This window comes from Salinirubellus salinus, from assembly GCF_025231485.1.
Lineage (GTDB): Archaea > Halobacteriota > Halobacteria > Halobacteriales > Haloarculaceae > Salinirubellus > Salinirubellus salinus.
Map to the genome: position 1 here is coordinate 2,592,577 of NZ_CP104003.1, position 109,232 is coordinate 2,701,808.

At 70.9% G+C, this 109,232-nt stretch carries 119 protein-coding genes and 2 tRNA genes (1 of these 121 running past the window's edge); 59 read left to right on the forward strand and 62 right to left on the reverse strand.

Annotation, left to right across the window (positions count from 1 at the left end):
• Positions 1-15: 15 nt before the first annotated feature.
• Positions 16-1,176, reverse strand: coding sequence for an acyl-CoA dehydrogenase family protein (locus N0B31_RS13785; protein ID WP_260592204.1), 1,161 nt, complete (start codon positions 1,174-1,176; stop codon positions 16-18).
• Between the two features lie 75 nt (positions 1,177-1,251).
• Entirely contained in the window at positions 1,252-1,731 is a 480-nt protein-coding gene (locus N0B31_RS13790; RefSeq protein WP_260592205.1) for an RNA-binding protein, read from the reverse strand.
• Positions 1,732-1,860: 129 nt separating this feature from the next.
• Here N0B31_RS13790 and N0B31_RS13795 point away from each other — a divergent pair, with 129 nt between their 5' ends.
• The 5 genes from N0B31_RS13795 to N0B31_RS13815 all read left to right on the forward strand — a co-directional run bounded on the left by N0B31_RS13795 (position 1,861) and on the right by N0B31_RS13815 (position 7,553).
• Positions 1,861-2,166 (forward strand): DUF7562 family protein, encoded by a 306-nt coding sequence (locus tag N0B31_RS13795; protein WP_260592206.1) that lies wholly within the window; start codon positions 1,861-1,863, stop codon positions 2,164-2,166.
• Positions 2,167-2,260: 94 nt separating this feature from the next.
• The gene (locus tag N0B31_RS13800; RefSeq protein ID WP_260592207.1) at positions 2,261-3,622 is read left to right on the forward strand and encodes a ribonuclease catalytic domain-containing protein; all 1,362 of its coding nucleotides are present in this window, start codon (positions 2,261-2,263) and stop codon (positions 3,620-3,622) included.
• A 75-nt stretch (positions 3,623-3,697) separates the two neighbouring features.
• Positions 3,698-5,689, forward strand: a complete 1,992-nt coding sequence (locus N0B31_RS13805; protein ID WP_260592208.1) for a COG1361 family protein — start codon at positions 3,698-3,700, stop codon at positions 5,687-5,689.
• Positions 5,689-6,420, forward strand: a complete 732-nt coding sequence (locus N0B31_RS13810) for an ABC transporter ATP-binding protein (RefSeq protein ID WP_260592209.1) — start codon at positions 5,689-5,691, stop codon at positions 6,418-6,420. Before N0B31_RS13805 ends, N0B31_RS13810 begins: the two co-directional genes overlap by 1 nt.
• Positions 6,417-7,553: an ABC transporter permease gene (locus N0B31_RS13815; RefSeq protein ID WP_260592210.1), complete on the forward strand. Its 1,137-nt coding sequence runs from the start codon at positions 6,417-6,419 to the stop codon at positions 7,551-7,553. Before N0B31_RS13810 ends, N0B31_RS13815 begins: the two co-directional genes overlap by 4 nt.
• A 156-nt stretch (positions 7,554-7,709) precedes the next feature.
• On the opposite strand, the gene N0B31_RS13820 is transcribed toward N0B31_RS13815, so the two are convergent.
• Positions 7,710-7,919 (reverse strand): TOBE domain-containing protein, encoded by a 210-nt coding sequence (locus N0B31_RS13820; RefSeq protein ID WP_260592211.1) that lies wholly within the window; start codon positions 7,917-7,919, stop codon positions 7,710-7,712.
• Positions 7,920-8,178: 259 nt separating this feature from the next.
• Between N0B31_RS13820 and N0B31_RS13825 the strand changes: the two genes are divergently transcribed.
• On the forward strand, positions 8,179-9,957 hold the full coding sequence (locus N0B31_RS13825) for a PAS domain-containing sensor histidine kinase (RefSeq protein WP_260592212.1): 1,779 nt from the start codon (positions 8,179-8,181) through the stop codon (positions 9,955-9,957).
• Here the strand turns inward: N0B31_RS13825 and N0B31_RS13830 are convergent.
• Positions 9,938-10,342 (reverse strand): RidA family protein, encoded by a 405-nt coding sequence (locus tag N0B31_RS13830; protein ID WP_260592213.1) that lies wholly within the window; start codon positions 10,340-10,342, stop codon positions 9,938-9,940. The genes N0B31_RS13825 and N0B31_RS13830 overlap by 20 nt on opposite strands.
• Positions 10,343-10,428: 86 nt before the next feature.
• Between N0B31_RS13830 and N0B31_RS22675 the strand changes: the two genes are divergently transcribed.
• From N0B31_RS22675 to N0B31_RS13840, 3 genes are read left to right on the forward strand one after another with little or no spacing between them, the layout of a single operon-like run.
• A complete protein-coding gene (locus N0B31_RS22675) occupies positions 10,429-10,515 on the forward strand; it encodes a hypothetical protein (RefSeq protein ID WP_438271177.1) in 87 nt (28 codons plus the stop codon).
• Positions 10,516-10,517: 2 nt separating this feature from the next.
• Positions 10,518-11,303 (forward strand): DUF7089 family protein, encoded by a 786-nt coding sequence (locus tag N0B31_RS13835; protein WP_260592214.1) that lies wholly within the window; start codon positions 10,518-10,520, stop codon positions 11,301-11,303.
• Between the two features lie 40 nt (positions 11,304-11,343).
• A complete protein-coding gene (locus tag N0B31_RS13840) occupies positions 11,344-11,724 on the forward strand; it encodes a hypothetical protein (RefSeq protein WP_260592215.1) in 381 nt (126 codons plus the stop codon).
• A gap of 34 nt (positions 11,725-11,758) precedes the next feature.
• Here N0B31_RS13840 and N0B31_RS13845 read toward each other — a convergent pair whose 3' ends face one another.
• The 5 genes from N0B31_RS13845 to larB all read right to left on the reverse strand — a co-directional run bounded on the left by N0B31_RS13845 (position 11,759) and on the right by larB (position 14,275).
• Complete coding sequence (locus N0B31_RS13845) at positions 11,759-12,337, reverse strand: DUF7090 family protein (protein WP_260592216.1); 579 nt, start codon at positions 12,335-12,337, stop codon at positions 11,759-11,761.
• A 56-nt stretch (positions 12,338-12,393) separates the two neighbouring features.
• Positions 12,394-12,822 carry a DUF2391 family protein gene (locus tag N0B31_RS13850; protein WP_260592217.1) on the reverse strand — a complete coding sequence of 143 codons (429 nt, stop codon included), beginning with the start codon at positions 12,820-12,822 and terminating at the stop codon, positions 12,394-12,396.
• A gap of 42 nt (positions 12,823-12,864) precedes the next feature.
• A complete protein-coding gene (locus tag N0B31_RS13855; RefSeq protein ID WP_260592218.1) occupies positions 12,865-13,164 on the reverse strand; it encodes a GIY-YIG nuclease family protein in 300 nt (99 codons plus the stop codon).
• A 69-nt stretch (positions 13,165-13,233) separates the two neighbouring features.
• Positions 13,234-13,389, reverse strand: a complete 156-nt coding sequence (locus N0B31_RS22680; protein WP_438271169.1) for a DUF7563 family protein — start codon at positions 13,387-13,389, stop codon at positions 13,234-13,236.
• A gap of 109 nt (positions 13,390-13,498) precedes the next feature.
• Positions 13,499-14,275: a nickel pincer cofactor biosynthesis protein LarB gene (gene larB, locus N0B31_RS13860; RefSeq protein WP_260643992.1), complete on the reverse strand. Its 777-nt coding sequence runs from the start codon at positions 14,273-14,275 to the stop codon at positions 13,499-13,501.
• A gap of 298 nt (positions 14,276-14,573) precedes the next feature.
• On the opposite strand from larB, the gene N0B31_RS13865 reads away from it, so the two are divergent.
• Positions 14,574-14,741 (forward strand): DUF1931 domain-containing protein, encoded by a 168-nt coding sequence (locus N0B31_RS13865; protein WP_255198239.1) that lies wholly within the window; start codon positions 14,574-14,576, stop codon positions 14,739-14,741.
• Positions 14,742-14,799: 58 nt separating this feature from the next.
• Here N0B31_RS13865 and rpiA read toward each other — a convergent pair whose 3' ends face one another.
• Positions 14,800-15,507 carry a ribose-5-phosphate isomerase RpiA gene (gene rpiA, locus N0B31_RS13870; RefSeq protein WP_260592219.1) on the reverse strand — a complete coding sequence of 236 codons (708 nt, stop codon included), beginning with the start codon at positions 15,505-15,507 and terminating at the stop codon, positions 14,800-14,802.
• A 96-nt stretch (positions 15,508-15,603) separates the two neighbouring features.
• Here rpiA and glmM point away from each other — a divergent pair, with 96 nt between their 5' ends.
• The gene (gene glmM, locus N0B31_RS13875; protein WP_260592220.1) at positions 15,604-16,914 is read left to right on the forward strand and encodes a phosphoglucosamine mutase; all 1,311 of its coding nucleotides are present in this window, start codon (positions 15,604-15,606) and stop codon (positions 16,912-16,914) included.
• 28 nt (positions 16,915-16,942) lie between these two features.
• Here glmM and N0B31_RS22685 read toward each other — a convergent pair whose 3' ends face one another.
• The 3 genes from N0B31_RS22685 to N0B31_RS13885 all read right to left on the reverse strand — a co-directional run bounded on the left by N0B31_RS22685 (position 16,943) and on the right by N0B31_RS13885 (position 19,614).
• Entirely contained in the window at positions 16,943-17,101 is a 159-nt protein-coding gene (locus N0B31_RS22685; protein ID WP_438271170.1) for a DUF7563 family protein, read from the reverse strand.
• 266 nt (positions 17,102-17,367) lie between these two features.
• Positions 17,368-17,589, reverse strand: a complete 222-nt coding sequence (locus N0B31_RS13880) for a hypothetical protein (RefSeq protein WP_260592221.1) — start codon at positions 17,587-17,589, stop codon at positions 17,368-17,370.
• Positions 17,590-17,643: 54 nt separating this feature from the next.
• Entirely contained in the window at positions 17,644-19,614 is a 1,971-nt protein-coding gene (locus tag N0B31_RS13885) for a serine hydrolase domain-containing protein (RefSeq protein WP_260592222.1), read from the reverse strand.
• Positions 19,615-20,143: 529 nt separating this feature from the next.
• On the opposite strand from N0B31_RS13885, the gene N0B31_RS13890 reads away from it, so the two are divergent.
• The 5 genes from N0B31_RS13890 (at position 20,144) to N0B31_RS13910 (ending at position 23,576) form a co-directional block, all read left to right on the forward strand.
• A complete protein-coding gene (locus tag N0B31_RS13890; RefSeq protein WP_260592223.1) occupies positions 20,144-20,680 on the forward strand; it encodes an amino acid-binding protein in 537 nt (178 codons plus the stop codon).
• Positions 20,677-21,633: a homoserine dehydrogenase gene (locus N0B31_RS13895; RefSeq protein WP_260592224.1), complete on the forward strand. Its 957-nt coding sequence runs from the start codon at positions 20,677-20,679 to the stop codon at positions 21,631-21,633. The genes N0B31_RS13890 and N0B31_RS13895 overlap by 4 nt, the downstream gene beginning before the upstream one ends.
• A 164-nt stretch (positions 21,634-21,797) precedes the next feature.
• A complete protein-coding gene (gene tuf / locus N0B31_RS13900; protein WP_260592225.1) occupies positions 21,798-23,063 on the forward strand; it encodes a translation elongation factor EF-1 subunit alpha in 1,266 nt (421 codons plus the stop codon).
• 1 nt (position 23,064) lies between these two features.
• On the forward strand, positions 23,065-23,373 hold the full coding sequence (rpsJ, locus tag N0B31_RS13905; RefSeq protein WP_260592226.1) for a 30S ribosomal protein S10: 309 nt from the start codon (positions 23,065-23,067) through the stop codon (positions 23,371-23,373).
• Between the two features lie 131 nt (positions 23,374-23,504).
• Positions 23,505-23,576, forward strand: a tRNA-Ala gene (locus N0B31_RS13910).
• Positions 23,577-23,811: 235 nt separating this feature from the next.
• On the opposite strand, the gene N0B31_RS13915 is transcribed toward N0B31_RS13910, so the two are convergent.
• Both N0B31_RS13915 and N0B31_RS13920 read right to left on the reverse strand, forming a co-directional pair.
• Entirely contained in the window at positions 23,812-23,967 is a 156-nt protein-coding gene (locus N0B31_RS13915; protein ID WP_260592227.1) for a hypothetical protein, read from the reverse strand.
• Between the two features lie 59 nt (positions 23,968-24,026).
• The gene (locus tag N0B31_RS13920) at positions 24,027-24,170 is read right to left on the reverse strand and encodes a hypothetical protein (RefSeq protein ID WP_260592228.1); all 144 of its coding nucleotides are present in this window, start codon (positions 24,168-24,170) and stop codon (positions 24,027-24,029) included.
• Positions 24,171-24,323: 153 nt separating this feature from the next.
• Here N0B31_RS13920 and N0B31_RS13925 point away from each other — a divergent pair, with 153 nt between their 5' ends.
• Entirely contained in the window at positions 24,324-24,767 is a 444-nt protein-coding gene (locus N0B31_RS13925; RefSeq protein ID WP_260592229.1) for a peroxiredoxin, read from the forward strand.
• Positions 24,768-24,773: 6 nt separating this feature from the next.
• Here the strand turns inward: N0B31_RS13925 and N0B31_RS13930 are convergent, their stop codons facing one another.
• The 4 genes from N0B31_RS13930 to N0B31_RS13945 form a co-directional block, all read right to left on the reverse strand.
• Positions 24,774-24,983: a DUF8149 family protein gene (locus N0B31_RS13930; RefSeq protein ID WP_260592230.1), complete on the reverse strand. Its 210-nt coding sequence runs from the start codon at positions 24,981-24,983 to the stop codon at positions 24,774-24,776.
• Between the two features lie 45 nt (positions 24,984-25,028).
• Positions 25,029-25,172, reverse strand: a complete 144-nt coding sequence (locus N0B31_RS13935; RefSeq protein WP_260592231.1) for a hypothetical protein — start codon at positions 25,170-25,172, stop codon at positions 25,029-25,031.
• Between the two features lie 67 nt (positions 25,173-25,239).
• Positions 25,240-25,377, reverse strand: coding sequence for a hypothetical protein (locus tag N0B31_RS13940; RefSeq protein WP_260592232.1), 138 nt, complete (start codon positions 25,375-25,377; stop codon positions 25,240-25,242).
• Entirely contained in the window at positions 25,374-25,571 is a 198-nt protein-coding gene (locus N0B31_RS13945; protein ID WP_260592233.1) for a hypothetical protein, read from the reverse strand. Before N0B31_RS13945 ends, N0B31_RS13940 begins: the two co-directional genes overlap by 4 nt.
• Before the next feature lie 141 nt (positions 25,572-25,712).
• Here N0B31_RS13945 and N0B31_RS13950 point away from each other — a divergent pair, with 141 nt between their 5' ends.
• Complete coding sequence (locus N0B31_RS13950) at positions 25,713-26,177, forward strand: pyridoxamine 5'-phosphate oxidase family protein (protein ID WP_260592234.1); 465 nt, start codon at positions 25,713-25,715, stop codon at positions 26,175-26,177.
• Here N0B31_RS13950 and N0B31_RS13955 read toward each other — a convergent pair.
• The 4 genes from N0B31_RS13955 to N0B31_RS13970 are packed head-to-tail and all read right to left on the reverse strand — an operon-like array spanning position 26,174 to position 29,177.
• Complete coding sequence (locus N0B31_RS13955; protein ID WP_260592235.1) at positions 26,174-26,707, reverse strand: SRPBCC family protein; 534 nt, start codon at positions 26,705-26,707, stop codon at positions 26,174-26,176. The two genes, N0B31_RS13950 and N0B31_RS13955, sit on opposite strands and share 4 nt — an antisense overlap.
• A 57-nt stretch (positions 26,708-26,764) precedes the next feature.
• A complete protein-coding gene (locus N0B31_RS13960; protein ID WP_260592236.1) occupies positions 26,765-27,511 on the reverse strand; it encodes an ABC transporter ATP-binding protein in 747 nt (248 codons plus the stop codon).
• Entirely contained in the window at positions 27,508-28,302 is a 795-nt protein-coding gene (locus N0B31_RS13965) for an ABC transporter ATP-binding protein (RefSeq protein WP_260592237.1), read from the reverse strand. The genes N0B31_RS13960 and N0B31_RS13965 overlap by 4 nt, the downstream gene beginning before the upstream one ends.
• On the reverse strand, positions 28,299-29,177 hold the full coding sequence (locus N0B31_RS13970; RefSeq protein ID WP_260592238.1) for a branched-chain amino acid ABC transporter permease: 879 nt from the start codon (positions 29,175-29,177) through the stop codon (positions 28,299-28,301). Before N0B31_RS13970 ends, N0B31_RS13965 begins: the two co-directional genes overlap by 4 nt.
• Before the next feature lie 142 nt (positions 29,178-29,319).
• On the opposite strand from N0B31_RS13970, the gene N0B31_RS13975 reads away from it, so the two are divergent.
• The 3 genes from N0B31_RS13975 (at position 29,320) to N0B31_RS13985 (ending at position 32,805) form a co-directional block, all read left to right on the forward strand.
• Positions 29,320-30,666 (forward strand): ABC transporter substrate-binding protein, encoded by a 1,347-nt coding sequence (locus N0B31_RS13975; protein WP_260592239.1) that lies wholly within the window; start codon positions 29,320-29,322, stop codon positions 30,664-30,666.
• Positions 30,667-30,669: 3 nt separating this feature from the next.
• On the forward strand, positions 30,670-31,812 hold the full coding sequence (locus tag N0B31_RS13980) for a branched-chain amino acid ABC transporter permease (RefSeq protein WP_260592240.1): 1,143 nt from the start codon (positions 30,670-30,672) through the stop codon (positions 31,810-31,812).
• A 114-nt stretch (positions 31,813-31,926) separates the two neighbouring features.
• Positions 31,927-32,805, forward strand: coding sequence for a DUF7537 family lipoprotein (locus tag N0B31_RS13985; RefSeq protein WP_260592241.1), 879 nt, complete (start codon positions 31,927-31,929; stop codon positions 32,803-32,805).
• Here N0B31_RS13985 and N0B31_RS13990 read toward each other — a convergent pair.
• Positions 32,783-34,423, reverse strand: a complete 1,641-nt coding sequence (locus tag N0B31_RS13990; protein ID WP_260592242.1) for an acetate--CoA ligase — start codon at positions 34,421-34,423, stop codon at positions 32,783-32,785. The genes N0B31_RS13985 and N0B31_RS13990 overlap by 23 nt on opposite strands.
• Positions 34,424-34,506: 83 nt before the next feature.
• Between N0B31_RS13990 and N0B31_RS13995 the strand changes: the two genes are divergently transcribed.
• Entirely contained in the window at positions 34,507-34,764 is a 258-nt protein-coding gene (locus tag N0B31_RS13995; protein ID WP_260592243.1) for a hypothetical protein, read from the forward strand.
• A 189-nt stretch (positions 34,765-34,953) separates the two neighbouring features.
• Here N0B31_RS13995 and N0B31_RS14000 read toward each other — a convergent pair whose 3' ends face one another.
• A complete protein-coding gene (locus N0B31_RS14000; RefSeq protein WP_260592244.1) occupies positions 34,954-36,615 on the reverse strand; it encodes a DNA-directed DNA polymerase II small subunit in 1,662 nt (553 codons plus the stop codon).
• A 91-nt stretch (positions 36,616-36,706) separates the two neighbouring features.
• Here N0B31_RS14000 and N0B31_RS14005 point away from each other — a divergent pair, with 91 nt between their 5' ends.
• Positions 36,707-37,543 (forward strand): S26 family signal peptidase, encoded by an 837-nt coding sequence (locus N0B31_RS14005; RefSeq protein ID WP_260592245.1) that lies wholly within the window; start codon positions 36,707-36,709, stop codon positions 37,541-37,543.
• 9 nt (positions 37,544-37,552) lie between these two features.
• Here the strand turns inward: N0B31_RS14005 and lipP1 are convergent, their stop codons facing one another.
• Both lipP1 and N0B31_RS14015 read right to left on the reverse strand, forming a co-directional pair.
• A complete protein-coding gene (lipP1, locus tag N0B31_RS14010; RefSeq protein WP_260592246.1) occupies positions 37,553-38,515 on the reverse strand; it encodes a LipP1 family hormone-sensitive lipase in 963 nt (320 codons plus the stop codon).
• A 133-nt stretch (positions 38,516-38,648) separates the two neighbouring features.
• Complete coding sequence (locus N0B31_RS14015) at positions 38,649-38,798, reverse strand: hypothetical protein (RefSeq protein ID WP_260592247.1); 150 nt, start codon at positions 38,796-38,798, stop codon at positions 38,649-38,651.
• Positions 38,799-38,958: 160 nt separating this feature from the next.
• On the opposite strand from N0B31_RS14015, the gene N0B31_RS14020 reads away from it, so the two are divergent.
• Positions 38,959-39,600 (forward strand): class I SAM-dependent methyltransferase, encoded by a 642-nt coding sequence (locus N0B31_RS14020; RefSeq protein WP_260592248.1) that lies wholly within the window; start codon positions 38,959-38,961, stop codon positions 39,598-39,600.
• On the opposite strand, the gene N0B31_RS14025 is transcribed toward N0B31_RS14020, so the two are convergent.
• Together N0B31_RS14025 and N0B31_RS14030 are read right to left on the reverse strand one after the other, a co-directional pair.
• The gene (locus N0B31_RS14025) at positions 39,549-40,832 is read right to left on the reverse strand and encodes an MFS transporter (protein WP_260592249.1); all 1,284 of its coding nucleotides are present in this window, start codon (positions 40,830-40,832) and stop codon (positions 39,549-39,551) included. The two genes, N0B31_RS14020 and N0B31_RS14025, sit on opposite strands and share 52 nt — an antisense overlap.
• Before the next feature lie 4 nt (positions 40,833-40,836).
• Positions 40,837-41,880 (reverse strand): zinc-dependent alcohol dehydrogenase family protein, encoded by a 1,044-nt coding sequence (locus tag N0B31_RS14030; protein ID WP_260592250.1) that lies wholly within the window; start codon positions 41,878-41,880, stop codon positions 40,837-40,839.
• A 136-nt stretch (positions 41,881-42,016) separates the two neighbouring features.
• Between N0B31_RS14030 and N0B31_RS14035 the strand changes: the two genes are divergently transcribed.
• The gene (locus N0B31_RS14035) at positions 42,017-42,589 is read left to right on the forward strand and encodes a zinc ribbon domain-containing protein (protein WP_260592251.1); all 573 of its coding nucleotides are present in this window, start codon (positions 42,017-42,019) and stop codon (positions 42,587-42,589) included.
• Here the strand turns inward: N0B31_RS14035 and N0B31_RS14040 are convergent.
• The gene (locus N0B31_RS14040) at positions 42,562-44,646 is read right to left on the reverse strand and encodes a hypothetical protein (protein WP_260592252.1); all 2,085 of its coding nucleotides are present in this window, start codon (positions 44,644-44,646) and stop codon (positions 42,562-42,564) included. The genes N0B31_RS14035 and N0B31_RS14040 overlap by 28 nt on opposite strands.
• Positions 44,647-44,772: 126 nt before the next feature.
• Between N0B31_RS14040 and N0B31_RS14045 the strand changes: the two genes are divergently transcribed.
• A complete protein-coding gene (locus tag N0B31_RS14045) occupies positions 44,773-45,216 on the forward strand; it encodes a hypothetical protein (RefSeq protein ID WP_260592253.1) in 444 nt (147 codons plus the stop codon).
• A gap of 47 nt (positions 45,217-45,263) precedes the next feature.
• Positions 45,264-45,590 carry a hypothetical protein gene (locus N0B31_RS14050; protein WP_260592254.1) on the forward strand — a complete coding sequence of 109 codons (327 nt, stop codon included), beginning with the start codon at positions 45,264-45,266 and terminating at the stop codon, positions 45,588-45,590.
• A 3-nt stretch (positions 45,591-45,593) separates the two neighbouring features.
• Here the strand turns inward: N0B31_RS14050 and N0B31_RS14055 are convergent, their stop codons facing one another.
• The 5 genes from N0B31_RS14055 to N0B31_RS14075 form a co-directional block, all read right to left on the reverse strand.
• Positions 45,594-47,705 carry a type B DNA-directed DNA polymerase gene (locus N0B31_RS14055; protein ID WP_260592255.1) on the reverse strand — a complete coding sequence of 704 codons (2,112 nt, stop codon included), beginning with the start codon at positions 47,703-47,705 and terminating at the stop codon, positions 45,594-45,596.
• Positions 47,689-47,949: a DUF8156 family protein gene (locus N0B31_RS14060; protein WP_260592256.1), complete on the reverse strand. Its 261-nt coding sequence runs from the start codon at positions 47,947-47,949 to the stop codon at positions 47,689-47,691. The genes N0B31_RS14055 and N0B31_RS14060 overlap by 17 nt, the downstream gene beginning before the upstream one ends.
• Entirely contained in the window at positions 47,949-48,710 is a 762-nt protein-coding gene (locus N0B31_RS14065; RefSeq protein ID WP_260592257.1) for a P-loop NTPase family protein, read from the reverse strand. The genes N0B31_RS14060 and N0B31_RS14065 overlap by 1 nt, the downstream gene beginning before the upstream one ends.
• A gap of 155 nt (positions 48,711-48,865) precedes the next feature.
• Positions 48,866-49,867 carry a Cdc6/Cdc18 family protein gene (locus tag N0B31_RS14070; RefSeq protein WP_260592258.1) on the reverse strand — a complete coding sequence of 334 codons (1,002 nt, stop codon included), beginning with the start codon at positions 49,865-49,867 and terminating at the stop codon, positions 48,866-48,868.
• Positions 49,868-49,938: 71 nt separating this feature from the next.
• Positions 49,939-50,085, reverse strand: coding sequence for a hypothetical protein (locus N0B31_RS14075; protein WP_260592259.1), 147 nt, complete (start codon positions 50,083-50,085; stop codon positions 49,939-49,941).
• Between the two features lie 130 nt (positions 50,086-50,215).
• Here N0B31_RS14075 and N0B31_RS14080 point away from each other — a divergent pair, with 130 nt between their 5' ends.
• The 5 genes from N0B31_RS14080 to N0B31_RS14100 all read left to right on the forward strand — a co-directional run bounded on the left by N0B31_RS14080 (position 50,216) and on the right by N0B31_RS14100 (position 55,181).
• Complete coding sequence (locus tag N0B31_RS14080; RefSeq protein ID WP_260592260.1) at positions 50,216-50,464, forward strand: hypothetical protein; 249 nt, start codon at positions 50,216-50,218, stop codon at positions 50,462-50,464.
• Positions 50,449-50,628 carry a hypothetical protein gene (locus N0B31_RS14085; RefSeq protein WP_260592261.1) on the forward strand — a complete coding sequence of 60 codons (180 nt, stop codon included), beginning with the start codon at positions 50,449-50,451 and terminating at the stop codon, positions 50,626-50,628. The genes N0B31_RS14080 and N0B31_RS14085 overlap by 16 nt, the downstream gene beginning before the upstream one ends.
• 152 nt (positions 50,629-50,780) lie before the next feature.
• Positions 50,781-53,096 (forward strand): hybrid sensor histidine kinase/response regulator, encoded by a 2,316-nt coding sequence (locus N0B31_RS14090; protein WP_260592262.1) that lies wholly within the window; start codon positions 50,781-50,783, stop codon positions 53,094-53,096.
• Between the two features lie 53 nt (positions 53,097-53,149).
• Positions 53,150-53,947 (forward strand): GNAT family N-acetyltransferase, encoded by a 798-nt coding sequence (locus N0B31_RS14095; RefSeq protein WP_260592263.1) that lies wholly within the window; start codon positions 53,150-53,152, stop codon positions 53,945-53,947.
• 25 nt (positions 53,948-53,972) lie between these two features.
• Entirely contained in the window at positions 53,973-55,181 is a 1,209-nt protein-coding gene (locus N0B31_RS14100) for an MFS transporter (protein WP_260592264.1), read from the forward strand.
• Between the two features lie 140 nt (positions 55,182-55,321).
• Here N0B31_RS14100 and N0B31_RS14105 read toward each other — a convergent pair whose 3' ends face one another.
• From N0B31_RS14105 to N0B31_RS14115, 3 genes are all read right to left on the reverse strand, one after another.
• Positions 55,322-55,621, reverse strand: a complete 300-nt coding sequence (locus N0B31_RS14105; protein WP_260592265.1) for a DUF8011 family protein — start codon at positions 55,619-55,621, stop codon at positions 55,322-55,324.
• Positions 55,622-55,815: 194 nt separating this feature from the next.
• A complete protein-coding gene (locus N0B31_RS14110; RefSeq protein ID WP_260592266.1) occupies positions 55,816-56,133 on the reverse strand; it encodes an RPA12/RPB9/RPC11 RNA polymerase family protein in 318 nt (105 codons plus the stop codon).
• Positions 56,134-56,312: 179 nt separating this feature from the next.
• The gene (locus N0B31_RS14115; protein WP_260592267.1) at positions 56,313-57,269 is read right to left on the reverse strand and encodes an alpha/beta fold hydrolase; all 957 of its coding nucleotides are present in this window, start codon (positions 57,267-57,269) and stop codon (positions 56,313-56,315) included.
• Positions 57,270-57,391: 122 nt separating this feature from the next.
• Between N0B31_RS14115 and N0B31_RS14120 the strand changes: the two genes are divergently transcribed.
• Together N0B31_RS14120 and N0B31_RS14125 are read left to right on the forward strand one after the other, a co-directional pair.
• On the forward strand, positions 57,392-59,251 hold the full coding sequence (locus tag N0B31_RS14120; RefSeq protein ID WP_260592268.1) for a sensor histidine kinase: 1,860 nt from the start codon (positions 57,392-57,394) through the stop codon (positions 59,249-59,251).
• A 67-nt stretch (positions 59,252-59,318) separates the two neighbouring features.
• On the forward strand, positions 59,319-60,257 hold the full coding sequence (locus tag N0B31_RS14125) for an NAD(P)H-binding protein (protein ID WP_260592269.1): 939 nt from the start codon (positions 59,319-59,321) through the stop codon (positions 60,255-60,257).
• On the opposite strand, the gene N0B31_RS14130 is transcribed toward N0B31_RS14125, so the two are convergent.
• Positions 60,216-60,638 (reverse strand): hypothetical protein, encoded by a 423-nt coding sequence (locus N0B31_RS14130; RefSeq protein ID WP_260592270.1) that lies wholly within the window; start codon positions 60,636-60,638, stop codon positions 60,216-60,218. The two genes, N0B31_RS14125 and N0B31_RS14130, sit on opposite strands and share 42 nt — an antisense overlap.
• 101 nt (positions 60,639-60,739) lie before the next feature.
• On the opposite strand from N0B31_RS14130, the gene N0B31_RS14135 reads away from it, so the two are divergent.
• From N0B31_RS14135 to N0B31_RS14145, 3 genes are all read left to right on the forward strand, one after another.
• Positions 60,740-61,633 carry an MBL fold metallo-hydrolase gene (locus N0B31_RS14135; protein WP_260592271.1) on the forward strand — a complete coding sequence of 298 codons (894 nt, stop codon included), beginning with the start codon at positions 60,740-60,742 and terminating at the stop codon, positions 61,631-61,633.
• 76 nt (positions 61,634-61,709) lie between these two features.
• Entirely contained in the window at positions 61,710-63,188 is a 1,479-nt protein-coding gene (gene ppcA / locus N0B31_RS14140) for a phosphoenolpyruvate carboxylase (RefSeq protein ID WP_260592272.1), read from the forward strand.
• A 42-nt stretch (positions 63,189-63,230) separates the two neighbouring features.
• Entirely contained in the window at positions 63,231-63,536 is a 306-nt protein-coding gene (locus N0B31_RS14145) for a hypothetical protein (protein WP_260592273.1), read from the forward strand.
• 21 nt (positions 63,537-63,557) lie between these two features.
• Here N0B31_RS14145 and N0B31_RS22690 read toward each other — a convergent pair whose 3' ends face one another.
• The 5 genes from N0B31_RS22690 to N0B31_RS14165 are packed head-to-tail and all read right to left on the reverse strand — an operon-like array spanning position 63,558 to position 69,319.
• Positions 63,558-64,625, reverse strand: coding sequence for an ABC transporter ATP-binding protein (locus tag N0B31_RS22690; RefSeq protein ID WP_380627880.1), 1,068 nt, complete (start codon positions 64,623-64,625; stop codon positions 63,558-63,560).
• Complete coding sequence (locus tag N0B31_RS22695; RefSeq protein WP_380627883.1) at positions 64,622-65,779, reverse strand: ABC transporter ATP-binding protein; 1,158 nt, start codon at positions 65,777-65,779, stop codon at positions 64,622-64,624. The genes N0B31_RS22690 and N0B31_RS22695 overlap by 4 nt, the downstream gene beginning before the upstream one ends.
• Entirely contained in the window at positions 65,776-66,699 is a 924-nt protein-coding gene (locus N0B31_RS14155; protein WP_260592274.1) for an ABC transporter permease, read from the reverse strand. Before N0B31_RS14155 ends, N0B31_RS22695 begins: the two co-directional genes overlap by 4 nt.
• Positions 66,692-67,645: an ABC transporter permease gene (locus N0B31_RS14160; protein ID WP_260592275.1), complete on the reverse strand. Its 954-nt coding sequence runs from the start codon at positions 67,643-67,645 to the stop codon at positions 66,692-66,694. The genes N0B31_RS14155 and N0B31_RS14160 overlap by 8 nt, the downstream gene beginning before the upstream one ends.
• Before the next feature lie 6 nt (positions 67,646-67,651).
• Positions 67,652-69,319, reverse strand: a complete 1,668-nt coding sequence (locus N0B31_RS14165) for an ABC transporter substrate-binding protein (protein ID WP_260592276.1) — start codon at positions 69,317-69,319, stop codon at positions 67,652-67,654.
• Positions 69,320-69,738: 419 nt separating this feature from the next.
• On the opposite strand from N0B31_RS14165, the gene N0B31_RS14170 reads away from it, so the two are divergent.
• From N0B31_RS14170 to N0B31_RS14195, 6 genes are all read left to right on the forward strand, one after another.
• A complete protein-coding gene (locus N0B31_RS14170; RefSeq protein WP_260592277.1) occupies positions 69,739-70,563 on the forward strand; it encodes an IclR family transcriptional regulator in 825 nt (274 codons plus the stop codon).
• Between the two features lie 347 nt (positions 70,564-70,910).
• Complete coding sequence (locus N0B31_RS14175) at positions 70,911-71,054, forward strand: ribonuclease H family protein (protein WP_260592278.1); 144 nt, start codon at positions 70,911-70,913, stop codon at positions 71,052-71,054.
• 66 nt (positions 71,055-71,120) lie between these two features.
• On the forward strand, positions 71,121-71,528 hold the full coding sequence (locus N0B31_RS14180; protein ID WP_260592279.1) for a DUF5518 domain-containing protein: 408 nt from the start codon (positions 71,121-71,123) through the stop codon (positions 71,526-71,528).
• 100 nt (positions 71,529-71,628) lie between these two features.
• On the forward strand, positions 71,629-72,744 hold the full coding sequence (locus N0B31_RS14185; protein ID WP_260592280.1) for an AI-2E family transporter: 1,116 nt from the start codon (positions 71,629-71,631) through the stop codon (positions 72,742-72,744).
• 53 nt (positions 72,745-72,797) lie between these two features.
• Positions 72,798-73,700, forward strand: a complete 903-nt coding sequence (locus N0B31_RS14190) for a CPBP family intramembrane glutamic endopeptidase (RefSeq protein WP_260592281.1) — start codon at positions 72,798-72,800, stop codon at positions 73,698-73,700.
• Between the two features lie 43 nt (positions 73,701-73,743).
• Positions 73,744-74,232, forward strand: coding sequence for a GNAT family N-acetyltransferase (locus tag N0B31_RS14195; RefSeq protein WP_260592282.1), 489 nt, complete (start codon positions 73,744-73,746; stop codon positions 74,230-74,232).
• Positions 74,233-74,236: 4 nt separating this feature from the next.
• On the opposite strand, the gene N0B31_RS14200 is transcribed toward N0B31_RS14195, so the two are convergent.
• Positions 74,237-75,103 (reverse strand): CPBP family intramembrane glutamic endopeptidase, encoded by an 867-nt coding sequence (locus N0B31_RS14200; RefSeq protein WP_260592283.1) that lies wholly within the window; start codon positions 75,101-75,103, stop codon positions 74,237-74,239.
• A 105-nt stretch (positions 75,104-75,208) separates the two neighbouring features.
• The gene (locus N0B31_RS14205; RefSeq protein WP_260592284.1) at positions 75,209-76,486 is read right to left on the reverse strand and encodes an inorganic phosphate transporter; all 1,278 of its coding nucleotides are present in this window, start codon (positions 76,484-76,486) and stop codon (positions 75,209-75,211) included.
• Positions 76,487-76,579: 93 nt separating this feature from the next.
• Here N0B31_RS14205 and N0B31_RS14210 point away from each other — a divergent pair, with 93 nt between their 5' ends.
• Positions 76,580-77,086: a hypothetical protein gene (locus tag N0B31_RS14210; RefSeq protein WP_260592285.1), complete on the forward strand. Its 507-nt coding sequence runs from the start codon at positions 76,580-76,582 to the stop codon at positions 77,084-77,086.
• 114 nt (positions 77,087-77,200) lie between these two features.
• Positions 77,201-78,853 carry a thiamine pyrophosphate-binding protein gene (locus tag N0B31_RS14215; protein WP_260592286.1) on the forward strand — a complete coding sequence of 551 codons (1,653 nt, stop codon included), beginning with the start codon at positions 77,201-77,203 and terminating at the stop codon, positions 78,851-78,853.
• 15 nt (positions 78,854-78,868) lie between these two features.
• Here the strand turns inward: N0B31_RS14215 and N0B31_RS14220 are convergent, their stop codons facing one another.
• Together N0B31_RS14220 and N0B31_RS14225 are read right to left on the reverse strand one after the other, a co-directional pair.
• Positions 78,869-79,972: a 3-hydroxyacyl-CoA dehydrogenase gene (locus tag N0B31_RS14220; RefSeq protein WP_260592287.1), complete on the reverse strand. Its 1,104-nt coding sequence runs from the start codon at positions 79,970-79,972 to the stop codon at positions 78,869-78,871.
• Between the two features lie 7 nt (positions 79,973-79,979).
• A complete protein-coding gene (locus tag N0B31_RS14225) occupies positions 79,980-81,296 on the reverse strand; it encodes an APC family permease (protein ID WP_260592288.1) in 1,317 nt (438 codons plus the stop codon).
• A gap of 112 nt (positions 81,297-81,408) precedes the next feature.
• Between N0B31_RS14225 and N0B31_RS14230 the strand changes: the two genes are divergently transcribed.
• The 3 genes from N0B31_RS14230 to N0B31_RS14240 all read left to right on the forward strand — a co-directional run bounded on the left by N0B31_RS14230 (position 81,409) and on the right by N0B31_RS14240 (position 85,999).
• Positions 81,409-81,921, forward strand: coding sequence for an Lrp/AsnC family transcriptional regulator (locus N0B31_RS14230; RefSeq protein ID WP_260592289.1), 513 nt, complete (start codon positions 81,409-81,411; stop codon positions 81,919-81,921).
• Positions 81,922-82,077: 156 nt separating this feature from the next.
• Complete coding sequence (locus tag N0B31_RS14235; RefSeq protein WP_260592290.1) at positions 82,078-83,562, forward strand: proton-conducting transporter transmembrane domain-containing protein; 1,485 nt, start codon at positions 82,078-82,080, stop codon at positions 83,560-83,562.
• Positions 83,555-85,999 (forward strand): DUF2309 domain-containing protein, encoded by a 2,445-nt coding sequence (locus tag N0B31_RS14240; protein ID WP_260592291.1) that lies wholly within the window; start codon positions 83,555-83,557, stop codon positions 85,997-85,999. Before N0B31_RS14235 ends, N0B31_RS14240 begins: the two co-directional genes overlap by 8 nt.
• 1 nt (position 86,000) lies before the next feature.
• Here N0B31_RS14240 and N0B31_RS14245 read toward each other — a convergent pair whose 3' ends face one another.
• Positions 86,001-86,381, reverse strand: a complete 381-nt coding sequence (locus N0B31_RS14245; RefSeq protein ID WP_260592292.1) for a hypothetical protein — start codon at positions 86,379-86,381, stop codon at positions 86,001-86,003.
• 94 nt (positions 86,382-86,475) lie between these two features.
• Here N0B31_RS14245 and N0B31_RS14250 point away from each other — a divergent pair, with 94 nt between their 5' ends.
• On the forward strand, positions 86,476-87,018 hold the full coding sequence (locus N0B31_RS14250; protein WP_260592293.1) for a PAS domain-containing protein: 543 nt from the start codon (positions 86,476-86,478) through the stop codon (positions 87,016-87,018).
• Positions 87,019-87,037: 19 nt separating this feature from the next.
• On the opposite strand, the gene N0B31_RS14255 is transcribed toward N0B31_RS14250, so the two are convergent.
• Positions 87,038-87,442 carry a DUF8147 domain-containing protein gene (locus tag N0B31_RS14255; protein ID WP_260592294.1) on the reverse strand — a complete coding sequence of 135 codons (405 nt, stop codon included), beginning with the start codon at positions 87,440-87,442 and terminating at the stop codon, positions 87,038-87,040.
• Positions 87,443-87,607: 165 nt separating this feature from the next.
• On the opposite strand from N0B31_RS14255, the gene N0B31_RS14260 reads away from it, so the two are divergent.
• On the forward strand, positions 87,608-89,557 hold the full coding sequence (locus N0B31_RS14260) for a sensor histidine kinase (protein ID WP_260592295.1): 1,950 nt from the start codon (positions 87,608-87,610) through the stop codon (positions 89,555-89,557).
• 31 nt (positions 89,558-89,588) lie between these two features.
• On the opposite strand, the gene N0B31_RS14265 is transcribed toward N0B31_RS14260, so the two are convergent.
• The 3 genes from N0B31_RS14265 to N0B31_RS14275 are packed head-to-tail and all read right to left on the reverse strand — an operon-like array spanning position 89,589 to position 92,953.
• Positions 89,589-90,770: a PQQ-dependent sugar dehydrogenase gene (locus N0B31_RS14265; protein ID WP_260592296.1), complete on the reverse strand. Its 1,182-nt coding sequence runs from the start codon at positions 90,768-90,770 to the stop codon at positions 89,589-89,591.
• Between the two features lie 48 nt (positions 90,771-90,818).
• On the reverse strand, positions 90,819-92,237 hold the full coding sequence (locus N0B31_RS14270; RefSeq protein ID WP_260592297.1) for an MATE family efflux transporter: 1,419 nt from the start codon (positions 92,235-92,237) through the stop codon (positions 90,819-90,821).
• 50 nt (positions 92,238-92,287) lie between these two features.
• Entirely contained in the window at positions 92,288-92,953 is a 666-nt protein-coding gene (locus N0B31_RS14275; protein WP_260592298.1) for a hypothetical protein, read from the reverse strand.
• A 273-nt stretch (positions 92,954-93,226) separates the two neighbouring features.
• Here N0B31_RS14275 and N0B31_RS14280 point away from each other — a divergent pair, with 273 nt between their 5' ends.
• The 4 genes from N0B31_RS14280 (at position 93,227) to N0B31_RS14295 (ending at position 95,852) form a co-directional block, all read left to right on the forward strand.
• Complete coding sequence (locus N0B31_RS14280; RefSeq protein WP_260592299.1) at positions 93,227-94,573, forward strand: ATP-grasp domain-containing protein; 1,347 nt, start codon at positions 93,227-93,229, stop codon at positions 94,571-94,573.
• A 31-nt stretch (positions 94,574-94,604) separates the two neighbouring features.
• Positions 94,605-94,745 (forward strand): zinc finger HIT domain-containing protein, encoded by a 141-nt coding sequence (locus tag N0B31_RS14285; RefSeq protein ID WP_260592300.1) that lies wholly within the window; start codon positions 94,605-94,607, stop codon positions 94,743-94,745.
• A gap of 7 nt (positions 94,746-94,752) precedes the next feature.
• A tRNA-Ser gene (locus N0B31_RS14290) sits at positions 94,753-94,836 on the forward strand.
• Between the two features lie 185 nt (positions 94,837-95,021).
• Positions 95,022-95,852 (forward strand): VOC family protein, encoded by an 831-nt coding sequence (locus tag N0B31_RS14295; RefSeq protein WP_260592301.1) that lies wholly within the window; start codon positions 95,022-95,024, stop codon positions 95,850-95,852.
• Positions 95,853-95,868: 16 nt separating this feature from the next.
• Here N0B31_RS14295 and N0B31_RS14300 read toward each other — a convergent pair whose 3' ends face one another.
• Both N0B31_RS14300 and N0B31_RS14305 read right to left on the reverse strand, forming a co-directional pair.
• On the reverse strand, positions 95,869-96,603 hold the full coding sequence (locus tag N0B31_RS14300; RefSeq protein ID WP_260592302.1) for an SDR family NAD(P)-dependent oxidoreductase: 735 nt from the start codon (positions 96,601-96,603) through the stop codon (positions 95,869-95,871).
• 52 nt (positions 96,604-96,655) lie between these two features.
• Entirely contained in the window at positions 96,656-97,336 is a 681-nt protein-coding gene (locus tag N0B31_RS14305; protein ID WP_260592303.1) for a ribonuclease HI family protein, read from the reverse strand.
• Between the two features lie 121 nt (positions 97,337-97,457).
• On the opposite strand from N0B31_RS14305, the gene hisD reads away from it, so the two are divergent.
• Positions 97,458-98,798: a histidinol dehydrogenase gene (hisD, locus tag N0B31_RS14310; RefSeq protein WP_260592304.1), complete on the forward strand. Its 1,341-nt coding sequence runs from the start codon at positions 97,458-97,460 to the stop codon at positions 98,796-98,798.
• A 3-nt stretch (positions 98,799-98,801) separates the two neighbouring features.
• Positions 98,802-99,581 carry an SDR family NAD(P)-dependent oxidoreductase gene (locus N0B31_RS14315; protein ID WP_260592305.1) on the forward strand — a complete coding sequence of 260 codons (780 nt, stop codon included), beginning with the start codon at positions 98,802-98,804 and terminating at the stop codon, positions 99,579-99,581.
• Positions 99,582-99,713: 132 nt separating this feature from the next.
• Here N0B31_RS14315 and N0B31_RS14320 read toward each other — a convergent pair whose 3' ends face one another.
• Positions 99,714-101,723: an ABC transporter substrate-binding protein gene (locus N0B31_RS14320; protein WP_260592306.1), complete on the reverse strand. Its 2,010-nt coding sequence runs from the start codon at positions 101,721-101,723 to the stop codon at positions 99,714-99,716.
• A gap of 446 nt (positions 101,724-102,169) precedes the next feature.
• On the opposite strand from N0B31_RS14320, the gene N0B31_RS14325 reads away from it, so the two are divergent.
• The gene (locus tag N0B31_RS14325; protein WP_260592307.1) at positions 102,170-103,225 is read left to right on the forward strand and encodes an alpha/beta fold hydrolase; all 1,056 of its coding nucleotides are present in this window, start codon (positions 102,170-102,172) and stop codon (positions 103,223-103,225) included.
• 10 nt (positions 103,226-103,235) lie between these two features.
• Here N0B31_RS14325 and N0B31_RS14330 read toward each other — a convergent pair whose 3' ends face one another.
• From N0B31_RS14330 to N0B31_RS14355, 6 genes are all read right to left on the reverse strand, one after another.
• On the reverse strand, positions 103,236-104,144 hold the full coding sequence (locus N0B31_RS14330; RefSeq protein ID WP_260592308.1) for a hypothetical protein: 909 nt from the start codon (positions 104,142-104,144) through the stop codon (positions 103,236-103,238).
• Between the two features lie 349 nt (positions 104,145-104,493).
• The gene (locus N0B31_RS14335) at positions 104,494-105,513 is read right to left on the reverse strand and encodes an amidohydrolase family protein (RefSeq protein WP_260592309.1); all 1,020 of its coding nucleotides are present in this window, start codon (positions 105,511-105,513) and stop codon (positions 104,494-104,496) included.
• 71 nt (positions 105,514-105,584) lie between these two features.
• On the reverse strand, positions 105,585-106,583 hold the full coding sequence (locus tag N0B31_RS14340; protein WP_260592310.1) for an aldo/keto reductase: 999 nt from the start codon (positions 106,581-106,583) through the stop codon (positions 105,585-105,587).
• Positions 106,584-106,667: 84 nt separating this feature from the next.
• On the reverse strand, positions 106,668-106,886 hold the full coding sequence (locus tag N0B31_RS14345; RefSeq protein ID WP_260592311.1) for a hypothetical protein: 219 nt from the start codon (positions 106,884-106,886) through the stop codon (positions 106,668-106,670).
• Positions 106,887-107,055: 169 nt separating this feature from the next.
• Positions 107,056-107,484, reverse strand: coding sequence for a DUF2267 domain-containing protein (locus N0B31_RS14350; RefSeq protein ID WP_260592312.1), 429 nt, complete (start codon positions 107,482-107,484; stop codon positions 107,056-107,058).
• 105 nt (positions 107,485-107,589) lie between these two features.
• Entirely contained in the window at positions 107,590-108,231 is a 642-nt protein-coding gene (locus N0B31_RS14355; RefSeq protein ID WP_260592313.1) for a dienelactone hydrolase family protein, read from the reverse strand.
• A 105-nt stretch (positions 108,232-108,336) separates the two neighbouring features.
• Here N0B31_RS14355 and N0B31_RS14360 point away from each other — a divergent pair, with 105 nt between their 5' ends.
• A complete protein-coding gene (locus tag N0B31_RS14360) occupies positions 108,337-108,981 on the forward strand; it encodes a phosphoribosyltransferase (RefSeq protein WP_260592314.1) in 645 nt (214 codons plus the stop codon).
• Between the two features lie 73 nt (positions 108,982-109,054).
• Positions 109,055-109,232 carry the 5' portion of an adenosylcobalamin-dependent ribonucleoside-diphosphate reductase gene (locus N0B31_RS14365; protein ID WP_260592315.1) on the forward strand. The gene runs 1,553 nt beyond the window's last position, so the window shows 178 of its 1,731 coding nt (coding positions 1-178); the start codon lies at positions 109,055-109,057; its stop codon lies beyond the right edge, outside the window.

Here is a 109,232-nt window from a genome sequence, read left to right on the forward strand (position 1 = left end):
GCTCGGTTTCGCGCCTTACTCGAACGCCGCGATACCCGTCAGGTCGTGGCCGATGATGAGCGAGTGGATGTCGTGGGTCCCCTCGTACGTGTAGACCGTCTCGAGGTTCGCCATGTGGCGCATCGGCGAGTAGTCCGCGGTGATGCCGTTGCCGCCGAGCATCTCGCGGGCGATACGCGACTGGTCGCGGGCCATCCGGACGTTGTTCCGCTTGGCCATCGATATCTGTGCGGGCTGGAGGTCGCCGCGCTCCTTCAGGTCCGTCAGCCGGTGGGCGAGCAACTGGGCGGTCGTGATCTGGGTCGCCATCTCCGCGAGCTTCTCCTGCTGGAGCTGGAACCCCGCGATGGGCTTGCCGAACTGCTCGCGGTCCTTCCCGTACTCGAGCGCCGTCTCGAAGCAGTCACGCGCGGCACCGATTGCGCCCCACGCGATGCCGAAGCGGGCCTGCGAGAGACAGGACAGCGGCCCCTTCATCCCCTCGACACCGGGCAGGACGTTCTCTTCGGGGACGTACACGTTCGAGAGTTCGATCTGCCCCGTGATGGACGCGCGGAGCGAGAGCTTCTCGTCGATCTTCGGCGTCTCCACGCCGTCGCGGTCCGTCTCCACGAGGAAGCCCTTCACCGTGTCGTCGTCCGAGCGGTCCTTCGCCCAGACGAGCGCCACGTCGGCGATGGGGGAGTTGGTGATCCACGTCTTCGTCCCGTTGAGGACGTAGCCCTCGTCCTCGGCCTCGGCGTACGTCTCCATCGAGGACGGGTTCGAGCCGTGGTTCGGTTCGGTCAGGCCGAAACAGCCGATGGCCTCGCCGCGGCCCATCGCCTCCAGCCAGCGGTCCTTCTGCGCCTCGCTCCCGTAGCTGTGGATGGGGTACATCACGAGCGAGCCCTGGACGCTCGCCATCGAGCGCAGCCCCGAGTCGCCCGCCTCGAGTTCCTGCATCAGGATGCCGTAGGCCTTCTCCGAGAGGTTCGGCAGGCCGTAGCCCTCGAGGTTGGGCGCGAAGAACCCGAGTTCACCCATCTCGGGGATGAGGTCGGTCGGGAACGTCCCCTCGACCCAGTGGTCGGCGACGACGGGGTCGAACTTGTCCTCGACGAACTCTCGCGCGGTCTGCTGCACCATGCGCTCCTCCCGGCCGAGGTCCGCCTCCAAGTCCACGTAGTCTAACATGGCACCACCTCAGGAGTGGAGTGGTAAAAACGCTCTTACCGCGGCACGCTGTTTATCGTCTGGTTGACGTGTCGTTCAGACGGAGAACCCGTACAGCTCGTCGCCGACGTGGTGGAGCGACTCCACCACCTTCCCGCTGTCGCCGACCATCTCGCTCCCGGCGACGTCCGCGCGACCCACCGCGAGCACCTTCCCGTGAGTCTCCTCGGCGATGGCGACGAGGGCACCCGGCTCGATGGAGCCGTCGGCCGCCGTGATGCCGGGGCGCATCACGTTCGCGCCGTCGCTGACGAACGAGACGGCGCCGGCGTCGACGGTGACGACGTTGCGTTCGGGCGGGAACGCGTTGGCCCCCTTCACGGTGAGGAACGGCTCGCCGTCGAAGAACACGACGAGCGGTTCGCCGTCGACCAGCACGACCCGCTGGTCGGAGTCGACGAACTCCACGTCCTCGAACGCGTCGCCGTCTATCTCGACGCCCAGCGTCTCGCGGACCGCGTCGCGGATCTCGTCGATCTCGTCGCCCCGGAGGTGGTGGCGGGACTTGACTTCCATGCCCCGAGGTCCGACCCGGTGGTGGATAAATCGTGTGTTGGCGAGGAACTCCGCGGCGGGGGAGACTCACGGGCCAGTGAGTGCCGCGGGACAAACGCCTAAGTGGTCGGGCGCGAACGTCGAAGCGAGATGTGGGGCAGCCGGGACCGGCGTCGCAGTCGGGTCACCTGTATCGCCTGCGGCGAGGACGTCCCCCGGGCGGACGCCCGCGAGTACGACAAGTACGGCGACCGCTTCGACCGCCGAGACAAGGAGTTCGAACACCTCTGCAAGGACTGCTACCGCGAGCAGAGTCACCAGCCACGCGGCGGGCTGGAGGACCTGCTCGTCGAGAGCGGCGCGGGCGAGACGGACCGGGACGGGTTCCTCGAGACGTACACCGACCTCGTCCGCGAGGAGTTCGAGACGCGGCGCTCGGAGTCACGCGAGGACTGAGGCGGTCACGGCGCGCCCCAGCCACCTCGTGGCGCACCCCGTTCGACCCTCGCCACCCGCCAACTATTCAAGTACAATCCCCGTAGCGCGTCCCATGAGCGACGAGCGCGACGAACAGGCCTACGCGGGGACGGCGGAGGGGCAGGGCCCGGTCCAGATCGATGAGGAACTGGCCCGCCACCTCGCCAACAAGCGCGAGGAGCTGTTCGAGGAGTTCGAGATACTGGACGAGTTCCCGCGGGAGGTCGTCCGCGAGGCCGAGGAGCGGACCACCGACATCGAGAGCGAGATACAGTCGGAACTGGACGAGGACTACCGCACCGACCACCGCGACCTGACGACCTGCACCATCGACCCGGCCGACGCGCAGGACTTCGACGACGCCATCTCCATCGCCAAGGAGGACGGCTACTACCGCCTCTGGGTCCACATCGCCGACGTCACCCACTACGTCCACCCCGGCAGCGCGATGTGGGAGGAGGCGGTCAAGCGCGCGAACACGGTCTACCTCCCGGCGTACACGATGCACATGCTCCCGCCGGTGCTCGCCGAGACGGTCTGTTCGCTCGTCCCGAACGAGGACCGGCTGGCCCACACCGTCGAGATGCTCGTCGACGAGGAGACGCTCTCCTACGAGGAGATAGACATCTACAAGAGCGTCATCCACTCCGACGAGCGGCTCACCTACAACCAGGCCGAGGCCCGACTCGACGAACCCGACGCGGACCTCCACGAGGAACTCGTGCTGGTCCACGAGCTCGCGGACGCGCTCCACGAACAGCGCAAGGAGGACGGCTCGCTCGTCCTCAACCCCGGCCGTGACCGCGCCCACACCATCATCGAGGAGTGCATGCTGAAGGCGAACAAGGCCGTCACGCACGAACTCCAGTGGGTCCGCGGCCTCGAGGCGATGTTCCGGGTCCACCCCCAGCCGAGTCCGCAGGAGTGGGACAAGGCTCTGCAGGAGATCCAGGAACTCGACGGCGTCTCCATCCCCGGCGAGGCGTGGGACGACCCCCGGAAGGCCGTCAACGCGACGCTGGAGCAGGCGCCCGGCCGACAACTGGACAAGATCCAGTGGGCTGTGATGAAGGTGATGCCCCGCGCGAAGTACATGAACGACCCGTTCGGCGGGCACCACGCGCTGAACTTCGAGGTGTACGGCCACTTCACCTCGCCCATCCGCCGACTCTCGGACCTCGTCAACCACTGGATCATCTACCAGGACGAGACGCCCGCCGACCACGACCTCGCGGCGCTCTGTGACCACGCGAGTTCGAAACAGAAGGACGGCGAGACGGTCGAGCGGCTCTACAAGCAGTTCCTCCAGGAGGTCGGGCTGGACCCGCACGCGGTGAACAACCGCGGGCTGGAGGTCGTGAAGGATCCCGAAGACGAGGACGAGGAGAGCGAGGCCGAGGCCGCCGAGGAGGAGGCCGAAGCCGGGATGGACTGAGCCGGCGGCCGGCCGCCGTTCGCCCCCCGCGACACGAACCCTTTTGCGCGCTGACCACCTATTCTAGTCAAGCGAATGCGACGCCTCCTCGCCGTCCTGATGGTGCTGTTCCTGCTCACACCGACGGCCGCAGTCGCGGCCGTCCCCGACGCCCGCATCACGGTCTCGGACGTGACTGTCGCACCCGACGGTCCCGTGACGGGTGAACCAGTCACCGTCACCGCGACGGTCCAGAACTCCGGCGGCTCGCCCGAACCCGTCGAGATAGACCGGGTCGTCCTCCGTCGCGCCGACGGGGGCGAGCGACTCGCCACCGCCGACGAACCCGGGGCGCTCTCGCAGGGTGGCGCCCTGACCGTCGACCTCGTCACCGAGTTCGAGGCGGCGGGCCGGGTGGACCTCGAGGTCGTCGCCGTCGGGACGGACACGAACGGGAACGAGACCCGCGCGGTCCGACCGTTCACCGTCGTCGTGGAGCGGGCCCCGCCGACGATGGACGTGGTCGTCGCCGACCCCGTCGTCGGCGTCGAGAGCGACGTGGCGGTGACGGTCTCGAACCCGTCGGCGACCGAGCGGCGGAACCTCGAACTCACGCTCTCGGGGCCGGACGGCGAGCGGACCCGGGCGACCGTCCCGGCGCTCGCGGCCGGCGCGAGCACGACGGTGAACCTCTCCCTTCGACCGAACGAGGCGGGACCACGCGAGGGGGAGCTCTCGCTCGCGTACACCACCTCGACGGGCGACCGGGCGAGGACGACGCAGTCGCTCGCCTACGAGGTGACGCCGTTCCGTGAGGACCTCGGGGTGAGCGTCTCGCGGACCCCGCCGGCCGACGGTGGTGACGGCGGTGACGGCGCCGGCCTCGGTGGTGCCGTCGCAGGTGGGGGCGGCGGTGGCGGGGGCGACGGCACGCCCGACGACACCGGCCCGGCCGAGTCGGTCACCGTCGAGGTGACGAACTTCGGGAACACCGCGGCCAGCGGCGTCGTCGTCCGTCCCGTCCTGACGAGCGACGCGGCGGCCGACCGGACGCTCCCGCGCGAACCCGTGGGCGACCTCGCGCCGGGCGAGTCCGCCACGGTGCAGGTCGACCTCGGGGGCCGCCCCATCGGCGTCGCCCAGACGCTGAACGTCACGCTCGCGTACACCGCCGCGACGGACCGGAACCGCGTGGTCACGGGCGCGACGTACGACCTCACCACGCTCCGGCAGGACGTCGGCGTGGCCGTCCGCCGGGCACCCGAGCAGATGCAACAGCAACAGGCAGGTGGGCAGCTGGGCGCGTTGCTCGGGGCGGCCGGTGGCGGCGCGGCGGGCGGTGGCGGCGGGACCCTCCAGTCGCAGGACGCGGGCGACGAGCCCCGCGAGGCCGCCGAGGTCGAGGTGACGAACTTCGGCAACGTCCCGGTCAGCGAGGTCGTGGTCCGCCCGGTCGCGGGCGAGACGGAGCTCCCGCGCCGGTCCGTCGGCTCGCTCGAACCCGGGGAGTCCGACACCGTCACGGTCGACCTCTCCGGGCTGGAGGGCGCGACGCTGACCGCCACCGTGGAGTACCGCTACGGGGCCGGTGCCGTCGGCACCGTCACCGGGACGTACGACTACGCGCCGGCCAGCGGCGAGGTGCGCCTGACCGACGTGAACCTCGAGTTCACCGAGGACGGCCGCCTGCTCGTCACCGGGAACACCGGCAACGTCGGCGACAGCGAGGTGACGGCGGTCGTCGTCAGCGTGGGCGAGAGCGAGCACGTCTCGCCGGCGTACCCGCAGCGGGACTACTTCGTCGGGAGCGTCGAGTCGAGCGAGTTCGCGCCGTTCGAGTTGACCGCCGACGTGGACGCCGAGAACGCCACCGAGATCCCCGTCCAGATCACCTACCGCACCGGTGGCGAGGAGCGGACCGAGACGGTGACGCTCCCGTACGACTCGGCGCTGGCCCCCGAGGACCAACAGCGCGGGCTGAGCCTCGGCGGTGTCGGCATCGGTGTCGACGCCACGGGCGCGCTCGCGGGCGTCCTCCTCGCGCTGATCGTGCTCGTCCCCACCGCGTACCTCGCCCGGAGACGGTGATGCCCGCGAGCGAGTCGGAGGCGGTCGAGACCGAGAGCGAGGCCACGAACACCGGCCACGAGCGCGTCCCGCCGCTCGAACTCCGGGAGGTCGTCAAGGAGTACGACTCCGGGGCCGAGACGGTCCGGGCGCTGAAGGGCGTGGACTTCCGCGTCGACCGCGGGGAGTTCGTCAGCGTCGTCGGCCCCTCGGGGTCCGGCAAGTCGACGATGCTGAACATGCTCGGCCTGCTCGACGTGCCCACCAGCGGCGAGGTGCTGCTCGACGGCGCCGACGTCACGACCTTCTCCGAACGCGAGCGGACCGACGCCCGCAAGGAGTACATCGGGTTCGTCTTCCAGTCGTTCTTCCTCATCGACTCGCTCACCGCCGTCGAGAACGTCACGCTCCCCACCGTCTACGACCGGGACCGCGACGCCACCGCTCGCGCCGAGCGACTGCTCGAACGGGTGGGACTCGGCGACCGACTGGACCACACGCCCGGCCAGCTCTCGGGGGGACAGAAACAGCGCGTCGCCATCGCCCGCGCGCTCGTGAACGACCCGGACGTGCTGCTGGCGGACGAACCGACCGGCAACCTCGACCAGGAGACGGGGACCACCATCCTCGAGGAGTTCTCGCGCATCTGTGACGAGGAGGACGTGGCCGTCGTCACGGTCACGCACGACCCGCTCGTGAGCGACTACGCCGACCGCGAGGTCGAACTGGTGGACGGGGTGATCGGCGGGTGACGGTGCTCGAGCGGTTCCCGGCGGTGCTGATGGCGTTCCGGAACCTCGACCGCAACCGCCTGCGTTCGGCGCTCGCGGCGCTCGGCATCGTCATCGGCGTCGTCGCCATCGCCACGCTCGGCATCTTCGGCAACGTCCTCCAGCTCTCGGCGACGAACGAACTCGGCGGCATCGGCGACCAGGTCATCGTCTCGCCGAACACCGACACCGGCGAGAGCACGCTCTCGCCACGCGACGTGGCGACCGTCCAGCGCGTCGCCGAGGGCCGCGGGGAGGCCGTCCCGCTCGTCACCAGCGGCGCCGTCGTCACCGGTTCGGGCGGCCAGTCTTTCGCCCAGCTCTACGGGCTGTCCGACCCAGCCGCGCTGTTCGAAGCCGAGGCGGGGACCCTCCCCAGACAGCACAGACAGGGCGCCATCGTCGGCCAGTCGCTCGCGGCCGAACTCGACCTGCAGGTCGGGAGCGCCATCGAGATAGAGGGGAACCGCTACCGGGTCGTCGCGGTGCTCGCCGAGGGGGAGGACATCACGCCCATCCGGCCCGACAACGCCGTCGTCCTCCCCGAGGACGAGTTCGTGCAGGACGGCTACAACCAGGTCGTCGTGCAGGCCAACTCCGGCGAGGACGCCCGGTTCGTCGCGGCGACGGTCCGCGAGCGACTGAACGCCCGCGAACAGCGCGTCTCCGTCTTCGAACTCGGGAGCATCCTCGACCAGATACGCGAGTTCTTCACCCTCCTGAACGGCTTCCTCATCGCGCTGGGGACGGTGTCGCTCGTCGTCGCCGGCGTCGCCATCTTCAACGTGATGCTGATGAGCACGCGCGAGCGCCGCGGCGAGATCGGCGTGCTGCGCGCCGTCGGGGTCCAGAAGGGCGACGTGCTCCGGACGCTCGTGGTGGAGTCGGCGCTCCTCGGGGTGCTCGGCGGGTTCGTCGGCATCGTCGTCTCGTCGCTGGCCGTCGGCGCCCTCTACCAGTTCAGCCCCATCGGACTGGACGTGGTGCTCGCCCCCTCGAACGGGTTCTACCTGCTGCTCGCGTTCGGGTTCGGCGTGCTCATCGCGCTGCTGTCGGGGCTGTACCCGGCGTGGAAGGCGGCGAACGAGCACCCGGTGGACGCGCTGCGGGACTGACGACCAAACTTTTGCACGCTCGTGGGGCGCGACGGAGTCGCGCCCGACTCGCGGCAAAACTTTGGATTCGAAAGGGCGCGCCATCGGGGCCTTCGGCCCCTCCGGCGCGGGTGGGTGTGCTGGCGGTCCCGCACCGCCTCCGCCATCGCTACCGCCCTACGCCTTGTCTATCATCACTTCGCTGGCCTTGACGACGGCGCTCACGTCGTCGCCCTCCTCGAGACCGAGTCGCTCGACGGAGCCACGGGTGATGGTCGAGGTGACGGTCTGCCCGTCGCCGAGTTCCACCACGACCTCGGCCATCACGCCGTCCGTCGTCACCGCGGTCACCGTCCCGTCGAGTCTGTTGCGGGCACTGAGTACCATGGGCCGTGGAGGGGTCCGGAGCGGCAAGAGGTGTGGCTTGGCCGACACCAACGTGGCGCGGGAGTGACACGCCATCCGGCGACACCCGTGTCGAGTGGGTGCACGATGAGTCGAGCGGTGGCCCGGGGCCGGTCTTGGGACGCCAGCGGACGACTGTCCCTCGGTTCCGGGAGTTCGACCAATATAGATGACTCTCTGACGTGTCCCAGAGCCCTGGATAGCCCCAAAGAGATAGATACGGGCGCCGACACTGTCGTGCATGGACGCTGCGGAACTCGGGGGCGGCCGTGGGGAGCGTGACCGGAGCGAGCGACTGCTCGACCTGGTCCTCGAGACGGGAGCTGTCGTGGCGGCGGGGCTCGATACGGACCTGCGACACGAGTGGGTCCACAACCCGAACCCGGACCCGCCCGAGGCGGAGATACTCGGCAAGCGCGACGACGAACTCTACCCGCCGTCGGACGCCGACCCAACGATGGCGCTGAAGCGGGTGGCGCTGGAGGAGGACCGGCGCGTCGACCGGGAGTTCGTCTTCCAGAAGCCGTGGGGCCCCGTCGCCTACCGGGCGGCCGCCGAACCGACCCACGACGAGGCGGGCGAGCAGACCGGGGTGCTGTTCGCCGCGTTCGACCGCACCGAGCAGTACCAGTTGCTGGACCGGACCACCGACGGCGTCTACACGGTCGATCCGGACTGGCGGGTCACCTTCTGGAACGACACGATGGCCGAGCGGACGGGCGTCGAGGCGGAGACGGTGGTCGGCGAGCGGCTCTGGGACCAGTTCGGCGACACCATCCCGGCGACGCTGGCGGAGGCGTACCGCGGGGCGATGGCCACGGGCGAGCCGGTGGAACTGGAACAGTACGTCCCCGAGCCGTTCGACTACTGGGTCGAGGTGCGGGCGTTCCCCGGCGACGGAGGGATGACCGTGTTCTCGCGGGACGTGACCGAGACGGTCGAACGGACCCGCGAGCTGGAGCGACGGGAGTACCTGTTCGACGAGATGCAGGAGATCGCCGAGCTGGGCGTCTGGGAGTACGACCCCATCTCCGAGACGCTCTGGTGGTCCGACGGGATGTACCGGGTCCACGGGCTGGAGTCGACGGACGACCCACCGACCATCGAGGGGGCCATCGAGTGCTACCACCCGGACGACCGGCCCCGCGTCGAGGCAGCGTTCGAACGGGCCCTCGAGGACGGGACGGGCTACAGCCTCGACCTGCGGCTGGCGAACCCCGACGGCGGCGTGCGGGACGTCCGGAACCGGGCGGAGGCCGTCACCGAGCACGGTGAGGTCGTGCTCGTCCGGGGGACGATACAGGACATCACGGCGGTGAAGCGGACCGAGCGGAGCCTCCGCCAGCAGAACGAGCGGCTCGACGACTTCGTCGACCTCGTCGCCCACGACCTGCGGAACCCGCTGTCGGTCGCGACCGCGTTCACCGATATCGCCATCGAGGACGACAGCGTCGACGACCTCGACCGGGTCCAGGCCGCACTCGGCCGGATGGAGGACCTGCTGGAGGACGTGCTCACGGCTGCGCACGCCGGCCAGTCGCTCACCGAGACGGCGCCGATCGACGTCGCCGGGCTCGCCCGGTCGGCATGGGAGAACGTCGACACCAGCGACGCCGAGCTCCACGTCGAGGAGGGTATCGGCCAGGTCCAGGGAGAGTACGGCCGACTGCTCCGGCTGTTCGAGAACCTCGTCCGGAACGCCGTCGAACACGGCGCGACGAGCCCCGACGCGTCTGCGAGTCGGGACGCCGTCGAACACGGCGGGGGGGGTGTCACCGTGACGGTCGGCCCGCTCGCCGACGCGGTGGGGTTCTACGTCGCCGACGACGGCGTCGGTATCCCACCGAGTGAACGCGACCGGGTGTTCGAACGCGGCTACTCGACGAACCGCGAGGGGACGGGGTTCGGCCTCGCCATCGTCGCCGACGTGGTCGCGGTCCACGGCTGGACCGTCGAGGTGGCCGAGTCGGCCGACGGTGGCGCCCGATTCGAGATCACCGTCACGAACGGTCCGAGCTGAGCCCCTCGACGAGAGCCTCGCACTCCACCTCCACGCACAGTTCCGGGTCCACGAGCGCCGACACCTCCACCATCGTCGCGGCCGGGCGGGCCTCGCCGAAGAACTCCCCGTGGACCTCGCCGATGGCTTCCCAGTCCTCGATGTCGGTGACGTAGAGGCGGGTCCGGACCACGTCCTCGAGGCTCGCCCCGGCCGCCTCCAGCGCCCGCCCCACGTTCGAGAGCGCCCGTCTGGTCTGCTCGGCCGGCGTGCCGCCCACGACGTCGCCGTCCGCGTCCGTGGCGGTGGTCCCCGAGACGAGCACCCGGTCGCCGACGCGGACCGCCCGCGAGTAGCCGACCCGCGACTCCCACTCCGTGCCGGACGCGATGCGTGTCCGTTCCATACCCCGCCCGCGTCGGCCGTCGCCTTCCCCGTTGTGCCCCGACGCGAACTGAAGCACTTAACCCACCCCCGGCGGAACGCGGGGACATGAGCGACGCAACGAAGGTCGTACTCGGCACCGTCGGGGTGGCGGCGCTACTGGTACTCGTCATCGTACTCTCGCTGGCGCTGTAATCGTGTTCGAGCAGCGGGACCTCTCGCCGGCCCTGGAGGCGGTCCGCGAGCGGCACGCACCCGGCGCCCTCGTCCTCGACACGAAGGGCGACTTCGAGACGCTCCCGCCGGCGGTGGCCGAGAACCTCGGCCCGCTGGTGGAGGCGTTCGAACCGGTCGACTACGACCCCGTGTGGGTCCCCGAGTCGGCACCGGAACAGCTCCACCGCCTCGCCGGCGGCGAGTTCACGCTGGGCGCCCCGGGGGACGGCGGCGTCGCGTGGACCCGACAGACCCGCCCGCCCACCGTCTTCGTCAAGCCGCGGCTGGAGGGCTCGCCCGACGAGTTCGTCGAGTTCCTCGTCGCGGAGGCGCTCGTCGAGGCGGGCACCGACCTCCCCGAACAGTTCCTCGGGTTCTTCCGCGAGCGCTACCCGCCCCTCTGCGAGACGGGGCTCTCACCGGCGGACAGCTACCAGCTGGCGAACGCGCTGTACGACGCCTACGTCGGCCTCCACACCGTCGAGGTGTTCCGCGCGTGGGGGAGCGAGGACCCGGCGCTCACCTCGCTCCACGACGCGTGGCTGGACGCCGGCACGCGGCTCGAACCCCGGCTGGAGGGGCTGGCCGGCGAGGTGGCCCGCGGCGAGACGAGTTTCGCCGAGGCCGCCGAGCTGGCCTGTTCCGCGGTCAAACACGGCATCGAGCCGCCGACGCCGTTCGGCGCGCTGGCGACCGAGACGTACCGTGAACACGGGGCGGCGTTCGCACTCCGGTGGGCGGAGAAGACGCTCGACGCGCTCGCCTGAGCACCGGAAACTACTCGACGCCGGGGCCGCCGATACGGACGTGTCCCGCCCGTTCCGGCCACTCCTCGTGACCGTCCCGAGCGCCACCGCACAGACCACCTCGCCGACGGCCGTCCCGACGACCCCTCCCCCGGGTGACGACCCGTTCTCCGTCTCGTTCGTCGCCTCCCTCGTCGGCCTCTTCTTCGGCGGCGGACTCCTGCTCGCCGCCGGCAGTGGCCTCGTCTCGCTCGCGCTCGTCGAGCTGCTCGGACCGTTCGGCGACTGGACCCACCTCGCACTCCCGCTCCTGATCGTCGCGCCCCCGATAGCGGTGCTGGTGACCACCGCGTTCGCGAATCTCTTCATCAATTTCACCTACGCCGGGGCCGTCGTGGGTGCCGTGGTCGCGGGAATCCTGCTCCGACGGCGCTACCGGTGAGAGTGCCGGCTCCGTGGTCGGCCCCCCGGACCGCTCAGAACTCGCCGGTGACGGTCCCGTCGGCGTCGAGCGTGACGATCCCCTCGAACAGGTCGCGATACCCCTCCAGTACCTCGGGTTCGTGGACCTCCTCGGCGAGGTGGAAGAGGCCGACGGCGTCGTGGTCTCGCAGGAGGTCGAGGATGCGCTCGACGGCCTCGCGGGCGCGGTCCTCGTCGGCGTAGTAGGCCATCTCGGTGATGGAGTCGACGCTCACGCGGAGCTTGCCGTCGTGCGTCTCGAGGAACTGTCGTACCTGGTCGACGATGCCGTCGAGGTCGTCCGGGGCGGCGACGTAGTGGACGCGGTCCGACGAGCGCCGGGAGTAGCCCCGTTCGACCGAGAGCGTGTCGAGGATGACCGCGCGGTCCTCGTCGACGCCGTAGTGTTCGAGTTTCTGCTGGACCTCGCGGGCGGTGGTGCGCGTCGAGACGACCAGCAGGTGGTCGGTGTCCGTCTTGAGGAAGTCCGTGTCGATGCGGTCGGTCTCGCCGGTGCTCGGATGGACGAGCAGGATGCCCGTCCCGCCCGGGATGGTGTCCGGCGTGTTCTCAATGGCGAGTTCGTAGTCCATACCGGGACGGGGAGTGCGAGCGTCTTAAATTCCACACCCAGCGGGCGGCCGTCGGGTCAAAAGACGCTGTCGGCGGTGGCCGCGCCGACGACGGAGAAGATGGCGCCCACCGAGACGGCCTTTGCGGTGACGAGGACCTGATCGCGAGGGGCGACGTCGAAGTCGGCGAAGAACGTCGCCGGGGCATCGAACACCAGCGCGAGGACGAGGACGGAGCCGAACGAGACCACCATCAGCGAGAGGAACCGCAGGGGGATACCCGCTAGGTCGGTCTCCCGGTCCGGGTCGCGTTCGTCGGCCTTGTAGAGCGCGCCGTAGCCGATGCCGAAGACGATGGCCACGGCGAGGAGCAACTGCACCTCGTTCATGTTCGTCGCCAGCTGCCACACCTCCGCGGTCACGACGAACGGGCCGGCCAGCAGGAACCCACCGACCATCTGCTGGGCCACGTCGGCGGTCTTGAATCGGCGTGCCGGTCCGACCATACGGGCCGAGTCGGCGGGCAGGCCGTATAACGCTCCCGGCTGTCAGTCGAGCACCTCGGCCGGGAGGAGTCGTCGACCCGCGGCCACCCGGGCGCCCGTCACGAGCGACTCCTTCTCGGAGCGCGACAGCTGTTTCACCGCGTACTCGCGGGACATCGCCCCCGATTTCGTGTCGAACCGCTCGACGTGGACCAGTTCGACCGGGGTGCGCCCGCGGGTGTACTTCGCGCCCTCGCCCGTGTCGTGTTCGGCGACACGCCGGGCCGGGTCGGTGGTGTAGCCGGTGTAGAGCGTGTCGTCGGCACAGCGCAGCACGTAGACGTAGTGGTCGGCGTCGGACATCGCGGTCGCTCACCCCTTCGCGCGCCGTCAATAAGAGGGCACCCTGTGATTTAGACCCGATACCACGGTCTACGACCGTGTCTCGGACGCACGTTCCCTCGAGACCTCGGCGATCCCAGCGTTCGCAGAGCAGTTCGGACAGGCGTGAATCTGTCCCATTTCATCCGCGAACACCCGGGCGAAGCGGTCCGAGACGTGCGCCTCACAGTGATCACACCTGGGCATTCTAGCTGCCGACTCGGCGGTGCCTCGCCGGCACGTGACTATACGGCACGAACCATCATATAATCTCGCCATGGGGTATCCCCGGTAGGGGCCGGGCGCGTGCCGCGACTCAGACCTCGCTCACGTCGCGAGCGCGGGCGACCCCGCGAGCGACGAGGCCGGCCTGCGCCCCCGCGGTGAACCCCGCGTCGACGTTGACCACGGAGAGCGCCGTGCAGGACTGGAGCATCCCGACCAGCGCGGCCTCGCCGTCGCCGCCCGCCCCGTAGCCGTTCGAGACGGGGAGGCCGACGAGGGGCACGTCGACGAGCCCGGCGAGGACGGTCGGGAGCGCCCCCTCGCGACCGGCCGCGACGACGAGCACGTCCATCTCCCGGAGGGCCGGGAGCGCGTCGAACAGCCGGGCGATGCCGGCGACGCCCACGTCGTCGACGCGCCGGACCTCGAGTCCCATCTCGCGGACCACCGCGGCTGCCTCGCCGGCCGGCATCGCGTCCGAGGTGCCCGCGGTGACGACGCCGACGACGCCGTCGAGTTCGGGCGGTTCGTAGTCGGGGGCGTGGACGACCACGGTCAGCGCCCGCGGATCGTACTCGACGCCGACGGCGGGGTCGTGCTCCTCGGCGGCGCTCCGGACCGCCGCGGCCGTCGCCTCGTCCGCGCGGGTGACGAGCGCGTGGCCGGTCGTCTCGAGGGCGTCGGCCGCCAGCGCGGCGGTCTCGGCTGTCGTCTTGCCGTCGGCGAGCACCGCCTCGGGCACCCCACTCCGTGACTCGCGGGCGGCGTCGAACCGGCCCGCCTCCCCGGTCACGTAGCCGCCGAGGGCGGCCTCCGCGGCCGCCGCCGAGAGCTCACCCTCCGCGACGGCCTCCAGTACTCCGCGCAGGTCGCGGTCCGTCTCGTCCATGGCCGCCGGTCGCGGCCGACGGAGGTGTGCCTTCCGTCTCGTCCTGGCGGCGGCACGACGCGCGCGAGCGTCAGACGCTCGCGCGCGAGGTGGCCGACGAGCCGCGGTTGGGGCCGTGACTGGCCGATTCGGGGTGCCGATCGGCCCGTCGTCGGGCTGTCTATCAGGGTCGTTCACGCTCTCGACCCCCTCGAACCGGCCTAAACCCCCGCGAGAACCGGCGAGGACGCCCCTGAACGGGAACTATTATAAAGGGGGCTACTGTACGCCATCCCGTATGGCAGACCTGATCGTCAAGGCCGCTGTGAAGGAAGCGCTCGATGACATGAACGTCGCCTCGGACTTCTACGACGCGCTCGACGAGGAAGTCGCCGAGCTGCTCGAGGACGCCGCCCGGCGTGCCTCGGAGAACGACCGCAAGACGGTCCAGCCGCGCGACCTGTAAGCCGGTTAGACCCCCCAACTTTCTTTCGACGCCACCACCCGAGAGCCGCGCGGCTCGCCTACTCGTCGGTCCGTTCGAGCACGTCGACGCTGTCCTCGCGGCCGACGTACACCGCCGCCGTGCAGTCGACGAACAGGCCGTGTTCGACCACGCCCGCGAGCGCCGAGAGGTCGGCCGCCAGCGCCGCCGGGTCCGCGATGGACCCGAACGCGCAGTCGAGGACGAGGTTCCCGTTGTCCGTGACGACGGGGCCGTCCTTCCGCTCGGCGGCCCGGAGCGTCGGGTCGCCGCCGAGGTCGGCGAGGCGCGCCTCGACGACCGGTGCGGCGTCCGGGAGCACCTCGACGGGGACGGGGTGGTCCAGCGAGTCGGTACGCTTCGACGGGTCCGCGACGACGAGCAACCGGTCGGCGGCGGTGTCGACCACCTTCTCGCGAGCGTGGGCCGCGCCGCCACCCTTGACGAGGTGGAAGGGGCCGCCGTCGTCGCCACAGAACTGGTCGGCGCCGTCGATGGCGAGGTCCGGCGTGGCGTCGGCCAGCGTCACGAGGGGGATACCGGCCTCGCGGGCGACCTGCCGGGACTGGTGGGAGGTCGGGATGCCCGTCACGTCGAGGCCCGCGTCGACCGCCCGGCCGAGCACCCGGATGGCGTGGGCCGCGGTGCTCCCCGTCCCGAGGCCGACGACGTCACCGTCCTCGACGGCCTCGGCGGCGGCCTCGCCGGCCCGCCGCTTCGCCGCCTCGCTGCCCCCGTTCGACTTCATACTCGGCGGTGTCGCCCCGAGGACAAAAAGCGGGTGGGACTCCCACGGGGTCGCCGGACCGCCCACGCTTTTCCCGTCGGTCACCGTGTCTCCGCTATGTTCGGAACCAGCGGCATCCGCGGCCCCGTCGGCGAGACGGTGACGGCCGACCTCGCGCTCTCGGTCGGGCGGGCGCTCGGCGTCGACGCCGACCGGGTCGTCGTCGGCCGCGACCCCCGAGAGAGCGGCGAACTCCTCGGCGACGCGCTGACGGCGGGCCTGCGCGAGCAGGGGACCGACGTAATCGACGTCGGGCTGGCAGCCACGCCGACCGTCGCCCGCGCCGTCGCGTGGGAGGACGCCGACGCGGGCGTGAGTCTCACGGCCAGTCACAACCCCGCCGAGGACAACGGCATCAAGCTCTGGCAGCCCTCCGGCCAGGCGTTCGACGGGCCGATGCAGGACGAGATGACCGAACGCGTGCAGGCGGCCGACTGGGAGCTCCAGCCGTGGGACGGCCTCGGGACGCGTGAACGGACGTCGGCGACCGAGCGCCACGTCCAGACGCTCGTCGACCGGGTCGACCTCGACCGGCCGCTGTCGGTCGTCGTCGACCTCGGGAACGGCGCGGGCGGGGTCGGGCCGGCCGCGCTCTCGCGGCTCGGCTGCGAGGTGGAGACGCTGAACGCCCAGCCCGACGGCTCGTTCCCCGGCCGACCCTCCGAGCCGACGCCGGAGAACTGCGAGTCGCTGGCGACGCTGGTGCGCGAGGGGGACGCCGACCTCGGCATCGCGCACGACGGCGACGCCGACCGGATGCGTGCGGTGGCCGGCGACGGCACCTACCTCTCGGGCGACGTGCTGCTGGCGGTGCTGGCGGGGGCGGCCGTCGAGTCGGGCGACCGGGTCGCCGTCCCGGTCGACACCAGCCTCGCCGTCGAGGACTACCTCGCCGAGCGCGGCGCGAGCGTCGAGCGGACCCCCGTCGGAGACGTGTACGTCGCCGCGGCGGTCGCCGAGGGGGCGGCGTTCGGCGGCGAGCCCAGTGGGTCGTGGATCTGGGGGACCGAGACGCTCTGTCCGGACGGGCCGCTGGCGGCGGTGAAACTGGTCGAACTCGCCGCCGAGCGACCGCTCGCCGACCGGGCGGCAGCGGTGCCGGACTACCCCATCCGGCGGGCGAACGTCGAGACGGACGCGAAGGCGGCGGTGATGGAATCGGTGACTTCGCGCGTGCGCGAGGACTACGACGACGTGACGACGATGGACGGGGTCCGCATCGGCACCGACGACGGGTGGTTCCTCGTCCGGGCCTCGGGGACCCAGCCGATGGTCCGGGTGACCGCGGAGGCACGCGAGGCCGAGCGGACGGACGCGCTGTTCGAGACGGCGCGGTCGCTGGTCGAGGCGGCGGTGGAGGAGAACTGAGCGGGAGAGACCAGAGCGGCCGGGACGTTCAGGTGCGTCGTGTCGAACGGGCCTGCCGAACGCTGGCACCGTCGCGTATCTTGTCCTCACACTTGGGACAGACCCGAGGGTCCTCGACGCCGTTTGGTGTGAAGACTCGTGCGTAGGCACTCGTCACGAAAGCTCCACAGTTCTGGCACTCCGGCATACAACGAACGATGGAGCGACGGAACATAATGATACCGTGGTAAGAAGGCACACGACACGGGGTTTCGGGGACGTAGCGGCGCGCTACCGGCAATGGAAGCCGGGAATCCCGGCGACACCGGTGAGGGACACTCTCCGACACGTGACCGGGGAACCGCCTCGAACCGACCGTTCGTCCACCTGCAGTGTCACGAACCGCGAGGGTCACCGGCTCCGGACCGGGGGGTGCCCGCCACCGCTGTGGCCCCACCTCGCCAGCGCGGCCGCTCAGAGCGGGAGGAACCGCTCGTAGAGGTCGTCGATCTGTTCGTTGAACCGCTCGCCGTCGCCGCCCCACGGGTTCCGGCTGAAGTAGTACGCCGAGGCGAGGACGACGGCGATGGTGACCGAGAGTCGGGGGAGCGCGACGCTGAGCGAGAACGCCGTGAAGCCCGCGATGAGCCCGGAGACGACGATATCGACCACCTGATAGGCGAAGGCCTTGGCCATGGTGCTCGTTCGGCTGGGGTGGGTTTGGTTCTCGTGGTTCCGGGCGCGTCCCGGCTACAGGGGCACCACCCGGAGCAGGTACAGTTGCCACGCGAACAGGAGCGCGACGAGCGTCACGGCCGCGTAGTGGACCCGGAGCGGCCGGGTCCAGTAGCCCTCGCGCCACGCGAGGCCGGCCGCACCGACGGCGGCGACCGTCCCAGCGAGGGCGACGTAGCGGAGCACCTTGCCCGCCTGCAGCGCGAGCGACGGGGACGCGGCCTCCGCGTCGAAGTTGAGCCACGCGAGCAGGAAGACCACCAGCACGACGAGCCACAGCAGACTCACCGCGCCGAGGAGGCCTCTGGCGGCACGCTCGCCCTCGCTCGGGGGGTCGCGGTCGCGGAGCCGTCGCCACGCGAACCCACCGACCCAGAGTGCGAGGACGGAGGCGAACGCCACCACTCCGGCGCCGACGACGCCCTGTAACACGGCCAGCGACTCGTAACACGGCACTCGCTCGTAGGTCGACGGGGCGAACGCGTCGCGGAACAGGTGGGTCGCTCGGCCGTCGTCGTCGAACCGGAAGACGAGCGTGTCGCTCCCGCCGCGTTCCTCGTAGACGCCGGGGCGACGTTCGACCCACGTCCGGGTCTCCTCCCCGAGCCGTCGGGTCGTGAGGGAGCCGTCGTCGGTCGCCCCGACCGTGTACGTCCGCGTCGTGACGCCGAGCAGGCGCTCCCACGACGACTCGGAGATGGTCAGCGAGCGGTAGTCACCGGCCAGCGCCGCGGCCCGCTCGGCGGCCCCGGCCGGTGGTTCGACGAGGGGGTCGTCGGAGCGCGGGTAGTAGCGGTCGACGAACGCGTCGAGGAACTTGAAACTTGCCGCGTGGCCGCCGGGCGCGTTGTAGACGACGAACAGGCCGACGTCGCGCTCGGGGAACAGCGCGAGCAGACTCCGGAACCGCGGGGTGGTCCCCCAGTGGCCGACGATACGCTCGTCGTTCCGGTCCATCTCGATGAAGCCGTAGGCCATCCCGTTGAGTTCGGGGACGGCCGTCGACCGCGCGACGTGTCGGCGGTGCATCTCCGCGACCGAGTCGGGAGAGAGGATCCGGGCGTCGTCGACGGTCCCGTCGTTCAGGTGGGCCTGCGCGAACCGGCCCATGTCCGTCGCGGTCGTCCGGAGCGAGCCGCCCTCGGGCGGCAGCGTCCACACCACCGGGTCGTGGGGCTGGTACGAGCCGTCCACGTACGTGTAGCCGATGGCTCGCCGCGGTTCGAGGCGGTCGGACAGCGGCTGTGCGTACGTGGTGTCGGTCATGCCGAGCGGGGTGAAGATGCGCTCGTCGACGTACTCGACGAACGTCGTGTCGTACTGCTCCGCGAGGACGTGGCCCGCGAGGGCGGTGCCGTAGTTCGAGTAGGCGACGAACTCGCCCGGCGGCCGGACACGGGCGGGTCGCTGGGCCGCGAGGGTCGCCTCCATCGACCGGATGGCGGCCGGGTCGTCCGCGACCATCCCGGTGAAGACGTCCTCGAAGCCCGCCGTGTGGGTCCCGAGGTGTTCGAGCGTGACGGGCCGCGGGTAGGTCTCGGGCACCGAGACCGCCGAGTCGGTCAGGTAGTCGTTCACGTCACGGTCGAGGGCGAGGCGGCCGTCCTCGACGCCCTGCATCACGGCCGTCCACGTCACGAGTTTGCCGGTGGAGCCGATGCTGAAGACGGTCGTCTCCGCGTCGACCGGGCGCTCGGCCTCGAGATCGGCGTAGCCGTACCCCTTCGCGAGGAGCGTCTCGTTCCCCCGGACGAGGACGACGGCGGCCCCCGGAACGTGATGTCGTTCGAGCTGGTCGGCGACCGTCTCGTCGACCCAGCGTTCGAGGCCGGCACGGTCGTCGAGGCCCGGTGCGTCGAGTTGCGCGGCCGCGGAGGCAGGGGACGAGCCACCGGGGTCCGGAACTCCGGCGAGGACGGGGGCGCTCACGAGGGCGAGGACGAGCGTCAGGACGACGGCGAGGCGTAGGGGGTGCTGGGAACTCATCGGGGGACTCCTCCTGGAGGGTTGTCGGCGCAGACGCCGGGACTCGACGGGCGGCCGTGTGCCCGACCGGTCGACGAGCGGGGGTAAGCGAGGTGGGCGTATGAATGCAGAGACCGGTTCTCAGTCGGTGAGAGCGGCCGCGTGCGTCGTGTGAGCGGCCGCGACGCCGGTCCCGAGGAGGAGGGTGCAGACGGCGAGAGCGAGCGTGGACCGGCGCATTCGGCGGCACTCGGTCGGGACGGGACAAGAGCGTTCCCCGAGCGGGGCGGTGCTGTGCGGTCGCAGTGTGGTCCAGCGCACCCACCACCGTCGGACTCGCTCCGCTCGTCCAACGAGAATCGCGAACTCTCCGAGTTCGCTCACCCGCGCCGAGCGCAGCGAGGCGCGCAGTTTTGGTCCAGTTTTTGCGAGGAGCGGTTCACGAGCGCAGCGAGCGAACCCGACGAGCAAAAACTGGAAGATGGGTTTATTATACACTCGGTGCCCTCACACCGACCATGAGCGAGTGCCGAACGACGGAGGGGCGGCCGTGAGCGACGCCACGAGCGACGCGGTCCGTGCGTACACGGTCCGCCTCGAACTGGTAGACGAACCGGGCGAACTCCTGCGGGCGCTCGAACCCATCGCGGCGAACGGGGGGAACCTGCTCTCGATCTTCCACGAGCGCGGCAACCTCACCCCGCGGGGGCACATCCCCGTGGAGGTGGACCTCGAGGCGACGCCCGACCGCTTCGAGGCGGTCGTGGCGGCGCTGCGGGAGGCCGGCGTGAACGTCATCCAGGCCGGCGCCGAGCGCTACAGCGAGGAGGTCACGGTGTTGCTGGTGGGCCACCTCGTCGAGACGGACCTCTCGGACACGCTCTCGCGTATCGAGCACTGCGGGTCGGCGAGCGTCGCCGACGTCTCGCTGACCGCGCCGGACGGCACCGACGAGGTGTCGGCCGCGCGCATCCGGCTGGTCGCCCACTCAGAGGGGACCGACCGGGCGCTGCAGACGGTCCGCGAGGTGGCCGCGGAGAAGGACCTCAGGCTGGTCGAACCGCTGACCGTGGGGGCAGAGGCGTGAAGGACGCTCGCCTCGCGGTCGTCGGGTGCGGTGCCGTCGGCCGGTCGGTGCTGGAACTGGCCGGCGAGTACGGCCACCGCGTCGTGGCCGTCGCGGACTCGTCCAGCGCGGCCGTCGACGCCGACGGACTGGACGCGGAGGCCGTCCTCGAGCGCAAGTCCGCTCGAGGTATCGTCGGCGACGCCGACCCCGACGCGGTGTTCGACGCACCCTACGACGTGCTCGTGGAGGTGTCACCGACGACGCTCGGTGACGCCGAACCCGGCTTCTCGCACGTGAAGCGGGCCCTGGAGGCCGACCGGCACGTCGTCCTCGCGAACAAGGGTCCCGTCGCGGAGCGCTACGACGACCTGCGCGAGCTGGAGGCCGCCTCGGCGGGGAGCGTGCGCTTCGAGGCCACCGTCGGCGGGGCTATCCCGGCGCTCTCGACCATCGACGACCTGGACCCGGGGCACGTCACCGCGGTCCGTGGCATCCTGAACGGCACGGCGAACTTCGTCCTCTCGCGGATGGCCGCGGAGGGGCTGGACTACGAACACGTCCTCGCCGAGGCGCAGGACCTCGGCGTGGCGGAGGCGGACCCCTCGTTCGACGTGGAGGGGACGGACGCGGCGCTGAAGTGTGTCATCCTCGCGAACGTACTACACGGCGGCGGGTACACGCTCGCAGACGCGGACGTGGACGGTATCGAGGACATCCCGGGGTCGGCGCTGGACCTCGCGAGCGAGGACGGCCGCACGGTCCGTCTCGTCGGCGAGGTGTCTGGTGGCGAGGTGCGGGTCGGACCGCGGCTGGTCCCGCAGAACGGCACGCTGGCGGTGTCGGGGACGATGAACATCGTGCAGATCGAGACGGAACACGCCGGGCCGCTGGCGATCTCGGGGCACGGTGCGGGCGGTCCAGAGACCGCGAGCGCGGTGCTGGCGGACGTGGGGCGACTGCCGCGGCTGTAGGGGCCGGCGCCCCTCGCCGGCCTCGACCGTGCGCCGGCGTGCCGTGCGGTGGCGTGACGTGCCAACGGGGCCGTTCGCGCCGGATTTCGCCCTCCGTATCGAAATCGTTTTACGGAAATCGGGCTAGACTCTCCGATACAGCGCATTCCGCGCGTGAGAAACCAATGGCTGACAAACCCCACCAGAACCTGGCCGTCATCGGCCACGTCGACCACGGGAAGAGTACGATGGTCGGGCGACTCCTGTTCGAGACAGGGTCCGTCCCCGAGCACGTCATCGAGCAGTACCGAGAGGAGGCCGAGGAGAAGGGCAAGGGCGGCTTCGAGTTCGCCTACGTCATGGACAACCTCGCCGAAGAGCGTGAGCGCGGTGTAACGATCGACATCGCCCACCAGGAGTTCGACACCGACGAGTACTACTTCACCATCGTCGACTGTCCGGGCCACCGCGACTTCGTCAAGAACATGATCACTGGCGCGAGCCAGGCCGACAACGCGGTGCTCGTCGTCGCGGCCGACGACGGTGTCCAGCCGCAGACCCAGGAGCACGTCTTCCTCGCCCGCACGCTGGGCATCGACGAGCTCATCATCGCGGTCAACAAGATGGACCTCGTCGACTACGACGAGAGCCGCTACAAGGAGACCGTCGAGGAGGTCACGAAGCTCCTGAAGCAGGTCCGCTTCAACACGGACGACGCGAGCTTCGTCCCCACCTCGGCCTTCGAGGGCGACAACGTCTCCGAGAAGTCCGAGAACACGTCGTGGTACGACGGCCCCACCCTGCTGCAGGCGCTCAACAACCTGCCGGAGCCGCAGCCGCCGACGGACGCGCCGCTGCGCCTCCCCATCCAGGACGTCTACACCATCTCCGGCATCGGTACGGTCCCGGTCGGCCGCATCGAGACCGGGACGATGAGCCCGGGCGACAACGTGTCGTTCCAGCCGTCGGACGTCGGTGGCGAGGTCAAGACCATCGAGATGCACCACGAGGAGGTCGACCACGCGGGTCCCGGTGACAACGTCGGGTTCAACGTCCGTGGCGTCGGCAAGGACGACATCCGCCGCGGTGACGTCTGTGGCCCGGCCGACGACCCGCCGAAGGTCGCCGAGACGTTCCAGGCCCAGATCGTCGTGATGCAGCACCCGTCGGTCATCACGGCCGGCTACACGCCGGTCTTCCACGCCCACACGGCGCAGGTCGCGTGTACCATCGAGTCCATCGACAAGAAACTGGACCCGGCCTCGGGTGAGGTCGCCGAGGAGAACCCGGACTTCATCCAGTCCGGCGACGCCGCGGTCGTCACCGTCCGCCCGCAGAAGCCGATCAGCCTGGAGCCGTCCTCCGAGATTCCGGAGCTCGGTTCCTTCGCCGTCCGCGACATGGGCCAGACCATCGCGGCCGGGAAGGTCCTGAGCGTCAACGAGCGATAAGATGCAACAGGCACGCGTCCGCCTCGCGGGGACCAGCCCGCAGGACCTGGATACGATCTGCGGCGACGTCCGCGACATCGCGGAGAAGACGGGCGTCCAGCTCAGCGGCCCGGTGCCGCTGCCCACGAAGCACCTCGAGGTGCCGACCCGCAAGTCCCCCGACGGTGAGGGGACCGCGACGTGGGAACACTGGGAGATGCGCGTCCACAAGCGTCTGATCGACATCGACGCCGACGAACGCGCGCTCCGCCAGCTGATGCGGATCCAGGTTCCCAACGACGTCTCCATCGAGATCGTCCTGGAAGATTAGTCGGGTCGGCCGACCGATCTCCGAGCGGGACTGGAAAACGCGGGGCTCCCGGACGCGCCTCTCACGCGCGGTCTTCGTGCGTGGTGCAAGACCGGAAGCTACAAACACGCGTCACTGTTACGACGCACTGCGGGCTCGTAGATCAGCGGCAGATCGCTTCCTTCGCAAGGAAGAGGCCCTGGGTTCAAATCCCAGCGAGTCCACTTCCCTTCGCTCACTTCGTTCGCTCCGGTCAGTGGACTCGCTGACCCTCGCGAACGCTCCGCGTTCGCTCAGTCCCAGCGAGTCCACACCGATTCGTACTTCTGCTCCGGTCAGTGGGGTCGCTGCACGCAGCAGGAGAGCTGGTGGACCGCCGCGTCCGGTCGCGTCGCGGTCGCCGAGCGTCCGACGGAGAGGTGGTGCAGAGCGCCCCCGAGTACCGACCGGGCGAGGGAGTCAGGTCGCACCCGGCGGCCGCAGCACGGTGACGCTGATGGCGTACACCGCACCGCAGTCACAGTGCAGGTCGGTCGAGCACCCCGACAGTTCCTCCGCGGTCGGGGGTTCGAGTTCGTGATCGGTCTCACAGGGACACTCCCAGTGCAGGCGCATGCCTGAGAAAATTCAGCCTCGATGATAAGTTTGGCGCTGGTCGCGACCGGCCGCGACGGTCACACCTCGTACGTGGCGATCTCGCCGGAGCCACAGACCGGACAGCCGACCGCGGTCGTCTCGACGTTCGTCCCGCAGTCCCGGCACTCCCGGAACGGGCGGGGGTCGTCGGCCGCGAGCACCCGTTTCAGCCGTCGGATCATACCCCACGAGAGCAGTGGCACCCACAAATAGCTCTCCGGACCGGGTCGAAAGTGAAAACCGGGTGACTGCGTGGGCCTCGGCGGGCGGCGTCTGCCGGACGTCAGACGTTCCGAGACCCGAACGGGTATTCCGGTGGCCGGCGACGGGAGAGTATGCTCGACGTAGGCGACGCGGCACCCGAGGTCAGCGCACAGAACCAGCACGGCGAGACCGTCACACCCGGCTTCGAGAAGCCGACGGTAGTGTACTTCTACCCCAAGGACTTCACCGGCGGGTGTACCATCGAGGCCAACGAGTTCGAGGACGCCCTGCCGGAGTTCCGCGACGCGGACATCGACGTGTACGGCGTCTCGATGGACGACGTGGAGACCCACGCCGACTTCGCCGAGGAGGAGGGGCTCTCGTTCGACCTGCTGGCCGACACGGACGGCGAGGTGGCCGCGGCGTTCGGGCTCGACACCAGCGAGGGGTACACCTCGCGGCTGACGTTCGTCCTGTACGGTGGCGAGGTGGTGGCGACGTACGACCCCGAACTGGCGGACCCCTCGGGGCACGCTCGTGAGGTACTGGAGGAGACGCGCGAGGCGTACGTCTAGGCGGGCTCAGGCGTCGTCCTCGAGGAGGCCCATGTCCTCGGCGACGAGGTCGGCCAGTCGGTCGGCGACCGTGGGGTCGACGCGGGCGTGTTCCGCCCCGTCGTGACGCGTCTCGTTGTGTTTCTCGAGGCGCTCGGCGAGTTCGTCGAGCGGCACGCGGGCCTCGGTACCGCACTCCTCGCAGACGATGGGGACGCCCGATTGCTCAGTCGGCATACCAGCCGAGAGCGGGCGGCGGCTCTTAGCCCCGGCGGTCCGCGCTCAGAGCAGCGAGATGAACCCGAGGATGTCCACGAACAGCACGTACGCGATGACGAGGGCGGCCGCGAGTATCAGGAGCTTGATGCCGAGCGGGAGTCCGTCCGTGTCGTCGGTGCCGGCCGTCGTCGTCGGTTCGGTCGTCATGTACCCCCGTACGGCGGGGCCCCTCAAGGGGATACGGCCCGTTCCCAGGTCGTGGGAACGACCCGGTTCAGAACAGGCGAGCGGTCGGCGTCCCACAGCGCCCGCAGACTGCCGCGCGGGTCCCCTTGTACTCGCCGGCGGCCACCGGCCCCTCGCAGAACGGGCAGGCGGAGCCGGCGAGGCGGTCCAGCAACTCCTCGTTCATCCGGCGGCCTCCACGTCCACGTCGGCGTCGGCGTCGCCCTCCTCGGACGGGAGGTCCGGGCCCCCCGTCGCGTCCGCGGGACGACCCTCCGTCTCGTCCTCGTCCGGCGTGAGGATGTGTGGGGTCCGCCGTCGCGGTGGCGTCTCGACGAAGCGCTTGATGCGCCGCAGGTCCCGGTCGGTCAACCCGGCCATGTCCTTCGCTGGGCGGGGCCCCCATAGGTGGGTTGCTATGTCGACACTAGGGACCTACCGAGGGCTGCCGAGCGGTGGGGAACGAGGCGGAGCAGGGGGGAGACGCGCGGTATTAAACCGGTCGCGGGCGTAGTAGACGACGTGTTCCCCGTCAGCGGCGACTGGACGGCGGCCCAGACCGAGGCCTACCTCACGGAGCGTCGCATTCCGATCAGACTCGCCTGTCGGACCCCGAACGGCGGGCTGTGGATGCTCTCGCTCTGGTACATCCTGCGAGACGGGGCGCTCCACTGTGCGACCGGCGCCAGCGCGGACGTGGTCCGGTACCTCCGGGCGGACCCGGGCGTCGCCTTCGAGGTGTCGGACAACGAACCGCCGTACTGCGGGGTACGCGGTGCCGGGCAGGTGACCCTCGAGCCGGACGAGGACAAGGAACTCCTGCGTGAGCTGATGGAGCGGTACCTCGGCGGGACCGACCACAGCCTCGGGCAGCGACTCCTCCAGCCGGAGCGCGAGGAGGTCCACCTCCGCATCGAACCCGAGCGGGCCTACACGTGGGACTTCGGCGAGCGGATGGCCGACGTCGTCGCGGAGGCGGACGACTAGAGCGGCAGCGACGACGGCATCCGGTGGACGGTGTAGCCCACCTCCCGGTGTGCGCCCTCCAGTTCGTTGGCGACGCCCGACAGCAACGCCTCACACTCGCGGACGACGACGGGGCGGATCCGCTCCAGCAACCGCCCGAGCGGTAACACGCGGGTGACGCGGTGGCCGCGGATGGAGGTGGGGTCGAACTCCACGCGCAGGCCGAGTTCCGTCCCGACCTCGTGGGCGGCGGGCACCTCCGAGGGAGCGAGTTCGGCCATCGTCCAGTACCCCTTCGCCCGCACGTCCTCGGTGGTCCGCCACTCGATGCGCTCGTACGGCTCGGCCGCGGTCACGCGCGACGCGGAGGTCCACGAGAGCTTCCACCACGAGAGCGTGATGTGGTAGACGGTGCCCGGCCCGCCGTCCCCGGTCTGTTCGACCCCCTCCAGGTGTGGCGAGTACTCGCTGGCCCCCTCGTACCCCTGGATGAACTCGTACACGTCCCGCGGCGGCACGTACAGGTGTGTACTGGCCTCGATAGCGTCCACACCGGAGAGGAGGTGCGGCACGTCGATAAAGCTTCAGCAGGGGGCGTCGCTGGCCGACTAATCTGTGCTGGCGGGCTCCCCGCCCTGCCCGCTCTCGCCGCCGACCGAGAGGTACTCCTCGAGGAGCTCCTCGTTGTCCTCTAACTCCTCGATGGTACCCTCCCACGCGTTGGCGCCCTTCTCGATGATGTAGGCGCGCTCGGAGAGGTTGAGCGCGAAATCCACGTTCTGCTCGGTGATGAGCACGGTCACGTCCTCGCTGACGACCTCCTCGAACACGTCACGGAGGTCGTCGACGATGACGGGCGCGAGCCCCTCGGTCGGCTCGTCGAGCAACAGGAGGTCGGGATTCTGGACGAGCGCCCGCGAGACGGAGAGCATCTGCTGCTCGCCACCGGAGAGGTTCCGGCCCTTGTTCTCCTGCAGCTCCTCGAGTTTCGGGAACACCTCGAACATGTCCTCGATCGGCCGCGGGTCGACGGCCGAGTCGTGAGCCACCTGCAGGTTCTCCATCACGGTCAGCGTGGGGAAGATACGGCGGTCCTCCGGGACGAGTTTGATTCCCTTCTTGGAGATGTCGTCGACGGAACTCGAGGAGATGTCCTCCCCGCGGAACTCGATGGTACCCTCGCGCCGCGGGACGGTACCGGTGATGGTACGCAGGGTGGTTGTCTTGCCCGCCCCGTTCCGGCCGAGCAGGGCGACGACTTCGTTCTGTTCGATCTCGATATCCAGGTCGAAGACGACGTGGCTGTTCCCGTAGTAGGAGTTCACGTCCTCTAGCGTGAGTATGGGTTCGCTCATTGTGCTTCACTCCCGAGGTACGCCTCGCGAACGCGTTCGTTGGCCATCACTTCTTCCGGGGTCCCCTCGGCGATGAGGGACCCGCCGTCGAGGACGAGGATGCGGTCGGAGATGCCGAGGACGACCTCCATGTCGTGCTCGGTGAGCACGAACGTCGTGTCGGTCTCCTTGTCGAGCTCGCGCACCAGGTCGACCATCTTCCGGGTCTCCGTGGCGTTCATCCCGGCGGTCGGCTCGTCCAGCAGGACGACCGAGGGGTCGGTCGCCAGCGCCAGCGCGATCTCGACCTTCCGCTTGTCGCCGTGCGAGAGATTATCGCACTTCTTGTCGGCGAACTCCTCGAGTCGCGTGAGTTCGATGATTCGGTCGACCCCTTCGTTCAGCTCGGGGTCCGCCGTCGCGATGGCACGGAGGTCGTTCGTCCGGCCGTCCCGCGAGATGCGGGCGATGCGGATGTTGTCCCGCACCGTCAGCCCGTCGAACACGTTGTTGATCTGGTAGGCACGGGCGAGACCGAGTCGGTTGATGATGTACGGTTCCTTCCCCGTTATCTCGACGAGACCGTCCTCGTCTGTCTCGATGTCGGCCCCCTCGCGCGGGCGGAGTCGGATGCTCCCGGAGGTGGGCTTCAGCTGACCAGCCAACATCGTGTAGAACGTGGTCTTGCCGGCTCCGTTCGGGCCGATGATGCTCGTGATCTCGTCGTCGTCGATGGAGACGGTGACGTCGTCGTTGGCGACGAGGAGCCCGAACTCCCGGCGGAGCTCCTTCGTCTCGAGCACGGTCGTCATGCGTTCGCCCCCCCGAAGAGCCCCTCCGGACGAAACAGCAACACGAGAATCATCGCGACGAACGGGAACAGCTCCCCGGCCCCGGCGATGACTAGGCTCCCCAGCGCGACGAGCAGGCCGATGAGGTACGCGCCCACGAACGCACCGGTGAACGAGCCCAGCCCACCGATGACGACGACGACGAAGGCGTTGATGATGACCTGGTTACCCAGCTCCGGGGAGACCGACTGGAGCGGGGCAGCTAGTGCACCACCGATACCCGCGAGCACACAGCCGACGAAGAAGACGCCGGTGTAGAGCCGCGGGACGTTGATGCCGAGCAGCTGTGCCATGTCACGGTCCGAGGACGTGGCACGGACGACGCGACCGATGTTGGTCGTCCGGAGGACGACGAACAGTCCGGCGAGCACGAGGACGGACATCAGGATGACGAACGCTCGGTAGCCCGGGATGGACAGGCCGGCGGGCAGGTCGAGCGAGAACTGGAGTATCGCCGGCCCGTCGACCGACCTCGATCCCGAACCGAAGATGGTTCTGATCACGTCGGTCAGGATGAGCACGAACGCGAACGTCAACAGGAGTTGGTCCAGTTCCGGTCGGTCGTATATCCGGCGGATGAACCCCGCCTCCAGCGCGATGCCGACCACCCCCACGGCCAGTCCCGCGAGGATGACGCCGAGCCAGAAGCTCCCGACGGCACTCTCTATCGTCACGATGCCGACGTAGGCCCCGATCATGAACAGGGCCCCGTGGGCGAAGTTCAAAATCTCCAGTACCCCGAAGATCAGGCTCAGGCCAACCGCCACGAGGAAGAGGCGGCTCCCGATACTGAGGCCAGTCACTATCTGGTCCCCTACCAGGCCAATGTCTACCATACCGTGCAGGTCATACACGGTCCGATTAAGTCTTCCGGAGGGGGCGCCGTAGTTGCAGGTCACCTCGATTCGAATTAAAGTTGAGGCCGGTTATACTTGGGGAAGATATAAGCCAAAGACCCCCATTGGGACCCAACGAGCCATGTCGAACAATGACAATAGTCGGGGAAGCAGCGGAACGAACCGACGACGCTTCCTCGCTGGTGCGGGGGCGGCGTCGGTCGCTGGACTCGCGGGGTGTCTGGACAGTATCACTGGGGGCAGCGGTGGAGAAGGTCCCATCAGGCTGGGCGGCGTCTATCTCCTCTCCGGCGTCGCGGAGGCGCTCGGGGCGGCCTCGGCGGCGGCCGCGGAGGTCGCCGTGGACGTCATCAACGAGAACGGTGGAATCCTCGACCGCGAGGTCGAGATCCAGTTCCGTGACCACGGACAGAACCCCCAGCAGCAGATTCGCAGTCTGGTCCAGGAAGAGAACGTCGACGCGATGCTCGGGCTGACCTCCTCGGGTGTGACGCTGGCCTCGGGGCCGACCATCGAGCAACTGGGCGTGCCGTTCACACTGACCGACATCGGGACGCCGTTCCCGACGGAACACGACGTCGACACGTACGGCGACTACTACGAGGACGAGAACGGTACCGCCGCCGGGATCCCCAACCTGTTCCGGACGAACGCCAACACCTCTACCACCACCTACGGGATAGCCAAGTGGGCAGCGGACAACCTCGACGCGACCCGTGTGGCCAACATCGGGCCCGACTACGCCTACGGGACCCAGACGTGGGACTACTTCAAGGCGTACTCCGACGGGCTCGGCGCGGACTACGAGTACGTCGAGAGCGTGTTCCCGAGTCTCGGGGCCTCGGACATGACTCCGCAGATCAACCAGGTGCTCAACGCGGACCCGGACATCGTGTTCACCTCCTTCTGGGCGGGGGACGTCACCACCTTCGTCGGGCAGGCCGTGGAACAGGGGCTGTTCGAGCAGGTCGACGACGTGTTCGACACCATCGGGGCCGACCCGACCGTGTTCAGCGCACTCGGTGACACGATGCCCGAGGGGTTCCACTACTCGGGCTGGTACTGGCACTCGGCCTACGACAACGAGAACAACCAGCGGTTCCTCGATGCGTACGCGGACGCCTACGAGGACGACAGCGAGACCATCAGCATCCCCTCGTTCACCGGCGGGAGCACGTGGGCGGCCGTCTTCATCTACAAGCAGGCGATGGAGGCCGCCGGCAGCACGAACCCGGACGACGTCATCTCCGAGATGGAGGGACTCACGTTCGCGGAGGACCCGCGAGGGTCCATCACGTTGGACGCGGACAGCCACCAGGCGACCGCCCCGATGGTCATCGGCGAGACCAGCCGGGACGACGACGTCCCCTACGACGGCGTCGGTCTGACGAACACCGAGACGTACACCCTAGACCGGAGCACCGCGACCGACCTGCTCGAGGGGAGCGATCTCCCGCCGGGCGTCTAAGCGATGAGTGTCGGAGCCAGAGAACGCCTGCTCGAGGGCGGACGCACGAACGTGGTGTTGGCAGTCTTGGCTGTGCTGGCGATCGTCGCCCCGTTCGTCATCGGGTCGTTCCAGACGGCGCTGTTGGCTGAGATACTGATGCTGGCCGTGTTCGCCACGGCGTTCAACCTCCTGTACGGATATACGGGGCTGCTCTCGTTCGGCCACGCGATGTTCGTCGCAACGGCGGCCTACGTGGTCGCGAAGGTGTTCAGGATGGTCGGCCCGGAGCTCGGGCTGGGTGCGTTCGGCGGGCTCGAGGTGCTGGCGACGCTCGTCGTCGCCATCCTGCTCGGGACGCTCTTCACGACGCTGCTGGCGGTCGGAATCGGCTACCTCAGCGTCCAGCTCACGGAGATCTACTTCGCGATGATCACGCTGTCGTTCAGCATGGCGATCTACGTGATCTTCAACCAGGACATCCTCCAGCAGCTCGCGGAGGCGGCCGGGCTGAGCGGTCTGGCGGGGCTGGTCGAGACGAACGGCTCCGACGGGCTCACCATCTCGTTCAACGCACTGGGTGAGATCGACCTGTTTGGATTCACCTTCCAGCTCGTCGACATCACCAACTTCATCGCGGTCTACTTCGTCAGCCTGATCCTGTTCGTGCTGACGATGTACGCGATGTGGCGCGTCGTCAACTCCCCGTTCGGGATGACCTGCAAGGCCATCCGCGAGAACCCGGGGAGGGCCGAGGCGCTCGGTATCGACGTCACCCGTCACTCCTGGAAGACGTTCATCCTCAGCGGTGGGTTCTCCGGCGTCGCCGGGTCGATGATCGCCGTCATCCAGAGCGGTGCGCTGCCGAACCTGGCCTACTGGTCGTTCTCCGCCGAGCCGGTCATCATGACCGTCATCGGCGGGCCGACCTACTTCATCGGCCCCGTGCTGGGCGCGTTCACCTTCAGGTACCTGCGGTGGACCATCGACGCCCTCGGGTTCGGTGCCAACTGGCAGTTCCTCTTCGGGACGCTCCTGCTCGTCGTCGTCCTGTTCGCACAGGGCGGGGTCGCCGGAGCCCTCACCCGCGTCCGAGACCGGATTCTCGGCGGGGGGGGAGAGGATTCCGTGCCGGAGGCCGACCCGACCGTCGAGAGTTCGGACTGAGCGGTCACATCGCACCTCCCTCCGTTCGTCTCCTCCTGCGACCCTCTACTGCTCCCGAGTCGCCTGACTCGCTCCGTACCGTACCGTTAGGTCCATCGCGCCCGAACGGCGAGTATGCGCTGGCTCGTCGTGACACTGGTCCTCGTCCTCGCCGGATGTGGTGGCTACGGCGCCCCCACGGCTGACCCGAGGACAACGACGGTGACGCCGGCCCCCGTCCCGGCCGCGACACCAGCACCGAGTGCGACCACGCTGGCACCGGGGCTCGGGACCGGGGGCGTGTTCGACGCCGGTCGGCTCGCTGCGGCCCACGCCGACGCGCTCGCCGGCCGCTCGTTCACGCTGAATCGGACCGACAGCCGGTACGTGAACGGGACGCTCTCCCAGCGCGATACGAGTCTCCTCCAGTACGCCACTGGTCGCGAGCGGTTCCGCTACGACCTGCGACAGACCGACCGGCGCGGCGGGGCGAACGCGACCAGCCGCATCGAACGCTACGCCGACGGCGAGCGGGTGTTCGTCGCCGTCACGCGGGGGAACGAGACGCGCTACGACCTCCTGCGTTCGAGCGACGGGTCGGCGTCCGCCCCGACGCTGGTGTTCCCCGAGAACGCCACCAACGAACGCGGTATCGCGCGTCTGTTCGTCCTCATCGACACGGAGGTGACCGGCGAGCGGACCGTCGACGGCCGGAGCGTCTACCGGCTGGCGAGCCCCAGCCCGCAGACGGTGCCGCCGCTGCGCAACATCTCGTTCGTCGCGAACGTGACCGAGACGGGCCTGGTCCGAGACTACCGGGTGTCGTACGACGTGGTCCGGTCGGGGCGGCAGGTCCGGGTCGTCACACACACGAGCTACCGGGGGGTCGGCGAGACGACAGTGCCCGAACCCCCGTGGCTCGGCCGGGCGGAGGCGGCACTCCGGAACGGGACCGACACGTCGACGCTGACCCGGCGCGACGGCGGCGTGCTCAGCGCAGTTCCCGACGCTTGATCTTCCCGGTCGTCGTCTGCGGGAGCGTCTCGCGGAACTCGACGAGACGAGGGTACTCGTGTTTCGCGAGGCGGTCACGGACGAGCTGTTTGAGCTCCTCGCGGAGCGCGTCGTCGCCCGGGACGCCCGCGACCGGCTGGACGACGGCCTTGATCACCTCGCCGCGGGTCTCGTCGGGGACGCCGACGACCCCGACCTGTTCGACCTTCGGGTGCTCGAGGATGGCGCTCTCGACCTCGCCGGGGCCGACGCGGTAGCCGGCGGTGACGATGAGGTCGTCGTCGCGCGCCTTGAACCAGAGGTAGCCGTCCTCGTCCTGCCGGCCGAGGTCGCCGGTGAGGTGCCAGTCGCCTCGTCCATCGGCCGCCTCGAGTCGCGCCGCCGCCGTCTTCTCGGGCTTGTTCAGGTACTCCTGGAAGACGACGGGGTCGTCGCCACGGCTGACGGCGATCTCGCCCACCTCGCCCGTCTCGCGGACGGCGCCCGTCTCTGGGTCCACCACCGCCACGTCGTGACCCGGCACGGGCTTGCCCATCGACCCGGCCTGCGCGGGGAACCACTGTCGGCAGTTCGTCACCAGCAGGTTCGCCTCGGTCTGCCCGTAGAGTTCGTTCACCGCCACCCCGTCGAGTTCGTCGGCCGCCCAGTCCAGAATCTCGGGGGTGAGCGGTTCGCCACCCGAGCAGACGGCCTTCAGGTCGAGGTCGTACCGCTCGGTGGGCCGGTCGACGTCCATCAGCATCCGGATGGCCGTCGGCGGGAGGAACGCGTCGGTGACGCCGAACTCCGCCAGCAGGGAGTAGGCCGTCCCCGAGTCGAACCCGGCCATCGGGTAGCCGAGGACGGGCCGGCCGTAGTGCCACGCCGGGAACAGGAGGTCGCCGAGCGCACCGATCCACGCCCAGTCGGCGGGCGTCCAGCAGACCGACGCCGAGAGGTCGCGCTCGAAGTACATCTGGAACGCCGGACAGTGGCCCAGCCAGAGCGCGTGGCCGTGGAGGACGCCTTTCGGGGGTCCGGTCGATCCGGAGGTGTAGAGGACGGTGGCGGGCGTGTCCGGGCCGGTCTCGGCCCGGTCGTAGCTGCCGTCGTGCTCGCGGAGGGAGGTGAACGGGTGGTCGCCGGCCCCCTCGTCGGCGTCCACGGCGACGACGTGTTCGAGCGCGGGACACGCCTCGCGGGCCTCGTCGACGGCGCCGAGGACGGCCTCGTCGACGACGGCCACCTTCGCGTCGGCGTCGTCCAGCCGGTAGGAGAGGCCGTCCGGACCGAACAACACGGAGAGGGGGATGGAGACGGCACCGAGTTTCCAGCAGGCGAGGTGGGTCAGCGGGTTCGCGGGTTTCTGCGGGAGGACGACGCCCACGCGGTCGCCCTCCTCGACACCGAGGGCCGCGAGGCCAGCCGCCACACGGTCCGAGAGCCGGTCGAGGTCGTGGAAGGTGTACGTCTCGCGTCGGCCGTCGGGGTACGCCTGGAACAGCGCGATGCGGGCCTTCGGGTCGTCGTGTTTCCCGACGAGGTCGTGGGCCGCGTTGTAGTCGTCGGGGACGTCCCACTCGAAGGACTCGCGGGCGTCCTCGTACGTCTCGCCGTCGAGCGTGACGTGGTAGGTCATGGCACGCCGTTCGACGCCCCCCGACAAGAGCGTAGGGGGCAGGCCCACAAGAGACGTACCGACGGCGACGCCGAGTGACGGGTATGGCCGGCGCACTCCGCGATGTCCTGCTGGTCCTCCTCACGACGGTGGGAACGTACGTCCTCGTCGGCGTGGCGTTCGTCGGGTCGTTCTACGCGCTCACGCTGCTCCCCGGGTGGCTGCAGGCGGCGGTCTGCCGAGGGCTGTTCTTCTGCTGGCCGGGGCTGGTGCTCGCGCTCGTCGTCTCGACGGCCGTGACGGTCGGGGTCATCGGGACCCTCTCGAGCCGGGGGTACCTGCGGGTGCCGGACGCGTGGTAGTGCGGTGGCGGAGGTGGAGCGGTGCGGGGCGGTGCGGTCGCGGAGGCTGAGCGGGGCGGGGCAGTGGGGCTAGCACACCCACCCGCGGCAGAGGGGCCGAAGGCCCCGATGCCGCGCCCTTTTGAATCCAAAGTTTTGCCGCGAGTCGGGCGCGACTCCGTCGCGCCCCACGAGCGTGCAAAAGTTTGGTCAGTTGAAGTTGTAGACGGTCAGATCGAGGGTGTCGAGGTCGACGACCGGCGCGTACGCGTGGTCCGGTTCGATACCGACGGACTGCTGGAAGCCGGTCTGTTCCTGCCAACAGCCCGAGTTGACGGCGAGGACGTTCCGGTACTTCCCGTAGCCGAGTTTGTGGACGTGGCCGGTGTGGAAGATGGCGGGCACCTCCTCCATCACGAGGTAGTCGCGTTCCTCCGGCGCGAGGCGGGTCCGCCCGCCGAACTGGGGGGCGACGTGGCGCTTCTTCAGGAGCTGGTACATCGCCTTGTGCGGTTCGTCGTAGGAGGCCTTCTCGGCTGGGAGTTCGGCGATGACCTCGTCGAGCGAGACGCCGTGGTACATGTGGACCGAGACGCCCTCGACGGTGACGGTGGAGGGGTTCGAGACGATGCGGGCGTCGTGGGCGGACATGATGTCCCGCAACTCCTCGTCGAAGGCGGGCTGGGGTTCGGCGAGCCGGACGGCGTCGTGGTTCCCCGGGATCATCACGATCTCCACGTCACCGGGGACCGACTTCAGGTGCTCCGCGAACAGTTCGTACTGGTCGTAGATGTCGATGACGTCCAGTTCCTCGTCCTGGTTCGGGTAGACGCCGATGCCCTCGACCATGTCGCCGGCGATGAGGAGGTACTCGACCTCGGCGGCGTCCTCGGTGTGGAGCCAGTCGGCGAAGCGCTCCCACGCGTCGGCCATGAACTCCTGTGAGCCGACGTGGACGTCCGATATGAGCGCCGCGCGGACGTGTCGGTCGGCGGTCTTCGGCTGGAACGTGTGAGGGACGTCGGGGAAGTGGATGGCGTCGACGAACAGGATGCCCCGGTCGTCGCCGGACTTCTCCGAGAGGCTCCCGGAGACGGCGATGACCTCGTCGAGCAGTATCTCGTCGACGAGTTCGGCCGCGGGCTTGTCCTTCATCACCAGACAGGGGAACACGCCGGTCGTGTCCTCGAGGTCGATGATCCAGTGCCCGCCCGAGGTCGAGGAGATGTCGGCGACCATCCCGACCATCCCGGCGTCGGTGCCGCCGGGGTCCTGCTGGAGCGAGCGGGCGGGCCGGTGTTTCACGCGCCCCTTGAGCGTCCCGGAGAGCCGCTCGTAGCGGTCGCGGAACGTGGCGACGAAGTCCTTGTACTCGCCGGTCCCGGTCGAGCGGCCGGTCATGTCGCCGGCGACCTCGACCGAGCGCTTCGAGCGGTCGGTGTTCCGGACCGACTCGGCGGCGGCCGCCCCGCCGTTCGTGGCGCCCGTGGTCCCGGTCGTCTCGGCCGTGGCGCTCGGGTCGGGGGTCGGCGCGGCGTCCGTGGGACCGTCCGACGAACGGTCCACAGACCCCTCCGTTTCTGCTGCGGATTCCGTTGCAGTATATGATTCTTGCGTGTTTTCGGTTCCAGTCGAAACAGAGGTATCGTCGTTTCCGACGGCGGGCGGGTCGGGGACGGGGTCGTCGTCGAGGACGCGCCGGACGTGGTCGGCGGTGATCTTCACCGCGTCCTCGGGCACCGACTCGACGACGGCGAGGAGGGCGGCCTCGGTCTCCGACGCGCGGGCGAGCAGCGTCACCGCCTCGCGCTCGGCGTTGAAGCCGAGACTCGCGAGGCGGCGGGCGACCGTCGCGGCCTCCTCCAGTGGCACACCGTCGGGTGGGCGTACCCGGACAAAAACGTAGCGGAGCGACGCCGGGCGAGTCAGAACGTTGAAACGCGCGCCGGCGAATGTCGAGGTGATGAGTGAGTCCGACCCGGAACCGGAGCGTCCCCGACCCGGTTCCGGCGAACCCTCCGCCTTCGGGCCCGAGGAGCCGGGGTCTCCGGTCGCCTGGCTCCAGTGGTTCTGGCGGACCGACCACGGTGCCGTCAGCTACGTCCGCGAGATCCTCACGAGCGTCGGTGCCGTCCTACTGGTGGGGCTCCTCCTGTTCGCGGTCAGCGGGCTCTGGCCGCCGATGGTGGCCATCGAGTCGCCGAGCATGGAGCCGAACATGAAGACCGGCGACCTCGTGTTCGTGATGGAGGAACACCGCCTCGCGCCCGGGTCGGCGTACGCCGAGACCGGCGTCGTCACCTACCGGACCGGACAGGAGACGGGCTACACGAAGTTCGCCCAGGGTGGTGACGTCATCGTCTACCAGCCGGACGGGAACGCCGCGACCACACCCATCATCCACCGGGCGATGTTCTACGTCAACGCCAGCGAGAACTGGTACGACAAGGCCGTCGCCGTCGACCCGCGGGCGGTCGGAGGTGCGGACGACTGTGGCGAGCTGGACTTCTGTCCGGCCCCCCACGGCGGCTTCATCACGAAGGGTGACAACGTGAACACGAACCGGCACTACGACCAGGTGAGCGGGCTGAGCGCACCCGTCCGTCCCGCGTGGGTCGTCGGCACCGCCGAGTTCCGCATCCCGCTGCTCGGGAACATCCGGCTGTGGGCCTCGGGCACCGTCGACGCGCCGACGCCGTGGGCGGTCGAACCCGCGGTCGGGGCACCGACCGGCCCGCACGACGGTCCGGACGCGACTGCCTCGAACGCGACGGCGGCCGACCCGACAGCCGCAGTCTGACTCCTCGCGCTACTGCAGCGCGTCGCGCAGGTCCACACCGATGGTCTCGACCGCCTCGTGTGCCACCGTCAGGTCCGCCGGCGGCGCGAGCATCGTGATGAACCCGTGGATCATGTCCTCGTAGTTGTAGTGCTCGACCGGGACGCCGTCGGCCGCGAGCGCCTCGGCGTACGCGATACCCTCGTCCCGGAGCGGGTCGAACCCGGCCGTGAGCACCGTCGCTGGCGGCAGGTCCGCGTGGTTGTCGGCCTGCAACGGGAAGGCGTACGGGTTCGGCTCGTGGACGTCGCTCCCGAAGTAGCAGTCGGCGAACCACTTCATGTCCTCGGCGACGAGGAAGTACCCCTCCTCGTTCTGCTCCCACGAGGGGCGGTCCTCGCGCGGGTCGACGGCCGGGTAGACCAGCACCTGGTGGTCGATGGCCGGGCCGTCGCGGTCCCGTGCCATGAGCGTCACCGCGGCCGCGAGGTTGCCGCCGGCGCTGTCGCCCATCACGGCGAGGGTCCCGTCACCGTCCACCTCCTCGGGGTTCTCGGCGACCCACTCGGTGGCGGCGTAGGCGTCCTCCACCGCGGCCGGGAACGGGTGTTCCGGCGCGAGCCGGTAGTCCACCGAGACGACGACACAGCCGCTCTCCCTGACGACGTGCCGACAGAGCGCGTCGTGGCTCTCGAGGTCCATGATGACGAACCCGCCGCCGTGGAAGAACGTGACGACGGGGAACGGTCCCTCCCCCTCGGGGGTGTAGACGCGCACGGGGACCTCGTCGCGCTGGTCGCCGACCCGGCCCTCGTAGCCGGGGACGGCGCGGTTGGTCACGTCGCCGACGGCCGGTTCCTCGCTGGCCATCCGGAAGTTCTTCATCAGGTCGCGGGCGGCCTGCGGTCCGTGCTGGGAGAGTGGGAGGACACCGAGTGCGTCTATCTGCTGGAGGAGTTCGCGTGCCTCGGGGTGGGGTCTGTCGGCTCGCATACCTCGGCCTCCAGTGCCGGAGGGATAAGCGTAGGCCCGTGGGTGAGAGGCTCGGCGACCCCCGGCGTCGTGAGACGCGAGGGGAGTGCCAGCGCTGTCGCTCCGGGGCGGGCGACGACGCGAGAACGAGGGTCTAGGAGCAGTCGGGTACGAGCGGTGCGCCGACGGTGCGGTCCGGGAGTTCGCGGCGAGCGCCGCCGTCGGAGGCGATCTCCGTCTCGGACTCTGTCTCGCGGCTGTTCGGCATCTCGGGCACCATCGGGGCGGGGGTGGTCCCTCGCATGATTAACCGTGAGAGACCCAGCACCATAAACCTTCATGAACTATCATCGCCCACCACCTCACATCGAATCCCCCGGCCCACCGCCGCCCCGTCGCCCGGCCGTCCGCCGCCGGGCGGGGGCGACGGGCGGAGTTTTCATCGGGCCGTCCCAACGGCCGGTATGACAGACTGGGCGTGGGACGAGCGGTTCCGCGAGGGGGAGTACCCCGTGAACGCCGAGCCGTCGCCCCTGCTGAAGCGGTTCGTCGCCACCCTCGATGGCGGTCGCGCACTCGACGTCGCCACGGGCACCGGCCGGAACGCCGTCTACCTCGCCGAGCACGGCCACGACGTGGTGGGGCTCGACCGCTCCATCGAGGGGCTCCGCCTCGCCCGCGAGCGGGCGACCGAGCGGGGCGTCGAGGACCGCTGTGCGTGGGTGCAGACCGACCTCGGGGAGCACACGTTCGCCGCCGAGGCGTACGACCTGATCACCGTCTCCTTCTTCCGGGTCGTCGACCGCCTGCCGGACGTGATGGAGGCGCTGCGGCCCGGTGGCGTCCTGTTCGTCGAGCACCACCTGCGGACGACCGACGAGGTGGCTGTCGGCCCCGTGGGCGAGCGCTACCGCTTCGGTGCGAACGAACTGCTCCACGGGGCGCTCTCGCTGACGGTGCTCCACTTCGAGACGCGGACCGAGCGACGGGACGACGGCCGGCGTTCGGCGGTGGGCCGCGTCGTCGCGCGGAAGACCCACGGCCAGCGCCAGTCCTACCCCGAGGTGCCGGACTCGGTTCCGGACGCCGACTCGTCGTCCGAGTAGTCGGCCGGTTCCACCATCAGGTAGCCCGCGACGACGACGACGAGGCCCCCCGCGGCGAGCAGGCCGAAGCCGGGGGCGAACGACCCCGTCGTGTCTCGCAGGCTCCCGACGAGGAACGGGCCGGCGAACCCGCCCACCTCGCCGACGGTGAAGACGAAGCCGTTTGCCGTGGCGGTCAGCCGCGGCCCGATGCCGTCGAGTTCGATGGGGACCGAGCGGACGAGCGGCGCCACGCCGCCGAGGCCGAGCCCGGCGACGAGCACCGCGCCGACGAGGAGGGAGACCTGCCCGGACACGACGAGGCCCGTCAGGCCGACGCCCGCGAGGACGCCACAGCCGACGATGGCGGGCCGCCGGAGGCCGATGCGGTCGGAGATGGCGGGGACCGAGAGCGTGCCGGTCGTCCGCGCGAGGACGAAGACGGTGGCGACGGTGGCCGCCAGCCCCGCGGCGACGCCGGCCGACTCCAGCGACGCCGCGAGCCACGTCTGCGTGCCGTGCGAGAGGAACAGGTGCATCGACCCGACGACGACGAGCAACCGGAGCTGTGGGTGCGAGAGCACGGTCCGGACGTCCTCGCGGGCCGACCCGAGGGTGAACCCGCCGACGTCGTCGCTCCCGAAGTGGTCGGTCCGGGACCAGAGCAGGTGGGAGACGACCAGCCAGAGCAGTCCGTAGGCGACGACGAGGACGCCGCTCCAGACGAAGACGGGGCGCCACCCGCCGAGCAGCGGTTCGAGGTAGGGCCGACCGAGCGCGAAGGCGACGGCCGTCCCGAGCGACGCGGCGACGAGGTACACCGAGGAGGCGGTCCCGGTCCGGTCCGGCGGGAAGAGGTCGGCGACGAGTTTGGGGAGTCCGAACGTGATGGCGGTGCCGCCGACGCCGAGGAGGAGTGTGGCCCCGAGGAGGGCGGGGAAGCCCGGGGCGACGCCGCGGAGCGCGTGGGCGGCCCCGAGAATCACGAGCCCGCCGCCGAGCGCCCGGCTCGCACCCACCCGGTCGACGACGAGACCGCTGACGAGCGCGAGCGGGACGTACGTGGCCTGCACGCCCCCCGAGACCAGCCCCGCCTGCGTGTTCGACAGCCCGAGTTGCTCGATGACGGGCGTGAGGAACGCCGGGAGGAGGAACCAGACGAACAGGAACAGGAAGTACGCGAGGCTCCCGAGCCCGAGGAGGGCGGAGGCCGCCGGCCGGAGTGCGGGGTCCGTGTCGCTCGCCTCTCGCACGGCCTCAGGCGTCCACCTCGACGAGCACCTTCACGGCCTCGCGTTCGTCCATCGCGGCGTACCCCTCGGGGACCCCGTCGAGGTCCACCGTCTTCGTGAAGACGGGCGACGGGTCCAGGGTCCCCTGCAGCACGTCGGCCAGCAGGTCGTCGGCGTAGGCACGGACGGGAGCGACACCGCCGGCCAGCGAGACGTTCTTGCCGAAGAAGTCGTAGAGGTCGAGGCCACCGTCGAGGCCGTGGGGCACGCCGACGTAGCCGACGGTGCCGCCCGGCCGCGCGACCTCGACGGCCGTCTCCATCGACGACGCGGCACCGACGCACTCGAGGACGTGGTTCGCCCCGCCGTTCGTGAGGTCGCGTATCTCCTCGATGGCGTCCTCGCCGCGGGCACTCACCGTGTCGGTGGCGCCCATCGCCTCGGCCATCTCCAGTCGGTCCTCGTGGTGGCCCGCGGCGACGATGCGCTCGGCCCCGAGCCGTCGGGCCGCCGCGACCCCACACAGGCCGACGGCGCCGTCGCCGACGACGACGCAGGTCGACCCCGCCTCGACGCCCGCCGAGACGGCCGCGTGGTGGCCCGTCCCCATCACGTCCGTCAGGGGGAGGATAGAGCGCAGGACGTCCTCGTCGTCGGCGTACCGGTCGGGCATCCGGACGAGCGTGCCGTCGGCGTGCGGTGCGCGGACGTACTCGCCCTGTGCGCCGCCGTTCTCGCCGCTCCACGAGTCGCCGTCCACACACGAGGTGTGCAGCCCCTTGCGACAGAACTCACACTGGCCGCAGGAGACGACGAACGGGGCGAACACCCGGTCGCCCGGTTCGACCGAGCGGACGGCGTCGCCCACCGCCTCGACGACGCCCATCGGTTCGTGGCCGACCCGCGAGGGCGACTCGCGGTCGCTCTGCCCGCGGTAGAACCAGAGGTCCGACCCGCAGACGGCGGTGTGGGTCACGCGGACGATGGCGTCCGTCGGGGATTCGAGTTCGGGCTTCGGGACCTCCTCGACACGGATGTCGCCGGGAGCGTGGTAGACGGCAGCGCGCATACCCGGGTGGACTCGTGGTAGGTACAAGAAGTGCGTGGGGCAGCCAGCGCGGCCCCGGGGGGTCCGTGGGTCGTGCGAACACTCATGTCGGTCCGCGAGGGTCACGGGACATGAACGGGGACTGGAGGTGGACCGCGTGAGCGACGAGCTGGTCGACCCGCGCTGTCCGGACTGCGGTGAGCCGGTCGGCACCACCGCGACCTACTGCATGCACTGCTCGGCCGACCTGAGCGACCGGGGGCCGATCGACGCGGCCGCCGAGCGGTCTGCGACGGGCCCGACGAGCACGGACGGTCGGGACGGCGACGACGGCCCCCTCCTCGACCCGGACGGGGCCGTCGACGACTCGCTGACCGTCGTCGTCGGCGTCGTCGGTGGCCTCGTCGTCGGCCTCGTCGCGACGTTCGCCCTCCTCTTCTTCGACGCCGGGCTCGCGCTCCTCGGCGTCGTCGTCTGGGTCGGGGCGACGGTGTACCTCGTCCGCCGCCGGACGGTCCAGGCGGCCGTCTCGAAGGCGGCCTACGGCGTCGCGCTCGTGCTGTTGCTCGTCCCGCTGATACCGCTCAGCCCGGCCGTCGAGACGTCGACCGGCGGCGACCGGGTGGTCGGCGCCGTCGTCCTCACGGTCCTCGTCGGCGTCCCGGCGCTCGTCGCGGCGGGAGTGGGCTACCTCGCCTCGCGCTACGTGCCCGACTCGTCGGTGGCCTGACCGCCGCCGACCTTCTCTGACCCGCGGGCCTGATCGGCACGGCGACGGGCCTGCTCGAACCGGCGTTCAGACGCCCGGACCAGCGGGTCGGGGAGGTCCTCGCGCGCCTCGGTCAGCCGGGTCGCGGCCCGGTCGAGCGCGTCGGAGACCGCTTCGAGCGCCCGGTCTGCCCCCGGCGTATCACCCGTCTCGGCGCGCTCTGCGGCCCGGCGCGCCGCCTCCGCGATGGCGTCGATCGCCCGTGCCAGCCCACGGACCGGGACGGCGTCGTCGGTCGAGTCGTCCTCCTCGGTCGCGCGGACGGCGGCCGCAGTCTCCGCCGCCACGTCCGCCACGTACGTCGCCAGCGGGGCCTTCCCAGTCCGGGGGTTCGCCACCTCCTCGCGGGTGGACTCGGCGGGGTCCGGGTTGACGCGGAACGCACCCACCTCGTCGTTCTCGTCGCGGACCTCCGTGGTGTAGGCGCCGCCGCGGTGGACGTAGACCGCGTCCTCGCCGTCGAGCGGGGCGTCGTAGAGCCGGCCGGCGAAGTCGTCCTCGACGGCGAGACGGGTGAGCGCGTCGTCGCTCGCCGCCCCGTCGACGGCGAGTCTCGTCGCGTTCTCGCGGGCGACGAGCGGTATCTCGCCGTCGACGCCCGCCACCGTCGGGCCATCCGCGGCGACACCGACCGTCTCGCTGTGGGGGGCAGTGCCGGCGGCGTTGACGGTCAGGCGGTGCTCGCCCTCGGGCACGTCCCGGACGGCGACGACCCCAGAGAAGGAGGGGACGGCCTCCGGGTCCGATTCGAGGAGGGCGAACGCCTCGACGGCGAGGTCGCCGGTCGTCACCCCCTCGCCGTCGGGGGCGTCGTCGTTCGAGACGGACTCGCTGACCGCCGCGAGGACGGCGTTGACCGGCGCCGGGTCGCCGATGGCCTCGTACCGGTCGGCCAGCGCCTGTCGGTGCCGCGGGTCGGTGATGTCCGCGGCGGGGTTCGTGTAGCGTGGCTGGCTCCACGGCGTGCTCGTGGTGGTGATGTGGCCGGCGACGGCGTCCTCGGCGAACTGGGGGACGGCGAACTCGAAGCTCAACTGCGGGCCGACGAACGCGTCGACGTCCTCGACCTCGCTCGCCGGGACGAGGTCGTAGCCCACGTCGAACTCGGCGTCGCGGTCCGCGTGGCCGAACGTCCGACCCGTCCCGCGCAGTGGGAGGTCCTCGGGCGGGGAGGTGAGTTCGTCGAGCGACCGAACCGTGAGCGACTCGTCGACGAGGTCGTCACGCGAGACGGCCGGGAGCCGCTCGTGGTCGTAGACCGGCGCTCCGTCGAGTTCCGGCACGAGGAACGGGAGGCGCCCACCCTCGTCGCGGGGGAGGCCGTAGGCGAACGGGAGGTCGGCGAGCGACTCGAGCCCGGAGACGGCGCTGTTGGTCACGTCCGCGAACGTGTCGCCAGTGGGCAGTCGCTGGAACCGGTCGAGCACGTCGTTCAGCGAGAGGGCGGAGGAGTGTGAGCCGAGTTCCGCGAGGACGCGGGGGGTCCGCTCGGGGTCCGGGTCGAGGAACTCGTTGTTGGGGACCCTCCGGGAGTGTGAGCTGGCGACGTGGAGCTGTGGGTCCCCTGTCTCCCGGTCCACGAACACGTGCAGCACCTCCCAGTCGTGCCAGTGGAAGTTCGTCGTGAACTGGTCGAACGCGGAGTAGAACCAGAACTGGACGACCGTGAGCGGGGACTCGTCGTAGCTGACGGCGTGGTAGAACACCGTCGGGTCCGGGGCGTCGGTCTCGCGGCGGGCCTCGGTGTAGCCGTTCAGCGCGTCGAAGCCGTCCACGACCGTCTCCCCCTCGCGCTCGCTCGCGTAGGGCCGCGGGTCCGTCGGGAACCAGACCTCCGCCTCGTCGAAGTAGAGCGTGGGGGCGAACCGCTCGGCGAGATCGCGGGCCTCGTCTCCGGGGACGGGCGTGGTCGTCCCGTCGTCGCCGGGCGAGAGGGCGGAACAGCCGGCGGCGGAGACGGTGAGCGAGGCCGCCACCGCGCCGAGCACCTCGCGGCGAGTGGCGTGGGCGCGTCGCATGGCGCAGACCGACGGCCGGAACCCGGATACGTCTTCTGGCCTCGGTACCGCGCCGCTCGGACGCGATGGACGGGAGTGGGCGAGCGCCGAGTGTGTCGTTATGCCGCTCGAGATTCGAGGTTCGGCATGCGATTCCCGGCCGTGAGCGGGTCGAACCTCGCGGGCGAGCGGTTCGCGCTCCCCGGCGACCTCGACCTCCCGGCGCTCGTCCTGGTCGCGTTCCGGCGTCACCAGCAGTCGACGGTCGACACGTGGCTCGACCTGGTCGACCCACTCGCCGAACGCGGCGTCGCGACGTACGAACTCCCGACCATCGGGCGCTACGCGCTGCCCGCCCGCTGGGTCATCGACGGCGGGATGCGCGCGGGCATCCCCGACCGGGCCGCACGCGAGCGGACCATCACGCTCTACACGGACGTGCGGGCGTTCCGCGACACGCTCGCGCTCCCGGACGAGCGTGTCGTCGCGCTCCTCCTCGACGCCGGGGGGGAGGTGGTCACCCGGTTCACCGGCGCCCGCGGCGAGACGACCGCCGAGGACGTGGCCACGGCGCTCGGGGCGGCCCCCTGAGCGAACGGCGGCGGAACGCCGATGCCACTCGCGCCCGAACGGCCGGTATGGAACAGCCCGAACCCGCCGAGGGGTGGCCCGACCGCCCGCTGACCGAGGCCGAGGCGACCGACCTGCTCGAGGAACGCGACGCCGTCGCCGTCTGGGTGATGGACCCCGACAGCGACGTCCGGGGGGCCGTCGCTCCCGGCGCCGACGCGGACAGCGTCGTCGACGTGGTCGTCGAGACGAGCGAGGCGTTCGAGATGTACTCGTTCAGCGGTGGGCGCTGGCTCGACTACGGCACCCAGCGCAAGGACGACGAGGACGCGCCGTCGATGGCCGGGACGCTCGAGGCGTACCGCGTGCTCGCCGGGGAGTCCGAGTCGTTCTGAGGTTCAGAAGCTCCCCAGCCGTGCGTCTCGCGTCCCCGCGAGCCGTCGGCGGATACGCGACTCGTCCCACCCGAGCGGCGACAGGACGCTCTCGGCCGCCCGCACCAGCCGCGCCGCGTAGCAGTCGGCGTCGTACCGGTCGGGCGACTCGTGAGCCAGCCGCACCCGGTCGACCGAGTCGGCGTCGTCGTCCGCCACCACGTAGCGCACGCGCTGGCCGGGGTGGACGGGGAGGCCCGCCCGTTCGGCCCGTTCGAGCGCCGCGGCGTTCCGGGTGGCGCGGTCGTACTCCTCAGCCGGCTTCGACACCCGCTGGACGATGGTGAGTTCGTCGGGGGGCACGTCGCCCGCCCGGAGCGTCTCGAGGTGGCGGGCCAGCCGGTCACAGACCGCCTCGGGCGACCGGGTGCGGTCGAACGCCCGAATCAGGTCGCGCTGGGCGTCCGCGACGAACGGGGAGGTGCCGTCCTGCCGGCACTCGATACCGCGGTACTTGAACGTCCGCTCGTCGCCCGAGACCCGCCCGAAGTACTTCGTCAGCGCCCCGCCCGCCCCCTCCCGACGGGGGACGAACGCCACCCAGTCGTACTCGGCCTCGTACTCCAGTTCGATGCGGACCTCCTCGCTGACGTCGCGGGCGAGTTCGCGGAGGGGTGTCGGGTCGGTCGCGTCCTCGGCCTCGGTCACCCACACGCTGTCGACGATGCCGTGGACGACCCGCCAGCCGCCGGCTTCGAGGCGCTCCTTCGCCGTCAGCATCACGTCGCGGGCGTAGGCGTTGATGGCCTCGTGGGCCTCGATACGGCCGAACTTGGCGTTCTTGAACCCCTGGTAGCCGAAGCAGGAGACGAGGATCCACTTGATGGCGTCGGCCTGCCCCTGCAGGACCTCGCGGCGGTCCGGGTCGGTCGTCTCTGCGAGTTCCGCCTTGACCTCGGCCCGGTCGGTCACGAGCGGTTCGAGCACCTCGGGCAGGTAGCCGTCCGCGTCGCAGATGGCGTAGCCCAGCTCGGGCACGTCCTCGCGCCCCCGGTGACAGGCACACCGCACGGTCTCGGGGCTGACGTTGCGCGTGACGATGACGTTCGGATACAGGGAGGCGAAGTCGAGTTCGTGGACCGACTCGTGGACGCCCACGTCCGGTGCGAACGTGAAGCCGCCACGGTCGGCGGTGTGGAGCTGTCGGGCGGTCTTGAACAGCTCCGGACGCCACGCGCGCCACGGGACCAGCACGCCACGCTCGCGGGCCGCGCGAATCTGGATGGCCGTCAGGACGGTGCCGATTGAGGCCCACGCGAGTTCCTGCAGGGGTTTCCACGACCGGCCGACGAGGTCCAGCGCCCCCGCGAGGTTCGCCGCCGAGAGGAGGAACGTGTTCGAGTGGTCCAGCACGACCCGTCCCGGGACGTTGTACCGCGCCGGCGAGTGCCCGACCCGGCCGTACGAGGAGTAGGTCGAGCGCCCGGCCAACTGCTGGAACCCCGGCACGCGGCCGAGGCGGTAGTCCCGCCCCTGCTCGGCCGCGCGCTCGTGGAGCCCGGCGAGCAGGTCGCTCCCGGACACCGAGAGCACGTCCGGGTCCGCCGCGTGGACCCGCTCTTCGACCGTCGCCGCGAGGTCCGCCGGGTCGCCGGTCAGCGTCTCGCCGTCCAGTTCGACCTCCCGTGGTCCACCGTCACGCGCCCGTTCCACCTCGCTCGCCCGGAGTTCGAGGACGGAGAGTTCGCGCTCCGGCGTCGGGTCCAGCCCCCGGTCCAGACAGTAGCGGAACTCCCGCGAGTGGTCGACGCCGAACAGGCGGTAGGTGCCCGGGGCGCCCCACCCCGCGACGGTGCGGGCCACGTCGAGCACCCGGTCCACGTCACGCACGTCGGCCCGGAGCACCCGTTCGGCGTCGTGCCGGAACCCCCGTCGCCACCGCTCGTAGCGGGTCTCGGTCACGGCGGGCAGGTCGGCGACGTGCGGGCGGATGCGGTCCAGCGCCGCCGTGTCCCCGTCCTCGTGGGCGACCGAGACGGTCGGCCGGTAGTCGGTGTCGCGGTCGGGCCGTGCGCCGTCGTCGGTCAGCGACCACGCCAGCACCGCGCCGTCGCGGTGGTCAATCTTGAACGGCATCCGGGTCGAGCGCCGCCTCCAGTTCGGCGATGCGTCGTTCCTGTTCGACGAGCGCCGAGACCAGCAGGGGAAACAGCGGTTCGGCGTGGTTGAGTTGCCCCGCGGCGTCGGCGTGCGCCCGGCCGTGCCCGAACACCGCGTCGAAGTGTGGCTGGTCGCGCCGCCGGAGCGCCCGACGGTAGGCCGACCACCGCGACTCCACCGCGGTCAGCGTGTCGCGGTAGGTGGGGTTGGTGCGGCCCATCAGACGACCCCCGCGGCGGGGGTGCGGCCGTGGACGGCCTGCCGGCGTTCGAGCACCCGTGCCCAGAACGCGAGCGTGGTCTGGACCGTGCCGCCGTCGTCGGACTGCGTCCGACTGCCCGAGGGGCTCCGCCCCTCGCTGTCGTCGTAGACGAGCGTCTCGAACCCGTCGCCGACGAACCGGGGGCCGAAACGCGTCTCTCGACACGTGACGGTGGCGTCCGCCCGGTCCGCGACGGGCGCGGTCAGCCCGTCTGCCGCGCGACGGGTGACGAGGACGGCCACCTCGCGTTCGTCAGCCAGCGCCGCGAGTCGCTCCGCGACCCTCTCGACCATCCGCCCGGCCTCGCGGTCGGTGCAGTCGCCGTCCCGGTAGTGCGCGTCGACCCACGGTACCACGACGAGCGACGCGGTCGGCGGGAACGACTCGCAGGCCCGGCGAACGAGCGTCTGGTGCTGGTAGGCGGTGAACGCACGGGCCACCCGGACCCGTTCGAGGAGCGCGAGCGAGGGGGCGAGTCGGGCGAGGTTCCGGGTGGTGGCGTGCCCCCCGCTGTCGACCCAGACGGCCTCGCCGGCCCCCCGGAGCAGGTGGTCGAGGACGAGCGAGTCCAGCGGGCCGACCGCCCGGCTCTCGGCGTCGAGCAGGGTCAGCCCGGATTCGAGCGTCGGGAGCCGCGGGACGGCCTCGGGGGCGGGCGGGTCGGTGGCGTTCGAGTCACGCGGAGTCGGTGCGTCGAGTCTGGTCTGCCGTCGGTCCATACAGAGACAGACGCCGGCCGACCGGGATGTACGTCGGCGCGTGGCTGCCGATAGTTCCGATAGGGGACCGTTTCGGGTCGAACGGGCCGTCGCCCCGGCGCTCGCGGGGGTCGGGCGCTCTCCGATTCCGCTTCCACTTCCGATTCCGATTCCGCTCAGGCCACCCGGTAGACCCGCCCCCGGTTCTCCCCCTCCGCGACGATGAGGTCGTAGGTGGCGAGCTTGTTCAGGTAGGTCCGCACGGTCCGGTCGGACCGGGGGTCCGAGACGCGCTCGCGGTAGGTGCCGTAGAGCGTGCCGGGGTCGACGGTGCCGTGCTCCTCGATAATCTCGTAGAGCACCTTCTGGTGGGGTTTCAGCTGGTCGAGGTTCTTGCGCTGTATCTCCTGTCGGGCCTCGGGGACGGCCCCGCGGATGACGGACTCGGGGATGCGGTCCAGTCCCTGCCGGCCGGCCTCGCGGGCGGCGGCCCGGAGCGTCGAGATGGCGATGCGGGCGTCGCCGGCGGCGGCGTCGGCGATGTACCGGAGGTCGGCGTCGCGGACGGCGTCCTCGGTCAGCCCGCGGTCGACGCGCGCCCGGAGGATGGCCGCGAGTTCGTCGATACCGTACTTCTCGAAGCGGATACGGCGCGAGCCGTGGAGGCGGCTGACGAGGCGGTCGTCGAGGCCGGCGAACAGGTCCTCCTCGCGGTTGGCGACGAGCAGCATCGACACCTCGTGGGTCCGGTAGAGGTCGTAGAGCACGCTCGGCTCCTCCAGCTGGTCCACCTCGTCGAGGACGACGACGTACGGCGGGCCGTCGTACGCCTGCACCCGTTCGAGGAGCACGTCCGTCGGCGTCGACTGCCGGTGGATGTCGATGGTCCGGTCGAGTCCCTCGAGGATGCGATAGAGCACCCGGTAGCGCGAGTAGTTCTGCCAGCAGTTGACGTACTGGGTCCGGATGTCGATGACCGCCTCGCGGAGCTGGCCGACGGTGTAGCGCGCGAGACAGGTCTTGCCGGTCCCGCTCGGACCGAACAGGAACGTCGTCTCGGCCGGTTCGCCGTCGGTGACCGGGTCCAGCGCGTTCGAGAGCGCGTCGACCTCGCCGTCCCGGTGGACGACCTCGCTGGGCACGAACTCCGGGTCGAGGACCCGCGCGTCTCGGATCATGGGGGTGGGTTCCGGAGCCAGCGGCATAAGTGGAACCGGGCGGTTTCCGATTCTTCCGATACTACCGATTCCTACTCCTCGCGGTCGGGCCGCGACGCCAGCCCGTCGATGCCGAGGACCAGTCCCGCCCAGAGCATCGCCCAGCCGAGCGGGGCGTCAGTCGTGAGGAGAGCGGCACCAGCCGCGACGAGCGCGCCAGCGAGTTCGACTCGTGTCATGGACTCCGAACTCGGCCGGCCGTCGGGATACGTTTCGGCGTGTGCCTTCCGGAAACCGGTTCTCGGCGGAATCGGAAGTTCCGGAAGACACACACCCGCGCTGATACCCCCGTCGCGAGAACGGGGGAGTATGGAGACCGAGAGACGGGCGCGACGGCGCACGGAACGGCCGGTGGCAGCGGGTATCGTCCGCGCGGCGGAACGACGGGTGCGCGAGGAGTTGCGCGAGCGACGCCGGCGGGGCGAACGGGTCGTCACGCTCGCGGAACTGGCCGAGGCGACGGCGCTGGACCCGAACACGGCCGCGGCGGTGATGGGCCGACTGGAACCGGCGGTCAGGCGAATCGGAAGTGGAGAGTGTCGGTGGTATCTGGAGTGACCGGGGGGTACGGCTTGCCCGAGTGGGTCCGGTGTCCCGCCTGCGGCCACCCGTGGGTCCGGGTGGTCACGTTCGAGGCGTCGCGGGTCGGCCTGAAGTGCGAGGCGTGCGGCGAGAAGACCGTCGAGCGCGTGAGACGCGTCGAGGCACCCGCTCGGCGGTAGCCGAGTCCATCCAGTCGGCGGGGACGAGTTCCCCCCACGTCCACCTTCACCCGACGGGTCGACCACCGCGCGGGGAGTCAGAACGCGATTCACCCAGTAGTATTTTATCAGCATACGACCACGTTCAGGCTACCCGAGTGGGGGGACAACGCGTGGAAGAGAGCGAGACACGACCGCATACAGCCCGAATCCACCTCCTCCACGTCGACGACGAGCCCGGCTTCGCGGAGACGGCCAGGGCGTTCCTGGAGCGCGAGGACGAGCGGCTGACCGTCGAGACGGCGAGGAGCGCCGCGGCCGGCCTCGAGCGACTCGCGGAGCGGCCGTTCGACTGCGTCGTCTCGGACTACGAGATGCCCGGTCGGGACGGCATCGAGTTCCTCGCCGCGGTCAGGGAGGCGTCCCCCGACCTGCCGTTCGTGCTGTTCACCGGGAAGGGGAGCGAGGAGATCGCCAGCGAGGCCATCTCGGCGGGGGTCACCGACTACCTCCAGAAGGGAGGCGGGACCGAGCAGTACGCTCTGCTGGCCAACCGGGTCGTGAACGCCGTCGAGGCGTACCGTTCACGACAGGGGTCCGAGCGGCGCAAGCGGCGCCTCGAGACGCTCATCAGCAACCTCCCCGGCTTCGTCTACCGCTGTCGGAACGAGCCGGACTGGCCGATGGAGCTGGTCGAGGGCGAGTGCGAGGAGCTGACGGGCTACCCCGCCGCGGCGCTGGAGTCCGGCGATGTGGTCTGGGGCGACGACCTCCTCCACCCCGACGACGTCGAACCGATGTGGGAGACGGTCCAGTCGGCGCTGGAGGCGGGCGGCTCCTTCGAGGTGACCTACCGCATCGTCACCCGCGAGGGGGAGACCCGCTGGATGTGGGAGCGCGGCCGGGCGGTCACCGCGGGCGACGGCGAGCCGACCCGACTGGAGGGGTTCGTCACCGACGTGACCGAGGCGAAGGGTCGCGAGACCGAACTCGAGCGGGCGAACGCGCTCCGGAAGACGCTGTTCGACGCGCTCCCGGTCGGCGTGCTCGCAGAGGACGCCGACCGCGAGGTGATGGCGGTCAACGAGTGGATGTTCGACGTGTTCGAACTGCCCGGGACGCCCGCGTCGGCCGTCGGGGCCGACTGTGCGGCGATGGCCGAGGCCGTGAGCCCCCGGTTCGAGGACCCCGAGCGGTTCGTCGAGCGGACCGAGGGACTCGTCGCCGCGCGACGGCCCGTCGACGCCGAGCGGTGGCCGGTCGTCGACGGACGCACGTTCGAGCGGAGTTACCGACCCATCGAGCTGCCGGGCGGCGACGGCCACCTCTGGGTCTACCGCGACGTGACCGAACGGGTCGAGCGCGAGGCGAAGCTCGACCGGCTCCGCGAGCGGACGCGGGCACTGATGCACACGGGGACCCGCGCGAAGACGGCGCAGGTGGCGACCGACGCGGCCGACGACGTCATCGGCGCCCCACTGAGCGGCGTCCACGTGCTCGACGAGTCGGGCGAGGCGCTCGAACTCCTCACGGCCGTCGACCGGGTGGACGAGGTGTTCGACGAGCCGCCGCACTACGAGCGCGGCGGCGAGCCGGGATCGCGTGCCGCGTTCGCGTGGCAGGTGTTCGAGTCGGGCGAGTCCGCCGTCGTCGAGGACGTCGCGGCCGACCCGCGGGTGACCGAGTCGACGCCCGCCCGGAGCCTCGTCGTCCACCCGCTGGAGCGCCACGGCATCTTCCTCGTCTCCTCGCCGGAGCCGGACGCGTTCGACGAGACCGACCGGATGCTGAGCGAACTGCTCGCCACCTCGCTGCGGACGGCGCTGGACCGGGTCGAGCGCGAGGCACAGCTCCGCGAGCGCAACGAGCGACTCGACGAGTTCACCCGCGTCGTCTCACACGACCTGCGTAACCCCATCGCCGTGGCGCGGGGCCACCTCGAGATCGCAGCCGAGGACGGGGCCGGTGACGACCCGCACGTCGCGGCGAGTCGGCGTGCCGTCGACCGGATGGCGACGCTCGTCGACGACCTGCTGGCGCTCGCACGGCGCGACGAGGCGGTCACCGACCCACGGCCGGTGGCGCTCCGGTCGCTCGCCGAGGAGAGCTGGGCGAACGTCGAGACCGGCGAGGCACGGCTGGTCGTCGAGGCCGACCGGACGGTGGCGGTCGACCCCGGGCGGGCCAAGCAGTTGCTGGAGAATCTCGCTCGCAACTCGGTGGAACACGCCGGCTCGGCCCCCACGGTCCGGGTCGGCGCGCTCCCCGACGGTTTCTACGTCGAGGACGACGGCCCCGGCATCCCCCTGGACGAGCGCGAGGACGTGTTCGTCGCCGGCTACGCCACCGACGGCGGGACGGGGTTCGGCCTCGCCATCGTCGAGCGCATCGCCGAGGCCCACGGCTGGACCGTCGCGGTCGGGGAGAGCGAGGCGGGCGGCGCCCGCTTCGAGTTCACCGGGGTCGGCGACGGGTCCGCCGACGACTGAGCGGGTCCCGCGGCCGAGCCGTTATGTGACCGGGGCGGGTACTCGCCGGTCGGATGTCGCTCCGGCCGGAGACACGCGAGACGCTCGACGGGTACTGGGCCGACTGGCTCGGCTGCGAGCCGGCGGCCCTCTCGGGGAGCGGCGTCACCGTCGTCGCCTCGCGCTGGCCGAGCGAGCGCCGGGTCCGCTGTCTGTTCCGCGGGGACGCGACGGTGGCCGTCGCACCCGAGACCGGGGTCGAGGCGGTCCGCGCGCGGGCGGACGCCCTCGCCGACGTCGACGGCCGCGACCCGGCCGGGCTCCGGTCGGCGTTGGCCCTCGACGGCGGCCGGGTGACGCTCGGCCCGCAGTTCGTCGGCTACCTCGACGAAGCGACGCTCGCGGGGCAGAGGGCGGGCGACGGCGAGTTCGAGACCCGACCGCTGGAACGACGCGACGCGCGGGCGCTCTCGCGGCTCCGCGTCGCCTGCCCGCACGAGGAGTGGGCAGAGCGCGTCGGCGGGTTCGACGTCGACGGTCACGAGGTGATACACGGCCGGTTCGCCGACGGCAGGCTGGTCGCCGTCGCCGCCGCGGGGGCCGACGACGCCGTCGCCGGCATCGGCGTCGTCACCCACCCGGACCACCGGGGTCGAGGCCACGGGCGCACGGTGGTGGCGAGCGTCTCGCGCGAGCTACTGGCGCGTGGGCTGGTGCCGGAGTACCGCGCCCACGAGACGTGGACGGGGTCGCTGGCGCTGGCGCGTGGCGTGGGGTTCGAGCGGTACGGGACGTACGTGGCGCTCGACCCCGGCCGGACGGTGGGGACCGACGGGGAGGGCGAGACGGGGACGCCGTACACGACAATTTGAAGCGACACCCCCGAGAGCATCGTCCGTGTCCAGTGGTGTAGACGGTGCGGGCGTGACCGACCGCCGGCAGCGCCGGGTGCTGCTCGTCGGTGCCAGCCTGCTGTCGGTGTCGATGAGCGCGTTCGAGCTCGTTCCCGCGAGCGTCACGCCGCTGATACGCGACTCGATGGGCGTGAGCGCCGCGGAGGCGGGGCTCGTCGTCGGTACGATGTTCGGGACGGCCGTCGTGGCGAGCCTCCCGGTCGGCGCCGTCCTCGACCGGACCGACTCCCGGCTGGCGGTGGCGGCCGCCATCGGTCTCCTGCTGGTCTCCGGGGCGTGGGGCTACCTCGCCGGCACCGCCGGCGACTACCCCGCACTCCTCGCGTCTCGCGTCGTCGGTGGGCTGGCGTACGTCGTCGTCTGGAACGCCGGTATCGACATCGTCGGCCGGGCGTTCCCCCCCGCCACGCGCGCGACGGCCGTCTCGACGTTCACCGCCAGCGGCCCCGTCGGGTTCGCGCTCGGACAGGCGCTCGGCCCCGTCGTCGCCGGCGTGTTCGGCTGGCCCGCCGTCTTCCCGGTGTTCGCCGTGAGCACGCTCCTCGGGCTCACGCTGTTCTGGCCGGCGAGTCGAGGGACCGGGCGGGTCGAGGACCAGCCGGCGCCCACGCCAGCCGACCTCCGACGGGTCGTCACGGACCGCCGCGTGGTGCTGGTCGGGGTGCTCGGCTTCCTCGCGTACTCGCTGTACCTGTTCGTCAACAGCTGGGCGCCCTCCTACCTCACCGAGGAGCTGAAACTGTCGCTCGCGCTCGGTGGCGCGCTCACCGCGCTGTTCCCCGCCGTCGGCGTCCTCTCGCGGGTGAGCGGCGGCCTGCTCTCGGACCGCCTGTTCGACGGCCGACGTACCCCGGTCGTGTTCGGCTCGTTCCTCGTCGCCACCCCCGTCGTCGCCGGGTTCACGAGCCTGCGAGGCGTGCCGGTCATCGTCGCCGCCCTGCTGGTCGCCGGCTTCGCCATCCAGCTGAGTCTCGGGCTGGTGTTCGCCTACGTCCGCGAACTCGTGGACCCCGCCGTCGCCGCCACCGCCGTCGCGTTCCTGACGAGCGTGGGACTGGCCGGTGCGTTCCTCGCACCCATCGCCGCCGGGGCCATCATCGAGCGGTCGGGCTACGAGACGGCGTTCCTCGTGGCCGGGGGGCTGGGACTGGTCGGCGTCGTCCTCGCGCGGGTCGCATCCGAACCGACCTAGCGGCGGGTCGAGCCGACGAGGGCGCCGGCGAGGTTCTCGGGGACAGGTCGGACTGGCGTGCCCGACACGGAGGGTGTACGCAGCAGGTCGACCGGGGGACGATGGGTGTTAGAACACGGTGGCCTGAGAGACGTCCCCGGTCATCCGGTTACGAGTTCGGGGGCGAAGAAGATGGCCGCGAGCAGACAGCACAGTACGAAGATCGCCGTGAGACGCAGGAGACCAGCGGCCTGCCGTCGGGACTTCGGGAGGGATTCAGCGATTCCGGACAGCCCGCTCGCTGCTGCCACGAACAGTGGCCAGTTCCCTACTGGAGAGTTCTCTACGGCCACAACGTACAGGTACAGCCCCGAGAAGAACAGGGCTCCACAGAACTGGAGTGCGGCGAATCTCCGACCGGATGGCTCACTGAACACGGTCTCGTCGATGATGGAGGGCATCGAACGTCTCGTTCCGCGGGAGAGACAAATAGGAACTGGGTGTGCCACCACGGGTGGGTATCCCGTCTACGTTGGACGGGCGGTGACGGGTACACCTCGGATTCGCCCCGGCTCTGCAGCACGGCGGCGTCGAGTTCGGGCTGGAGCCGTTGAACTGGCCGCTCGGTAGCCGCGAGGGGTCGCGAGAGGCGCCGTCAGGACTCGCGCCACTTGCGGCCACACTCGGCGCAGGTGAACAGCCGAACCTCGTAGGAGCCGCCCGGCTTCGGCATCATCTCGTAGTGGGCCCGGTCGCTGTCGCAGTCGTCCGCCGGACAGGGCTCCCGCACCGTCTCGGTGGTGCCCTTGGTCGCGTCGACCACGGCGGGTGCTCCGTCGTCCCGCTGTCTATCTTGGGTCGCCATCGCCGCTTCCGCTCGCGAGTCGCGCGGCGCCTCGTTCTCACAGGAGCGACACACCCACGTGTCGCCCGCCGTGTGCATCATCGAACCACACTCGTCACAGAATTGCACGTCGAGGAGGAAGACACGGCTGTCGGATATATGTGTCAACTCCCGATGGTCGTGGGGGACAGGCAACTGCGCGTGCTGACTGTATCGACCGGTTCTCTCTGCCCGCCACTCGCGGAGGTCGTCGTGCGAGACGCGCGCTATGCAGCACGGCTGTCCGGACCCACCACCGGTCGAGAGGTTCAGCGAGGGCTGTCCGACAGGAACCCCAGTATCGCCCGCTCGTTCTCCTCGTAGATGGCGAGGTGGCCCTGCCCCGGGTAGAAGTGTGCCTCGGCGGTCGGTATCTCGCGGGCGAGGTAGTGACCCATCGCCTCCGGGACGATGCTGTCGGCCCGGCCGTACCAGAGGCCGACGGGCATCTCCACCGCCGAGAGGTCGACCCCCCACGGGCTGCCGTAGATGGCGGTATCCTGCACGAGGTGGTCCAACCCCTGCCGGGCGGCCTCGACGGCGCTCCGGTGGATGACCTGCCCGGTCTCGCCCGTCCAGAGGTCGCCGTCCCGCGGCGGTGCGTCCTCGGCGGTGTCGGCGAGGAAGGCCTCGCGGTTGCCGCGAGCCCGCCGCACCAGCCCCCACAGCGCCAGTTTCGACAGCGGCGGGGCGAACCGGGCGGTGTAGTACCAGAGCCGTTCACGCACCGGCACCGACGCCATCGGCGCGAGGCCGCAGACGATGGCGGTCCGGTCGACCCGGTCGTCCAGTCGCGCGGCGGTGACACCGGCGTAGGGCCCGCCGCCGGAGATCCCCATCGCCACCGCTCGGTCGACACCGAGGGCGTCGAACAGGTCGCGCACGTCGTCGGGCCAGTCGGTCAGTTCGCGGTCGGGGAGCGGGTCCGACACGCCGACCCCCGGCCGGTCCGGACAGAGGACGCGGAACCCCCACTCCCGGCCGGCCTCGTCGAACAGCGCCCCGAACACGCGCGAGTTCGGGAAGCCGTGGTAGACGACGAGCGGGGTGCCGTCCGGGTCGCCACACTCGCTGTACGCGAGCGTCCGGCCGTCCCGGAGCGTGACGGTCCGCGGGTTCCGTGCCATCTCCTCGGCGAGCGCGAGCGTCTCGCTCCGTTCGCCCTCGTCCGTCGGCTCGTCGTCACCGCCGACGAGTCGCTCGGCGACGAACTGCGTGAGTCCCATGACGTCACGGGCGGCCGACACGACCAAGGCTCTGTCGGCGGGCGGAACGGTGGCGTAGTCGACCCGATAGATTATACGCGGGTACGCCGACGCGGGGGACATGGTAGCAGCCGGTGACGTGGGTGGGCGCTGATACGCGGCTGGACGTCCTCGAGGACCTGTTCTTCGAGTTCGACGAGACGGGGGCGTTCGTCGACTGGAACCGCTTGGTCCCCGAGGTGACGGGGTACACCGACGCGGAGCTGGCGGAGCTGACGCCGCGGGCGTTCTTCGACGACGAGCACGCGGCGCGGGTGCTGACCGCCATCGAGGCGGTGTTCGACGAGGGCGAGGCGACCGTCGAGGCGCCGCTGGTCACGGCCGACGGCGAGCGCATCCCCTACGAGTTCCGAGCGACGCGGCTCCCCGACGACGGCGACGGCCCCGCCCGGTTCGCCGGCGTGGGCCGCGACGTGAGCGAGCGGGTACGGGCCGAGCGCGAGCGGATGCAGGCGCTCGACCGGATGGGCGACGGCTTCTTCTCGCTCGGACGGGACTGGACGGTGACCGAGACGAACGAACGTGGCCGGGCCATCCTCGCGGCGGCGATGGGCGAGACCCCGGCGACCGCCACCGTCGAGGGGGTCGACCTCTGGGAGGCCGTCCCGGCGGCCGTCGGGACGCGGTTCGAGTCGGCGTACGAGCGGGTGCTCGAGGGCCGCGAGGTCGTCACGTTCCGCGAGCACTTCCCGCCGCTGTCGGCGTGGTTCGACGTCCGGGCCTTCCCCTCGGAGACCGGCGTCGACGTCTACTTCCACGACATCACCGAGCGCGAACGCCAGCGCGAGGCGCTCGAGGACCGCGCCCGTGTCCTCCGCGAGATGCACGACGTGGTCGCCGACCGGGAGCGGCCCTTCGACCGGCAGGTGACGGCGCTGGTCGAACTCGGCCGACGCGAACTCGGCGTCGAGTACGGGGCGCTCTCGACCGTCGCCGACGACGCCCGGACCGTCTCGGCAGCCGCGTCCACCGAGGGTGTCGAGACCGACGCGGAGCCGGCACTCGCCGGGTCGGTCTGTCGGCGCGTCGTCGAGAGCGAGCGGACTGTCGTGGCGGGAGCGCCGACCGGAGAGTCGGACCCGGCCGCCACGCTCGACGGAGCCGAGGACGAGGTGTATCTCGGCTCGCCCATCTTCGACCGGGACGGCGCCGTGACGGCGACGCTCTGTTTCGTCGGCGGGACGCGCCGCGAGACGTCGTTCTCCGACTGGGAGGTGACGCTGACGGACCTCCTGAGCCGGTGGATCGGCCACGGACTCGAGCGCGAGCGGGCCAACGACCGACTGGAGCGGCAGAACGAGCAGCTCGAGCGCCTCATCTCGATGACCTCACACGACCTGCGGAACCCGCTGAACGTGCTCGAGGGGTCGGTCCAGCTGGCCGCCGAGACGGGGGAGTCGAAGTACTTCGAGAACAGTCGGCGGGCCGTCGACCGGATGACCGAACTCGTCGAGGACGTCCTGACGCTCGCACGGGTCGGCGCGGACGTGAGCGAGTACCATCCGGTCGACGTCGACGAACTCGCCGAGGGGAGCTGGCAGAGCGTCCCAACCGACGGGGGCCGTCTGGTGGCCGACAGCGGCGTGACCGTCGAGGCCGACCGGATGCGGCTCCGGCAGCTGTTCGAGAACCTCTTCGGGAACGCGATTGAGCACGGCGGTTGGGACGTGACGGTCCGGGTCGGCTCCCTCCCGGGCGCGGGGTTCTACGTCGAGGACGACGGCCCCGGCATCCCACCCGAGGACCGCGAGCACGTGTTCGACCGCGGCCACTCCGGCACGCCCGCCGGGACGGGGCTGGGACTCGCCATCGTCCGCGAGATCGCCGGCGCGCACGGCTGGTCGGTCGAGGTGGTCGAGAGCCCGGACGGCGGGGCCCGCTTCGAGTTCGAGGGCGTCACGACCCGCGCGGAGGAGGGTAATCTCGAAGGGGAGGGCGACTGAGCCGGGACCGGGGAGCGTGCTGTCGGCCGCGCAACACTCTTGCCCGTGCCGTGAGAAACCGTGATAGATGCGTGTTCTCGTGGCCGGCGCGACCGGTTTCGTCGGCGAACAGCTCGTCAGGGCGTTGCTCGACCGTGGCGACGAGGTGGTGGCGTTCTCGCGGAGCGCGAGCGAGACCGAGTTCCCCGCGGGGGTCGAACCGTTCGAGGGAGACCTCGGCGACCCGGCGTCGCTGGCGGGCCTCTGTGCGGACGTGGACGTGGCGTACTACCTGATCCACTCGCTGACGCGGGAGAACTTCGCCGAACGAGACCGACGGTACGCCGCGCGCTTCCGCGACATCGCGACCGGGGCGGGCGTCGACCGGGTCGTCTACCTGAGCGGCATCAGTGGCGACGAGGACGACCTCTCGCCACACCTCGCGTCGCGGCGCGAGGTGGAGGAGGTGCTGGCCGAGGGGTCGTTCGACCTCACCGTCCTGCGGGCGGCCATCGTCGTCGGCCCGCGGAGCGCGAGTTTCCGCATCGTCGACGACCTGACCGACCGCCTGCCCGTGATGGTCGTCCCCGAGTGGGTCAGGACGCCGTGCCAGCCGATCGCCGTCGAGGACGTCGTCGCGTACCTCGTGGACCTGCTCGACGAACCCGCGACCCGCGGCGAGACGTACGACGTCGGAGCACCGGGGGAGTGGTCCTACGAGTCGCTGTTGCGGCTCACCGCCGACCTGAAGGGGAACCGACTGGTGATGGTGCCGGTGCCGGTGATGACCCCGGAGCTCTCCTCGCACTGGCTCCGGTTGACGACCGACGTCCAGTACGACATCGCGCGGCCGCTGGTCGAGTCGATGCGCCACCCGGTCACGGTGGACCCGGAGCGGGACCTCCAGCGTGTCGTCCCCGTCGACCGGACGCCCGTCCCGGAGGCCATCGAGCGGACGCTGCGGGAGGGGACCGCAGACGGCACCTCAGGGCGGATCGCCCGCCTCCTCGACCGGGATCCGGTGTGACTCCCGGAGGGGTGCGAGCGCCTCGCTTGCCGCCTCGGTGAGCGGGAACGTCCCCGCGATGGCGGCGGGTTCGCGCCCGTGGACCACGCGGCCGAACGGCCCCGCGACCTCGGGGTAGAGCCGACCGAGCGCCGCCACGACGCGCTCGGGGGCGCCGCGGGCACGGAGCGCTCGTTCGACCGACTCGCGGCCGACGTGGACGGCGTCGGCCTCGACGAGGCAGAAGACGAACGGTCGGTCGTCGAACTGCGCCGCGAGGAACGACTGGACGGCGGGGTCGGCCCACGGGACCGGGCGGAGGTCGGTCCGGCGGGTGAACAGCGCCGCCGCGGCCCGGAAGGCCGGGCGCGAACCGTCGTAGACGAGGAGCGGCCGAGACACGACGGAAGGAGGGGCGCCCGGGGTTTGAACCCTCGGCCGGCGGCGAGCGGCGGCCCGAGGGCACCCGAACGAACTTGCCGCCGCCCGGTGAGAGGCCACCCATGGACACGTTCCGCGTCACCGAGGGCGTCCACGGCATCGACATCGGCCTGTTCGACGACGGGGTCACCGCCGTCTACCTGTTCGACGACGAGGAACCGGCGCTGGTCGACGCGGGGACCGCCGTCGCGGCCGACGACATCCTCGAGGGCATCGCCGAGTGCGGCGTCGACCCGGCCGACCTCCGGCACCTCGTCGTCTCGCACGTCCACGCCGACCACAGCGGGGCCGCCGCCGACCTGTGCGAGGCCGCCCCCGACGCCGAGGTCTACATCCACGAGTCGACGGCCGACCACCTCGTCGACCCGTCGGGGCTCGTCGCCAGCAGCCGGCGGGCGATGGGCGACCTGTTCGAGCAACTCGGCGCGCAGGGCCCCGTGCCCCGCGAGCGCGTCGTCGAGGTGGGCGACGACGGCCTGACGCTCGACCTCGGCGCGAACACGCTGGAACTCCGCCACCACCCGGGTCACTCCCCGGACCACCTCGCGGTCTGGAACCCCGAGCGCGACCTGCTGTTCGCCGCCGAGTGTGCCGTGATGTACCTCGCGCGGGCCGAGCGGTGGCTCCCGCCGGCGACGCTCCCGAACTTCGACGCCGACCTGGTCGCCGAGGCCATCGAGGAGCTGCGCGACCTCGACCCGGAGACCGTCGTGTTCCCGCACTTCGGCGAGTCACCGCTCGCGGGCGACGAGCTGTTCGACCTCGCGGCCCGCGAACTCGACCGGTTCGACGAGCGCATCCGCGCGCTCTACGACGAGCACGGTGACCTCGACGCGACGAAGGCGGCCGTCGCCGCGGAGCTCATCGACTGCTCGCCGCCGTACGACCCCGCCGTCGAGTCGTTCTACGCGAACCTCGTCACCGAGGGGTTCCTGCGCCACCACGGAGCCCTCTGAGTCGGCCGGCCGACTCGGGGGCCCGGTCCGGTCGCGTACGACCCGTTTTTTGGGCCTAGACGTCGTATGTCAGTACGTGACAGACCCACCCAGACTACTGAGCACGCAGCATCCGGACAACGCGACGCTCCCCTTCTTCGCCGGCGGCGACGTCATCGAGGCCGAAGACGAGATACAGGAGGCCTACTACGTCTACTCGCACCTCGGGTGCGACGAGCAGATGTGGGACTTCGAGGGGAAGGAGGGCGACGAGTACGTCGTCCAGAAACTGCTCTCGCGCTACGACGACTACTTCTCGGACACCCGGCTGGGCGAGGACGTCCGCCTGACCATCCGGGGGCCGAACCCGGCCGTCGAGGAGTCAGCCGCGAAGGTCCTCCTCGAGATACTGGAGAGCGTCCCCCGGTCGTACGACGCCGCGGCCACCTTCGCCGCGGAGTACGACCTCCCGACGACCACGCCCATCCACGAGGTCATCGTGCCGATGGTGACCGACGCGTCCCAGATCAACGCCGTCCACCGCTACTACGAGGAGTTCGTCGTCGGCAAGGCCGACAGCGAGGTGGCCGACGGGCTTTCGGTCGCCGACTGGGTGGGGTCGTTCGACCCGGAGGCCATCCGCGTCATCCCGCTGGTCGAGGACCGCGAGTCGATGCTCCACGCCCACGAGATACTCCGTGACTACGCGACCACCCACGACCAGGACGCGGTCCGGGTGTTCCTCGCCCGGTCGGACCCGGCGCTCAACTACGGCTGTCTGGCCGCCTACCTCATCAACAAGGTGTCACTCGCACGACTCTACGAGGTCGCCGCCGACCTCGGGATCGACGTCCACCCGATGCTCGGGGCCGGCCCCGCCCCGTTCCGGGGGCACCTCACCCCACCCAACGCCGGGAGCGTCGTCGAGGCCTACCCCGAGGTGGAGACGTTCACCATCCAGTCCGGGTTCAAGTACGACCACCCGGTCGAGACGGTCCGCGAGGGGCTGGCGACCATCCGCGAGGCCGATCTCGGCGACCCGCCAGCGCCCATCGACGAGGAGCGCGCGCTGGCGGTGGTCGACCGGACGGCCGAGTCCTACGCCGAGCAGGTCGACGCCATCGCCCCCACGGTCGACCGGCTCTCGCGGTACGTCCCGAGTCGGCGCTCGCGGAAACTCCACGTCGGGCTGTTCGGCTACTCCCGCGAGGTGGGCGAGAACCACCTCCCGCGGGCCATCGGCTACACCGCCGCGCTCACCAGTGTGGGGTGTCCGCCCACGCTCCTCGGCCTCGACGGCCTCACGGAGGCGGACGTGTCGTTCCTCGAGGCGGCGTTCCCGGCGTTCTTCGAGACGCTGGCGGCGGCCGCCCGCTACTACAACCCGCGCTGTACGGACCTGCTCGACCTGGACCGCGAGTCGCTGGAGGCCGGCCTCGCGTACGTGGACGTCGACCCGGACGCGCGCCACCGGGAGGCGACCGACGCGGTCGTCGACGCCGTGCTGGCCGAGGACGACGACGCGGCCCGTGCCGGCGTGGAACGGGCCGCCCGCGTCCGCCGGTACCTCGGGTAGAGCGGAGGACCGTTCAAGCCCGTCGCGCCCCTCGGGAGACGCGTGGCGTACATATACGCGCGACACGAGGTCGAGTCGTACGAGCGGTGGGAGCGGGTCCACGAGGCGAACGCCGAGACCCGTGCGGCACACGGCTCGCTTGGGTCGACGGTGTACCGACCGACGCGCGGCCGGGACGAGGCGGGAACGGAGGTGGTGCTGGTGGTCCTCGAAGTGGCCGACGACCGGCTCGACGAGATGCTGGCGTACTCCCGCTCGTCCGAGTTACGGGAGACGATGGAGGCCGCGGGGGTAGTCGGGATACGGGACTCGGCCGTCGTGGAGAAGGTCCACGAGATGGACGCCTGACCGCCGCCGGGCGGCGGGCGACTACTCCCGGTCGGCGGGCGTGGCGCTGCCGGCGTGCTCGGCCGGTGAGCGCTTGCGACAGTGGACGACCTGCGAGTCCGAGAACGCGCGGTCCTCGACGGGCTGGGCGCACCCCTCGTCCGCGATGGGACAGCGGGTGCGGAACTTGCAGCCCGACGGCGGGTCGATGGGCGAGGGCACGTCACCCTCGAGGACGGCACGGTTGCCCCGGAGTTCGAGGTCGGTCGAGGGGATGGCCTCCAGCAGCGCGTCGGTGTAGGGGTGCTGGTGGTGCTCGAACACCTCCTCGGTCGTCCCGCGCTCCATGATCTCGCCGAGGTACATCACCGCCACGCGGTCACAGAAGTACCGCACCACGCTCAGGTCGTGGGTGATGAACAGGAACGTCAGGCCGAACTCGTCCTGCAGGTCGTCGAGCAGGTTGAGGATCTGGGCCTGCACGCTCACGTCCAGCGCGGAGGTCGGCTCGTCGGCGACGATGAACTCGGGTTCCACGGCGAGCGCCCGCGCGATGGCGACGCGCTGTTGCTGGCCGCCGGAGAACTCGTGGGGGAAGCGGTCGAGCTGGTCGACCGAGAGGCCGACGCGCTCGACGAGTTCCTCGACCCGGCGGTTCCGGTCGGCCCGCGAGTCGCCGATGCCGTGGACCTCCAGCGGCCGCCGGACGATGTCGCGGATGCGCCGGCGCGGGTTCAGACTCGCGCTCGGGTCCTGGAAGATGACCTGCACGTCCTTTCGGAGTTCGCGCATCCGGGACTTCGAGGCGGTGTCGATGCGCTCGCCGTCGTACCAGACCTCGCCCTCGGTGGGGTCGGTCAGCCCGAGGATGGTCTCACCGAACGTCGACTTCCCGCAGCCGGACTCGCCGACGAGCCCGAGCGTCTCCCCGCGCTCGATGGCGATGTCCACCCCGTCGACCGCCCGGACCTGCTCGTTCTCGCGGGAGAGCAGTCGGCTCAGGAGGCCCGTCTCGACGGGGAAGTGCTTCTTCAGCCCACGGGTCTCGACGAGCGGCTCGGTGCCGGCGTCGGTCCCGGTGACGGACTGGGGGTCGGCGTCGGTGCTCATCGGTCACCCCCCTCGGACTCGCTCCGCTCGTCCGTCGAGGCTCGCAGTCCTTCGGACTGCTCACCCCCATCCGTGGCGGCCGCACCCGCCTCGCCCCCGGCCTCCCACGGCAACTCGCCGGCCTCCGCGTGCAGGACACACCGGGCCTCGTGGCCCGCCGAGACCGTCTCGCTGTCGGGGACGCCCTCGTAACACGCCTCGTGGGCGTGTGGACAGCGGGGCGCGAAGTAACAGGCCTCGGGCATGTCGACGAGGTCGGGAACGTTCCCCTCGATTGCCCGGAGTCGGCCCTCGCCGCGTTTCGCGTCCGGGATGGCGTCGAGCAACCGCCGGGTGTAGGGGTGGGCCGGGTCCGCGAACACGTCCTCGACGCTCCCGCTCTCGACGATCTGCCCGGCGTACATCACGGCCACCCGGTCGCACGTCTCGACGACGACGCCGAGGTCGTGGGTGATGAGCAACACGCCCATCCCGCGCTCCTCCTGCAGTTCGGCGAGTCGCTCGAGTATCTGGGCCTCGATGGTCACGTCGAGTGCGGTGGTCGGCTCGTCCGCGACGAGCAGGTCGGGTTCGCAGGCCAGCGCCATGGCGATCATCGCGCGCTGTTGCATCCCCCCGCTGAACTGGTGGGGGTACTCCTTCGCCCGCTGTTCGGGTTCGGGGATACCGACCTGTCGCATCATCTCGACGGCGTGTTCCCACGACCTCGGGTGGCGCTTGCGGGCGCTCCGGCGCGGGAGGAAGTTGCCGAGCAAGCTCTGTTCGAGCCAGTCGACCCCCTCACCCTCGAAGCGGCCGTGGACGCGGGCGGCCTCCGCGATCTGCTCGCCCACCGTGAGGACGGGGTTCAGGCTCTCCATCGGGTCCTGGAACACCATCCCCACGTCGTTACCGCGGAGCTCCTGCAGCCGTCTCTCCGAGGCGTTCCGGAGGTCCTCGCCGTCGAACTCGACGGTGCCGTCGGTGACGTGACCGGGCGAGTCGACCAGCCCCAGCATCGAGAGGGCGGTGACGGACTTGCCCGAGCCACTCTCGCCGACGATGCCGACCGTCTCGCCGCGCTCGACGGTGAGGTCGACGCCGTCGACGGCCTGCACCACGCCCTCGTCCGTGCGGAACTCCGTCCGGAGCCCGCTGACCTCGAGCAGGCTCATATGCTCCCCCCGCTCTCGGTGTCGTTCTGCGGGTCGAGCGTGTCACGCAGGCCGTCCCCGAGGAAGTTGAACCCGAGGATGGTCACCATGATGGCGAGGCCGGGGAACAGCGCGGTCCACGGCGCCGACTCCATGAAGTTCCGGGAGTCGGACAGCATCCGGCCCCACGAGGGTGCCGGCGGCGGCGCCCCCAGTCCGAGGAACGAGAGCGCGCTCTCGGCGAGGATGGCGAACGCGAGACTCACCGTCGCCTGGACGATGATGGGCGCGACGACGTTCGGGAGGATGTCGCGCGCGAGGATGCTGGCGTTCGAGTCGCCGATGGCGCGTGCGGCGTCGACGAACGTCTCCTCGCGGACCGAGAGCACCCCCGACCGTGTCACGCGGGCGAACACCGGGGTGTAGGTGATGCCGATGGCGATCATCACGTTCAGCGTCGACTGCCCGAGGATGGCGACCATCGCGATGGCGAGCAGGATGGCCGGGAACGAGAAGACGACGTCCATCGCGCGCATCACGGTCTCGTCGGTGTAGCCGCCGTAGAAGCCGGCGATCAGCCCGAGCGGGACGCCCGCGAGCATCGCGACGCCGACGGCGATGACGCCGACCTGGACGCTCAACTGCGCCCCGTAGAGCACCCGCGAGAGGACGTCGCGGCCGAGCTGGTCGGTCCCCATCGGGTGTTCGAGGCTGGGGCCGACGAGCTGTGCCTCGGCGATGTTCTGTGCGGTCGGGTCGTACGGGGCGATGAGTGGGGCGAACGCCGCCACGAGGACGACCCCGACGGTGATGACGAGGCCGAGCAGCGCCAGTCGGCTCTCGGCGAACACGCGCCGGGCGGTCCCGACGGCGGCCGCGCCGGGGAGCGGGCGGCTCGTGTCCTCGCTCGCTCGGTCGGTCGTGGTGTCTGTCTCAGTCATACTTGATGCGTGGGTCGAGGTACGCGTAGAGCAGGTCCGTCGCGAGGTTCACCAGCGCGAACAACAGCGCGATGACCAGCAGCGACCCCTGCAACACCCGGTACTCCCGGGTGAGGATGGCGGTCAGGGTGAGCCGGCCGAGGCCGGGGATGGCGAATATCTGCTCGACGATGACGACCCCTCCGAGGAGGTAGCCGAAGTTCAGCCCGACGACGGTCACCGTCGGGATGAGCGCGTTCTTCACGGCGTGCTTGTTCGTGACGAGCGCGCGGCTCAGCCCCTTCGCGCGGGCGGTGCGGATGTACTCCTCGGAGAACACCTCCAGCAGCGAGGAGCGCATCATCCGCATCACCACCGCGGAGATGGCCGTCCCCACCGTGACGGCGGGGAGGACGAGCGTCTTCAGTCCCTCGGCCGGGTCCGACAGCGGGCTGACGAACCCCGAGGAGGGGAAGATGGGCACGTACAGCGAGAAGACGAGGATGAGCACCAGCCCGAGGAAGAAGTTCGGGATGGAGAGCCCGAGGAACGCGAGGAACGTCGCGAGGTAGTCCTGCGGCTCGTAGTGGTTGACGGCGCTGACGATGCCGGCCGGGATGCCGATGACGACGCTCACGAACGCCCCGCTGGCCGCGAGCCAGATGGTCGGCGGGAGACTGGTCGCGAGCAGGGTCGAGACGTCGCGCTCGGTCCGGATGGTCTGGCCGAAGTCCTGGTTCAGGACGATGTCGCCCAGCCAGTCGAAGTAGCGGACGAGGAACGGCCGGTTCAGTCCGTACTGCTGGCGTAACTGCTCGACCAGCTCCGGGTTCGCCCGCGTCCCGAACGCCGCCTCGACCGGTCCCCCCGGCAGTAGCTCGAGCGCCCCGAACGAGATGAAACTCACCCCGAACAGGATGGGGACGATGAGGAGTACGCGCTTGAGGACGTACGCACCGTAGCCCATCAGTAGTTACTGCTCCAGCCAGACGTTCTTGAACCGTGGGGTCCCCGTGGAGATGTGGGTGAAGTTCTTCACGCTGGTGCCCCACGCCGCGAGTTCGTCGTTGAACTCGAGGAACGTGTAGGGCACCTCGCGGGAGATGATGTCGATGGCGTCGTCGTAGTACTGGGCGCGCTCCTCGCGGTCACCGGCGGCCTGCCGGCCCTGTTCGAGCAGCTCGTCGACCTCCTCGTTCGAGTAGTTCGACTGGTTGAACGTCTCGCCGGAGTGGAACTGCAGGTACATCATGTCGTCCGGGTCGACGAAGCCGGACCAGCCGACGATGGTCAGGTCGTAGGCCCCCTCGTTGAGGTTGCTGATCATCGTCCCGAAGTCCGTCGGCTGGACGGTGGCCGTGATGCCCACCTCCCCGAGCTGTTGCTGGATGATCTCCGCGATGTTGACCTGCGCGGGGTACTGCTGGCCGACCTGGATGGTCAGCTCCTCGCCGTCGTAGTCGGACTCGTCGACGAGCGACTGGGCCTGTTCGAGGTCCTGCGAGTACGGCTCCTCGACCGAGACGAGGTCCTTCCAGACCGACGAGGGCGGGATGGGGTCCTGCGTCGGCGTGGCGTAGCCGAACCGGGCGCCCTGGACGATGGACTCGCGGTCGATGGCCCACGAGATGGCCTGCCGGAGGCGCACGTCGTCGAGCGGCTCCTGGGTCGTGTTGTGCCCGAGGTAGTCGTAGAACGTCCCGGGGATGTTCGAGAGGGTGACCGAGCTGTTCCCCTCGAGCTGGCTGGCCTGCGAGGGCGGCACCGTCACCGCCCAGTCGATGCTGCCGGACTGGAGGTTCGTCAACCGGGCCTGCCCCTCGGGGATGACCTGGAACTCCACCTCGTCGAGGTAGGGCAGGGCGTTGTCGTCGCCGTCGGTCTCGTAGTAGTCCTCGAAGGCCGTGACGTTCGTCCGGGCCTGCGCGACGTTCTCGTCGAAGACGAACGGGCCGGTGCCGACCGGCTGGTCCGAGATGTCGTAGTCGCTCGCGTCGTCGGCCCCCTCCGGCAGGATGTACCCGCCCGAGGAGAGCTTGAACAGGAACGGCGCGTACGGCTCGTCGAACTCGAAGACGACCGTGTAGTCGCCGTCGGCAGAGACGTTCGCGATGGGGGTGAAGTTCGACCGCCACGGCGAGCCGGTCTCCTCGTCGAGCAGGCGCTCGAAGGAGTAGACCACGTCGGCCGCCGTCAGTTCGCGGCTCACCGGCGGGTGGAACATCACGCCCTCGCGGAGCTGGAACGTCCACGTGAGGTCGTCGTCGCTGACCGTCCAGTCCGTGGCGAGCTGCCCGACCGGCTTCAGGTCCTGGTCGATCTCGACGAGCTTCCCGTAGATGTTCTCCAGCACGCGGAGTGTCGAGGCGGCCTGCACGAGGTGCGGGTCGCGGCCGTCGAGCCCCGACTGCATCCCGGCGACCAGCGTCCCCCCCTGCTGCGCCGCGGCCGGGTCGGGCGTCGGCGTGCTGTCGTCGCCACCGCCACCACCGCCGCCCGAGGTGGGGGTCGGGGTCCCGTCACCGCCGCTCGAACACCCGGCGAGCGCCGTCGCCGTCGCGGTCCCTGCGGCCGCGACGAACGTCCGCCGTGAGACGCGACTGTCGTCGTTCTCCTCGCCCGCGTCGCTCTTGCGATGCATACTCATACGCACGGCGTCTGGAAGATAAATATACCGGATATGTACACTACTACCCACCTATCAGGCAGGACCTTCCGCTTTTACATATGAAAAACGCCCAATTGCCCATTTCAGGAGCACCAATCCGTCCTCTCGTTCGGGTCTCAGAGCGATAGGCCGTGCGAACCACACGATACGCTCGCACGAAGCAAAATTCCCCACAATCGGTCGGCGAGTGCCAGCGCCTCACACTGCTCGAAATGTGAACGGCAATCGGTACGGACTGGCAGCGACGAGAGTCGCTCTGAGGCCCGTTTCTCGGCAGCACGCCGGTCGTCGAGGCGGTGCGGTGCCGCTCACGGGCGCCACGCCGGGGCTCGGACGGTGTCCAGTGTTCTCCGAATGCGAACAGGGATATGCCTCCGTCGGATAGGCCGAGTATGGCCGACCGGCCCGACTCCACCTCCCCGCGGACGCTGAAGACGGTCCAGCGGGCGTTCGACGTCGTCCGGGCGCTCCAGGACCTCGACGGGGCGGGCGTCACGGAGCTCGCAGAGGAGCTGGGGCTCTCGAAGAGTTCGACGTACAACTACCTGAGCACGCTCCGCGAGCACCAGTACGTCGTCAAGGAGGACGACACCTACCGGCTCTCCTATCAGTTCCTGCACATCGGCGAGTACGTCCGCGGCCAGACCGACATCTACCGCCACGGCCGCGAGGAACTCGACATCCTGGCCCACGAGACGGGTCGGTACGTCCACCTCGCGACCGAACAGCACGGGCTCGGGGTGAACCTCTACAAGGTCCGCGGCGAGGAGGCCATCGGCAGTCGCTACCAGCAGAGCAAGCTCCAGCGGCCCGACTACCTCCACTTCTCGGCGACGGGGAAGGCCATCCTCGCCCACCTCCCGCGCGAGCGGGTGGAGTGGATACTCGACGAGTACGGACTGGTGCGCAAGACGGCCAACACGATCACCGATCCCGAGGAGCTGTTCGCCGAACTCGAACGCACCCGCGAGCGGGGCTACTCGATCAACGCGGAGGAGGAGATCGAAGGGATCCGGGCGGTCGGCGCCCCGATCCTCGCACAGGACGGCGAGGTGCTCGGCTCGGTCAGTGTCTCCGGTCCCGCCCACCGGCTCCGGCAACCGGAGCACCGCGAGCGGCTGGTCGAGGCCGTGACGGACACCGCCAACGTCGTCGAGGTGAACATCGTCACGCAAGACTCCGACGACGACGAGTTCCCCGACTTCCGGGACGCCTGAACGGACACAACGCTCAGGGTCCCCGCCCCCCAAGCGCCGCCATCGACCGCCCGACCATCCGATTTCCCCCGTCGCTCGTCCTGTCGTTCGACGCGAGTGTCCACTACGGCCCGGCGCACGCCCGGCCCGTCTCGGGGGCCATCGGCTACCTCGTCGAGGAGGGGACCGAGACCCTGCTCCGTGGCTCCGAGCGGGTCGACCACCTCGTCTCGAGTTCGGCGCTGGAGTTCCGCGCCCTGCTGGAGGCGGTCCGGGCGGTCGACGCGACGTTCGACCGGGTCGCCTCACTCCACGTCCGCGGGGACGCCGACTTCGTCGTCGACGCCGTCGACCCACGGCTGGACCCGATGCCGAAGTGTCCGGTCTCACGCCGCCGGGTCGAGCGCATCCGGGAACTGCTCGCCCCCGTCCCGACCGTGACCTACCGGGTCGTCCCGCGGGGGCACAACGAACGCGCCCACCGCCTCGCGCGGGCCGGCCACGCCCGCTGAGTCGCTCGTTCTCGCGGACTGGGAGCCACCACCCGTAGATACGTGTCACCGAGACAGAGAGAGCGTATGGACCAGACCACCAAGACCACCCTGAAGAACGCCGCCATCGGTGCCGTCGTCACCATCGGGCTCACGCCGACGGGGTTCTCGGCGCTGCTCGGGGGCGGTATCGCCGGCTACCTGCAACGCGAGTCGCCGAAACGTGGAGCGCGGGTCGGCGCCATCTCGGGCGCACTGGCGAGTCTCCCCGTCCTCCTCGTCCTCGTCCTCGGGGTGGGACTGTTCCTGCTCCCGTCGACGCAGTTCGGGGTGCCCGGTGGGCTGGAACTGGCGATCATCCTGTTCGTCATGTTCCCGCTGCTGTTCCTCTGGACCATCGGCCTGAGCGCCGTCGGGGGCTACCTCGGTGCGTACCTCCGGACGGACCGCCGGCCGACCGGTGAGGAGGGACCGACGGCGGAGTCGCGTACCTGAGACGCGGGGCCGCTCGCCCCTGCGGCACGCCCGCGACTTCGATTCGCTCGACCGACACGACACGTACTCTTATTTCACGGCCCGTCTACCGAATCCATAGATGAACGAGAAGCGCCTGGTAGTGGCCGTCTTCGGGGTCGTCATCGCCGTCCTCCTGGGGTACCTCGCGTTCACGTTCGTGGCGGCGCTCACCGTCGCCGTCTTCGTCTACTACTCCACCCGCCGCTACTACAAGTTCCTCCGCCGGTTCCGCCTCCCCGCCCGGGTGCGGGCGATGGTGACGCTGGCCTCGCTGGCCGTCCCGCTCCTCCTGCTGGTGAGTTACACGCTCGTCCTCCTGGTCGTCGAGGCCCGGCGGTTCGTCGAGAACTCCGACCTCGTCGCCGTCGCCGCCGACACCGCCCCGTGGCTCGGCAACGTCAACGACGTCCCGGAGTTCACCGTCGGCGGGATGATACAGGCGTACCGCTCGGGTGACCTCGACCCGTTCATCCAGTTCGCCACCGAGAACGCGGAGTTCCTCACCAGCGTCGTGAGCGGGTTCTTCCTCAACGCGTTCATCGTCGTCATCGTCGTCTACTACATGCTCGTCGACGGCGAGCGCATCAAGGCGTGGCTGCTCCGGTTCGACGACGACGCCATCGTCCGCGAGTACCTCGAGGCGGCCGACCGGGAGCTGGAGGCGGTGCTGTTCGGCAACCTCCTCAACGTCATCGCCACGGCGCTCATCGCCATCACCGTCTACCACGGCTACAACGCGTTCGCCCCCGACCCCGCGATGGTCCCCTACCCGACGCTCGCGGGCGCGCTGACCGGACTGGCGAGTCTCGTCCCCGTCGTCGGGATGAAGATCGTCTACCTGCCGCTGACCGGTATCGCCGCCATCCCCGTCCTGATGAGTGGCGTGAACCAGGCGTTCCTCGTCTACGTCCTCGGGTTCCTCGTCGTCACCGTCGTCGTCGTCGACACCATCCCGGACATCGTCCTCCGGCCCCTGCTGTCGGGCGAGACGACCCACGTCGGCCTGTTGATGCTCGCGTACACGCTCGGACCCGTCGTGCTGGGGTTCTACGGCCTCTTCTTCGCCCCCATCCTGCTGGTGGTGACGCTGACGTTCGCGAACACCGCGCTCCCGCGGCTGCTCGGGGCCGAACCCGAGACGAAGTCGACGGGCGAGGGCCTCCACCCGAACCAGCTGAAGCTCGACCAGTTCTGAGTCGGTGAGAACCACCGCTACCGTTGACGTTCACTCGTGTTGTCACTAGTGGCATGAACACCCTCCGTTCGTGGATAGACCGGCACCGACTCGCGAGCTTCCTCCTCGTCACGTACGCGTTCACCTGGACGGTGCAGGCCGCGCTCGTGCTGGCGGGGCTGGAGGCGTCGTGGCTGCTCTCGATACTCGTCGGGCTCGGTGGGTTCGGTCCACCCGTCGGCGCCGCGGTGGTGGTGTGGGCCAGCGGCGGGAGCCTCTGGGCGTGGTTCTCACAGATGCTCGACTGGCGCATCGGCTGGCGCTGGTGGCTCGTCGTCCTCGGCCTCCCGCTGGTGATACTGGCGGCCGGGAGCGCGCTGTTCGTGCTCGCCGGTGGACCCGTCGACCTCGGGTCGATGGTGTCGCCCGCCGTCTACCTGTTCGTGCTCGCGTGGGGCACCGTCCTCGGTGGCGGGCAGGAGGAACTCGGCTGGCGCGGGTTCATGCTCCCGGTGTTGCAGGAGCGCTACAGCGCGCTCGCGTCGAGTCTCGTGGTCGGCGTCGCCTGGTCCGGCTGGCACCTCCCGCTGTTCCTCAACGCGAACACCACCCACGGCGGCTGGGCGCTCTCCCAGCAGCTGCTCTGGGTCGGGAGCATCCTCGCAGGGTCGGTCATCTGGACGTGGCTCTACAACGGCACCGGCGGGAGCGTCCTCGCGGTGGCCGTGGGCCACGCGGGCGTCAACGCGATGGGCGTCTACCACCCCGCCGACCTCGCGGCGCTCGCCCCCGGCGGCGTGCCGGACCCGTGGCTGAACCTACTCGCGGAGGTCACCGGCGCCGTCCCCATCGTCGTCCTCGCCGTCGTCATCGTGGGGGTGTACGGCGGCCGGCGACTCGCGCCCCGGGAACGGCCGGGCGTCGAACGGGTGGGCCTCGATCGGGCCAGCGGCCCGTCCCCGGCGGTCTCCGACTGACCGACCACAACGTTCAGGCTCACCGACAGCCTCCGCCGGCACGATGTTCGAACTGGTCCCGATGACCCCCGCCTACGCCGACGAGGTCGACGGCTGGCGCTACGACCCGCCGTACGACTTCTACGACCTCCGGGCCGACCCCGGGGACCGCGCCGAGTTCCTCGACCCCGACGGCTGGGAACACACGCGGGCCGTCCTCGACGGTCCGGACGGCAACCTCGTCGGGTTCGTCCAGTTCGACCCGAAACCGGGAGCCGTCGAGGTGGGACTGGGGATGGCGCCCACCGAAACGGGGCGAGGCCGGGGCCGCGCGTTCGTCGAGGCTGGACTGGACTACGCCCGCGAGCGCTACGACCCCGAACGGTTCGAACTCGCGGTGGCCGCGTTCAACGAGCGGGCCATCACGGTCTACGAGCGGTGTGGGTTCGAGCGGGTGGGGACCGACGCCGTCGAGACGAACGGTGGGGAGTACGCGTTCGTGCGGATGGCGCGAGCGGCGAAACGGGGGGCGCGGCGCGGGCGGAGCGCGTGACGGGCTAGTGGGCAGGGCGACCCTGTACCTGCGGGCCGAACCCCGGGATGCCACGGTCACGCGCCCAGCGGCGGTAGTACCACAGCCCGACGCCGAACGCCGGGAGCGCGAGGAGCAACGCGCGGTCGAGCGACGCGTCGGCGACGAAGAGGAACGACCAGTTGAACGTGCCGTGGAGCAAGCCCCCGAGGACGACGTTCCGCGTGTACTCGTAGAGCAGGCCGAGTAGGGTGCCGAGCACGGCGACCACGACGAGCGTCCCGACGATGCTCCCGAGGTCGGTGATGCCCTGGGCGAACACCCGCTGGGGGACGTGCCAGAGCGCGAACAGCACCACGCCCAGCAGGATGCCCACCGCCTTGCGAGCGCGGTCCGCACCGCCGCCCACCGCCGCGACGAGCTTGTTCTGGACGTACGCGCGGAACGCGAACTCCTCGGTCGGACCGACGAAGAGCAGCTGGACGAGCGCCATCGCGACCCACGCGCTCGCGGAGACGCCCTCCGGGACGACGAACTCGACCGACCCCGTCGCGAGGTAGGTCGAGGCCGCCGCGAAGCCGTTGGCGAGGAGGTAGAGTCCACCCACGGCGAGGAGACCGGGGAGGACGTCGGCGCGACCGAGTCCGACAGACGCGGCGCTGACACCCTCGTACCGCAGGGTGGCCCACGTCATCCCGGCGAGGATGGTGAACGCGAGTGCCATCGCGGCGAGCGCGACTGGACCGTCCAGCCGTGGGTAGACGTACAGCGGGAACAGCGCAGCGACCACGGTGGTCGCGACGAGGAGCGCCACGAGCGGGCCGAGTCCGCGGCCGAACGAGATGGGTGACGGTCCGGCGTCGACGGCGGGAAGTGTCTGTTCGTCATCCATACGCGCCGATGTGTCACACGAGAGCATATAACGACACACCAGGTCCCAGGGCGCGAGACCGGGAGGCGGGGGTGTCGTTTTCCGACGCCGAGTCCCGAAGCGCAGTCAGAGCACGAGCGAGAACAGGCCGTAGGAGCAGACGACGGCGACGGTCGGCGTGAACACCCACATGAAGACGATGCGACCCGCAGCGGTGGGGTCGAACAGGCTCTCGTGGGGGATGTGGTCCGGGTCCTCCTCGCCGACGTGGGGGACGCGGGCCTCGCCGCCGTCCGCGACGGCGGGGCTGGACTCCTTCCCCGCGGCCAGTTCGCCGACCGTCGGGCTGTGTGGTCCCTCCGCCTCCTCGGTGGGCGAGGCGGCGAGCGCACCCGTCGTGAGTTCGACGTGGGGGCGCTCGCGGGCCGGAGTCGTGGAGGCGAGTTCGGGCGTGGCGAGGTCGACGAGCGAGGCCGGACGACTCGCCCGGCCCCACCCCAGCCCGATGATACAGCAGGTCGTGCTCACCGCGAGGCTGGCGGGGATGCCGAAGTACGACAGGACGGTGATGATGGTCCCACCGACGACGCTGACGACGAGCGCCGCGAGGATGGGGAGTTCGGTGATGTCGTCACCGACCGTGTCGAGGGTCCGTCGGGCGATGGTGAACCCGCCGAGCCCGAACGCCACGACGGCGAGCGTGACCCCCTGGTCGACGCTGAGCGGGCCCTGTGCGCCGACGAGCGGGGCGACCGCGTTCGCGGCGTTCGAGGCACCCGCCGAGAACCCCATGTAGCACGCGATGACGACGACGGTGAGCGACCCGGCGAGGTCACGGAGCGAGGCGTTCCGGTTGAACCGTGGGCGCGGGACGGTCCCCGACCGGTCGACCTGTATCAGGTGGCGTTCGAGGCGCGTGAACGCGAAGTAGCGGTCGAGGTGGGGGTAGAGGTAGCGCCCGATGAGGGCGCCGCTGGCGAGACCGACGAGCGGCGCGACGACCCACGCCGACACGATGGTGAACATGAGCGCCTCGTCGAGCGTGCCGGTCGCCAGCCCGAGGCCGACGATGCCGCCGACGGCCGTCATCGACGTGGAGGCGGGGACGCCGTATATGTTCGAGACGAGCAGCGAGACCCCCGTGAACAGGAGGACGCCTACACTGGCGAGGGGCGTGAACTGCGAGGCGGGGACGATGCTGCTGCTCATCGTGTCGATGACGTTGCGGCCGACGGTCCACGCACCGACGAACGCGAACAGCGTGAACAGCCCCGCGGCGGTCGCCTTCCGCACGAGTCGACTGCCGACTGCCGGCCCGAACGCCACGCCCGTCGAGGAACCGCCGATGTTGAACCCGACGAACACGGCGACGAGGATACCGGCGATGGCGAGTGCTGAGAGCATCCGACGGGCCGACACGTTCTGGCCGGAGCCACTACACTCTGTTCCCAGCGGCAGCACGGAAAGCTTCGAGTCGGGGGACCACGAGACGCTCGTATGGACGAGACGCCCGAGGACGGACTCCCGCCGGAGTTCGAGTCGCTGGTGCGGACCGACACCGACCGGCTCGTGGGGCTGTACAACGGCCTGCAGGGGCTGGACGACGAGGCGTTCGCGGCCGCGTTCGCCGGCGCGCTGGACACGCTCCGCGAGGTGGTCGACCCGGACGGCGGCGAGGCGGCGGCCGTCCTCGGCCTGACGCTGGATGGGGGCACCGTCGCCGACGCGCGCGTGCTCTCGGTCACCGACGAGGAGACGGTCCACCACGCCGCCCCGGGGACGGACGCGCCGGACGTGGCGGTCTACCTCCCGGTCCGGCCCGACGACTTCCCGCCGGGGTCGGGCGAGGCGTTCGCCGACATCGACCTCGAGGGGTTCCGCGAGGTGGTCGCCGCGATGATCTACCTGCGCTACCAGCTCGCCGAGGAGGACCCCGAGGGGCTCGCGAGCCACCACGGCGAGCCGCTGGCACGGGGGCTCCGGGCGTACGTCGACGCGGCCTGAGCGGCGGACGCCCCCACCGCGCGAGGGGACACATCGACGGGGGAGTACTTTTGCCCCCGCTCGCAGACCAACGGGCGTGAACGTAGTTCCCACGCGACACGACGGAGGTGGCCGATGAGCCGGACGACGGACGGCATCGTCTCGCTGTTCGAGGCGGCGGGCGTCGAGACGGTGTTCGGCTTCCCGTGCGAGCAGATGGACCCGTACTACGCGAGCCTCTCGGAGTCGGACGTGCGGCACGTCCTCGCGCGGAGCGAGGCGAGCGCGGCGCTGATGGCCGACGGCTACGCGCGGGCGGCCCGGACACTGGGCGTCGTCGACGGCGTGAGCGGCCCCGGTGCGGCCTACATCGGTGCGGGGCTGGCCGAGGCGTCCGGGGCGTCATCGCCCGTCCTCGCACTGACGGGCGGCAACGACCTCGAGAACCGTGGGAACGGCGTCATCCAGGACGGCGACAACGAGGCCATCCTCGACCCGTTCACGCTGTCGACGGCGGACGCCGAGACGCCCGAACGAGCCGTCGAGGCCGTCGAGAACGCCATCCGGCGCTCCACGGCCGGGGTGCCGGGGCCGACCCACGTCAACCTCCCCGAGGACGTGATGCGAGCCGACCTCCCCGGGGACCACGAACCCCGGGGGGACGTGGACGGAACGTACCCCACGAGTCGACCGGAACCGAGCGCCGAGGCGGTGGCCGACACGCTCGACCTGCTGGAGGCGGCCGAGCGGCCGGTCGTCGTCGCCGGCGAGGGGATCCACCGGGCGGACGCGAACGAGACTCTGAGCGCGTTCGCCGAGGCGGCCGACGTGCCCGTCGTCACCTCGATGAACGGGAAGGGTGCCGTCGCGGAGACGGTCCCCTACGCGCTCGGCGTGGTCGGCCGCTGGGGGTTCTGTCAGGTGGCGAACGACGCCGTCGCGGACGCGGACCTCGTCCTCGGTTTCGGCACCCGGTTCGGCGAACTCACCTCCGTCGGCTGGTCGCTCGTCCCCGAGGACGTCCCGCTGGTCCACGTGGACCTCGACCCCGCGTGGCTGGGCCGGAACTACGAGCCGACCGTGGCCGTCCGGGCGGACCTCCGGGCCACGCTCGAGGCGTTGGCCGAGAGCGCCGAGGGCGATTCGGCCCGCGCCGAGCGAATCGAGTCGCTGGCCGCCGACCGGCGCGAGTGGCGCGAGAGCTTCCACGGCGACTTCACGAGCGACGCCGAGCCGGTGAAGCCACAGCGCGTGATGCACGAGCTGAACGAGCGACTGCCGGCCGAGGCCATCCTCGTCAGCGCCACCTCGCTCCCCGGGTTCTTCTCCGGGGCGTTCTACGAGACCGAGCGGGCGGGGCTGGGCTACCTGCAGGCGCGGGGGAGTGACGGCATCAACGTCTGTCTCCCGCAGGCCCTCGGGGTGCAGGCCGCACGACCCGACACACCGGTCGTCGCGCTCTCCGGCGACGGCGGCATCGGCTACCACATCGCGGACCTCGAGACGGCCGTCCGCGAGGACCTGCCGCTGACCGTCCTCGTCACGAACAACGACTCGCTCGGCTCCTCGAAGATGAGCCAGCTCGGGACGTACAACTTCGACCTGTCCACCGACTTCCACGCGGGCGTCGACTACGCGCAGGTGGCCCGCGGGCTCGGTTGCGAGGCCGAACGTATCACCGACCCCGACCGGGTCGGGCCGGCGCTCTCGGCGGCGCTGGACTCGAACTCGGTGACGGTGCTGGACGTGCAGGTCGACCCGTACGCCGCGCCGCCGGTGCTGGTCTGAGCGGGGCGTATCGGCTCAGAACACCGGTTCGTAGACGCCCGCACCCGTCTCCTCGTAGCGCGATTCGAGCGTCTCTCTGAGGAAGTCGGTCCCGAGCATCGCCTCGATGTCGAACGGCCCGACGTCGCCGCCGGAGCCGCGCTTCAGCACGTCGTTCACCGTCTCGCGGTCGCCCACGCCGTCCTCCACGAGCCGGTAGGCCTCGTTGACGAGCGCCGCGACAACGGGCGTCACGTCGTGCCCCTGTTCGACCCCGGGCAGGAGGCAGGTCTCGCCGTCCCACTCGAAGAACCCCTGCCCGGTCTTCTTGCCGAGGTGGCCCGCGTCGACCAGCTCGCGCATCCGTTCCTCGACGGCCTCGGGTGGGGCGTAGCGTTCGCCGTAGGCCACCCGGAGGTTGTCGACGGTGGCGAGGTGGACGTCGAGCCCGACGAGGTCGACGAACTCCAGCGGCCCGCGGTCGAACCCGATGTTCTTCGCGGCGTGGTCGATGGCCGCTGCCTCCGCTTCGAGCAGTTCCCACGTCCCCGCACACTTGATGCTGGCCGAGAGTCTCGAGAGGCAGTTCGCGCGGTGCTCGCGCTGGAGGCGGACGGGGTGCCGGTCCATCGCCTCGGCGACCTCGGTCGCGGTCTCGAGCGCCTCGTCCGTGGCCGTCTCGCCCGATATCTCCACGAGGTCGCGCTCCAGCGCGGGGTTGGCGAAGTGGAACAGCGTCACCCGCTCCGGGTGGGCCATCTCGGCGGCTATCTCGCCCGCGGTGAGCGAGGAGGTGTTCGTGCCGACGACGGCGTCGGCCTCGAGGACCGACTCGAGGTCGCCCATCACGGACCGTTTCAGGTCGAGACGCTCGGGCACCGCCTCGACGACGAACTCGCAGTCGGCGAGCGCCGCGAGGTCGGTGTCGTACGTGATGCGCGAGGCGGGGTCGCCGTCGACCGCGAGGCCACCCGCTTCGAGGCGGGCCGCGAGGGCCGCGTGGTCGTCGCGTGCCGATTCGAGCGCGTCCGGGTCGACGTCGACGAGCGTGACGGGGAGGCCACCGTTGGCCAGCAGGCCAGCGATGTCCCGGCCCATCAGGCCCGCGCCGACGACGCCGGTGTGGTTCGGGAGTGTCATGGTCGTCTCAGAGTTCGTAGTCCGGGGTGGGGAGCGGCCCCCCCGTCCGCGTCCGCAGCAGGTAGTAGCCGCCGGCGACGGCGAGCGTGCCGAGCCAGATGCCGAACAGCTGGGGCGACTGACTCGCCAGCAGGGCCAGCAACAGGAGGTTCAGCGGGACGGCCAGCGCGGCCATCCCGGCCACGAGGCGAGGCGACAGCGGCAGAGCGTCGGCCACGTCCGCGCGCCGGTGACGGACCGCGGCGATGGCCGCGAGCATCACCGGGACGATGAGGAACGCGCCGCCGAAGCCGAGGAGCGTCCCTAGATCGGCCACCGGGAGCGGGGAGACGAGCGCGGCCGCCGAGAGGACGTAGACGGCGACCATCCCCCAGTGGGCGGTGCCGAAGCGGTCGTTCTTCTCGGCGAGGACGGCCGGCAGGAGACCGTCCTCGGCCAGCACCTCGAGGTACTTCGGGGTGATGATGTAGACGGCGTTGATGCTCGTCGCGATGGCGAACAGGGCGCCGGCGACGACGAACAGGGACTGGAACGCCGGCGGCAGGAACGCCTCGGCGGGCACCGCGAGCGTCTGGTCGGCCATCGCCTCGGCGCCGACCGACCCCACCGCGACGAGGCCGATACTGGCGTAGATGACCAGCACGAGCGGCACGCTCAACAGGAACGACCGGGGGATGGTCACCGTCGCGTCGCGCACCTCGCCGCCGATGTCGACGACGAAGTTCGCGCCCAGACAGACGAAGTAGAGGACGCCCGCGGCGATCCCCACGCCGAGCACGCCGCTCGGGAACACGGGGCTGAGGTTCGCCGGGTCGACGGCGGGGACGCCGAAGGCGACGAACGACCCGAGCGCGGCGACGAGGGCCACGAACATCGCGACCTGCGCGGTGGCGGCGGGTTCGCTACCGACGACGTTCACGAGGAAGAACAGCGTCAGCAGGCCGAACCCGACGAGCGTGGGGCTCACCGGGACGAGCGAGTCGACGTACTGCCCGGCGGTGAGCGCGTAGAGCGGCAGGCCGCCGGTGAACATGCTGATGCCGAGGCCGATGGCGCTCAGGAACGCGAGCGGGCGGGACACGAGCGTCGCCGGGTAGCGGTAGTTCCCGCCCGTGGTGGGGAACGCCGCGCCGAGCATCGCCGTCGGCAGGAGGCCGAGGATGGCGATGCCGAACGCGAGGCCGAACGCCAGCACGACGCCCGGTCCGGCGAAGCCGACGGCGACACCGGTGAGACTGAACAGCGCCCCGCCGACGATGAGGCCGACCTCGATGCTCACCGCCTGGAACAGGCCGATACCGTCGCCCGCGGACTGTCGCCCCACCACGTGTCACCGTGGCGCACGGAGCAGGGAGACAAGAGCGTTGCGGCGTCCAGGACAGGGACGGCGACCGGCGGGCGGAAACGGCTTGCCGGTCGGGGCAGAACCGTGCCGTATGACCGACGACACCGTCGACGAGGTGGACCGCGCCATCCTCCACGCCCTGCAGGACGACGCACGGAACCTCTCCTCCGAGGAGATCGCCGAGCGGGCCGGCATCGCGGGCAGCACGGTCCGCAAGCGCATCCGCCGGCTCGAGGAGCGTGGCGTCGTCAAGGGGTACGACGCCGCCGTCGACTACGCCCGCTCTGGCTACCCGCTCCGGATGCTCCTGTTCTGTACCGCCGCCATCCCCGAACGGGGCGAGATGGTGCCGCGCATCCTCGACATCGAGGGGGTCGTCTCCGTGCAGGAACTCGTCACCGGCGAGGAGAACCTCCTCGTGACCGCCGTGGGTGAGACGGACGCCGACATCACCCCGGTCGCCCAGCGACTGCTGGACATGGGGCTGACCGTCAGCGACGAGGTGCTGGTTCGAAGCCACGAGACCACCCCATTCAGCGGGTTCGTGGCAGGGACGGGCGACGAGGACGAGAGCGAGGACGCGGCCGAGGGGGAGGGCGACTGATCGGGGCGGCCCAGAAGGTGAGAATCGTTCCCGATAAACAATGTAGAGAACAATTTGTTCGTACAGAACGATTTATTAGACATTACGTTCTTAGAGGCGGGTACAGAGGGCCGGACTGGTCGTCGGGTCGACGGCCGGCCGGTCGCCACACCGAAGATGACAGGTGAGACAGGGACGAAGACGGTCGGCGAGTTGCCGAGCGCGTCGGGGACGACGTCGCTCGTACCGGCGGTCCTCACGCGCGTCGTGTGGGGACTGTGGCTACTGAGCCTCGTGGCGGTGGCCGCGCGACTCACCGGCGGGGGGCGGTGGGAGGTGCCCGGCGTGTTCGCCGTCGACGGCCTGACGCTCCTCATGTGGAGCGTCGTAACGTTCTTCGCGGGCGTCGTCCTCAGCTACTCGCGGCGCTACCTCGCCGGTGACCGCCACGAGACGCGCTTCTTCGTGCGTGTGGGCGCGTTCACACTGGCCGTGCTGGTGCTGGTGGCGGCCGACCACCTGCTGCTGTTCCTCGGCGCGTGGGTGGCGATGGGGCTGGTCATGGCCGGCCTCGTCGGCCACGTCGCCGACTGGGAGCAGGCGCAGGCGGCCCGCCGCCTCGCGCGGAACTACTTCCTCGCCGGCGGCGCGTCGCTGGCCGTCGCGCTCGGGACGCTCTGGGCGACGACGGGCGCCACGACCGTCTCGGAGGTCGCGGCGGCCGCCGCGGGCGCCTCGGGTGGCGTCTGGTCGCTCGTCGGCCTGACGCTCCTGCTGGCGGCGATGGTCCAGTCCGCGCTGGCGCCGTTCCACACGTGGCTGCTCTCGTCGATGACCGCGCCGACGCCGGCGTCGGCGCTCATGCACGCCGGCTTCGTCAACGCCGGCGGCATCCTGCTGACCCGGTTCGCCCCCGTCGTCACCGTGGACCCGAGCGTGCTGCTGCTCGTGGTGCTCGTCGGGGCGGCCAGCGCGCTGCTCGGGAAGTTCCTGAAGTCGGTGGCCGCCGACGTCAAGCGCCAGCTCGGCTGCTCGACGATGGGGCAGATGGGGTTCATGATGCTGCAGGCCGGGCTCGGCTTCTTCGGCGCGGCCATCACCCACCTCGTCCTCCACGGGTTCTACAAGGCGTACCTCTTCCTCGCCGCCGGCGAGCGGGTCGAACGGACCGCCCCGGCAGCCCGCGGGGAGCCGGCCCGTACCGGCCCCGTCGGATGGCTGGTGACCGGTCTCGCGGCGCTGGCCGGCGGCGCCATCTTCGTCCTCCTCACGGGCAAGGGAACGAGCCTCGACGGTGGTCTCCTGCTGACGCTGCTGGTCGTGCTGACGACGCTCCACGCGACCCGCGATCTCGTGCGCCGGACCTCGCTCCCCGCACGGCTCCGCTACGGCGCGGTGCCGCTGGTGTTCCTGCCCGCAGTGGCGCTCTACGCGGGCGTCTACGTCGGCGTCACCGGGCTGCTGTCCGACCTGCCGGTCGTCACGGCACCGGTCGTCCTGACGCCGCTGCACTGGCTCGTCGTGGGCGCGTTCGTCCTCGCCTACGCCCTCGCCGAGACCGGCGTCTACCGCCGGAGCACGCGGCTCTACGTCGCGCTCCTGAACCTCGGCCAGCCGGCGCCGGGAACGCTCGCCGCGGGCACGGAGGTGGCCGATGACTGAGACCGGCACCGACGTCGTCCGCACGGCCGTCGACCGCGCGGCCCAGTCGGTCGCGCCCGTCTGGCCGCTCCACTCGTTCGTGACCGCGAACCCGCTCGCCGGGTTCGAGGACCGCCCGTTCGACGAGGCGGTCCGCGCGGGTTCGGCGCTGTTCGGCGGCCGCGGCTACCCCTCGGCCGAGACGTTCCGCCGTGCGTGGGCGGCCGACCTGATAGCCGAGGGACACCTCCGCGAGCAGCTGTCGGCCGCCGGTATCGAGGAGCGGGACCCCGAGACGCTCCTCGAGCGCCTCTCGGCCGCGGAGGCAGAGACCGCGACCCGGCCGACCGACGAGGCGACGGCTCGCGTCGACCGCCTGCTGACGAAGTGGCTGGCCGTCTTCCTCGACGAGGGGAAGGCCGACTGGCCGATGCCGAACCGCGAGGACGGGTTCTACGCCGCGTTCCGTGCCGTCGTACGGTACGACCGGGCGATACCGGACCGCGCGACGCTCGCCGACCTGCCCGACGACCCCGAGGCGGCCGTCGAGCGCGTGCTGGCCGGCCACCCGGCGGACTGCTGGCCCGAGATCCTCGAGACACACCTGACCGCCCTCCCTGGCTGGACCGGCCTGATGAAGCACCGCGCCGAGGCGGGCGAGGTGTGGCAGCGGGCCGCACCAGTCACCCTGACCGAGTACCTCGCGGTCCGCCTGACGCTGGTCGACCTGTGCGGGGCGCCGGTCGACCCGGAGGTGGGCACCGCGACCGACGACGACGGTGAGTGGGCGCTCGCCGACGCGTGGCTCGCGGCGTGGGAGGCGACCTACCGCGAGGAACTGGTGGGCGCGCTGACCGAGGCGAGCGCCGCGCTCGACGGCGAGGCGACGGCCGACGGCGGCCGCCCGGACGCCCAACTCGCGTTCTGTATCGACACGCGTTCGGAGGTGTTCCGCCGCCACCTGGAGGCCGCGGGCGACTACGAGACGCTCGGCTACGCCGGCTTCTTCGGCGTGCCGATGCGGTTCCGCGGCTACGACGACGCGGTCTCGGCGGCCGCCTGCCCGCCCATCCTCGACCCGGGCCACAACGTCGAGGACCGCCCGGTCGACGGCCACGAGGCCGAGCGGGCGGCCCACGACCGCTGGACGTCGCTCCGCTCGGCCGCGAGCGGCCTGTTCGAGACGCTCAAGTCCAACGCAGCGACCGCGTTCAGTTTCGTCGAGAGCGCCGGGAGCGGCTACGGACTCGCGCTGGCGGCTCGCACCCTCCGCCCGCGCGAGTCGGCCGACGCCGCCGAGCGGGCCGTCGGATCGCCCGACACCCACGAGTTCTGCGAGCCGACGGTCGCGCACGACCCGGACGCCGAGACGGGCGACGACCTCCCGCTCGGCATGACCCACGAGGAGCAGGTCGAGTACGCCGCCGGTGCGTTCGACCTGATGGGCGTCGAGACGTTCGCCCGCCTCGTCTGCTTCGTCGGGCACGCCGGCGAGACGGCGAACAATCCGTTCGAGTCGAGTCTCGACTGCGGGGCCTGCGCCGGCAACCCCGGCGGCCCGAACGCCCGCGTCCTCGCGGCCATCTGTAACGACGAGTCGGTCCGCGCGTCGCTGGCCGAGCGCGGCATCGAGGTCCCCGACGACACCGTGTTCGTCGCCGGGCAGCACAACACCACGACCGACGAGGTGACGCTGTTCGACGGCCCGGTGTCCGAGAGCCACGCCGCGGACCTCGCGTCGCTCCGCGAGTCGCTGGCGACGGCCCGCCGCGGCGCGGCCGCCGAGCGCGTGGCCGACATGGGACTCGACCGCGAGGACGCCCTCGCCGAGACCGAGCGCCGGGCGGCCGACTGGGCCGAGACCCGCCCCGAGTGGGGGCTGGCCGGCAACGCCGCGTTCGTCGTCGGGCCGCGCGAGCTGACCGCGGACCTCGACCTCGACGGTCGCTCGTTCCTCCACTCGTACGACTGGCGGACCGACGACGACGGGAGCGCCCTCGAGGCCATCGTCGGCGGGCCGATGGTCGTGACCCAGTGGATCAACAGCCAGTACTACTTCGCCAGCGTCGACCCCGACGTCTACGGCAGCGGGTCGAAGGTGACCCACAACCCGGTCGGCAACGTCGGCGTCTACCGCGGCAACGGCGGCGACCTCGCGACGGGCCTGCCGCTCCAGTCGGTCCGTGCGACCGACGACGACCCCTATCACCAGCCGCTCCGGCTGTCGGTCGTCATCCACACCCCGGTCGACCGCGTGACCGACGTGCTGGCGTCCCAGTCGAACGTCGCCAGCCTGCTCGACGAGGGCTGGCTCTCGTTGACCGTGGTCGACCCGACCCGCGAGCACCGCGCGTTCACCTACGACGGCGACCTGACGTGGGAGCCGGCGGTCCGCGTCGAGGCGACGCCGACGGCGGCCGACGGCGGGAACGAGGTCGGCGTCGAGAGCGACGACTGACTCACCCCGCCGTCTCCGACCCTCGGCGGCCGAGGAGGAACGACCCGACGGCCGCCCCCTCGGTCAGCCGGAGGAGGAGTTCGGGGACGACGCTCAGGCCGCCGGCCGCGGCGCCGGCGAGCAGCAGTCGGCGGGCGCGCCCGGGCGGGTGGAACCGGGCCACCAGTGCGAGGACGGCCGCCTCGGCCACCGCGAGGAGCGACGTGAGGACGTACGCGAGGCCGAACGCGGCGGCCAGCCCGGCGGCGAAACCGTCGCCGGGCGGGTCGGCCGGGATGCTCCCGAGGATGGACGCACCGACGGCGACACCGACGACGCCGAGGAGGGCACTCGCCGCGGCGACGGGCGTGGACCGGAGGGCGGAACGGGAGTCGAGAGACACGGCTCCGAGTGCGGGAGTCCCGGGGCACGAATCTTGTGGCTGCGCGCCGGCCGACCGACAGGCGCTTTCCCGGGCGGGTCGAACCGCGGCGTGGATGCAGTCGATCCGCGAGCGACTCCTCGGGACCCTCGACAGCGACCCGTCGACGTTCCGCGAGCGGGCCGTTCGAATCGATGGGCACCGGACGGCCGGGACCGGTGCGGTCCCGGCGTTCGACTCCGTCGACGGCTCTGGGGTCCCCGGGTGGGCGGACCTGCTCGAACGGGAGCGCCGCCTCGTCTGGCGTGTGTGGGTGCTCGCCGACGCGCCGCTCGGCGTGACGCTGTCGGGGGCGGCCTACGAGGACAATCCGCTGTGGTACGCGAACCGGACGTTCCGGCGGCTCACCGGCTACACGATGGCCGAGTTGTACGACCGGAACCCACGGCTCCTACAGGGGCCGGACACGGAGGCCGAGGCCGTCGCCAGCCTGCACGCCGGACTCCGCGGGTGGGAGCCGGTCACGGCCGACCTGTGGAACTACCGCCGCGATGGCACGCGCTTTCGCAACCGCGTGTCGCTCCTGCCCGTCTTCGACGAGACGGGGACGGTGACCCACTGGTTCGGCGTGCAGGGTCGCCTGGAGAGGGAGGGATGAGCGTGGGGGGGGTCGGCGCTCAGACGCTCGGCTTCCGGCCGGGCGTCCGTCCGAACCGGCCGAAGACGGCGGCCCCGGCGGCCAGCGCGAGGAGCGCGCTCACCGCGAGGTGGATCGGGAAGGTGAACACCGCGTCCGCCCCGGGGACGTTGACGTACTGGAGCGCCGCGATGGCGAGGAACGCGACCCCGAACGTGGCGTAGGTGACGAGCGCCGCCCGCGCCGCGCCGGAGAGACGCCCGGCGAACGCCGCGACGACGACACCGGCGCCGAGTCCGACGACGAAGCCGGCGAGGACGCCGAGGATACCGACGCCCGGCGACTCGCCGAACGGACCACTCAGCACCGCGATGGTGACCGCACCGACGACGAGGAAGGTGGTGACGGCGCTCGCCGCACCCAGCGAGAAGGTCTTGAGGTTCATGCGCGACCAGACGTGATACGGACAGAAATACCCGTATCGCGGCTCCCGTCCCGTGAGAACCGCCCACAGTGATTGTACCCTCGACCCGGTCACGCGGGCCGAGACGGCCGTCGGTCACGTTCTCGAGCGCGAAAGAGTGATGCTCGCCGCAGGCCAGTATCACGTGTGTATCGTGCTATCGGAGCGACACGAGCGCCGCCCGGCAGCACCGTCGGGAGCGCCGGCGGAGCTCTCGATAGCGTCGCCCAGTCGACGGTGGGTGATCCCACGTGGCCGGTGGCCCTCTACACGCCGCTGGCGTTCGCGGCGGCCGTCCTCTCCGTCGGGTTCGCGGTGGTGCTGTGGCGCTCGCGCCGGGCACCGGGGGCGCTGGCGTTGCTGGCGCTGGCGCTGGGTGCGGCGTGGTGGTCGCTGACCTACGGGCTGGAACAGTCGGTGTCGGCCTTCGGCGCGAAGCTCCTGCTCGGGCGGCTCTCGTACCTCGGCATCGTCACCGTCCCGGTCGCGTGGTTCGCGTTCGCGCTGGCGTACACCGGCCGACACCACCACCTGACCCGCGTGGCCGTCGCCCTGCTGGCCGCCCCCGCCGTCGTCACGGCGTTCCTGCCGTGGGCGAGCGGGAGCAACGACCTCTTCTGGGCGTCGACGACGCTCGCACCCGGTGGCACCGGGGAGGTGCTGGCACTCACGTACGGCCCCCTGTTCTGGATCTGGTCGACGTACGCCTACGTCCTCCTCGGGGCGGGGACGGTGCTGTTGCTCCGGTCGGTGCCGACCGGCGTCCGCGTGTTCCGGGCGCAGACGGCGCTCCTCCTCGTCGGCGTGGGTGCCCCGTGGTTGGCGAACGTCGCCTACCTCCTGCGGCTCTCCCCGGGCGCCCTCGACTTCACTCCCATCGCGTTCGTCGTCTCCGCGGTCGCACTCGGCGGGGGCCTCCGGCGCTATCGCCTGTTCGCCGTCAACCCCGCGGCCCGAGCGGCCGCCCGCGACCAGCTCGTCGAGGGGATGGCCGACCCGGTCGTCGTCCTCACCCCCGACGGCCTCGTGGTGGACCTGAACGCCAGCGCTCGGTCGGTGCTCGGCACCGAGGGGACCGACCCCGTCGGTGCGCCGGTGACGGACGTGGCCCCCGACCTCGCCGCGGTGCTCCCCGACGGCGGGACCGACCCGCACAGCGAGGTGGGCGTGTTGACCACGGCGGACCCGACGCGACACTACGAGGTGCGGGTCGCGGCGCTCTCCGGCGACGGACCGAGGAGCGTCGGGCGGCTCGTCACGCTCCGGGACGTGACCGAGCGCCGTCGCCGCGAACTCCGGCTCGCCGTCCTCAACCGGGTCCTGCGTCACGACCTGCGCAACGATCTCAGCGTGATGGCCGGCTACGCCCGACTCCTCCGTGACCTCGACGGCGCCGAGGAGTACGCCACGGTCATCTCGGAGCGGGCCGCCGGCTCACTCGATCTCGTCGAGACGGTCCGTGACGTCGAGCAGACGCTGGAGCACGGCGCCCCGACCTGCTCGCCGATCGACATCGTCGGCGTCGTCGACGAGCAGGTGCGGGCCGCCCGCCGCTCGCACCCCGAGGCCGAGGTGGAGACGGCGCTCCCCGCGGCCGAGCGCGTCCTCGCGACCGACCTCGTCTCCTCGGCCGTCGACAACCTCGTCGAGAACGCCATCGAGCACAACGACGCCGACCGGCCGTGGGTCCGGGTGTCGGTCGTCCGGACCGAACGCGAGGGCCGGCCGTGGGTCGAGGTGCGCGTCACCGACGACGGGCCGACCATCCCCGAGCGCGACCGGGCGGTCCTCGTCGGCGGCGACGGCGCGACGCTCGAGGAGGCGAGCGGCCTGGGGCTGTGGCTGGTGAACTGGATCGTCGCCGAGTCCGGCGGCGAGGTCGAGTACGAATCCAACGACCCACGTGGGAACGTCGTCGTCGTCCGCCTCCCGGCGGCCGAACCCGGTGGCGGCGAGGGAGACGAGGGCGGGACCGACGACGAACGCGACCCCGACCTCACGGGCACGGACGCGCGACAGGCGATTCCGGTCGAGCGGTCGCGGTCGTCGGGGCGGCCGGCCGACGGCACCCCGTCGCGGTCGACGGCCGTGGACTGAGGCGGGGACGGAGGGTGGTCCGAGCGCGGGGTCACCCCGGCACGACGCGGAGGACGGGCGCGTCGCCGGCGTCCACGGCCGCGTAGAGGTGGCCCGTCACCGGCGAGACGGTCACGTCCCGGATGCGCTGGTCGCGGTCGGCGAGCAGGGAGCCGACCTCGGTCACCGCCCGGCCGTCGACGGTGAAGTGTGCCAGATAGCGCCCGGCCAGCCCGGCGACGAACAGGTCGCCCCGCCACTCGGGGAAGGCGTCGCCGTCGTAGAAGGTGGCGCCGCTGGGTGGGAACCCGCCGGTGCCGCAGGGCCAGCCGTAGACGGGGGCGACCACGTCCTCGCGCTCGTCGTGCGAGACGCCGACCGGGTCGTTCGAGCCGTAGCCACAGGAGTTGTCGGCGACCGGCCAGCCGTAGTTGGCCCCGCGTTCGAGGACGTTGATCTCGTCGCCGTCGCGCTCGCCGAACTCCGTCTCCCACACCTCGCCGGTGTCGGGGTGGACGGTCAGTCCCTGCGGGTTCCGGTTGCCGTAGGTCCATATCGCGTCGCTCGCCTCCGGGTCGGAGACGAAGGGGTTGTCCGCGGGGATGGAGCCGTCGTCGTGCAGGCGTAGCACGGACCCGAGGTCGTCGTCGAGCGTCTGGCCGACGTGGTCCGGGCCGAAGTTCTTGAACTGCCGGTCGCCGACACTGACGTAGACGTAGCCCTCGCGGTCGAAGACGACGCGCGAGCCGTAGTGCCCGCTCGACTGGACGAACGGCCGGGCGGTGTAGAGCGGCTCGAAGTCGGTGAGACGCCCGTTCTCGCGGTCCAGACGCCCGCGGCCGAGACGGGTCGAGGACCCGCCCTCGCCAGAGACCGAGTAGGTGAGGTAGACCAGCCCGTTCGACTCGAACTCGGGGTGGGTCGTCACGTCGAGCAGACCGCCCTGTCCGCGGGCGTGGACCTCGGGGACGCCGGAGAGCGCGGTCCGGTCACCCGTGGCCGGGTCGGCGAGCAGGAGCCGACCGCCCTGTTCGGTGACGAGCAGGCCGGACTCGTCGGGGAGGAACGCCAGCCCCCACGGGCTCGAGAGGCCGTCGAGCGCCACCTCGACCGCCGTGTTGGCCGCGTCGGGCGTCGGGGACCGGGTACCGTCGCCACGGAGGGCGCCGAGACAGCCGGCGAGCGAGCCGAGGCCGGCCGCCCCCGCGAGCGCGAGGTACCGTCGTCGTTGCATACCCCGAGGTGGGGGCGGCAGCCACATGAGCAGCGCGAAGCCGGCCGGTCAGTCGCCGGTCTCGGCGTCGCCCTCACCCCCGGGCCGGTAGGCGCGGCTCACGGTCAGCCACGCGCCGGTCCGGAACCGTGCGACGTTGACGAGGACGGGGACGCCCGTCTCGGCCAGCAGCGCGAGCAGGAGTGCGGTCGGCCCGAGCGCCGTCACCGTCCCGAGCCACGCCACCGGGAGCGTGACGAGGTAGAGTCCGGCGAGCGTGGCGAGGAACGGGACGCGCGTGTCGCCGGCGCCGCGCAGCGCGCCCGTCACGGAGCCGTCGACCCCGAGCGGGATGGACGAGAGCGCCGCGACAGCGACGAACGTGGCGGTCACCGCGACGGCGCCGTCGTCGACGAAGACGGCCGCGACGGGGTCCGCGAGCGCGACGACGGCCACCGCCGCCAGCGTGTAGACGACGAGCGAGAGCTTCGTTATCTCGCGGCCGTAGGCCAGCGCCAGCGGTTCGTCCGCCGCGCCGAGCGCCTGCCCGACGAGCGTCGAGGAGGCGATGGAGAACCCCCACGTGAAGCTCCCGAGCAACTGGCGAACCTGTCGGGCGACCCCCACGGCGGCGAGGACGACCGAACCGAACGTCGCGGCGATGGCCAGCAGCGGGAACACGGCGACGCCCTGTGCGACCCGGCGGGCGACGAGCGGAGCGGAGACCCGTCCCAGCTGTCCGAGGAGGTCGCGCTCCGGCCACGGGCCGAGACCGACCGGGATGGGGCTGGCACCACGGCCGCCGTAGCTCCGGCCGACCATCCCCCACGCGAAGATGACGGCGACGAGACCGGTGGCGAGCGCCGTCCCCAGACCGGCACCCGCGACGCCCATCCCGAGGCCGAAGACGAACGTCGCGCTGAGGACGACGTTGAGGGCGGCGCCGGCGGCCCGGATGGCCATCGGGGTGCGGGTGTCGCCGACGCCGGCGTAGGTCCGCGAGGCGACGAGGTTCAGCGCCTCGAAGACGAGGCCAGGCGCGACGAAGGCGAGGTAGATGGCGCCGTAGCGGGCCGCGTCGGGGGCGCTCCCCACGACGTCGACGAGCGGCCGGGCGCCGAGGCCGAACAGGGCTGCGACCGGTATCGAGAGCGCCGCCGCGAGCGCGAGGCTGGCGACGACCACCGCACGGGCGCGGTCGTTCTCGCCACCACCGTAGTTCTGTGAGACGAGCGCGAGCGTCCCACCGGCCAGCCCGATGAACGCGAGTTTCCCGACCGTCCAGAACGCGTTGGCGACGGTGAGACCGGCGACGGCCTCGGCGCCCACCGCGATGCCGACGATGGCGAGGTCGACGGTGCGTTTCGACATGATGGCGAAGCCGGTGACCACACGGGGCCACGAGAGGTCGACCGTCTCCGCCAGCCGCGGCTCCGCGATGACGTTCGCGCCGGCGAGCAGACCGGCCAGTCGGCGGAGCCAGGACACGTCGGGACGACGGGCGAGCGGCGTTTAGCCGTTGTCGTCGCGGAAGCCCCTCACCCCGACCGGCGGAGCGACAGCGAGTGGTCCCGACGCTCGACCGTGTACCCCTGCGCGGCGAGCGCCGCCTCGCGGTACCGCTCGGCGACGAGCCACTGCGGGACGCGGTTCGGACCGAACCGGCGGTCCGAGTCCACCGTCACGTCGACGACCGTCCCCCCGTCGTCTCCCGCCTCGGCGACCGAGACCCGGTAGGTCGCCCACGGCTCGCCGTCGGCGGTGACCCGGAGTTCGAGTGCGTCGCTGGCGGCGTCGCCGTCCGTGGTCGCCGCCACGCGCATCTCGACCGACCGCAGCCCGAGCAGGTACGAGAGTTCGTAGACGGCGCCGTCGTCGGTCCGGCGGACGGTGTCGGCGATGCCCCACTGGAAGGCGAGGACAGGGGGCGTCGGTCCCGCGAACGCCTCCCGGACCGTCTCGGGACGGGCGTCGGTCCGGAGGCGGGCGGTGCCGTCGGACGTGAACGTCGGGAACTGGACGGCGGCAGCGAGCACGACGACGGCGAGCGCGGCCTGCAGGCCGGGGAGGAACGCGAACGCGACGGCCGCACCGCCGGCGGCGACGAGGAGCGCGAACCCGGTGCTCAGCGGGCGTTCGAGACGACGGTACCGCTCGGCGACGGCGACCGCCTCGTCTGGCGGGTCGACGGTGCTGGAGGGCATCTGTCGGGGGCAGGACCGGCCGGACCGTAGGTCTGTCCGTCGTCGTCGACTCCCCCGTCGCCCGAACGCGGACCCCCACCGTCTCGTAGGGGAGAAATAACACCGATACGTTACTTTCCGTCGACGGCCCCGAGCGGCCGACTGCGACGGCCCACGGCCCGGAGTCGGACAGAGCGTGTGTTCGTTGTGTGACGAGCTATGCTGAATGCTATCACTTCTCGTCTCCTGGGAACGACCGCCCCGACCTAACACCGAGGACCGCCGAGCTAGCGTATGAGCGAGGCCTTCTCCGCGGACAGAACGGACGGACAGGTACCCCCGACGGGCGTCCGGGTCGGGGTGTTGAGTTTCCACAACAGCAAGGAGACGAAGGCCATCCTCAACGCGGTCCGGGCGCTTGGGCACGAGCCGGTCTGGCTCCGCGAGGAGAACACCCGGACGTGGACGGCCGACGGGCGGGTCCACTTCGATCCCGACGTGGACGTCGTGGCGAACCGGCTGCTGACGACGAAGGCCTCGCACCCGCTCGACGACCTCGGGGTGGCGGCGAGCTACGACGCCGCCCGGCCCGTGCTGAACGCCCCCGACGCCGTGCTGCGGGCGGTCCACAAGTACGGCGCCGCGGCCACGCTCGCCGCCGCCGGCCTCCCCGTCCCGGACGCCTACATGGCGTTCGCCCACCGGACAATCAACGAGGACGCCCCCGTCGACGGGCGGACGGTGCACAAGCCGGCCATCGGGACGAACGGCGGGCGGATGACGGTCGTCGAGGCCGACGAGGCCGTCGCGCCGACCGTCGCCCGGCGGCGGGCGTTCCTCCAACAGTTCTTCGACGCTGGCGAGGGCCGGCCGTTCGACGTCCGCGTCTACGTGGTCGACGACCGGGTCGTCGGCGCGATGAAGCGGTACGCGCCGGCCGGCGAGTGGCGGACGAACGTGGCGCTCGGCGGCGAGGTCAAGGACTTCACCGACGACCTCCCGGCCGAGGCCAGCGACCTCGCGAGGGACGCGACGGCCGTCCTCGGCCTCGACTACGCCGGCGTCGACCTGCTCCAGCGCGACGGGGAGTGGTACGTCCTCGAGGTGAACGCCACGGCCGGGTTCAAGGGGCTGTTCGAGGCGACCGGCGTGAGCCCCGCGCCCGCCATCGCCCGCCTCGCCATCGAGCGAGCGGAGGGGCGGGTCGACGACGACCGGGTGGCCGAACTCGTCACCACGCTCGACGACAGCGTCCCCGAGTGCCGGCCGGCGCCGGCGGCGGCGCCCACGGCGCCCGAGACAGTCGGCTACACCGAGAGCGTGGTCGTGAGCGGCGGGGGAGCGCTCGAGCACGCCGTCGCCAAGGCCGACACCGGTGCCCGGCGGACGAGTATCGACGTGGACCTCGCCGCGGCCGTCGGTGCGGGCCCGCTCGTCGGCACGACACGAGTGCGGTCGGGGACGACCCAGAGCGGCACGAAGCGGCCGCTCGTCGACCTCTCGGTGAAGGTCGGCGGCCGGTGGCACACCACCACCGCCAGCGTCGAGGACCGGAGCCACATGCGCTATCCCGTCCTCCTCGGGCGCGACGTCCTCCGGGGCTACCACGTCGACGTCCAGCGCCGGGTGGACGAGGAGTGACCGCAGCCCGACGCCACCGGAGGGGAGCGCGGTGAGCCTCGAGACGCTCTGTCAGATCTGCGAATCGGCACCCGCGGCGTACCAGTGTCGGCGCTGTGGCGCGCTGGTGTGTCCGGCGCACTACGACGAGGAGACGGGGCTCTGTACCGACTGTGCCGCGGCGGTCCCGTGAGCGGCGTGGTGGAGTGACCGAGCGGACCAAGGTGCCCGCCTGGAAAGCGGGTGGCCGAGAGGCCACGTGGGTTCGAATCCCACCTCCACCGTCGCCCCGCGAACGACAGTGAGCGGTGGCGAGAGACAGTGGATTCGAACCCTACCGGTCGCGCGCAACGAGCGGCGCGAGAGAGCACGTCCGGGTCCGGTTCGAATCCCACCTCCACCGTCGCCCCGCGAACGACACTGAGCGGTGGCCACGAACGGTTTTGCCGGCCCGGCGAGGAGGCGTGGTATGGACCTCCGTCTCGACCACGTCACCGTCGCCGGGCGGTCGCTCGACGCACTCGACGCGGCGTTCTCGGGCGTCGGCCTCGACCCGACCTACGGCGGCACCCACTCGAACGGCGTCACGCACATGTCGACCCTGCCGTTCCCCGACGGGACCTACCTCGAGTGCATCTCGACGCGCGAGGCGGGCGCGGCCTCGCCGTGGTGGGACGCCCACATCCGGACCGACGCTGGCCCCTGCGCGTGGTGCGTCCGGGTGCCCGACGCAGGCGAGGCGGCCGAGACGCTCCGTGACCGCGGCGTCGCCGTCGACGGCCCGCACGAGTTCGCCCGCGAGCGCCCCGACGGGACCCGACTGGCGTGGGAACTCGTCTACCTCGGTGGCGGCGAACCGGGGGCTGTCCTGCCGTTCTGCATCGCGGACACGACTCCGCGGGAGTGGCGCGTCGGCGACCCGAGGGCCGGGACTGGCGTCACGGGAATCGAGACGGTCGTGGTCGGCGTCCCGACCCTCGAGGCGGCGAGCGAGCGACTCCGGGCCGCGTTCGACCTCGGGGCGCCGACGGCGGACGAGAGCGAACGACTCGGGGCACGGGTGGCCCGGTTCCCGGACGCCCCGGTCGCGCTGGCGGCGCCGCTCGGTGACGGGTGGCTCGCCGAGCGACTCGAGACCGTGGGTGCCAGCCCGTGTGCCTACCTCTTCGAGGCCGAGGCGGGCGTGACCGACCGGTATCCCGTCCTGACGAGGGAGCCGTGGGGCGAGCGGGAGGCCGCGTGGCTCGACCCCGACGGCCTCGGCGGGCTCCGACACCTCGGGCTGGTCGAGGGGGCCTGAACCGGGACGGGCGGACTCAGCCCAGCCGCGCCTCCCAGTCGTCGGCCGCCATCGACTCGCCCGTGACCCCGCCCGGCCCCTGCGCCGCGAGGAGCACCGCGGCCTCGTTCATCACGTCAGGCTGGAGGATGGACTGGCGTTCCTCGTCCGGCAGGTGGTCCCAGAAGGCGGTGTTCACGCGGCCGCCGGGGTCGAGCGCGTTCACGTTGACTCCAGCGTCCTCGTAGTCCAGCGCCGTCGTCTTCGTCAGCCCCTCGAGCCCGAACTTCGAGGCGACGTAGGGGGCGTAGCCGGGCGCGGCCCGGCGACCGAGTCCGGAGGAGATGTTGACGACGTTCCCCTCACCGCGCTCGGCCATCCCGGGGAGGACGGCCCGAGAGCACTCGAACACGCCGGTGAGGTTCACGTCGAGGATGGTCCGCCAGCGCTCGGGGTCGATGTCGGCCAGCGGGCTGCCACCGTCGTCGAGACTCAGCAGACCGATGCCCGCGTTGTTGACGAGGGTGTCGACCCGGCCGAACCGGTCGTGGGCGTCGTCGACGGCCGCCGCGACCGCCTCGCCGTCGGTCACGTCCGCAGGCGTGACGAGCGTCTCGCCGTCGGCCTCCGCGGCGACCGATTCGAGTTCGGCCTCGTCGCGGGCGAGCAGGACCACCCGTGCGCCCTCCTCGGCGAAGCGGAGGCTCATCTCGCGGCCGAGGCCTCGGCTCGCGCCCGTCACCAGTATCACGTCGTCGTCGAGTCGTGTCACGGCTAGTCAGTGGTGGGGACGGACAAGACGGTTCCCCCGACCGGGTGACGACTCAGGGCCCGAGCGCTGCGAGGTCCGCACCCACGGTCGCCAGCGCGTCCGCCGGGTTCGGGTCGTGGTCCGCGAGGTGGGTCCACTCGTGGGCGGGGACCTGCCCAAGGAGGTCGCGGATGGCCGCGGCGTAGCCGTCGCAGCCGGGGTGCGGCGGCTCGTCGTCCCAGACGTTCCGTATCACGGTCGTCGAGTCGATGCGGACCTCCAGCGGCGTGTCGGGGTACCACCGACAGACCGCGTCGAGGCCGAGGTGGAGCGCGGCGTACTCGGCGACGTTGTTCCCGCTGTTCGAGCCGACCGGACGGCCGAGTTCCGCGAGCGTCTCGACGTCGGGGTCGAGCCGCACGTCACCGGGCGGGGTGTGGACGCCGTCGACCAGCACCGCGCCCGCGCCAGCCGGGCCGGGGTTGCCGCGCGAACTCCCGTCGACGTACAGGACGAGCCGGTCGCCACGGAGGGGTGGCGGGGTGCGCTCGGGCGCCGGTTCGTCGAGGACGGCGTCGAACGCCGCCCGCAGGTCGGCGCTCGAGGTGTTCGGGCCGAACAGCCCGCCGATGCCGGGGACGGCCGCGTCCACCGCGTCGATGGCCGCCGCGAGGTCGTAGCCGTGGTGTGCGAGGACGCGGTCCGCGTGCTCGGCCAGCGGCGAGCGCGGCTCGGCCGGGAGGCGGTCGGTCACGGCACCACCGGCGTCATGGCCCCACGTGTCTCGCAGTGGCCCTATCGGTGTCGGTCGCCCGGCGGGTAGTGGCGGTCCGTCGTCGGCCGGGTTTTTACGCCCCCGTGTGAAACGGTGGCGCATGTCCGGAGAGTACCTCAAGTCGGCCGCCGACGCGTCGCTCGAGATCCCACGCGAGGTGACCGAGTCGGTGCGCGACATCGTCGACACGGTTCGAGACGACGGCGACGCGGGCGTTCGAGAACTCACACGACGGTTCGACGATGTCGAGCGCGAGGCGCTGCGCGTGAGCGACGCCGAACTCGAGGCGGCCGCGGCCGAACTCACGGCGGCCGAGCGACGGACCATCGACAACACCATCGAGAACGTCCGGGCGTTCCACGAGGAGCAGTTCGCCCACCTCGACGGGTTCGAGACGGAGTTCGGCGACGGCATCACGCTCGGGACGCGGCTGGTGCCCATCGAGCGGGCCGGCGTCTACGTCCCCGGCGGCCGGAAACCGCTCGTCGCGGCGCCGGCGATGACCATCGTCCCCGCGGTCATCGCCGGGGTCGAGGAGGTGGTCGCATGTGCCCCGCCGCAGGCCGACGGCTCCGTCCAGCCGGCACAGCTCTACGCGATGGACCGGGCCGGGGCCGACGAGATATACGTCGCCGGCGGCGCACAGGCCGTCGCCGCGATGGCGTACGGCACCGAGTCGATCCCGGCCGTCGAGAAGATAACCGGGCCGGGGAACGTGTTCGTCATCGAGGCGAAACGGCAGGTGTACGGCCACGTCGGCATCGACTTCCTCGCCGGGCCGAGCGAGGTGCTGATACTCGCGGACGAGACGGCCGACCCCAAACTCGTCGCCGGTGACCTCCTCGCACAGGCCGAGCACGACCCGCGCGCACGGACGATTCTCGTCGCCACGGACCGTGACCTCGCGGCGGCGGCCGTCGACGAACTCCACGACCAGCTGTCGACACTCCGGACCGAGGACGTCGCCCGCGAGAGCTGGGACGACAACGGCGAGGTGGTGGTCGTCGACGACGTGTCGGAGGCCGTGGCGGTGGCCAACGAGTGGGCACCCGAGCACCTGCAGGTGATGACAGACGACCCGCGAGCGTTGCTGGAGGACCTCCACAACTACGGCTCGCTGTTCCTCGGGCACCACGCACCCGTGGTCTTCGGCGACAAGGCCGTCGGGACGAACCACACGCTCCCGACGCTGGAGGTGGCCCGCTACAGCGGCGGTATCAACGTCACGACGTACCTGAAAGTGCAGACCCACCAGCACCTCACGGCCGAGGGGGCCGACAGTATCGCGCCGTGGGCCGCGAAGATCTGCGAGATGGAGGGGACCCACGCCCACCAGCTCTCGGCCGAGCGGCGCATCCAGTCGGCGGAGAGTCGTGCCCTCGCTCGCGAACTCGAACTGGAATCCGGGGGCGCCGTCGACCTCTCGGAGTCGGAGGACTGAGCCGTGGGCGACCTGGACGACACCGTCGCGTTCGTCACCGGCGCGAGCGGGGGAATCGGCCGCGCCATCGCCCTCGAGTTCGCGGCCGAGGGCGCACGCGTGGCGCTCGCCGCCCGTGGCGACGGCATCCACGAGACGGCCGCGGCGTTCGAGGACGAGTCACGGGCACTCCCCGTCCGGACGGACGTGACCGACGAGACGTCGGTCGCCGACGCCGTCGAGCGGACTGTCGAGACGTTCGGCGGCCTCGACTGTCTCGTCAACAACGCGGGTATCGCGGGGCCCACCGCACCCGTGGAGGAGGTCACCGTCGAGGAGTGGGAGCGGACGATGGACGTGAACGTGACGGGGATGTTCCGCTGTGTCAAGCACGCCGCGTCACACCTCCGGGCGAGCGACCGGGGGAGTGTCGTCAACGTCGCGTCCATCAGCGGGAAGCGACCGCTCGCCGACCGGACACCCTACACCACCTCGAAGATGGCGGTCGTCGGGTTCACCCGCACCCTCGCGTTCGAGTTCGGCGGGGACGACGTGACGGTCAACGCCGTCTGTCCGGGCGCGACCCGTGGAGACCGCATCGACCGCGTCATCGAGCGGCAGGCCGAACGGCGCGGGCTCTCGTTCGAGGACGCGAAACGGGCGGTGTTCACCGACGACACCGCGCTCGGCCGACTGACGGACCCCGAGGCCGTCGCCGAGATGGTCGGCTACCTCGCCAGCGAGAAGGGACGGAACGTGACCGCGCAGGACATCAACGTCGACGGCGGCACCGTCTGGTACTGAGCCGTTCGCCTCCCGCAGGCGCTCGACCTGCTCGTCCGGAGGGTCGACCGCCGCGGCTGACCGGGCGAGTGGCTCGCCCCGACGCGGGTGGGAGTCCGCGTCGCTGGGGACGCACGTCGGGCGTGCGCCGAGTCAGCGCGTCTTGACGACGCGGTCGTACTCCTGGTAGGTGTGGCCGAGACTGCCGAACGGGTCGACGTCCACGCCGTCGTACGCGAAGCGCTCGTCGACGGGGTGCGTGACCGGGACGAGCCCAGCGGCCTCCCAGTTGGCCTCCTCCATGGCGACGTAGGCCGCCTCACGGGTCCGCCGGGCCGAGTCGCTCGGCCCCTGGTTGAACCGGATACGGTCCCACGCGCGCCTCGCGTCCTCGGCGGACTGGGTGCCCTCCCAGTCAAGGTAGATGCCCACGTCCGGGTCGGCGGTGTCGGTCGCGGGCGGGTTCAGGTACTGGAGGAAACTGTCGGGCCGCGGCCACTCCGCGACGTACCCGAACCAGAACATCTCGAGGTTGCCGTTCCGGCCCCGATTGAGGAACGTGGCGAACGGCTCCTCCTCGAGTTCCATGTCGATGTGGGCCGAGGTGAGTTTGTCACGGAGGAGGGCGGCTGTGGCGCGGACCGTCTGTGACGGGTAGTGGGTGAACGTCAGTTCGAAGCGGTTGGCCTCGCTGTACCCCGCGTCCTCCATCACCTGCCGTGCACGGGCGAGTTTCGTCTCGTCGTAACCGTACGGGTACGACCCACTCGCGTGGCCGTCGTACTGCTGGTCCGGGTAGATGCCCGGCGGGGTGAAGTGGTACGCGGGGGCGGCCCGGCCGTCCAGCACCTGCTCGACCGTCTCGTGCTGGTTCAGCGCGTACGCGGTCGCCTGCCGCACCGGTTTCGGGACGACGGTCATGTTCGACCCGACGTAGAACGTCGTGAGCGTGGGGACCGCGAGGTACGAGACGGTCGCTCCGTTCGCCATCGGGCCGTAGGTCCCGAACCGACGGCCACGGTCGTCCGTCCGCGTGACCGACACCTCGTCCCGGTCGTACTCGTCGGACGGGACGGTGACGAAGTCCGCGCTCCGGTTCTGGCCGTACTGGTAGCGCTGCGAGGTGTCGTTCAGCACCGTCCAGCGGATCCCGTCGAGGTCCGGTGGCTGGCCGTGGTAGTTCGCGAACCGCGAGAGCACCACCTCGTCGTTCTGGGTCCAGCGGTCGAGGACGAACGGGCCGCTCCCGACCGGATTCTCCACGAACTGCGTGTGCCCCATCCGGCCACTGTAGCCGTCGACGTCGCCGACGATGCCCTCCGGGATGGGTGCGAGTTGTGGGAACGCGAGCAGCTGGAGGGTCGAGGCGAACGGCGAGGCGAGCGTGAACTCCAGCGTCGTCCGGTCCACCGCCCGGACGGCCATGGAGCCGGGGTCGTACTCGCCGTTCGTGGTGTCGTGTTCGACGCCGAGGTAGTCGAGGAGGAGGTAGCCGTTCCGGGAGTGCTCCGAGGCGGCGAGACGCTCCCACGAGTAGACGACCGCCGAGGCCGTCACCGGCGAGCCGTCGTGGAACGTCGCCCCGTCGACCAGCGAGACGGTGTACGTCCGGGCGTCGGCCGAGAGCGAGACGTCCGTCGCCAACTGTAACTGCGCGTCGGTGGCCCCGTTCGGGAACGTCGTCAGCCCGTCGAAGAGGTTCTCGACGACGGCGAGCGTGTCCTCGTTGGTCGCCATCGCGGGGTCGAACCCGGTCAGCGAACTCGTGGTCAACTGGAGCGTGCCGCCCCGTCGTGTCGGCGTGGGGGTCGCGGTCGGCGCCGGCGTCCGGGTCGGCGTCGACGTGGCGGTTCGTGTCGGCGTCCGGGTCGGCGTCGACGTGGCGGTTCGTGTCGGCGTCCGGGTCGGCGTCGACGTCGGCCGTGCGGTCGGTGTGGGGGAACGAGTCGGTGTCGTCGTCGCCATCGGCATCGCGGTGTCCGTCGGCGTCGCCGGAGCCGGCGTGTCTCCGTCGCCGTCTCCGGCGCTGCCACCGAGTTCGACCGAGACGCCGTCGCCGGTCGTCCGGAAACTGCACCCCGCCAGCCCCGTCGCGGCGGCCGAGGCACCGAGCGCCGCCAGGAAGCGGCGTCTGCTCGCGGAGCGCGGCGCGTCGTCACGCACGTTCGACCCTCGCGTCCAGCGGTCGATACGCGGTCGGTTCGTCCGGGTGAATACCAGCAATCGTTTCCCCCATGCCCGGGAGCTACCGGGAGCCTCGGTATAGTTCTATGGGCAGGTCTGGTAAGTCACCGAGACCGAACGGTCCGTCGCTCGACGCGGGAGCGGACCGTCTCCGTAGGAGCTGAGCGACCGCACGTGCGACTCGACACCGTCGTGTCGAGATTCGGTCACGCTGTGCCGGGGCTGAGAGTCCTCGACACGGGTGTCGCGCGACCCGGACCCACGGGCGAACCGTTCAGATCTCGGTCACGCGTTCGTACTCGTCCGGGAGTGCGGCCGCGTCGTCGCGACCGGTATCGGCGCGACGACCGGCGTACGGTCCGTGGACCGTGGTGGCCGCCGCGGCCGGCGACTAGATTGATGCTGTCAGCGTGCGAACTGATACCATGGCCCGTTCACTGCCATCGTCGGTCGACGCACAGTACGTGACGACGGAGCGCCTGGACACCCACGTCCTCGTCTCGGGCGACCGGGACGGGACGTCGGTCTGCCTGCTCCACGGGAACGTCTCGTCCTCGCGGTTCTGGGCCGAACTGATGGCCGACCTGCCCGACGAGTGGTTCGTCTTCGCCCCCGACATGCGCGGGTACGGGAACTCGGAGACGAAGCCGGTCGACGCGACACGGGGGATGGGCCAGTTCAGCGACGACCTCGCGGCGCTCGTCGACGCGCTCGACGTCGACTCGTTCGTGCTGGCAGGGTGGTCCATCGGCGGCGGGGTTGCGATGCAGTACGCCATCGACCACCCGGAGCGGCTGACCGACCTGGTGCTCGTGAGCACGATGTCGCCGTACGGGTTCGGGGGGACGACGCGCGACGGAACGCCCTGTCAGCCCGACCACGCGGGGACCGGCGCGGGACTGGCCAACCCGGAGTTCGTCGAGCGCCTCGCCGCGGGAGACACGAGTGCCGAGGGGGACGCCTCGCCGCGAACCGTGATGGAGGCGTTCTACGTCGGGCCGGAGTACGAGTTCGACCCGGAGCTCGCCGACGCGTACGTCGACGCGATGTGCCAGACGGCCGTCGGCGACGAGAACTACCCCGGCGACTCGGCCCCCTCCGAGCACTGGCCTGGCGTCGCCCCCGGCGAGCACGGCGTGCTCAACGCCGTCTCGCCGAAGTACTTCGACACCACGGGGCTCGACGACATCGACCCGAAACCGCCCGTGCTGTGGGTCCGCGGGGACGCCGACCAGGTCGTCTCGGACACCTCGTTCTTCGACGCCGGGTTCCTCGGGCAGGCCGGCCAACTCCCGGACTGGCCGGGCGAGGACGTCTTCCCGCCCCAGCCGATGAACGCCCAGACCCGGGACGTCCTCGACGCCTACGCCGCGGACGGGGGACAGTACACGGAGGAGGTGTTCGAGGGCGTCGGGCACTCGCCGCACGTCGAGCGCCCCGAGCGGTTCCGGTCGCTGCTGGTCGAGTTCCTCGGTGAGTGAGCGGGCGCGTTCAACCGCGGTCGACCGGGTCGGGCGTGACTGGGCTGGAGGCGAACCGGAGGTCGAAGTGGTAGTACGCACGCCGGGCGTCGTCCGTCCCGACGATATGTTCGCTGGCGCTGCGGACCGTCCCGTCGGCGGTGATACGGACGGTGGCCTCGTAGCTGCCGACGTTCTCGGGGTCGTAGAGCCGACCGCCGGCGTACTCCTCGGCGCGGAGCGTGACGACCTCGGTGCCGTTCACCGTCGAGACCGAGGCGACCGTGAAGTTCCCGCGCTGGAGCAGCCCACGGAGGGGGTTGACGCCGGTCGAGAGCCCGCGGACCGCCACGTCGAACGTGTCGGTCCGGTTCCGCGTGTTGTTCAGCGTCACGTTCCCGTTCACGACGGCGTACTGCCGCACGGCCGTCTGGTTGGCGTAGATGACGGTCGTGCTGTTCCGGGTGGCGTTCGGGCGGGCGAGCCGTCCGACTGTCTCGTAGCGCACCGCCGAGAGGTTCGACGTCGCGACGGCCGTCGTGGTGGTCCGGAGTGGGTCGCCGGCGACCGTCGTGTTCGTGGTGTGGGCCAGCCGTCCGGGCGTGCGGACGAGGTTCTGCTGGTGCGTCGCGACCACGCGGCTGGCGTTCGCCACGCCGTCGGCGGTGACGCCAGCGGGGAGCGCGACGGACCGTGCGGTGTCCGTCGGGGGGAGCGTCGGGGTCGACGACGGGGTGGCAGTCGCCGTCGCGGTCGGCGTGGCGGTCGGTGACGGGGTCGCGGCGGGCGTCGCCGTCGGGGCGGCCGTCGGCGTCGTGGTCTGTGTCGATGTCTCCGGGGTCGGGGTTCCAGTGAGTCCGCTACAGCCGGCCGTCGCGAGCAGGAGGGCGAGGGCGACCGTAGCCAGTGCTCGGCTGGAGGGGCGGGGACCGAGTCGCATCGGGATTACGTGGTGACAGCGGACGGAAAAGTCCTGCGTGACGGCGGCGTATCGGGCGGTTTCTCGCCCCGGCCGAACGTTCTTCGGGACAGCGACCGCCGACCCGTCGTGGACCGCTTCCTCCTCTACCACGGCGCGATGGCAGTAGTCGGAACCGCACTCGCCCTCCCGACCACGCTGGCGCTCGCGGCGGTCGTGGGGGGCGTACTTGGGTTGCTCGCCGCGTGAACCGACGGGCACGCCGGCTGACCTCTCGGCGAGGTAGACGGTCACACTCACGAGCGTCGGCAGCGTGGTCGGCAGTGCTGGGGAAGACTGGTCGAGTTCCGCCGCGAGCGAGCGGCCGCGGTCAGGGGAGGACGACGCGCTCGACGTCGAGCGCGCTCGCCCGGCGGACCACGCCCTCGACGGGGTCCGCGACGGCCGAGAGGTTGTCCGAGTCCCCGTCGAGGACCAGCAGAGCGGCACGACGGCCCGGTTCGACGACTCCGCAGTCGAGGCCGACCGCCTCGGCGCCGGCCGTCGTCGCCATGCGGAGCACCTCGGTGGCGCTCACGTCGAACGTCTTCGCCGTGTAGGCCATCTCGCGGAACATCGACGGCGAGTTGAGCATCACGTTGTCCGTCCCGAGCGCCACGTCGGTGTACTCCAGCAGGGTCTCGATGGGTGGCCGACCGACCCCGAGGACGAGGTTCGCCCGCGGACAGACGGCGATGGGGACCGCCTGCTCGGCGACCCGTTCGAGGTGTTCGGCCTCGGCGTGGACCATATGGACGAGCAGGTCCGGGTCGAGGTCCAGCGCGGGGTGGATGTCGGTGGCGTCGGGTTCGCCGGCGTGGATGGCGAACGGGCGGTCCCGCTCGGCGACGGCCGCCCGAAGGGCGGAGAAGTCGGCGTCGTTCGCCCCGCTGGCGCCGAACCCGTCGGCCACGTCGAGGACGGCCGCGTCGTCGCTCCCGAAGACGAACGGCTCGATGTCGAGGCCCTCTGCCGCCTCGCGCAGTGCCCGGGTCCCCTCGACGCCGAACTCCCGGAAGTCGAGGAACGCGGCGGTCCCGGTCCGCTCCATGTAGCGGAACGTGCGGTGCATCTCGCCCACCAGCGTCTCGTGGTCGGCGTCGGTCAGCCGCCGGTGTTTCAGGCTGTCGGGCGGGGCGACCGCGTCCTCCAGCCCCAGCCCGACGGCACCCTCCTTGGCGACGGAGTCACCGACGTGGGTGTGCGCGTTCACGAACGCCGGCAGGACGATGCTCGTCGACGCCGTCTCGGTCTCCTCGACGGCCGCGATACGACCCTCCTCGACGACGACCCTGCCGCGGACCGGTTCGAACGACCGGCCGGCGAGGATGGTCCCCTCCACGTGTTCCATACCGACCGCTCGTGCCGGACGCCTATATCGGTCTCGTGCCGCCCGTCCAGAATGTCGCGGTACGGCCCGCCCTAGATGTCGCTGTACGGCCCGCCCTTCGCCTCGCGCAGGCGCTCGACCTGCTCGTCGGAGAGGGCCACCTCGGCCGCCCCGAGGTTCTCCTCCAGTTGCTCGACGGTCCGGGCGCCGATGATGGGCGCCGCGATGGAGTCGTGGTGCATGTGGTACGCGATGGCCGTCTGCGCGACCGTCGCGCCCACCTCCTCGGCCACCGCTTCGAGTTCGTCCAGCACGTCGAAGTTCTCCTCGGTGAGGTAGCCCTCGCGGAAGCGGCTGGATTCCGCGGCCCGCGACTCGCCGACGAGCCCGTCCTCACGGTCGTACTTCCCGGTGAGGAACCCCTGCCCGAGCGGCGACCACGGACAGACCGCGATGCCGTAGTCGTCGGTCATCTCGAGGTAGCCACCCTCGACCTCGCGGTCGACGAGGTTGTACCGCGGCTGGGCGACCGTGAACGGCTCCCAGCCCTCCGCGAGGGCGATCTCGTTGGCCTTCGCCACCTTCCACTCGTTCGGAACGAGCGTCGAGGTCCCGAGGTAGTGGACCTTCCCGTCCTCGACGAGACCGTTCAGCGTCTTCATCATCTCGCGAGCCGGCGTGTCGTCGTCCCAGCGGTGGATGTAGAGCACGTCCACGTAGTCGGTGCCGAGGCGGTCGAGCAGCGCGTCGATTCGGTGCCGGACGTTCTTCCGGTTCGTCCCGCGGCTGTTCGGATCACCCTCGCGGATCTGCCAGTAGATCTTCGAGGCGATGGTGAACTCCTCGCGGTCGTACTCGCTCTGCGCGAGCCAGTCGCCGATCCAGTCCTCGCACTTGCCGCCGCCGTAGACGTCGGCCGTGTCGATGAACCGGCCGCCCGCCTCGGCGTAGGCGTCGAGCAGTTCGTGCGCGCGCTCCTCGTCGATCTCGACGTTGCCCTCCTCGGTCTCCTTGCCGAAGCGCCACGTGCCGAACTGTATCTCGCTACTCTGCAGTCCCGTGTCGCCCATCCGCACGAAGTCGAGGTCCATGTCCGGCTCCGGGTAGTCGCGTCGGCGCGAAAAGTGTAGGGAAACCGGGGCTCCGAGACGGGGCCGAAAGGACCTGGCTCGGCCTCAGAAGTCCGGGCCGCGCTCGCCCGGCCCGCTGAACTCGACGATCATGTAGACGACGCTGCCGACGGCCACCGCGAGCAGGGCGCCGCCGACGAGGACGTTGAGGGCCGCAGAGGGGAGCGGTGCCAGCAGGAGCACCAGCAACCCACCCACGAGGCCGACGAAGGTGAGCAGGTACGGGAGGTCGAGGCCGGCGATGGCGCGGTCGGTGCTGGCCATGGGGGTGGAGACGCACTGGGCGGGCAAATCGGCGCGGTTCGGTTGCACGCGATAGCTCGTGGTAGAATACCCCGCGCCGAACCGTCGGCCGTCCAAACCGGACCGCCCCGACGAGCGTGCGGCGCCCGGTCGCCGAGGGGTGTCGCCCGAGCGCGGCGGCCGACCCCGATCAGCTCTCCTGGGTCTCGTGCCAGCCACCGGCGTCGACGACTTCGAAGAGCTTGGCCCAGTTCTCGTCGGCCGGGTCCTCGGGCAGGGAGTCGCGCAACTGCTGGAAGTCCGACGCCGGCACCACCGTGTGGACGAGGTCCATCACGACCCGGGCGTGGTAGGCCGCGTCGGCCGGCTCCGACCCCTCGATGTCGCTGACCCGGGCGAGGAACTCCGTCCAGTCGAAGCGCTGGCCGTGTTCGTGGACCGCCCCAGTCAGGTACCACTTGACCTCGAGCGGGAGCGACGCGGCGAGGTCCTCGGCGTACTCCTCGGGGAGCCGCTGACCCAGCGTCAGCAGCGTCGCCCGGATGGTCCGGACGGTCTCGCCGGTCCCCGGCAGTTCGAGTCGGTGCTGTATCTCTCCGGTGAACTCGTCGAAGTCCATGCGCTCTGGGTTGGACGAGGGGTCACGTCAATCGGGACGGCGCGTCCCACGACGTGATAACCGACTGGCGTGACCGTCGCCGCGCGCCCACCGGCCGACGCGGTCTCAGCGGAGGGCGTCGGCGAACCAGTCGGCCGCGACGTCGGCGACCTCCTCGAGCTCCGCCTCCGCTTCGAAGAGGTGGCCCGCGCCCGGGACGACGTGGAGTTCCTTCTCGGAGGTGAGCCGAGCGTGGGCGTCGCGGTTGAGTTCGAGCACCTGGGTGTCGGCCCCGCCGACGACGAACAGGGTCGGCACGGCGATGTCCGCGAGGACCTCCGAGGCCAGGTCGACGCGACCGCCGCGCGAGACGACCGCGTGGACCGCGTCGGGCAGGCGGGCCGCCGCTCTGAGCGCGGACGCGGCCCCGGTGCTGGAGCCGAAGTAGCCCACTGGCAGTCCCTGCGTGTCCTCGCGCGTCCCCAGCCACTCGGTGACGGCGACGAGGCGGTCGGTCAGCAGCTCGATGTCGAAGCGGTTCTCGCGGACCTCGTCCTCGGACTCGGTCAGCAGGTCGAACAGGAGCGTCCCCAGTCCCCGCTCGCGGATGACCTCCGCGACGTAGTTGTTGCGGGGACTCTTGCGACTCGACCCGCTGCCGTGGGCGAACACCACCAGGCCCGTCGCGCCGGCCGGGAGGTCCAGCGACCCCTCCAGTTCGACGCCGTCGACCGGGATGTGGACGAGAGTGTCGGTCTGGTGTGCCATGCGGGAGTCGACACCGCTCGTGTGCATGACCCACACGGTCGTTCCAGCGTCGTGGGAACGTTCACGTGGTTCAGGGTGTCTGCGCGCCACGTCCGGTCGAGGACCATGTCAGCACCACGCCGATTCGCCGACCGGACCGAGGCAGGCGAACGACTCGGGGCGGCGCTCCGCGAGCGAGACCTCGACGTGGACGTCGTGCTCGCCATCCCGCGTGGCGGGCTCCCGCTGGGGCGCGCCGTCGCCGACGCGCTCGACGTGCCACTCGACGTGGTCGTCGCGTCGAAGATCGGCGCGCCCGGCAACCCGGAGTACGCCATCGGGGCCGCCGCCAGCGACGGGACCGTCTGGCGCAACGAGGAGGCCTTCGTGGGGACACGGACCGACGAGGCGTACTTCGAGCGCGAGCGGGAGCGCGAGGCCGAGAACGCACGACGGAAGGCCGAGCGATACCGGGGGGACCGTCCCGAGCCGGACCTGACCGGCAAGACCGTCGCCGTCGTCGACGACGGCGTGGCCACGGGCTCGACCGTCAGGGCGTGTCTCCAGATGCTCCGCGAGAGTGACGCCGAGCGCGTCGTGCTGGCGGTCCCGGTCGGTCCGCCACAGACCGTCGGCGAGCTGCGGGAGCTGGCCGACGAGGTGGTCTGCCTCCTGACGCCGAGGGGGTTCAGGGGTGTCGGGCAGTTCTACGACCGGTTCGACCAGGTCTCCGACGAGGAGGCGATGGCGTACCTCGACCGGTCGGCCTGAGCGCGGGCGACGACCGTACCAGTCCGTGGGAACGACCCACACGGTTAACCGCGCGCACCGCCGTGCTGGACGCATGGCGTCGCTCGACAGTGTCGCCAGGACCGTCCTGCGTCGACGCTACCTCCGGCGGGACGAGACGGGCGAGGTCGTCGAGACGCCGGACGAACTCTTCCACCGGGTCGCGGCGGACCTCGCGTCGGCCGAGGCGGCGTTCGGCGGCGACGTGGACGCGACCGAAGCGCGGTTCCACG

What these genes read in the sequence shown, in the direction of transcription:
- N0B31_RS14125 (WP_260592269.1), top strand. Translation starts at nt 59,319, where the DNA reads ATGCGTGTTCTCGTGGCCGGCGCGACCGGTTTCGTCGGCGAACAGCTC.
- N0B31_RS14190 (WP_260592281.1), top strand. Translation starts at nt 72,798, where the DNA reads ATGAACACCCTCCGTTCGTGGATAGACCGGCACCGACTCGCGAGCTTC.
- N0B31_RS14325 (WP_260592307.1), top strand. Translation starts at nt 102,170, where the DNA reads ATGGCCCGTTCACTGCCATCGTCGGTCGACGCACAGTACGTGACGACG.
- N0B31_RS13940 (WP_260592232.1), bottom strand. Translation starts at nt 25,377, where the DNA reads ATGAACGAGGAGTTGCTGGACCGCCTCGCCGGCTCCGCCTGCCCGTTC.
- N0B31_RS13975 (WP_260592239.1), top strand. Translation starts at nt 29,320, where the DNA reads ATGTCGAACAATGACAATAGTCGGGGAAGCAGCGGAACGAACCGACGA.
- N0B31_RS14205 (WP_260592284.1), bottom strand. Translation starts at nt 76,486, where the DNA reads ATGCTCTCAGCACTCGCCATCGCCGGTATCCTCGTCGCCGTGTTCGTC.
- N0B31_RS14250 (WP_260592293.1), top strand. Translation starts at nt 86,476, where the DNA reads ATGCAGTCGATCCGCGAGCGACTCCTCGGGACCCTCGACAGCGACCCG.
- N0B31_RS14080 (WP_260592260.1), top strand. Translation starts at nt 50,216, where the DNA reads ATGGAGACCGAGAGACGGGCGCGACGGCGCACGGAACGGCCGGTGGCA.
- tuf (WP_260592225.1), top strand. Translation starts at nt 21,798, where the DNA reads ATGGCTGACAAACCCCACCAGAACCTGGCCGTCATCGGCCACGTCGAC.
- N0B31_RS14350 (WP_260592312.1), bottom strand. Translation starts at nt 107,484, where the DNA reads ATGGACTTCGACGAGTTCACCGGAGAGATACAGCACCGACTCGAACTG.
- N0B31_RS14175 (WP_260592278.1), top strand. Translation starts at nt 70,911, where the DNA reads ATGCCGAAGTGTCCGGTCTCACGCCGCCGGGTCGAGCGCATCCGGGAA.
- N0B31_RS14210 (WP_260592285.1), top strand. Translation starts at nt 76,580, where the DNA reads ATGGACGAGACGCCCGAGGACGGACTCCCGCCGGAGTTCGAGTCGCTG.
- N0B31_RS14275 (WP_260592298.1), bottom strand. Translation starts at nt 92,953, where the DNA reads ATGCCCTCCAGCACCGTCGACCCGCCAGACGAGGCGGTCGCCGTCGCC.
- N0B31_RS13970 (WP_260592238.1), bottom strand. Translation starts at nt 29,177, where the DNA reads ATGGTAGACATTGGCCTGGTAGGGGACCAGATAGTGACTGGCCTCAGT.
- N0B31_RS13795 (WP_260592206.1), top strand. Translation starts at nt 1,861, where the DNA reads ATGTGGGGCAGCCGGGACCGGCGTCGCAGTCGGGTCACCTGTATCGCC.
- N0B31_RS14185 (WP_260592280.1), top strand. Translation starts at nt 71,629, where the DNA reads ATGAACGAGAAGCGCCTGGTAGTGGCCGTCTTCGGGGTCGTCATCGCC.
- N0B31_RS13985 (WP_260592241.1), top strand. Translation starts at nt 31,927, where the DNA reads ATGCGCTGGCTCGTCGTGACACTGGTCCTCGTCCTCGCCGGATGTGGT.
- N0B31_RS14345 (WP_260592311.1), bottom strand. Translation starts at nt 106,886, where the DNA reads ATGGCCAGCACCGACCGCGCCATCGCCGGCCTCGACCTCCCGTACCTG.
- N0B31_RS14330 (WP_260592308.1), bottom strand. Translation starts at nt 104,144, where the DNA reads ATGCGACTCGGTCCCCGCCCCTCCAGCCGAGCACTGGCTACGGTCGCC.
- N0B31_RS14335 (WP_260592309.1), bottom strand. Translation starts at nt 105,513, where the DNA reads ATGGAACACGTGGAGGGGACCATCCTCGCCGGCCGGTCGTTCGAACCG.
- glmM (WP_260592220.1), top strand. Translation starts at nt 15,604, where the DNA reads ATGTTCGGAACCAGCGGCATCCGCGGCCCCGTCGGCGAGACGGTGACG.
- N0B31_RS13995 (WP_260592243.1), top strand. Translation starts at nt 34,507, where the DNA reads ATGGCCGGCGCACTCCGCGATGTCCTGCTGGTCCTCCTCACGACGGTG.
- N0B31_RS13980 (WP_260592240.1), top strand. Translation starts at nt 30,670, where the DNA reads ATGAGTGTCGGAGCCAGAGAACGCCTGCTCGAGGGCGGACGCACGAAC.
- N0B31_RS14155 (WP_260592274.1), bottom strand. Translation starts at nt 66,699, where the DNA reads ATGACTGAGACAGACACCACGACCGACCGAGCGAGCGAGGACACGAGC.
- N0B31_RS13850 (WP_260592217.1), bottom strand. Translation starts at nt 12,822, where the DNA reads ATGGTCGGACCGGCACGCCGATTCAAGACCGCCGACGTGGCCCAGCAG.
- N0B31_RS14360 (WP_260592314.1), top strand. Translation starts at nt 108,337, where the DNA reads ATGTCAGCACCACGCCGATTCGCCGACCGGACCGAGGCAGGCGAACGA.
- N0B31_RS14115 (WP_260592267.1), bottom strand. Translation starts at nt 57,269, where the DNA reads ATGGGACTCACGCAGTTCGTCGCCGAGCGACTCGTCGGCGGTGACGAC.
- N0B31_RS14005 (WP_260592245.1), top strand. Translation starts at nt 36,707, where the DNA reads ATGAGTGAGTCCGACCCGGAACCGGAGCGTCCCCGACCCGGTTCCGGC.
- N0B31_RS14235 (WP_260592290.1), top strand. Translation starts at nt 82,078, where the DNA reads ATGACAGGTGAGACAGGGACGAAGACGGTCGGCGAGTTGCCGAGCGCG.
- N0B31_RS13820 (WP_260592211.1), bottom strand. Translation starts at nt 7,919, where the DNA reads ATGGTACTCAGTGCCCGCAACAGACTCGACGGGACGGTGACCGCGGTG.
- N0B31_RS14165 (WP_260592276.1), bottom strand. Translation starts at nt 69,319, where the DNA reads ATGCATCGCAAGAGCGACGCGGGCGAGGAGAACGACGACAGTCGCGTC.
- N0B31_RS13865 (WP_255198239.1), top strand. Translation starts at nt 14,574, where the DNA reads ATGGCAGACCTGATCGTCAAGGCCGCTGTGAAGGAAGCGCTCGATGAC.
- rpiA (WP_260592219.1), bottom strand. Translation starts at nt 15,507, where the DNA reads ATGAAGTCGAACGGGGGCAGCGAGGCGGCGAAGCGGCGGGCCGGCGAG.
- N0B31_RS14045 (WP_260592253.1), top strand. Translation starts at nt 44,773, where the DNA reads ATGCGATTCCCGGCCGTGAGCGGGTCGAACCTCGCGGGCGAGCGGTTC.
- N0B31_RS13805 (WP_260592208.1), top strand. Translation starts at nt 3,698, where the DNA reads ATGCGACGCCTCCTCGCCGTCCTGATGGTGCTGTTCCTGCTCACACCG.
- N0B31_RS13785 (WP_260592204.1), bottom strand. Translation starts at nt 1,176, where the DNA reads ATGTTAGACTACGTGGACTTGGAGGCGGACCTCGGCCGGGAGGAGCGC.
- N0B31_RS13845 (WP_260592216.1), bottom strand. Translation starts at nt 12,337, where the DNA reads ATGGACTACGAACTCGCCATTGAGAACACGCCGGACACCATCCCGGGC.
- N0B31_RS14015 (WP_260592247.1), bottom strand. Translation starts at nt 38,798, where the DNA reads ATGCGAGGGACCACCCCCGCCCCGATGGTGCCCGAGATGCCGAACAGC.
- N0B31_RS14215 (WP_260592286.1), top strand. Translation starts at nt 77,201, where the DNA reads ATGAGCCGGACGACGGACGGCATCGTCTCGCTGTTCGAGGCGGCGGGC.
- N0B31_RS13825 (WP_260592212.1), top strand. Translation starts at nt 8,179, where the DNA reads ATGGACGCTGCGGAACTCGGGGGCGGCCGTGGGGAGCGTGACCGGAGC.
- N0B31_RS14135 (WP_260592271.1), top strand. Translation starts at nt 60,740, where the DNA reads ATGGACACGTTCCGCGTCACCGAGGGCGTCCACGGCATCGACATCGGC.
- N0B31_RS14180 (WP_260592279.1), top strand. Translation starts at nt 71,121, where the DNA reads ATGGACCAGACCACCAAGACCACCCTGAAGAACGCCGCCATCGGTGCC.
- N0B31_RS14055 (WP_260592255.1), bottom strand. Translation starts at nt 47,705, where the DNA reads ATGCCGTTCAAGATTGACCACCGCGACGGCGCGGTGCTGGCGTGGTCG.
- N0B31_RS13960 (WP_260592236.1), bottom strand. Translation starts at nt 27,511, where the DNA reads ATGAGCGAACCCATACTCACGCTAGAGGACGTGAACTCCTACTACGGG.
- N0B31_RS22695 (WP_380627883.1), bottom strand. Translation starts at nt 65,779, where the DNA reads ATGAGCCTGCTCGAGGTCAGCGGGCTCCGGACGGAGTTCCGCACGGAC.
- N0B31_RS22680 (WP_438271169.1), bottom strand. Translation starts at nt 13,389, where the DNA reads ATGCCCAGGTGTGATCACTGTGAGGCGCACGTCTCGGACCGCTTCGCC.
- N0B31_RS13935 (WP_260592231.1), bottom strand. Translation starts at nt 25,172, where the DNA reads ATGACGACCGAACCGACGACGACGGCCGGCACCGACGACACGGACGGA.
- N0B31_RS13800 (WP_260592207.1), top strand. Translation starts at nt 2,261, where the DNA reads ATGAGCGACGAGCGCGACGAACAGGCCTACGCGGGGACGGCGGAGGGG.
- N0B31_RS22690 (WP_380627880.1), bottom strand. Translation starts at nt 64,625, where the DNA reads ATGAGCACCGACGCCGACCCCCAGTCCGTCACCGGGACCGACGCCGGC.
- N0B31_RS13855 (WP_260592218.1), bottom strand. Translation starts at nt 13,164, where the DNA reads ATGTCCGACGCCGACCACTACGTCTACGTGCTGCGCTGTGCCGACGAC.
- N0B31_RS14220 (WP_260592287.1), bottom strand. Translation starts at nt 79,972, where the DNA reads ATGACACTCCCGAACCACACCGGCGTCGTCGGCGCGGGCCTGATGGGC.
- N0B31_RS22675 (WP_438271177.1), top strand. Translation starts at nt 10,429, where the DNA reads ATGAGCGACGCAACGAAGGTCGTACTCGGCACCGTCGGGGTGGCGGCG.
- N0B31_RS14355 (WP_260592313.1), bottom strand. Translation starts at nt 108,231, where the DNA reads ATGGCACACCAGACCGACACTCTCGTCCACATCCCGGTCGACGGCGTC.
- N0B31_RS14075 (WP_260592259.1), bottom strand. Translation starts at nt 50,085, where the DNA reads ATGACACGAGTCGAACTCGCTGGCGCGCTCGTCGCGGCTGGTGCCGCT.
- N0B31_RS22685 (WP_438271170.1), bottom strand. Translation starts at nt 17,101, where the DNA reads ATGCCGGAGTGCCAGAACTGTGGAGCTTTCGTGACGAGTGCCTACGCA.
- N0B31_RS14070 (WP_260592258.1), bottom strand. Translation starts at nt 49,867, where the DNA reads ATGATCCGAGACGCGCGGGTCCTCGACCCGGAGTTCGTGCCCAGCGAG.
- N0B31_RS13925 (WP_260592229.1), top strand. Translation starts at nt 24,324, where the DNA reads ATGCTCGACGTAGGCGACGCGGCACCCGAGGTCAGCGCACAGAACCAG.
- lipP1 (WP_260592246.1), bottom strand. Translation starts at nt 38,515, where the DNA reads ATGCGAGCCGACAGACCCCACCCCGAGGCACGCGAACTCCTCCAGCAG.
- N0B31_RS13885 (WP_260592222.1), bottom strand. Translation starts at nt 19,614, where the DNA reads ATGAGTTCCCAGCACCCCCTACGCCTCGCCGTCGTCCTGACGCTCGTC.
- N0B31_RS14195 (WP_260592282.1), top strand. Translation starts at nt 73,744, where the DNA reads ATGTTCGAACTGGTCCCGATGACCCCCGCCTACGCCGACGAGGTCGAC.
- N0B31_RS14020 (WP_260592248.1), top strand. Translation starts at nt 38,959, where the DNA reads ATGACAGACTGGGCGTGGGACGAGCGGTTCCGCGAGGGGGAGTACCCC.
- N0B31_RS14095 (WP_260592263.1), top strand. Translation starts at nt 53,150, where the DNA reads ATGTCGCTCCGGCCGGAGACACGCGAGACGCTCGACGGGTACTGGGCC.
- rpsJ (WP_260592226.1), top strand. Translation starts at nt 23,065, where the DNA reads ATGCAACAGGCACGCGTCCGCCTCGCGGGGACCAGCCCGCAGGACCTG.
- N0B31_RS13965 (WP_260592237.1), bottom strand. Translation starts at nt 28,302, where the DNA reads ATGACGACCGTGCTCGAGACGAAGGAGCTCCGCCGGGAGTTCGGGCTC.
- N0B31_RS14255 (WP_260592294.1), bottom strand. Translation starts at nt 87,442, where the DNA reads ATGAACCTCAAGACCTTCTCGCTGGGTGCGGCGAGCGCCGTCACCACC.
- N0B31_RS14340 (WP_260592310.1), bottom strand. Translation starts at nt 106,583, where the DNA reads ATGGACCTCGACTTCGTGCGGATGGGCGACACGGGACTGCAGAGTAGC.
- N0B31_RS13930 (WP_260592230.1), bottom strand. Translation starts at nt 24,983, where the DNA reads ATGCCGACTGAGCAATCGGGCGTCCCCATCGTCTGCGAGGAGTGCGGT.
- N0B31_RS14200 (WP_260592283.1), bottom strand. Translation starts at nt 75,103, where the DNA reads ATGGATGACGAACAGACACTTCCCGCCGTCGACGCCGGACCGTCACCC.
- N0B31_RS13920 (WP_260592228.1), bottom strand. Translation starts at nt 24,170, where the DNA reads ATGATCCGACGGCTGAAACGGGTGCTCGCGGCCGACGACCCCCGCCCG.
- N0B31_RS14240 (WP_260592291.1), top strand. Translation starts at nt 83,555, where the DNA reads ATGACTGAGACCGGCACCGACGTCGTCCGCACGGCCGTCGACCGCGCG.
- N0B31_RS14230 (WP_260592289.1), top strand. Translation starts at nt 81,409, where the DNA reads ATGACCGACGACACCGTCGACGAGGTGGACCGCGCCATCCTCCACGCC.
- N0B31_RS14170 (WP_260592277.1), top strand. Translation starts at nt 69,739, where the DNA reads ATGGCCGACCGGCCCGACTCCACCTCCCCGCGGACGCTGAAGACGGTC.
- N0B31_RS14040 (WP_260592252.1), bottom strand. Translation starts at nt 44,646, where the DNA reads ATGCGACGCGCCCACGCCACTCGCCGCGAGGTGCTCGGCGCGGTGGCG.
- N0B31_RS13990 (WP_260592242.1), bottom strand. Translation starts at nt 34,423, where the DNA reads ATGACCTACCACGTCACGCTCGACGGCGAGACGTACGAGGACGCCCGC.
- N0B31_RS14160 (WP_260592275.1), bottom strand. Translation starts at nt 67,645, where the DNA reads ATGGGCTACGGTGCGTACGTCCTCAAGCGCGTACTCCTCATCGTCCCC.
- N0B31_RS13945 (WP_260592233.1), bottom strand. Translation starts at nt 25,571, where the DNA reads ATGGCCGGGTTGACCGACCGGGACCTGCGGCGCATCAAGCGCTTCGTC.
- N0B31_RS14105 (WP_260592265.1), bottom strand. Translation starts at nt 55,621, where the DNA reads ATGCCCTCCATCATCGACGAGACCGTGTTCAGTGAGCCATCCGGTCGG.
- N0B31_RS14280 (WP_260592299.1), top strand. Translation starts at nt 93,227, where the DNA reads ATGAGCGAGGCCTTCTCCGCGGACAGAACGGACGGACAGGTACCCCCG.
- N0B31_RS13790 (WP_260592205.1), bottom strand. Translation starts at nt 1,731, where the DNA reads ATGGAAGTCAAGTCCCGCCACCACCTCCGGGGCGACGAGATCGACGAG.
- N0B31_RS14050 (WP_260592254.1), top strand. Translation starts at nt 45,264, where the DNA reads ATGGAACAGCCCGAACCCGCCGAGGGGTGGCCCGACCGCCCGCTGACC.
- N0B31_RS13915 (WP_260592227.1), bottom strand. Translation starts at nt 23,967, where the DNA reads ATGCGCCTGCACTGGGAGTGTCCCTGTGAGACCGATCACGAACTCGAA.
- N0B31_RS14065 (WP_260592257.1), bottom strand. Translation starts at nt 48,710, where the DNA reads ATGGACCGACGGCAGACCAGACTCGACGCACCGACTCCGCGTGACTCG.
- N0B31_RS14060 (WP_260592256.1), bottom strand. Translation starts at nt 47,949, where the DNA reads ATGGGCCGCACCAACCCCACCTACCGCGACACGCTGACCGCGGTGGAG.
- N0B31_RS13880 (WP_260592221.1), bottom strand. Translation starts at nt 17,589, where the DNA reads ATGGCCAAGGCCTTCGCCTATCAGGTGGTCGATATCGTCGTCTCCGGG.
- hisD (WP_260592304.1), top strand. Translation starts at nt 97,458, where the DNA reads ATGTCCGGAGAGTACCTCAAGTCGGCCGCCGACGCGTCGCTCGAGATC.
- N0B31_RS14295 (WP_260592301.1), top strand. Translation starts at nt 95,022, where the DNA reads ATGGACCTCCGTCTCGACCACGTCACCGTCGCCGGGCGGTCGCTCGAC.
- N0B31_RS13810 (WP_260592209.1), top strand. Translation starts at nt 5,689, where the DNA reads ATGCCCGCGAGCGAGTCGGAGGCGGTCGAGACCGAGAGCGAGGCCACG.
- N0B31_RS13830 (WP_260592213.1), bottom strand. Translation starts at nt 10,342, where the DNA reads ATGGAACGGACACGCATCGCGTCCGGCACGGAGTGGGAGTCGCGGGTC.
- N0B31_RS14030 (WP_260592250.1), bottom strand. Translation starts at nt 41,880, where the DNA reads ATGCGCGCTGCCGTCTACCACGCTCCCGGCGACATCCGTGTCGAGGAG.
- N0B31_RS14265 (WP_260592296.1), bottom strand. Translation starts at nt 90,770, where the DNA reads ATGCAACGACGACGGTACCTCGCGCTCGCGGGGGCGGCCGGCCTCGGC.